Source organism: Thalassovita taeanensis, from assembly GCF_900110775.1.
GTDB classification, from domain to species: domain Bacteria; phylum Pseudomonadota; class Alphaproteobacteria; order Rhodobacterales; family Rhodobacteraceae; genus Litorimicrobium; species Litorimicrobium taeanense.
In genome coordinates this window covers 1-115,055 of sequence record NZ_FOEP01000001.1, presented here as the reverse complement: position 1 = coordinate 115,055, position 115,055 = coordinate 1, and the positions used below count along the sequence as shown (strand labels likewise).

Below are 115,055 nucleotides of genomic sequence, written 5' to 3'. Positions count from 1 at the left end.
CCAGTCCGGTTTCCAGATCGGACAGCGTCAGGAACACTGGCCCATCGGGCTGCGACAGCTCGACATCACGCAACCGCACGCGGGGCCGCCACCCGGAACTGACCACCATGCTCACCGCGCCGAATCTGATATCGACCCCCGGCAGCAATTGCGCCACGCGCGCCTCGATCCGCTGATGCAGCCATTCCGGCGCGCGCAACTGCCGATCCAGCGCCGAATACACCAAAGCCGCAGCCCCCAGCGCCAGCGCAAGCACAATCGCCGTCGCCCACAGCGACAGCCGCACCCACCGCCTTTTGCGGCGCGGATGTCTATGTGTGTCCGTCGTCGGGTTCATCTGCCCAATTGCCTTGTTCGCCTCATTGCCGCTGGCGGCTTTATTCTTTCGCTCACCACGTTATTACTACACCCGATCCAACATCTCAGGAATATCCCGTGACCGATCCGATTCAGACCGCCCCCGATTTCACCCTGCCGCAGGATGGCGGCCCGTCGGTGACCTTGTCTTCGCTTCGCCCAGCCCCTGTTGTTCTGTTTTTCTACCCCCGCGACAACACATCCGGCTGCACGACCGAGGCTCTGGCCTTCAGCAGCTTGCTTGATGCATTCAGCGCCGCCGGGGCGCTTGTCTATGGCATATCCAAAGACAGTCTTGCCAGCCACGAAAAATTCCGCACCAAACAGGGCTTGAGCGTTCCCTTGCTGTCGGATGCCGAAAACACCGTCTGCGAAGACTACGGCGTGTGGAAACAGAAATCCATGTACGGCAAGACCTTCTGGGGGATCGAGCGGTCAACCTTCCTGATCGGCGGCGATGGCCAGATCCTGCAGGCCTGGCGCAAAGTGAAAGTCCCCGGCCATGCCGAGGCGGTTCTGGACGCGGTCACCGCACTGTGACCGAGCTGACCCTGACCCAGATGGCAACCGAGGTGCTGACCACCGCCGACGGACGCGCCAAAACCGCACTGTCGCATCAGCACGCCGCCACATGGTTCGCCGCGCGGGCCGAAGGCCGCACGATCCCCGTGGGCACCGCCACTCCGCCCGACATGCCCGCGCGCCCGGCCCGGCCCGAACTGCTTGCCCCGCGCGATGTACCGCGTCGCCGTCCGGGCAGCCCGCAGGGGCGCATCGCCTTGGTCCACGCCGTGGCCCATATCGAACTGAACGCCGTCGACCTGCATTGGGACATCATCGCACGGTTCGGACATGTGCCGATGCCGATGGGCTTCTATGATGATTGGGTCAAAGCCGCCGACGAAGAATCCAAACATTTCAATCTGATGTGCGACTGTCTTGAAGCGATGGACAGCCACTATGGCGCACTCCCCGCCCACGCAGGCATGTGGCGCGCCGCCGAGGATACAGCGCAGGACCTTCTCGGCAGACTGGCCGTCGTCCCGATGGTGCTCGAGGCGCGCGGCCTCGACGTGACGCCCGGCATGATCGAGATTTTCCGCAAGGCCAACGACGACGCCACCGTGGCCGCCCTCAACGTGATCTACGCCGAAGAAGTGGGCCACGTCGCCTATGGCTCGAAATGGTTTCACTTCCTGTGCGGTCGCCACGACCTTGATCCCAAGGACGTGTTCCATGACCTTGTCCGCACCTATTTCCACGGCGCCCTCAAACCTCCCTTCAACGAGGAAAAGCGCGCCGAGGCCGGAATACCGCCCGATTTCTACTGGCCGCTCGCCGATCAAACCCCACCCCGGCGCGGCTAAGCCCTTCCAATCGGCAGGATTTTGCCAGTTGAGCGGGTTATCTCCGCTTTACTCGAATCGTTTGCCTAAAATTCTTGCCCTACAGTCAAGGTCTGGTTAAGCACCATTGACGCCATTCGCTTGGGGACAGGGCGAAGGTGTAACTGGGGACGGAATAAAGGACGGTTGGGTGCGAACACGACTGGCAATAAAATTTGATGCTCTTCTGGAACGCTCGTTCCCAGAACGGCGGCTTTTCCTGAGATCGGATACAGACACACGGTTCATTCGCCTGCGCCCGATCACGCAGTTGATCGGATTTACCGGCAGCGCTCTTGTTGTGGCCTGGGCGATTGTGGCAACCGCGATCCTGCTGATGGACAGCATCGGATCGGGCAATTTCCGCGAACAGGCCAAGCGCGATCAGAAAACCTACGAAAACCGCCTGAATGTGCTGTCGTCAGAGCGTGACACGCGCGCAACCGAGGCATCGGCCTCGCAGCAGCGGTTCAACCTCGCTCTGGAACAGATCTCAGTCATGCAATCGCAGCTGCTGAGCTCGGAAACCGCACGCCGCGAACTGGAAACCGGGATCGAGGTCATTCAGGCCAACCTGCGCAAGGCCCTGAAAGAGCGTGACAGCGCCCGTCAGGACACCGAAACCCTGCAACAGGCCAACGATGCCGCCCCGGCCGCCAACGGCGCACTGGCCGAAGCGGGCACATCCGTCGGCGACACGCTGGGCTTCCTGTCTGCCGCACTGGCCGACACCGCACAGGAACGCGACCAGATCAGCAGCGATGCCGTGGGCGCGTTGATGCAGGCCGACGATCTGGCGCTTCAGATCAAACTGATGCGCGATCAGAACGAACAGATTTTCCGGCAGCTCGAAGACGCGATGACCGTGTCGGTCAAACCGCTGGACAAGATGTTTCGCGCCGCTGGCATGAACACAGACACCATCATCAATCAGGTACGCCGGGGCTATTCCGGTCAGGGCGGGCCACTGACCCCGCTGTCCTTCTCGACCCAGGGCGAAGAACCCGGCGCCGACGAGCAGCGCGCCAACCGCATTCTGGGGCAACTCGACCGGCTGAACCTCTACCGCATTGCCGCATCCAAAGCGCCTTTCGCCAATCCGGTTCACAATGCCGTGCGCTATACCAGCGGCTTTGGCTATCGCCGCGATCCCAAAACCGGTGGCCGACGCCTGCACAAAGGCTCTGACTTTGCCGGTCCCGTGGGCACGCCGATCTATTCCACGGCTGACGGCGTGGTCGTTCACGCCGGGTGGGGCTCTGGCTATGGGCGGCTGATCAAGATCAAGCACGCCTTCGGAATTGAAACCCGCTATGCCCATCTGTCAAAAATTCGCGTGAGCGTGGGCCAAAGGGTCTCGCGCGGAGACCGGATAGGTGATATGGGAAATTCTGGACGTTCAACCGGCACCCATCTGCATTACGAAGTGCGTGTCGACGGCGCTGCCGTCAATCCGATGATCTATATCAAGGCTGCAAATGATGTTTTCTAAAAGCAAAATCAACGAACCCGGCCCCAAGGCCGCAGACGCTGCAAAGCCCGCAGCCCCCGATGCACCGGCGATGCCGGCGGCGAAACCCAGTGATTTCAAGGCCTCGGCACCCAAGCCCAAGCCCCCTGCCTCGGTTTTGTCTGCTGATCTGCACATCACTGGCAACCTCAAGACCACTGGCGATATTCAGGTCGAGGGCACGGTCGAAGGCGATATCCGCGCCCATCTGCTGACGGTCGGTGAAACCGCAACCATCAAGGGCGAAGTGATCGCTGATGATGTTGTGGTGAATGGCCGTGTCGTGGGCCGCGTGCGTGGCCTGAAGGTGCGCCTGACCTCGACCGCCCGTGTCGAAGGCGACATCATCCACAAAACCATCGCGATCGAATCCGGCGCCCACTTCGAAGGCTCGGTTCAGCGTCAGGACGATCCGCTCAGCACCAAAGGCGCAGCGCCCAAGCCTGCCGCACCTCAGGACGGCAACGCCTGATCTTACAGCGATCGCTGAAATAACAAACCGCCGCTTCGAGCCCGAAGCGGCGGTTTTGTTTTGTGCGGTGCTGTCTGCAAAGCAGATGATTACGCTTCCAGCTCTGCATCCCAATACAGAAAATCAAGCCAGCTGTCGTGCAGATGGTTCGGCGGGAACTTGCGCCCCATATTCTGCATCTCTTCCGCCGCAGGCACGCGCGGCGGCTTGCGCAGCGACATCCCCGCCAGCCGCAGGCTTTTCGAGCCCTTTTTCAGGTTGCACGGCGAACAGGCGGCCACCACGTTCTCCCAGCTGGTGATCCCGCCCGACGCGCGCGGCACCACGTGATCGAAGGTCAGATCCCCCTTGCCGCCACAATACTGGCAGCGGAACTCATCCCTCAGAAATAAATTAAAGCGCGTGAAGGCCACGCGCTTTTGGGGTTTGATGAAATCCTTGAGAACAACCACCGACGGGATTTTGATCCTCGTGCTCGGACTGCGCACCTCGAAATCATATTCCGCGACCACGTCCACCCGGTCCAGCCAGACCGCCTTGACCGCCTCCTGCCAGGGCCACAGCGATAGCGGATAATAGGACAAAGGCCGATAATCCGCGTTCAGAACCAAGGCCGGGTGATGCTTCAGCACCGCCTTCTCCCTGACAAATTCGCTTCTGAAATCTCCATCCATGAGGTGTAAAGTCTCCGTGCCCTGTCTACCCGTATCTGGCACCAGGGCGGGAGCCCCGCCCCAGCATGCCTTAACTATATATCGTGTTGTCTCCGGGACAAGCCCCACGAGATACAGTAGTTCGACCACGGGAGTAGCCGCCATATGCGACAAGGATGTGACGACAAGACCGCCCAATAAACAAGCAGCGCTGGATCGGCACGCCCCAAACACAAAGGCCCGGACCACCAAACCGGCGGCCCGAGCCTTCTTGCGATTCTGCTTCTTATCCTCGGGTTACAGGCTCAGCTTGTCGCGCATGAACGCCAACGCCACCGACAACCCGTCAGGGGCGATGCCATGGGCCGTGCCCTTCATGATATGGGCATAGACCTCCTTGAACCCGGCTTCCTGCAAAGCTTCGGCCGCTTCGGGCAACGACTGCACCGGCACAACATCGTCCTGATCGCCATGCACCAGCAGGATCGGCGGTCGGCTCACGGCCTCGTCCTTCAGCGCCTCGGGCGACAACAGCCGCCCCGAAAACGCAACGATCCCCGCGATTTCATCCTCGCGGCGCGGCGCCACGTGCAGCGACATCATCGTCCCTTGCGAGAACCCCAACAGCACCATCTGCTCGGGCAGCAGGTCTTCGTCCACCAGCAGCGCATCCAGAAAGGCGTTCAGGTCCTCGATCGCCGCGCGCATGCCGCGCTCGGCCTCTTCTTCCGACGAGCCGTCAATCCACGGGATCGGGAACCACTGGAACCCCGCGGGGCTGCCTGCGCAATTCTCTGGCGCATCCGGCGCCACAAACAGCGTATCGGGCAGATGATCCCCCAATGGGTCGGCCAGCCCCAGAAGATCGGCGCCATTGGCCCCATACCCATGAAGCAGAACCACGACCGAATGTGTGTCACCTGATTTCGGCCCCTTGCGGCCCGCCTGCAAAACCCGTGTCATCTGATCCCTTCCCTGTCCTTTGCCACTTTGTAATAGGCCCACAAAATCCGCGCCGCAACGCTGCGCCATGGGCTCCACTCAACCGCCATCTGTCTCAGCGCCTTTTCCTTTGGCCGCTCCTCAAGCTGGTAGAGGATGCGCGCCGCCTCTTGCAAGGCCAGATCGCCCGGCGCAAAGACATCCGCCCGCCCAAGCGAAAACATCGCATATACCTCGGCGGTCCAGACCCCGATCCCCGTCACCGCGGTCAGCGTCGCAATCACCTGCGGATCGGGGGCGTGTTGCAGCGCGGCGTAATCAATCCCGGCCCCCGCCAGCGCATGGGCATATCGCGCCTTCTGGCGGCTCAGCCCCAGCGCGCGCAGCTCTTCCTCGGACAGCGCCAGCACCCGCGCCGGATCGTCCAGCCCCACCGCAACCATCCGCGCCCAGATCGCATTTGCCGAGGCAACACTGACCTGCTGACTGACAATCGCATTCAACAACTGCCCAAACCCATCCGGCTTGCGGCGCAGCGGCACTGGCCCCGTCTCGGCGTAAGCCCGCGCCAGCACCGGGTCGCGGTCGCAAAGCCAGTTCACCCCCTCGGCCACACACTCGGGCGTCTGAATGATCCGCCCGATCACAGGCTTTCCACCCAGCTCAGCGCCTGTTCGACGGTTTCCACCTGTGGCGCATCCGGCTGTATTGGCCGGTTGATCACCGCCACCGGCAGGCCAAGCCGCCGCGCCGCAATCAGCTTGCTACGCGGCGCTTCGCCACCGGCGTTCTTGACCACCAGCCAGTCGATCTTCAACTTGGTAAACAACGCCATTTCATCCTCGACAGAAAACGGCGGGCGCCCCACCAGAAACCGCCCGTTGGCAAAGGGAAACGCCTGCTCGGGCGGGTCGATCTGGCGCAGGGTCAGATCGCAGGCCGACAGATTGGCGAACTGCGCCAAGGTCTGCCGCCCTGTCGCCAGAAACACCCGCGCACCCGCCGGAATGTGATCAACCGCCTCGCTTTCCTGCTCCAGAAACACCCAGCGATCCCCTGCCTCCGGTCGCCACTCCGGGCGCAGAAGCAGGCAATAGGGCAGCCGCTGTTCGCGCGCGATCCGGGCGGCGCGCTGGCTGATCCGACTGGCAAACGGGTGCGTGGCGTCCAGGATCGCGGCAATCCCCGCATGGCCAAGCCAGTCGCGAAACGGCTCATCGCCACCAAACCCGCCGATGCGGGTTTCCACCGGCAACGCCTCGGGGTCGCGCGTCGCCCCCGCAAGCGAGGCGATCACCGGATACCCGGTTTGCGCCAACCGCGCCGCAATCCGCCGCGCCTCGCCGGTGCCCGCCAACAGCAGCAGGGTCATGCGCCAGCCCGCGCGATGATACCGCCCGCGCGATCAATGATCACAACATCCGCCACCACGCTGTCCGGCAGCATGGCCCGCACGCACAACAAGGCTTGCTCTGCCACCATGTAAGCCAATTTTTCCCCCGCCATATCATAGGCTTGCAAAGCGGTATTACAGTCCCGCAACCGTGCATCCCCAACCATCTCGGCCAACGCCGAAAAGTCCACCTGGCTGCGCCCCGAATGCAGATCGCGCGCGCCCTGCGCCAACTTTGTGATCTTGCCGATCCCCCCGCCGACCGTCACCCGCGCGACCGGATGGCGCGCCAGATACTTCAGCATCCCGCCCGCGAAATCGCCCATGTCCAGCATGGCAGACTCCGGCAACCCATACAGCGCCCGCACCGTTTTTTCCGAGGTCGCCCCGGTGCACCCGGCCACATGGGCCTGCCCCGTCGCCCGCGCGACATCCACCCCCCGGTGGATCGAGGCGATCCACGCCGCACAGGAAAACGGCCGCACAATGCCCGTGGTCCCCAGAATCGACAGCCCGCCCTTGATCCCCAGCCGCGGGTTCCAGGTCTTTTCCGCCAAAGCCTCGCCGCCCGGCACTGAAATCGTGATGCGGATATTGCCCGCCTGCCCCAGCCGCGCCGCCATTTCCGCCACGGTGTCGCTCAACATCTGACGCGGCACCGGGTTGATCGCAGGCTCGCCCGGCGGGATCGGCAGACCGGGCTTGGTGACCATGCCCACTCCGACACCGGCAGCAAAGCTCACGCCCTCGCCGGCCGCCTCGACCCGCGCCAGAATCAGCGCACCGTGGGTCACGTCGGGGTCATCGCCGGCATCCTTGATCACCCCCGCTTCGGCCCAGCCCGGCCCCTGCGTGGCTTCGGCAATGGCAAACTCAGGGCGCTCGCCGCGCGGCAAGGTAATGCGCACGCGATCCGGCCGCCCCTCGCCCCACAGCATCATCAACGCCGCGCGGGTGGCGGCGGTGGCACAGGCGCCCGTGGTCCAACCCCGGCGCAGCTCTTGATCAGGTTTACGGCTCATCGGCGCGACTATAGGCCCGCGCGCAAGCCGCGCCAATATGTCGTTTCCAGACTTCACCGCCCCGACGAAGGCAGGCATATAGAGCGCATGACCGACTCGTTTTCCCTTCCCTTTGGCACCTGGCCACAGCTTGAACCCGGCTGGGTCTGGCTGTGCGGCGCAGGCCCCGGCGATCCGGGTCTGCTGACCCTGCATGCCGTCAACGCCCTGCAACAGGCCGATGTGGTGATCTATGACGCGCTGGTGCAGGAGGAAATCCTGACCTGGGCGCCGCAGGCCGAACACATCTATGCCGGCAAACGTGGCGGCAAACCCAGCGCCAAACAGCGCGACATTTCCCTGCATCTGGTCGAACTGGCCCAGTCCGGCAAGCGGGTGCTGCGCCTGAAAGGCGGCGATCCCTTCGTGTTTGGCCGCGGCGGAGAAGAGGCGCAAACCCTGATCCAGCACGGCGTGCCGGTGCGCATCATCCCCGGCATTTCGGCGGGTATCGGCGGGCTGGCCTATGCCGGCATCCCCGTCACCCACCGCGACGTGAACCAATCCGTCACCTTCGTGACCGGCCATGACCAGACCGGCGAAACGCCGTCGAACCTGAACTGGCGCGCCATCGCGCAGGGCAGTCAGGTGCTGGTGATCTACATGGGCATGAAACATGTCGACCGCATCGCGGCCGAGCTGCTGGCCGCCGGGCGCGCCGCCGATGAACCCTGCGCCGTGGTCTGCTCGGCCACCACCCCGCAGCAACAGGTGTTGGAAACAACGCTGGGCCGCATGGCCGCCGACATCGCCGAAAGCGGGCTGGAGCCGCCCGCCATCCTGTGCGTCGGCCGCTCGGTGCTGATGCGGCAGGTGCTCGACTGGCAGGGACAGATGCGCGGCGAAAGCCCGCGCAACCTTGATCCGCTGGGCCGGGGTCGCCCGACCGAGGCGTCGTGAACGGCATCATTCTGGCGGCCCCGTCCTCGGGCGCGGGCAAAACCACCGTCACGCTGGCGCTGCTCAGGCTGCTGGCGCGCGAAGGGATCGCGGTACGCGGTGCCAAATCCGGCCCCGACTATATCGATCCCCGCTTTCACGAGGCCGCCTGCGGCCAGCCCTGCCCCAACCTTGATGCCTGGGCCATGTCGCCCGCCCGTCTGCGCGCACTCGCGGCGGGCCCCGGCCTGTTGGTGATCGAAGGCGCGATGGGCCTGTTCGACGGTGCCCCCCCCGATGGCAAAGGCGCCGTTGCCGATCTCGCGCGGCTGCTGCACCTGCCGGTGATTCTGGTCGTGGATGCGGGAAAAATGGCAGGCTCGGTCGCGCCGCTGGTGGCCGGGTTCGCCCGCTTTGACCCCACCGTGCGCATCGCGGGCGTGATCCTGAACAACACCGGCAGCGACCGGCACGAAACCATGCTGCGCCGCGCCCTGACACCGCTGGGCCTGCCGGTTCTGGCGGCGCTGCGCCGCCAATCCGGCCTGACGCAGCCGTCGCGGCACCTCGGCCTGGTGCAGGCAAGCGAACACCCCGAGCTGACCGCCTTCCTTGACCGCGCCGCCGACGCGCTGGCCCGGACGCTCGACCGCGATGCCCTGTTATCGCTCACAGCCCCCTTGCCAGCCGCCGCCCCTGGCCCGCGCATTCCCCCGCCCGCACAGGTGATTGCCGTGGCACAGGACCGCGCCTTTGCCTTCGCCTATCCGCATCTTCTGGCCGACTGGCGCGCGCAGGGGGCCGAGGTTCGGCTGTTTTCCCCGCTCGCCGACGACCCCGCACCGACGGCCGGGTTCATCTATCTTCCCGGCGGCTACCCAGAGCTTCACGCCGGGACCTTGGCCACGGCAAGCCGCTTCCGCGACAGCCTGCAAAACGCCCCGCAAAACACTGTTATATATGGTGAATGCGGCGGCTACATGGCCCTGGGCCAAGGGCTGACCGACGCAGCTGGCACCCGGCACGAAATGCTGGGCCTGCTGCCGCTGGAAACCTCGTTCCAGACCCGTAAACTGCATCTGGGCTACCGCCACCTGACGCCGCTGCGCGGGCCGTTTTCTGGCACATTGGCGGCGCATGAATTCCACTATGCCACCACCCTAAGCGCCACCGGCCCCGCCCTGTTCGCGGCCACCGATGCCGAGGGCACGCAGCTGCCCGATATGGGCCTCAGCCTTGGCCGGGTGCACGGCTCGTTTGCCCATGTGATTGACCAGACACATTGACAGCACAGTAAGGGGTACAATTGCGCGCTTGCGAAGCCCCGGATCAGTGATTAGCAATCTCGTATGACAAGCCCTGAATTTATCCCCGATGATGCCCGCGCCAAGCGGAACGTGACCATTCTGGTACTGGCGCAGGCTATTCTGGGCAGTCAGATGCCAATGATTTTCATCATCGGCGGGCTGGCCGGTCAGACGCTGGCCACCAACCTGTGCTTTGCCACGCTGCCGATCTCGCTGATCGTTCTGGGGTCGATGCTGGCGGCCACGCCACTGTCGTATATCATGCAGCGCTATGGCCGCCGCACCGGGTTCATCGTCGGCACGATGGCGGGCGCGATTGGTGGGGCTGTCGGCGCCTACGGGCTGTATCTGGCCTCGTTTCCGGTGTTTCTTCTGGGCAGCCTGATCACGGGCACCTACATGTCGGCACAGGGGTTTTACCGCTTTGCCGCCGCCGATACCGCCAGCGACGCATTCCGCCCCAAGGCGATTTCCTATGTGATGGCGGGCGGGCTGGCCTCGGCGATCATCGGGCCGCAGCTGGTCAAGGTGACGGTCGATGCGATGGTGGTGCCCTTCCTTGGCGCCTATCTGGCCGTGATCGGCGTGAACCTTGTCGGGTCGCTGCTGTTCGTGTTCCTCGACATCCCCAAACCGCCGGTCCCCGACGCCGACGCACCGCGCGGGCGCACCCGGCTTGAGCTGCTGAAAACCCCGCGCATCGCCGTGGCAGTGATCTGCGCCATGGTCAGCTATGCGCTGATGAACCTTGTGATGACCTCGACCCCGCTGGCCGTCGTCGGCTGCGGGTTCGAGAAAAATACCGCCGCCGACGTGGTCACAGCTCACGTTCTGGCCATGTATATCCCGTCGTTTTTCACCGGCCACCTGATCGCCCGCTTCGGCGTGGAAAAGGTCGTCGCAGCCGGGCTGATCATTCTGGCCGGCGCTGGCGCCGTGGCGCTTCAGGGCGTCAATCTGGAAAACTTCTTTATCGCGCTGATCCTTCTGGGCCTTGGCTGGAACTTCGGCTTCATCGGCGCCACCACCATGCTGGCCGGCGCGCATGAACCGCACGAGCGTGGCCGGATGCAGGGCCTGAACGACCTGCTGGTCTTTGGCGGCGTGACCATGGCCTCGCTGGCCTCGGGCGGGCTGATGAACTGCTCGGGCGGCACGGCACAGGCGGGGTGGACCTCGGTCAACCTGGCGATGGCCCCGTTCCTGATGCTGGCTGGCGGCGCGCTGATCTGGCTGGCCTTCCGCCCCAAGGACGCCTGACCAGACAGCCCAAACCCCGGACAACCGCAAACGCCCCCGCTGCCCCCGCCTTGGGGCAGCAACGACCCGCCGAAAAAGATGTGCAACTGATCAGAATCAGCGCCTTGCGCATCACCTTGCGCCGCTGTATTCAGACACCCACGCGGGTGTAGCTCAATGGTAGAGCAGCAGCTTCCCAAGCTGAATACGAGGGTTCGATTCCCTTCACCCGCTCCATTCCCCCTTTGCCGATCCCACCACATCCTTGCGCACCGCGTCTTTGTGCCTCGGCGCGGGCGTACAGCCTTGCGGCCCCCCCGATAGTCCTGCAAACTGGCCTCTCACATGGGAATGCTCAGACGGCCATGACCTATCAAACTGCGCTTTTGACACTGGCCCTGACCGCCTTTTCCGCCGCAACCGGCTATGCCGCCTCGCTGATCCACCTGCCGCTGCCGTTCATGCTGGGCAGCCTGATCTGCTCGGGCACGATTGCAGTATTCTTTGCCCCCCGCCTGCCCGCGAACTATCGCTTCCCGATGAAGATCCGCACCGTGTTCATGGTCATCATCGGCGTGATGATCGGCACCCGCGTCACCGCCGACCTGCTGTCGTCGATCCCCTCCATGCTGCTCTCCTTCACGATGCTCACGCTGTTCGTGTTTGTCGCCCACGGTATGAATTACATGATCTTCCGCCGCATCGGCGGCTATGACCGCCCCACCGCCTTCTACTCTGGCACCCCCGGCGGGCTGATGGAATCGCTCGCCCTGGGGGAAGAGGCCGGCGCAGACGTGGCCATCCTGACCATGCAGCAATTCATGCGCATCATCGCGGTGATCACCATGGTGCCGCTGGGCCTGTCGATGTGGTACGGCGCGCCGGTCGGCAGCGCCTCGGGGCAAAGCCTGGCGCGCGCGGGGGCTGACCTGCATGCGCTGCCTCTGGTGCTGCTCATCGGCCTTGGCGGCATGTGGATCGGCACGAAAATCCACCTGCCCGCCGCCCAACTGACCGGGCCGATGCTGGCCGCCGCCATCGTCACCGTCAGCGGCGCGGCCGACCTGCCCCTGCCGCAATGGCTGATCAACCTGTCTCAGGTGGTGATCGGCACCTCGTTGGGCATGCGCTTCGCGGGCCTCAACGGCAGCCTGATGATCCGCGCCGCCTGGCTGACCGTGCTGTCGGTCGGCGGGATGCTGGCGCTCGGCACGCTCTGCGCGCTGGCTCTGACCCAGCTGACCGATACCCCCTTTGACGTGCTGCTGATTTCCTTCGCCCCCGGCGGCGTCACCGAAATGGGCCTCGTCGCGCTCAGCCTGCACGCCAACCCTGCGATTGTGACCCTGCACCACATCTACCGGATCATTCTGACCGTGCTTGAGATGTCCGTGATGGCCCGCTTCAGACCGATGAACAAACCCTGATCTGATCAACAAGCTTTGACACGCGAAACTCTGAGCAGTACTGAACAGTCAGGACTGAACAACCCTGTTCAATTTCGACGAAAGAGGACGTCCCATGCAAATGAAAGATACCGCCGCCATCATCACCGGAGCAGCTTCCGGCCTTGGTGAGGCAACCGCCCGCGCCTTTATCGCTGCTGGCGCTCAGGTCACCATTCTGGACCGCGACGCCGAGCGCGGCGAGAAAACCGCAGCCGAGATCGGCGCGACCTTCGTTCAGACCGATGTCACCAGCGAAGACTCGGTCCAGAACGCGGTCAACGCGGCCGTCGCCGCCATGGGCAAGATCAACACCGTCGTGAACTGCGCCGGGATCGGCACTGCCGAAAAGACCATCCACAAAGCTGGCGCTCACAACTTCGAGCACTACCAGCGCATCATCAACATCAACCTCGTCGGCAGCTTTAACGTCGCTCGCCTTGCTGCTGTTGAAATGGCCAAGAACGACGCCGACGAAGACGGCCAGCGAGGCGTGATCATCTCCACCGCCTCGGTCGCCGCGTTTGACGGTCAAAAAGGTCAGGTCGCCTATGCCGCCTCCAAGGCTGGCATTGCCGGCACCTCGCTGCCGATGGCCCGTGATCTGGCCCGCGAAGGCATCCGCGTGATGGCGATTGCCCCCGGCATCTTCCTCACCCCGATGCTGATGGGCCTGCCCGAAGAGGTCCGCGCCGAGTTGGCACAGGACGTCACCAACCCCAAGCGTCTGGGCGATCCGTCCGAATATGCCGCGCTGGCCAAATTCATCTGCGAATGCGGTTACCTGAACGGCGAGACGATCCGCCTCGACGGCGCTCTGCGCATGCGCTGAGCAACAAGGTTAACGGGTCCTCGGTCTGCCCCCCCGGTGTACGGGGGGTGCACAGGGGGTGCACGCTTTGCGCCCCCTGCATTTTCGGGCCCGTTAACTTTCTGCTGCGGCCTTTTCTTCCAGCTGCAGCCACTCTTCCTCGGCCTTCGCCAGCGCGTTCTGCCGTTCCACCAATGCTTCGGTGGCTTTGCGGAATTTCACCGGTTCCTTGGTAAACAGATCCGGCGCCATCAGGAATTCTTCCAGCTTGGCAATCTCCGCCTCCAGCTTTGAAATCACCGCGGGAAGCGCCTCCAACCGGTGCTTTTCAGCGAAGGACAGCTTGACCGGCGCCTTGGTGGCGGACTTGTCAGATTGCTTGGACTTTGCCGCTGAACCTTTTGTTTTTGCGGTGATTTTCTCGCCTTCGATCTCAGCCTTCTGGGCCTGATAGTCGCTCCAGCCCCCGGCATAGACCGTGGCCCGGCCATCGCCTTCCATCACGATGGTTGTGGTTGCCACCCGGTCCAGAAAATCCCGGTCGTGGCTGACCAGCATCACCGTGCCGTCATAGTCGTCCAGAAGTTCCTGCAACAAATCCAGCGTCTCGATATCCAGATCGTTGGTCGGTTCGTCCAGCACCAGAACGTTGCTTTCCTTCGCCATCAGCTTGGCCAGCAACAACCGCGCCTTTTCACCGCCCGAAAGGCTCTTCACAGCCGCCCGGACCTGCCGCTCGTCGAACAGAAAATCTTTAAGATAACCAACGACATGGCGCGGTTCGCCGCGCACCAGAACCTGATCTGCCTTGCCCGAAACCCGCATGTCCGGATCGCCGGTCAGACTGTCCCACAGGGTCATGCCCGGGTCCAGTTGCGCCCGCGCCTGATCAAATACCGCGGGCAACAGATTGGTGCCCTGCGTGATCGTGCCGCTGTCGGGTTGTTCGTCGCCCATCAGCATTTTCAGCAGCGTGGTTTTGCCCACCCCGTTCGGCCCAACAAAGGCCACCCGGTCGCCGCGCTGGATCTGGATCGAGAAATCCTCAAGGATCACCTTCTCGCCGTAAGCCTTTGAAATGTTTTTAGCTTCTATGACTTTCTTGCCGGACTTCGGTCCCGATTCCAGCGCCATCGCCGCCGTGCCCTGCCGCCGGATCTGTGATTTACGCTCGTCGCGCATCGCGTGCAGCGCCCGCAAGCGGCCTTGGTTGCGTTTGCGGCGGGCACTGATGCCTTCGACGGCCCATCGGCCTTCGGCTTTCAGCTTGCGGTCCATCTTGTGCCGCTGCATGTCTTCGTCTTCCCAGACCTTGTCGCGCCAAGCCTCGAATCCGTCAAAACCGGTTTCCTGCCGACGCGTCATTCCCCTGTCAATCCAAAGGGTTGCGCGGGTAAGTGCACGTAGAAATGCACGGTCGTGGCTGATCAGGACAAAGCCCGCGCGGGTGCTGCTCAGCTCGGCCTCAAGCCAGGCGATTGCCTCGATATCCAGATGGTTGGTCGGTTCGTCCAACAACATCAGCTCAGGCGCTTCGGCCATCAGCTTCGCCAGCGCCGCGCGCCGCCGCTCGCCACCAGAGGCGGTTGAGACCGGCCGGTCGGGGTCGAATTTCAACCCTTCACCCGCCATCTGAACCTTATAGACTTCATCCGGGTGCAGCCCACTGGCGGCATACTCACCCAAGGTGGAAAACCCTGCCATATCAGGATCTTGCTCCATATACCCGACGCTGACGCCGGGGGACACGACGCGGCTGCCGCGGTCGGGTTCCACCAATCCGGCCATCACCTTCATCAGGGTGGACTTGCCCGAACCATTGCGCCCGACCAAAGCGACACGGTCGCCCGGCTGAACGACCAATGACAGGTCATGAAATACAGGATCACCGCCGAAAGTCAGCGAGATGTCGGAGAGTTGAAGGAGGGGTGCGCGTGCCATGTGGGCGAGCTATCCTGCGGCGTCAAACCCGTCAAGCTCCGTTGCGGTATCACGTCGGTATTGCGTCGGTAAAACGTCGGTGCGGCGTTATCCCGCCACCCCGCGCAGCAGACGTTTGCGCGCCGGTGGGATTGCGTTGATCTCGAGCCCGGTAAAAACATGCAGCGTGTTCATGCTTGGGTCGACCACCGCATGATCGCTGACCCAACCGCCCATCAACAGATAGGTCCGCAGCAAGGGCGGCATCCGCAGCATCGCCTTTTTCGCATCGGGCTTGCGGCGCAGCTTTTGCGCAAAGCGGAACACCTGTGGCGCCTTGACCCGCGGCAACCAACGCTTGGGCGCCAGATGCCGGTGCTTGAGCATGGCGAAGGTATCCAGGTAATCGGCCTCGTCGGTGCCGTGGAACGACGAGCAGCCAAACAGCATCTCCACTTTGTTGTCGTCAACATAGCGGGTCATCGCCCCCCAGGCGACGCGCAGGATATCGGGATCTTTCACTGCCGGATGAATGCAGAACCGGCCCATTTCCACCATCGGACCGGGGAAATCGGCCAAGGCTGACAGCTCGTAATATTGCGCGGAATAGCTGCGGTTGATCTCGGCGCCGCCGGTCAGCGGCAAAACGCGAAAACAGCAGACCAGTTGACCCGAGCGTGCGTCTTCGACCAGAAAGTGGGTGCAAACCTTGTCGAAATCGTCGACATCTTCACCATCCTGCCCGCGAAAACACAGATGCCGCAGGCGCTGCGCCGCGCGAATGTCATCTGGCGCCGTCGCAAGACGTGTGACATAGCGGCCTTTTTTCAGTGACAGCATCCGAGTCGCCTCATCCTAGCCTCAGGAAAAACCTAAGTGCGCAAGGCCTAGCATACAAGATATGTCATCCGCGTGACGCGCCCGCAGGCGCGCCGCGTCTGCGATTATTCAGACAATCCCGTCGGGTTGAAATTGCCGATATTGCCAAGCAACTGCCGCAGGAAGCCCTTGTTGCTTACACCGGAGTTGGTCACGCGCCGTGTCAGTGGGACAACCTGCCCATCTTCCAGGGTGAAGCGCTCGATATTGCTGACAACGCCGCGGCTGTCGAAGCTGATCGCAAGAACCTGCCGGTCGACGACCTCGGGGCGGGTAAAGCTATAGTGACGCACGCGGCTTTGGACATAGTAATATCCACTGTCATTCAGCACACCACCGGTTGACGGGGTGCCGACGTTCTCGGCCACGCTGTCGCGGGTATCGACGCCAACGATGATTTCGGCCAGATCCTGTTCCTGCGGGACGTAGCCGTGATTGCGATACAGCGCCGTGCATCCTGCAATTGTCAGCATCGTGGCGCCGAAGATGACTGTTCTGAACCTCAAACCAATGCCTGACATGGTTGCCCTCTTGCCTTGACGCGTTGCGCCTTTTATCCCGCTTACAGAAGGAATGACTTCGGTTCAAGCAAAGGAAGCGTCCAGTTCATGACCAATCTGCCCAGCCACAGCCTGCGGGTCAACGATCTGCCACAGAACCGCCCGACGCGATTCGCGCTAACCCCGGATGCCGCCATGATGGCGGCAATCGCCACCGAATTGGGGCTGACCGGACTGCGCAAGCTGAGTTTCCGCGGTGAGATCGTGGCCGAGGGGCGGCGCGACTGGCGGATGACCGCGCGGCTGGGGGCGACCGTGGTGCAAAACTGCGTGCTGACGCTGGTTCCGGTGACCACGCGCATCGACGAAAATGTCGAACGGCGGTTTCTGGCCGAGATGCCCCCCGCGCCCGAGGGCGAAGAGATGGAAATGCCCGAGGATGACACGATCGAGCCGCTGGGCCCCGAGATCGACCCCGCCCGCGTGATGATCGAGGCGCTGGCGCTGGCGCTGCCGCTGTATCCGCGTGCCGAAGGTGCGACAATGGGCGAGGCAAGCTTTACCGAGCCGGGAAAAACCGCCCTGACCGACGCAGACGCCAAGCCCTTTGCCGGTCTTGCGGCCCTGCGTGCCAAGCTGACGGAAGATGACTAGGCCGCAGCGCAAAAAACCGCTTGCGCCTTTTGGTTTTCGCAGTATTTTCCGGCCTTCATCCGAATTTTGGGTTGGACATGTCGGCGACGACCGAATATGTGCCACGAACCCACATGAAACCGGGCCTTGTGCCCACAGGAAATTGAGGTTGTGACATGGCTGTCCAACAGAACAAAGTATCCAAGTCGCGCCGCAATAATCGTCGCGCACATGACGCGCTGGTCGCGGCAAACCCGAACGAGTGCACAAACTGCGGCGAGCTGAAGCGCCCGCATCACGTTTGCGCCTCCTGCGGCCATTACAGTGACCGTGAAGTCGTTGCCATGGTTGAGGAAATCGACCTGGACGAAGACGCGGCATAATATTCGGGGACAGGCGTCCGCATGACCGCTATGACAGATCAATTCACAGCGGGTGCCGGGCGCACCATCCTCTCCATTGATGCCATGGGTGGCGATCGGGGACCGGCAACAGTTGTTGCCGGTATTTCTCGTTCGGCCAAGAAAAACCCTGACATCGGGTTTATCCTGCATGGACCGCGCGCCGAGCTGCAAAAGCTGGTTGCGCGCCGCAGACCGTTGCAGGGTCGGGTCGAGATCCGCGATGCCACCGATGTGGTCACGATGGACGACAAGCCCAGCCACGTGATGCGTCACGGCAAGGGCACCTCGATGTGGTCCGCAATCGATTCTGTACGCTCGGGCGAGGCGGATGTCTGTGTCTCGTGCGGCAACACGGGCGCGCTTATGGCGCTGAGCATGGTGCGGCTGCGCAAACTGCCGGGGGTCAACCGTCCGGCGATTGCGATTCTGTGGCCGTCGCGCAATCCGCAGGGGTTCAACGTGATGCTGGATGTCGGCGCAGATATCCGCGCCGATGAACAGGACCTGCTGCAATACGCGCTGATGGGCGCCTCTTATGCCCGCAACGGTCTGGCGCTGGCGCGTCCGCGCATCGGTCTGCTGAACGTCGGCACCGAGGAACATAAAGGCCGGGCCGAGCTGAAAGCCGCACATGACCTGATCGGGGCAAATGCCGAGGCCGCGGGATTCGATTTCGTCGGCTTTGTCGAAGGCGGCGATATTCCGGGCGATGCCTGTGACGTGATCGTGACCGACGGCTTTACCGGCAATATCGCGCTGAAAACCGGTGAAGGCACCGCCAGCCTGATCGGCGATCTGCTGAAAGAGGCGTTCAAATTCTCGCCCCTGTCGCGGTTGGCCTCGGTGCTGGCCTATACCTCGATGCAGCGCCTGAAAAAGAAGATCGACCCGCGCCGGGTCAATGGCGGGGTGTTTCTGGGGCTGAATGGCACGGTGGTGAAATCGCACGGCTCTGCCGATGCGACCGGGGTGGCCGCAGCCGTCAAGCTGGCGTTTCAACTGGCACAATCGGGCTTTTCCGAGAAACTTGCGGCGCGGGTTGCATCTGCTGCTGCACAGGTTCAGATTACGGCAATGGACAGGACCGAAAGCGGTGATACAGAATGACTTTACGCGCCGTTGTTAAAGGCGTCGGGCACTACCTTCCTGAACGTGTGGTCCCCAACAGCGAATTCGAAGCCAGCCTTGAGACCACCGATGAATGGATCCGGGCACGGTCGGGAATCGAGCGTCGCCATTTTGCCGCCGAAGGCGAAACCACATCCGATCTGGCCACCCACGCCGCCCGCGCAGCGCTTGCAGATGCCGGGTTTGAACCAGACGACATTGACGCGATTGTCGTGGCCACCTCGACCCCGGACCTGACCTTTCCGTCAGTCGCCACGATGGTGCAGGACAAGCTGGGCATGACCCGCGGCTTTGGCTTTGATGTGCAGGCGGTCTGCGCCGGGTTCATCTTTGCACTGACCAACGCCAATGCGCTGATCCTGTCGGGTCAGGCCAAGCGCGTGCTGGTGATCGGGGCAGAAACCTTCAGCCGCATCATGGACTGGACCGACCGATCCACCTGCGTTCTGTTCGGTGACGGCGCCGGTGCGATCGTGCTTGAGGTCGCAGAGGGCGACGGCACCACTGCTGATCGTGGCATTCTGTCGGCGGACCTGAACTCGGACGGGCGCTATCGCGAGATGCTGTATGTCGATGGCGGCGTGTCCACCAGCGGCACGGCGGGTAAACTGCGGATGCAGGGCAATCCGCTGTTCCGTCAGGCGGTCGAGAAACTGACCTCGACCGCGGAAACCGCGCTGGAAAAGGTCGGTCTGCAAGACAGCGATGTCGATTGGATCGTGCCGCATCAGGCCAATATCCGCATCATCCAGGGCACTGCCAAAAAGATGGGCCTGTCGATGGATCATGTCGTGGTGACCGTGCAGGATCACGGCAACACCTCGGCCGCGTCGATCCCGCTGGCGCTGTCGGTGGGCGTTGCGCGCGGGCAGATCAAACCCGGCGATCTGATCGTAACCGAGGCAATCGGCGGCGGCCTGGCCTGGGGGGCCGTGGTTCTGCGCTGGTAACGGCGAAAACACGGTATAAACCCCGGCGCGCAAGCCATTGATATTGACTCGGAAAATCCATTCCCCCATGCTTACAAAAAAATGGGGGTTCTCAATGAGCGACAAAACTCTGACACGCATGGATCTGAGCGAGGCCATTTTCCGCGAGGTAGGTCTGTCGCGCAATGACTCTGGCCAGTTGGTTGAAAGCGTTCTCAACCATATGTCCGACGCGCTGGTGCGTGGCGAGCAGGTCAAGATTTCGTCTTTCGGCACGTTTTCGGTGCGCGAAAAGGCAGCACGCGTTGGGCGTAACCCCAAAACCGGCGAAGAGGTTCCGATCAACCCGCGCCGCGTTCTGACCTTCCGCCCGTCGCATCTGATGAAGGACCGGATTGCCGCCGGCAACGCCCAGACCAAGGGCTAATCCGAAAGGCCGCGCGACATGGGAAAATCCCCCGACGCCTTCCGCACCATCAGCGAAGTGGCAGACTGGCTGGACCGTCCCGCGCATGTGCTGCGGTTCTGGGAAAGCAAGTTTCCACAGGTCAAGCCGATCAAGCGCGCCGGGGGGCGCCGCTACTACCGACCGCAGGACATGATGCTGTTGGGCGGGATCAAGCGGCTGTTGTACGATGATGGCATGACCATCAAGGGCGTGCAGAAAGTGCTGCGGGATCAAGGGGTTCAGTATGTTTCCGACATGTCTCAGCCGCTGGATGATCTGGTTGACGGGGTGATCGAGGGGAAAAGTGGCCCGGCGATCGAAGTCCCGGAACAACCGGCCCCTGTGGCACAGGTTCTCAACTTCAAGCGTGATACATCCCCAGAACCGGAAAAGGCCGCGATACTTCCGGTGCAGTCCAAGGCCGGGTTCGCAACGCCGCCCACCGACGAAGATGAAGACGACGGCACCACCGTCGAGACCGCGCAGCCAGAGCCGGACCGCGAAGGTGTTGATACCACCGACGAAGACGACGCGACAGACCGGGATGGCTTGTTGGCCCCCGCGTCGGCTCTCTCGGATCAGGATCAGCCCGAGCTGTTCGATGAACCTTTGCAGCAAACGGCACCCGAGCCGACACACGCAGAGCCTGAACCGCCCGCGCCGGAAACCGAAATGCCAACTGAGCCAAAGGCCGCGCAAGAGTTGGCACCGGCAGAGGAGACATCTGCGGATGCGTCAGCCGATCTGCCGGAACCTGATCTGACTGAAGCCGCTGCGTCGCCCGCACCGGACAGCACCGCCGCACCGATCAGCGCCGAGACGCCCGAGGCTGCGGAACCGGTGCCGCCCGCGCCCAAGCCGCGCATCATTGATGTCCCGGTTGACGCTAACGCCGAAAGCCGTCCGGGGATCTTGTCGAAAATCCTGAACTTCGACCGCGCCCTGACCGCTGCCGAGGCTGCTGAGATCGCGCCGCTGCTGGAGCGGCTGACCCAGTTTCACCAGCGTTTGCAGGACACACACAAACCCGGCTGAAGAAATCGGCGAAAGCCCCTTGCCCCTGCCCGGAAAATCGCTAAGAAGGCGCAATCGTCGGGCTATAGCGCAGCCTGGTAGCGCGTCCGTCTGGGGGACGGAAGGTCGCAGGTTCGAGTCCTGCTAGCCCGACCATACACTCTACCCCCTTCTTAACATTCCGAAAATCGCCTGCCAGACCACCGCCCTCGGGCGGGTGGCGCAGCGATCCCTCCGCGCGTTTTCCGTGATGCTGATGTGACGAGATGAACCAGCCATTTGTCCGCATTTTCCGTTGTCCGGTGTTGACATCCTTCGCTCTGACCCGAAGCTGCGCCGCATACGCGCCCCGCGCGCGCAAACGGCTGGAGGAGAAGAAAATGAAACAAATCTCGGATTTCGCACTGGAAAATCTGACGGTGGACATGGACGAGGCCGGCATCACCACCGTGACCCTGGACCGCGCCGCCAAACGCAATGCGCTGAATGCGCAAACCGTCGAAGAACTGATCGAGCTGTTCGGCGCCCTGCCCCGCATGGGCGCGCGCGCCGTTGTGCTGCGCGCCGAGGGTGATCATTTCTGTGCCGGGCTTGATCTGGTCGAGCATCACTCGGAAGATCGTCGGCCCGAGGATTTCATGCATCTTTGTCTGCGCTGGCATGAGGCGTTCAACAAGATGGAATACGGCGGCGTTCCGATCATCGCCGCACTGAAGGGTGCCGTTGTGGGCGGCGGGCTTGAGCTGGCCAGTGCAGCGCATATCCGGGTCGCGGATCAGAGCACCTATTTCGCCCTGCCCGAAGGCCAGCGCGGCCTGTTCACCGGCGGCGGTGCCACGATTCGTGTGGCCGATCTGGTGGGCAAGGCGCGGATGATCGACATGATGCTGACCGGGCGGATCTATACCCGTGACGAGGCAATGCAGGTCGGCCTGTGCCAGTATCTGGTCGAAGACAGCGATGCCAAAGCCTTTGAAATCGCGCGGGCGGCTGCGGAAAACCCGCCACTGTCGAATTTCGCCATCTGCTCGGCGATCAGCCATATGCAGAATATGTCGGCGCTGGATGCGGCCTATGCCGAATCTGTGGTGGCGGGGATCGTCAACACCCAACCCGCCTCGCGCGGGCGGCTTGAGGCCTTTGCCAACAAAACCGCAGCGCGCGTAAAGCCGAAATAGGCCGTAAGCCACGGGAAAAGCCGGAAATCCGGCTTTTTCTATTCCGTTTGGCCGACAGCGGCTGCTATAGCGGGGCAATTCAACGGGGGTGAACGATGACCGGAGTTCTGGCCAGCCAACAGCTGCAAACCATGATCGCGCAGGGTGCGATTTCGGCGCAGCCTGCCATCATCCCCGAACAGATTCAGCCCGCCAGCCTTGATTTACGTCTTGGCAACCGCGCGTGGCGGGTGCGGGCCTCGTTCTTGGCCGGGCACGACCGGTCTGTCGCGGATCGGCTGGCCGAGTTCGAGATGCATCAGATCGACCTGAGCCAAGGCGCGGTTCTGGAAAAGGGCTGTGTCTATGTGGTGCCGTTGATGGAGCATCTGGACCTGCCCGAGGGCATTCAGGCAGTGGCAAATGCCAAAAGTTCGACCGGGCGGCTGGACCTGCTGACGCGGACGATCACCGATGGCGGCGAAGAGTTTGACCGCATCCCGTCCGGTTACAGCGGGCCGCTATATGCCGAAATCTGCCCGCGTTCGTTTTCCGTGCTGGTGCGGCCCGGAATGCGGCTGAACCAAATCCGGTTCCGGCAAGGCCAAGCGGTGCTGAGCGACGACGCCCTGCGCGCGCTACACGCGGAAATGCCGCTGGTCGATGGACCCGCGGTGATTGACGATGGGCTTGGGTTTTCCGTCGATCTGAAGCCCGCCAGCGGCACGTTGGTAGGGTACCGCGCCAAGCCGCATACCGGCGTGATCGACATGGACAAGATCGGGCAATACGACCCCGCCGAATACTGGGAAGAGGTGCACAGCGCCAACGGCCAGATCATCCTTGATCCCGGCGCGTTCTATATTCTTGTCAGCCGCGAGGCGGTGCATATCCCGCCCGCCTATGCCGCTGAAATGGCGCCCTATCTGGCGATGGTGGGCGAGTTCCGCGTGCATTATGCCGGGTTTTTCGACCCCGGTTTCGGCCATGATGCCGCGGGCGGTGCCGGGTCGCGCGGGGTGCTGGAAGTGCGCTGTCACGAGGCGCCATTTGTGCTGGAGCATGGTCAGGTTGTCGGGCGCCTGGTGTACGAGCACATGGCTCAGGTGCCAGACCAACTGTATGGCACCGGCATTGCGTCGAACTATCAGGGGCAAGGGTTGAAGCTGTCGAAGCATTTCAAGACCCCATGATCGCCCACCGGCACCGCCCGTAGAAACCGCAATTCCGCCCTGCGAAGGGTGTTTCCGCTTTCCTCTGGTCCTGCGCGGGACTACATCCGACAGCGTTCCTGACGGATTTTGCCATGCCCCTACTGACCCGCCCCGTTCCGCTTCTGACCGCCACCATTGGCGTTGTTGGCGCCAATTCATTGGTGTTGCCCCCGATCGCGACAATCGTCGCCGTCGATCTGGGCGGCGATCCTGGCGACATCCTGCGCGCGGCGGCAGCGTATGGTGCGGGCACGGCGCTGTCGGCGCTGTTGCTGGCCCCGCGTGCGGACCTGATCGGTGCGGACAAGGCGCTGCGGCAAGCGGCGTTTGTGCTGGTGTTGGCGCTGGTGCTGTCCTGGATTGCGCCAACGGCGATGCTGCTGATCGTGGCGCAGGCGCTGGCCGGTTTGGGCGCGGGCATGGCGCTGCCTGCGATCTATTCGCTGGCGGCACAGGTCGGCCCCAAGGGGCGCGAGAAACAGACCATAGGCACGGTTCTGACCGGCTGGACCATCAGCCTTGTCGGTGGCGTGGCGCTGTCGGCGTTTCTGGCTGATCTGGCCGGGTGGCGGGCGGTTTATGCGCTGCTGGGGGCGATGACGTTGATGATCTGGGTCCTGCTGGGGCGTTGCGACATGCAGGTCACGCGTATCGCCACGACCGCCACCAGCCCGCTGACCGGCCTGCGCGTGCCGGGCATTACCCGAGGATTACTGTCCAACGCCATGTTAATGCTAGGATTTTACGGCGCCTACAGCTTCATGGGTGCACATGTGGTTGAACGTATCGGCCTGACGACCTCGGCCGCGGGGGTGGTGACACTGTTCTATGGCTCGGGGTTTGGGATTGCAGCGTTTCTCGACAAATACCTTGATCGCCTGCCCGCGCGCCGGGCCACGGTTGTGGGGTTTGCCGGGCTGACGGTGGTTTATGTCACGATGGGGCTGGCGGCTGCATCTTATGCCACCCTGCTGGCAGTGGCCTTCTGCTGGGGCATCTTTCAGCACTTTGCGCTGAATACCGTGGTGGGCCGACTGACCGCGCTTGAGCCAACCCAACGCGGCGCGATCATGGGGCTTAATTCTGCCGTGACCTATTTGTGTGTCATGGGCGGATCACTGTTTTTCCGCCTGCCCTACGAGGCGGGCGGGCTGCGCGCTTGTGTCGCCTATTCGGCGCTGTTTGCCATCATTGCCACGATCGAGTCGCTGTGGCCGGAAAAGATCAGAACTTTCCCATCCGCCGGGTAAGCTTGGCCGCCTGCCGCGCGCGCTTGCCCGCCTGACGTGCCTCACCGGCCTGCTTGCCGCTGCCCGCCACCTTGTTGATCCCGGCATTGACGCCCTTGTTCACCACCTGGCGGACAAAGACCTTCATGACCATGTTGATAAGCTGATTCATATTCATGCGACTCTCCTGTGCCCGTTTGGGGACGATATAGGATGGAATTACGCCAGTTTCAGGGCGCACACCCAATCTTTACTTAATCTTCGAACAATTCGCTTTGGCCTTCGGTGGCCTCGGGCTCGTCCTCGCCCTCGGTCAGCGTGGGCATGGAACCCGGCGGCAGGCGGTTGTCCAGCAGCCCGGCCGAGCGCAGTTCTTTCAACCCCGGCAGATCGCGCGCGGTTTCCAGACCGAAGTGATCCAGAAACTCCTGCGTCACCACAAATGTCACCGGACGGCCCGGCGTCATCTTGCGGCGGCCAAAGCGGATCCACTCGATTTCCAGCAGTTGATCCACCGTGCCGCGTGACACCGATACGCCGCGGATCTCTTCGATCTCGGCCCGTGTTACCGGCTGATGATAGGCGATGATCGCCAGCGTTTCAATCGCGGCCCGGCTGAGCTTGCGGGTCTCGGTGGTTTCCTTCTGCATCAGAAAGCCAAGATCCGGCGCCGTACGGATCGCCCAGGCATCGCCGACCTTGACCACGCGCACGCCGCGCCCGTCATAGCGTTTGCGCAGGTACACCAGCGCCTCGGCGGCGTCACAGCCATGCGGCATGCGCGCTTCCAGATCGCGCACGGTGATCGGCTCGGCGCTGGCGAACAGGATCGCCTCGACCATACGCTCCTGTTCGGCAATGGGTGGCGCCTCAAACAGGCTTTCTTCCTGCATCCCGGTGTCAGCCATCGCGCGGCTCCCTTTTGCGCAGCTGGATCGGTTCAAACATCCCGCCCTGCCGCAATTCCACCTTGCCCTCTTTGACCAGCTCAAGCGAGGCGGCAAAGGTCGCCGCCGTGGCCGAACGCCGCCGCACCGGGTCATTGTCCCAGCCCTCGGGCATATAGCTGCTGATGTCCGTCCAAGCCCCGGCATAGCCGATCAGACTCCGCATCCGTTCAAGCGCCTGTTCCATGGTAAACACCGAGTCGCGGTCCATCACGAAGGGGCGAAATTCATCGCGGGTGCGGATCCGGGCATAGCCCTGCATCAGGTCCAGCAAGGTCGCGGTCCAGGTCACGCGCTTGACCCGCATCACGTCCTCGGGGATGCCGCGCACGAAGAAATCGCGCCCCTTCTGGTCGCGTGCCATCAGCTTGGCCGCGACATCGCGCATCGCCTGCAAGCGCTCCAGCTGAAACGCCAGATGCGCGGCCAGCTCTTCGCCACTTGGGCCTTCCTCTGAAGGGTCAGGCGGCAGCAGCAAGCGCGATTTCAGAAACGCCAGCCACGCGGCCATCACCAGATAATCCGCTGCCAATTCAATGCGTAACGCCTTGGCCTGCTCAACAAATCCCAGATATTGCTGCGCCAGTTGCAGGATCGAGATCTTGCGCAGATCAACCTTCTGCGTCCGGCTGAGCGTCAACAGCAGGTCAAGCGGGCCTTCAAAGCCGTCGACGTCAACGATCAGCGCCTCAGCGGCCAGCCGCTCGGCAACGCGTTGTGTCTGTATAAGATCCTCGAAGTCGTCGTCAGCCATGCCCGCGCCCGTTCAACAGCGCGTCCAGCTTGGCCGCAAGGGCCGGAATGTCAACCATATCAGGTGTTTTGCGCGCCGTAAGCGCAGCCTCGGCGCGGGTCTGAGCCTGCGGACCCATCCGGCCTGCGGCCTCGGCCACGGCGCGTTTTTCGTCCAGCGACCCGTTGCAATGCAGGACCACGTCGCAGCCCGCCGCGATCGATCCCTGCGCCAGATCGGCCAGACTGCCGCGCAGCGCTTTCATCGAAATGTCATCGGTCATGATCAACCCATCGAAACCGATCTGCTCGCGGATCAGCCGCATCATCACCGGCGACAGGGTCGCGGGCAATGTGTCCAGCGCGGCATAGACCAGATGCGCAGTCATGCCCATCGGCAGGTCGGACAGCGCCGCGAAGGGGGCGAAATCCACCCCGTCCAGCGCGTCCTGCGCGGCCTCGACCACCGGCAGGTCAAGGTGACTGTCCACCACCGCGCGGCCATGGCCGGGGATGTGCTTCAGCACCGGCAATACGCCACCGTCCAGCAAACCATTCGCCACCGCGCGGCCCAGCCGCGCCACCTGCCCCGGCGCGACCCCGTAACAGCGGTTTTGCAAAAATGGGTGTGTGGCGTCGCTTGCGACATCAACCAAAGGCGCACAATTGCTGTCGATCCCCAGCGCCCGCAACTCGTCCGCGATAATGCGATACCGCAGATACATTGCCTCTTCGGCGTGCTCACCTGCGGCGGTCACGTGGTCAAGCGGCGGCAACCACGCGCGGCCCAAAGGCGGGCGCAGCCGCTGTACGCGGCCGCCCTCCTGATCGATGGTAATCACCGCCTCGCGTCCGACCGCCTCGCGCAGATCGTCGCACAGGGCACGGATCTGATCGGCGCTGTCGATATTGCGCGCGAACAGGATGAACCCGAACGGGTCCGCATCGCGGAAAAACGTTTTTTCCTCGGGGCTTAGCCGCAGTCCAAGCGGGTCAAGAATCGTGGCTCCGAACGGCGTCACTTACTGGTCACCGGAATACACTCGGCCTTTTCCGCGACCAGAGCCGAGCAGAACCGCCGCGCATCATTCAGGTCGGCAAAGCCATGCGCCCGCAGTCGATAGAAGGTGCGCCCACCGCTTTCCGCCTTCTGGATGACCCGCTTCTTGCCCTCCAGATAATCCGAGAACCGCGCCGACAGCCGATCCCATTCGGTCTTGGCCACCTCGGGGCTGTCAAACGCGCCCAGCTGTGCCAGACGAGTGCCCGCAGGCAGGGTGCCGGCATCAACATCGACGCTCAGCGCCTGCGCCGTTACGGCCGGATCGACCGAGGCAACCTGACGCCCGCCTTTGGGGCGCATCTGCGGGCGCAGCGACGTGGCCAGCCCCTTTTTCGCCACCACCGGTGCAGCAGCAGGGCTTTCGGCGAGGACGGTCTTTTTATCGGCGGCTGGGGCCTGTTGTGCAGGCGCCTTGTTCGCTGATGTGTCTGGCGCGGTCCCCATCGGGGCCACGCCCTCGGTCAATTGCGCCACCAGATCGGTGACCGTCAAACTGGTCGGATCAACGGTTTCGGCGGTGTCGCTGCCCGCGTCATCCGGCACGGCGTCACGCGACAGCCGCACCTGGCTCAGCATGGCGACCGGGGTGTCTTCGTCGCTCAGATCAATTGGGCGCGGCGCCAGGATCAACCGGTCCGCGGGCGCTTCGGCCACGCCGATCGCCGCCACTTGGTTGACTGCCAGCCCCTGATTTTCCGCCGGTGCCCCGCCGGGATTTTCCGGCAAGACCCGCATCGGCCCTTCTGCGGCCCGCACCACCGGCACGCCGCTGACGTCGCGCATCAAAAGCTGATAGCCCCAGACACCCACGCCAACCACCAGCCCCAGCGATACAATCGCCCCGGCCCAGTTTGCCAATAACCCTATGGAATTTCCCGTCGCGGGCGCTGCATCACGCCCGTTCACCTGTAGCTCCGCCATACTCGCCTCTCTGACACCGGCAGGTTGCCCCGCCGTCATAATCTGCTCTCGGTCAGCCCGGCGATGTGTGCAGTTTTTACCGCATCTCTTCCGCCGGAGTTACACCCAGAATACCAAGGCCTGCGGAAATAACAACGGAAACGGCGCGGGCCAGGGCGATTTTCGCCTGACTTGTGGCCACATCGCCCTCTTGGATAAAGCGCAGCGCGACATCCTCGTTGCCACGGTTCCACAGACTGTGGAGATCGCTGGCCAATTCATAGAGATAGAACGCCACCCGGTGCGGTTCGTTGGTGCGCCCGGCAATCTCCACCAGACGCGGCCATTCGGCCAGCTTTTTGGCCACGGCCACCTCGGCCTCGTGGGTCATGCCGGACAGATCGGCCCCCGCCAGCGTGGCATCATCTGTCGGAATCCCGGCCTCGGCCGCTTTGCGCAGCACCGAACACACACGCGCATGGGCGTATTGCACATAGAAAACCGGGTTGTCGCGCGATTGCTCCAGCACCTTGTCGAAATCGAAATCAAGCGGCGCGTCGTTCTTGCGCGTCAGCATGTGGAACCGGGTCACATCGGGGCCGACCTGCTCTACCACATCGCGCAGGGTCACGAAATTGCCCGCACGTTTCGACATCTTGAACGGCTCGCCGTTCTTCCACAGCTTGACCAGCTGCGTCAACTTGATGTCCAGCGGCACACGGCCATCCGACAGCGCCGACACCGCCGCCTTCATCCGTTTGACATAGCCGCCGTGGTCAGCGCCGAACACGTCGATCAACATGTCAAAGCCGCGTTCGACCTTGTCGAAGTGATAGGCGATATCGGGCGCGAAATAGGTCCAGCTGCCATCGGATTTCATCACCGGTCGGTCAACGTCATCGCCGTGCAGGGTGGATTTGAACAGCACTTGCTCGCGCGGTTCCCAGTCCTCTGGCATTTTGCCTTTGGGCGGCTCCAATACCCCGCGATAGATCAGCCCCTTGTCGGTCAACGCCTTCAACGCCGCCTCGATCCGGCCCGAGCCATAGAGCGATTTTTCGCTGAAGAACACGTCCATTTCCACACCAAGCGAGGCCAGATCATCGCGGATCAGGTGCATCATCGCATCGGTGGCATATTCGCGGACCATCTCCAGCCACTCCGATTCCGGCTTGTCCAGCAGCGCCTCGCCATACGCCTCGGCCAGCGCACGGCCGACGGGCTCCAGATAGTCGCCGGGATACAGCCCCTCGGAAATCTCGGGCTCCAACCCGCACGCCTCGCGGTAGCGCTCATAGACCGAGCGCGCCAGCACATCGACCTGTGCGCCGCCGTCGTTGATGTAATATTCGCGCGTCACGTCATAGCCCGCGTAATCCAGCAGGCTGGCCAGCGCATCGCCGAACACCGCGCCGCGGGTGTGGCCCACATGCAGCGGCCCGGTCGGGTTGGCGCTGACGTATTCGACGTTCACACGGCGCCCGTGCCCCATATCGGACCGGCCATAGGCCGTGCCCTCGGTCAGGGCCGCCTTGACGATCCCCTGCCACAACTCCGGCGCCAGCCGCAGGTTCAAGAACCCCGGCCCGGCCACCTCGGCGCTGGTGATGCGCGGGTCTGACAGCAGACGCGCGGCCAGATGGTCGGCGATCTCGCGCGGTTTCATCCCTGCGGGCTTGGCCAGAACCATCGCGGCGTTGGTGGCCATGTCCCCGTGGGCGGCATCACGCGGCGGTTCGACCGCCACATTGGCATAGTCCAGCCCCTGCGACAGCTCTCCGGCTCCGGCCATCTGGTCCAGAGTTTCCAGCACAAGCGCGCGCACATCGGTGAACAGGTTCATTGCGTATATCCTTCTCGCTGGCGCGGGGTTTACCACGCAGGCGTCAAAGGTCAACGCCTGCGCGGGCTGGTTGCGCCCCCCGTCTCAGCCCGCCGGGGCCGGGTCTGATTTCGGGTCTGATTTTGGCTCGGTTTTCGTGTCGGGCTTCAGCTTGGGTTTGGGCGGTGAAAAATGCAACAATCGCGCGCCGTCGCCCGCCTTCAGCGTGCTACCCTCACGCGGGAAACGCAGCTCACCCTTGGCATAGATCGCCACGAACAACAGCGCATCGGGATGCGCGGCGTGCCACTGCTCCAGCCCGAATTCCTCGGTCAGGCCGGTGACGCGGAACTCCCACCCCGCGCGGCGCAGCGCCTCCAACTCGTCATAGCCCTTGCCCTGGCCAAACACCCGCCCGCCCAACGTGACCGGCAGCGCATGGCGCGCCTGCCCCTCTTTGCTGCGCGCCAGTTGGAACACGTTGTCGCGGCCGAACTCTGGCGCAAGGTCGGTGGTGACCAGCGTGTTATAGGCATCGTTATCCGTCACCGCGACCAGCCGCGAATACCGCGCCACTTCGACACTGTTTTCAGCGGCCTCGGACAAGATATCGCCGAAATAGGTCGGAATGCCGCGACTGCGCGCGCCGCGCAAATGGCCGTGGTTCGGGTCGGCCATCAGCACCGGCACCTCGGCCTTGATCATGGCCTCGGCCAATGCCGTGCTCCAGCCCGATCCGCCGACCAGAAGCACGCCGGGGCGATCCGCCCCCGCCAGCCCCAAGGCCCGCGCCATTGGGCGCAGCGTGAACCCGTGCAACACCACCGTGACCGCCACCAGCACAAAGGCCAGCGGGCCGACCAACGCGCCATCAGCAATGCCGACCGCCGCCAGCCGTTCGCCAAACAGCCCGGCCACTGCCACCAGCACCACGCCGCGCGGCCCGGTCAGCGCGATCAGCGCCCGTTCGCGCCACGGAATATCGGTGCCCAGCAGCGACATGATCACGGTAAACGGCCGCGCGACAAAGATCACCAGCCCCACGAACAGCGCCGCCCGCCAGGTCAGCTGCCCCAGCGCCGCAAAATCCAACGAGGCGGCCAACAGGATGAACACCCCAGACACCAGCAGCACCGTCGCGTGTTCCTTGAACCGCCTAAGTTCCTCGTACGAGGGCAAGCCAGCGTTGGCGATCACCACGCCCATGATGGTCACCGCCAACAGCCCGCTTTCATGCAGTACCGCGTCGGACAGCGCGAAAATGCTTAGCAGGACCACGAACAGCACTGGCACCTTCATATATTCCGGCACCCAGCCGCGCTTGAAGGCGGTGGCAATGCCATATCCCGCCACCACGCCCAAGGCGATGGCCACGACCACGCCCACCACCAGCTCTTGCGTCGCGTGCCCCACGGTCGAGGCCGTCTGCCGCACCATCACCACCTCGAACGCCAGCACCGCCGCCATCGCGCCGATCGGGTCGTTCAGGATCGCCTCCCATTGCAGCAGTGCCGCCGGGCGCCGTGACAACCGCGCCTGCCGCAGCAGCGGCGCGATCACCGTCGGGCCGGTCACGATCATGATACCGCCGAACACTGCCGCCGCATCCCAGCCCAGCCCGGCGCCATAGTGCAGCGCCAGCGCCGAGGTCAGCCAACCCAGCGGCGCGCCGACAAACACCAGCCGCCGCACGCCCTTGGCCGCATCGCTCAGCGAATGCCGGTTCAGGGTCATGCCGCCCTCGAACAGAATGATCGCCACCGCGATCGAAATCATCGGGCCGACCAGCGGGCCGATATCGCGCGCCGGATCCAGCACACCGGTCACCGGCCCGGCCAGGATCCCGGCCACCAGCATCAGCACAATCGCGGGCAATTGCATGCGCCACGCAAAAACCTGCGCACCGACGCCAAGCGCGCCCACCAAAGCGATCGCCGATACCGGGCTCAGCCCTATTTCTGCCACTGTCATTGTTGTTGCTCCTGCACCCTTAAACGCCGCGTCGCGCCGGAATTGCCTCGCGCCCGGTCAGCCGCTCGTATTCCTGCAAGGCAAACCGGTCGGTCATACCCGCGATATAATCTGAGACGATCCGCGCCAGATCCTGCTCGGTCCGCGCGTCTTCGACATCCTTGCGCCACTGTTTCGGCAACACATCGGTGTGCTGCATGAACAGTGGGAACAGCTCTTGCACCACCTGCGTGACGTGCCTGCGCATCTCGACCACTTCGGGGGCGCGGTACATCCGGTGAAACAGGAACTCGCGGATCACCTTCAGCTGCTCCCAGACGGGCGGCGAGAATTGCACCATCATCCGCCCGGCATCGCGTACATCCTGCGCGCTTTGCGGTGCAAGCGCGGCCAGATTGGTCCGGCTTACGCTGATCACATCCTCGACCAGAATACCAAAGAACCGCCGCAGCGCCTCGTGCCGCCGCCGATAATAGTTCAACCCCGGAAACAGCCCGTCGACCTCGGCGAAACAGCCCTGCAACAGTGGCAGCTCCGCCAGCTCGTCGGTCGAAAACAGCTCGGCGCGCAGCCCGTCATGCAGATCGTGGTTGTTATAGGCGATGTCATCCGACAGCGCCGCCACCTGTGCTTCGGCACTGGCGTGAGTGTGCAGTTCCAGATCGTGGCGCGCATTATATGCGGCCAACGCCCACGGAATATCCCCGGTGACAGGGCCGTTGTGCTTGGCGATCCCCTCCAGCGTTTCCCAGGTCAGGTTCAGCCCGTCCCATTCGGCATAGTGCCGCTCCAGATGGGTGACGATGCGAATGGCCTGCGCGTTGTGGTCAAACCCGCCGTAGGGCGCCATCAGCTCTGACAGCGCATCCTCGCCGGTGTGGCCGAACGGCGTGTGGCCCAGATCATGCGCCAGGGCCACCGCCTCGGTCAGTTCCTGGTTCAGCCCCAAAGTGCCCGCAATCGTGCGCGCCACCTGCGCCACCTCGATCGAATGGGTCAGCCGGGTGCGGAAATAATCGCCCTCGTGTTCGATGAATACCTGCGTCTTGTGCTTGAGCCGTCGAAAGGCGCTGGCATGGATGATCCGGTCCCGGTCGCGCTGAAACGGCGAACGGAAGGTGCTTTCCTCTTCCGGGTAAAGCCGCCCGCGCGATTTCGCCGGGTCCGATGCAAAGGGGGCTGTCATGCTCAACTGGTCCTTGTCGCCTGTCGTTACCGCCCATATATTCCATTCCAACCGAATGCGAAACCGTCAGGAGCCGCCAGATGCAATTGCCCCCCAAGGTCACCCCGCGCGCCTTTGCCCGCCTGCACGAAATCGGTGCCGCCGAACAGGGTCAGGCCCTGCGCATCGCGGTCGAGGGCGGCGGCTGTTCCGGCTTCCAGTATGAAATCAAGCTCGACACCCCCGCCGGGGATGACCTTGTGCTGGCCGGTCAGGGCGAAAAAGTCGTGGTCGACAGCACCTCGTTGCCGTTCCTGACCGGTGCGACAATTGATTTCACCGAAGAGCTGATCGGCGCGCGTTTCGTGATCGAAAACCCCAACGCCTCGTCCTCCTGCGGTTGCGGCACCTCCTTCGCGATGTAAACGCGCCCGCCCGGCCCCGTGCCGGGTTGCGCGCGCCCCTGCCAATAGGCGATAGAAGGCCAAAGCAGGAGAGCCGCCCATGAAAATCGCCACGTTCAACATCAACGGCATCAAGGCCCGGTTTCAGGCGCTGTCCGATTGGTTGGACGAGGCGCAGCCAGATGTGGCCCTGCTGCAAGAGATCAAATCGGTCGATGAAAATTTCCCCCGCGAGATGTTCGAGGACAAGGGATATCAGGTCGAAACCCACGGTCAGAAAAGCTTCAACGGTGTGGCGATCCTGTCGAAACTGCCGCTCGAGGACATCACCCGCGGCTTGCCCGGCGACGACAGCGACGAACAGGCCCGCTGGATCGAGGCCACCGTGGTGGGCAAACAGGCGATCCGGCTGTGCGGGCTGTATCTGCCCAACGGCAACCCCGTGGAACTGTCGGCCGATGGCACCCCGGTGCCGGGCGGCAAATACGCCTATAAACTTGGCTGGATGCAGCGCATGCAGACCCGCGCCGAAGCTCTGCTGGCCGAGGAGATCCCGTTTCTGATGGCGGGCGACTACAACATCATCCCGCAGGCCGAAGACGCCAAAAAGCCCGAGGCCTGGCGCGATGATGCGCTGTTTCGCCCCGAAAGCCGCGCCGCCTTTCGCCGCCTGATGAACCTTGGCCTGACCGAGGCCTTTCGCGCCCGCAACCGCGCGCCGGGGCAATATTCGTTCTGGGATTATCAAGCCGGAGCGTGGAACCGCGACAACGGTATCCGGATCGACCACTTCCTGCTCAGCCCACAATGCGCCGACATGCTGACCGACTGTCAGATCGACAAACAGATACGCGGGCGGGAAAAACCTTCGGACCACGTGCCGGTCTGGGTCGAACTGGACAACTGATCCCGGTTTACCTGCGGGCGGTTGGGGGCGCTGCCCCCACGTTTGCAATCCGCTGGATTTCAAACGCTCCCCCGGAGTATTTTTTCAGAAAGAAGCCAAAGCGACGTCAGCCGACGGGGGCGGTTTCGTCATGGGCATAGAGCCAGTCGAACTGATGCAGCATCGCGCCGGGCACCAGCGCGCCACCCAGCCGCAGGGCCATATGCGCGGCAAAGCGCAGGGGTTTGGGGCGCAGGTGGTATTTCCACGCATTGCCGTTGGCCGCGTCGATCACCCGGCGCGCCCGTGCCGCGCGGCGATTCTGATAGGCGGCGAGGCCTGCGGCGATGCTGTCGCTGCGGGCCAGTTCGTCGGCCAGCGCCCAGGCATCTTCAAGCGCCATACAGGCGCCCTGCGCCAGAAACGGCAGCGTCGGATGCGCGGCGTCCCCCAGAAGCGCGCATTGATCGCGTTGCCAGACCCGCGCCACCGGGTGGCGGAACAGGCCCCAAAGCTGCACATCGGTCACGCGCGACAGGATCGCCTGCGCCTCGGCGCCAAAATCGGCGAAGGTCGCGCGCAGGTTGTCGGGGTCGTCGGCGTGGTTCCAGCCCTCGTCAGCCCAGGCGTGGCGTTCTTGCACCGCGACGATGTTCAGGTCTTTGCCACCGCGCAGCGGATAGCTGACCATATGCCGCCCCGGCCCCATATGCACCCAAGCCTCGGGTCGGCGATTGTCGGTGTTGGGCACCACGGCGCGCCAAGCGACCTGTCCGGTGAAAACCGGTGCGTCATCGCCGTTCAGCGCCGGGCGCAGCCGCGAGTGCAGGCCGTCGGCGCCAATCACCAGGTCGGCCGTAAGCGTCGCCCCGTTGGCCAGCTCAACCTGTGCCGGTGCGCCGGGGAGAACGCGGTCAACCTGCTGCAACAGCCGGATTTTCACTCCGGCCTCGCGGGCGCCTGCGACCAGAATGTTGATCAGATCGGCGCGATGTACGAAATAGAAGTCCTGATCCTCAACCCGGCCCAGATCCAGATGCAGCACCTCGCCGCGGCGATAGTCGCGCAGGCTGACACCCCGCCCCCGCACCGCATCGCGCGCCAGATCCTGCGCCAGCCCCAGCGCCCGCATCACCGCGACGCCGTTCGGGCTGATCTGCAACCCGGCGCCGACCTCGGTGATGGCTTCGGCCTGTTCCAGCAAGGTCACATCGGCACCACGCAGCGCCAGGGCCCGCGCCACCGCCAGACCGCCGATGCCGCCACCGATCACAATCGTGTTCAGACCAAGAAGACTCATGCTCCACCTTGAAACGAAAAAACGCCGGAGCAAAAGCCCCGGCGTTTCAATTTCGTCACCCAAAACCTGCGGTCAGTCGTCGCGGTGCACTTTCTCGCGGCGCTCGTGACGTTCTTGGGCCTCAAGGCTCATGGTCGCGATCGGGCGTGCGTCCAACCGTTTCAGGCTGATCGGTTCGCCGGTCACTTCGCAATAGCCATATTCGCCCTCATCGATCCGGCGCATGGCCGCGTCGATCTTGGACACCAGCTTGCGCTGACGATCGCGCGTGCGCAATTCCAGCGCGCGGTCGGTCTCTTCGCTGGCACGATCCGTCACATCAGGAATGTTACGGGTCGAATCTTGCAGTGCTTCAATCGTATCGCGGCTATCGGACAGAATTTCATGCTTCCAAGCGACCAGCTTGCGCCGGAAATATTCCAGCTGCCTGTCATTCATGAATGGTTCATCTTCTGCCGGTCGATAGTCGTCGGAAATAAAGGTTTCCGCTTTCATATCAGCTCCCTCATCAAGGCCCAGGTCTGTCAATGTTTCGTCCTTTGACATGCGGTACCCTCCCGGCCGAGCATCTATCCGAACGGTTAGCGATTGTCACTACCCTTAACGCAGTAGATTGCAGGCCGAAGGTCTTCACGTTACTGTGCAGCCGCAATAGGGATCAAAGGGTTATTGTCCAGATGAAATTCGAAGGAACCGACGCCTATGTGGCCACTGATGACCTGACCGTGGCCGTCAATGCCGCCGTCACGCTGGAACGGCCGCTTCTGGTCAAGGGCGAACCGGGCACCGGCAAGACCGAACTGGCCCGTCAGGTTGCCAGCGCGCTTGGGCTGCGGATGATCGAATGGAACATCAAATCCACCACCAAGGCCCAGCAGGGCCTGTACGAATATGACGCCGTATCGCGCCTGCGCGACAGCCAGCTTGGCGAAGAGCGCGTGCACGACGTCAGCAACTACATCAAAAAGGGCAAACTCTGGGAAGCCTTTGATGCCGACGAAAAAGTCGTTCTGCTGATCGACGAGATCGACAAGGCCGATATCGAATTCCCCAACGACCTGTTGCAAGAGCTCGATAAGATGGAGTTCCACGTCTACGAGACCGGCGAGACGATCCGCACCAAGCACCGCCCGATCATGATCATCACCTCGAACAACGAAAAGGAACTGCCCGACGCTTTCCTGCGCCGCTGTTTCTTCCACTACATCCGCTTCCCCGAACCCGAGGTGATGAAGCAGATCGTCGAAGTGCATCACCCCAATATCAAGGAAAAGCTGCTGACCACCGCCCTGACGCAGTTTTACGAGGTGCGCGACACTGCCGGGCTGAAGAAAAAGCCCTCTACCTCCGAGGTGCTGGACTGGCTGAAGCTGCTGCTGGCCGAGGATCTGACCCCCGAGGACCTGCGCCGCGACGGGCCGAACGCCCTGCCCAAACTGCACGGCGCGCTGCTGAAAAACGAGCAGGACGTGCACCTGTTCGAACGCCTCGCCTTCATGGCCCGCAGCAAACGACAGTAGCCCCCGCCTACGCCGTGGCCGGGGCGATACCCGGCCAATATTCAGCGTATTTTTCGAAAATTTTCAACACAAGCCCAACTTCCGCCTCAAACAGCCCCTAGCGTGTTTGAGGTGGGCGGCTGCCAATTCCCGGCCCGCGCCTGTAAGTTTTATGATCAAGAGGTTCTGATATGCGCCGGTTTTGCGCGTTGCCCCGCCCCGCAATGCGAGGCATATTTCAAAAATGAAACCCATCTGGCTTTTGTCCCTTTGTCTGGCGTTAAGCGCCTGCGTGTCCGCCGAACCCGGCGATGTGGCCACCCGCGCCGCAACCGGCGCGGAAACCCTGCTGCCGCCGATGAAAACCTTCACGGTGCCGCGCCCCGACCGGCCGATGGTGTCGAATATCGACCTCAGACGCGACTTTCTGGATCTGGCGTTCAAGCTTGAATCAGGGCGCGACCTGCCGGTGCTCAGCCGCTTTGAGGGCCCGATCACCCTGCGCGTCACCGGGCAGGCGCCGGTCAATCTGACGATGGATCTTGACCGCTTGCTGCTCCGCTTGCGCTCCGAGGCCGGGATCGACATCCGCCGCACCGCCGACGCCGACGCCAATATCACGATCGAGGCCGTAACGCGCGCCGACATTCGTCGGCAGCTGCCGCAGGCTGCCTGTTTCGTGGTGCCCAATATCTCGCGGCTGTCCGAATATCGCTCGGCTCGACGGTCGGCCCGCACCGATTGGGCCAAGGTCACGCAGCGCAGCAAGCTGGCGATTTTCGTGCCCGCCGATGCCGCTCCGCAGGAATTGCGCGATTGCCTGCATGAAGAGCTGGCACAGGCGCTGGGGCCGCTCAATGACCTCTACCGGCTGCCCGACAGCGTGTTCAACGACGACAATGTGCACACGGTTCTGACCGGCTACGACATGCTGGTGCTGCGGGCGTATTATGCACCCGAATTGCAGTCGGGCATGACCCGCGCTCAGGTGGCCACGCGCCTTCCCGCGATTCTGGCGCGGCTTAACCCGACGGGGCAAACGCTGGCCCCGCAGAACCTGACCCCGACCCCGCGCGCCTGGATCGACGCGGTTCAGAGCGCCCTTGGCCCCGGCGCCAGCCCCGAGCAGCGACGCTCAGCGGCACAGCGCGCGGTCAATATTGCCCGCACCCAAGGCTGGCAGGATCACCGCCGCGCCTTTTCACATTACGCACTGGGGCGGCTGACCCAATCCTATGACGCACCGATCGCCATGTCGCATTTTCAGGCCGCACAGCGATTTTACGACCGCACGCCCAACACCGAACTGCACAGCGCCCAGGTCGCGCAACAGCTTGCGGCCTATGCCGTCAGCGAAGGCCGCGGCGCCGAGGCGCTGCGCTTGGTCGATTCGCATCTGAACGTCGCCGCCCGCCATGAAAACGCCGCGCTGCTGTCGACCCTGCTGCTGCTGCGCGCCGAGGCACTGGACCTGCTGGGCCGCTCTGCCGAGGCACGGACCGTCAGACTGGACAGTCTGGGCTGGGCAAGGTACGGATTTGGCGCGGATTGGGCCGTGCGGGCGAAGGTGCGGGAAATCACCGCGCTCAGCCCCCTGAAACGGAGAAACGGGCAAATATGATCGTAATTCTTGGGGCAATTCTGGGCGCGTTCTTTGGGGCGCTGCTGGCATATCGGCGCAAAGGGCGCAGGCTGGACATGCTGCAATATGCGGCGGGCTATGCGATCCTGTTCATGATCATCGGCTTGTTCCTGACCATCTTCGTGCATCGCGCGGCGGTCTGACCCATGTTCCTGCCCTTCTTTGAAAACCTCAGAAAAGGCGGCGTTCCGGTCTCTTTGCGCGAATACCTCAGCTTTCTCGAGGCGATGAAATCCGGGCTTGTAACCTATGATGTCGAGGGATTTTATTACCTCGCCCGCACCGCCATGGTCAAAGACGAGCGCAATATCGACAAATTCGACCGCGCCTTTGCCGCGACCTTCAAGGGGCTGGAAAACATTCAGCTCGGCGACGTGCTCGAAGCCGTGGATATCCCCGCCGATTGGCTGGAGAAAATGGCCGAAAAACATCTCAGCGCCGAAGAAAAAGCCGAGATCGAAGCGCTCGGTGGCTTTGACAAGCTGATGGAGACGCTGAAAAAGCGGCTCGAGGAACAACAGGGCCGCCATCAGGGCGGCAACAAATGGGTTGGCACCGCCGGCACCTCGCCCTTCGGCGCGCATGGCTATAACCCCGAAGGCGTGCGGATCGGCCAGGAAAAGGGCCGCCACGGTCGCGCGGTCAAGGTCTGGGACAAGCGCGAGTTCAAGAACCTCGACGACACCATCGAACTGGGCACCCGCAACATCAAGGTCGCGCTGAAACGCCTGCGCCGCTGGGCCCGCGACGGCGCCCATGACGAGTTGGACCTTGATGGCACCATCCGCGCCACCGCCGAACACGGCTATCTTGACGTCAAAACCCGCCCCGAGCGGCGCAACGCTGTCAAGGTGATCCTGTTCTTCGATGTCGGCGGCTCGATGGACCCGCATATCAAGGTGATGGAGGAATTGTTTTCCGCCGCCCGGTCCGAATTCAAACACCTTGAACACTATTATTTCCACAATTGCCTGTACGAAGGCGTGTGGAAAGACAACCGCCGCCGCTGGGATCAGCAGATCCCAACGTGGGAGGTCCTGCGCACCTACGGCTCTGATTACAAATGTATTTTTGTCGGCGACGCCAGCATGTCCCCCTATGAGGTCTCCTATCCCGGTGGGGCGAATGAGCATTGGAACGCCGAAACCGGCGAAACCTGGCTACGCCGCGCCCGCGATCAATGGCCCGCGCATATGTGGATCAACCCGGTGCAGGAAAAATACTGGGCCTATACCCAGTCGATCAAGATGATCGAAACGATATTCGAGGGCAATATGGTCCCGATGACCCTCGCTGGCATCGAAAAAGGCATGCGTGAGCTGACCCGCTAGGCCTGTCCGGCCTCCTCGGCTATGGCCGCAGAGTTTTTGCGCATCACCCGGCGCAGTGGCCACAGGCTCAGCAGCGCCACAAAGGCCAATGTCGCTCCGCCCAGAAACGTGCCCTGCGCGCCCCAGCCATCCCACAACACCCCGGCGATGACACTGGCCAGCAGGATTGCCCCGCCGGTCATCAGGTTCAGCATGCCAAAGCCGGTGCCGCGCAGCTCGACCGGGGCCGTATCGGCAACCAGCGCCGAAAATGCGCCCTGAGTGAAGCCCATATGCACGCCCCACAGCACCACGCCCAACCAGACTCCCGGCAGGCCCGGCACCAGCGCCAGCACAAGATCCGCCACCACCAGAAGCGCAACCCCAACCGCCAGCGATTTGATCCGCGATCCGCCCTTCTCGTCAGACATCGCCCCCGCCGGATAGGCCGACAGCGCATAGGCCACGTTCATCACCACCAAAACCACCGGCACCAGCGCCACCGTCAGACCGTCGTCATGCGCCTTGAGCACCAGAAACGCCTCGCTGAACCGCGCCAGCGTAAAGGCGGCCGCCACGGCCACCACCGCCCAATACACCCCGCCCAGCTTGCGCGCCGCCGCCCAGCTGAGCGGCGCCTTGACCCGCGCCGGGCCGCCTTCGCGTTCCGGCTCGCGCACCTGCGTCACCAGCAGCCAGACAGCGATCACCGCCGGAATAACGGCGGCCCAGAACACCAGGCGGATATCCCCCGCCAGCGCCCACATCAGCCCGATCGCAAGCAACGGCCCGATAAAGGCCCCGACCGTATCCAGCGATTGCCGCAGGCCAAAACTCGCCCCGCGCAGCTCCTCTGGCGCCAGATCCGCCAAAAGCGCATCACGCGGCGCGCCGCGAATGCCCTTGCCCACCCGGTCAATGAACCGCGCGCCGACAACCCAGCCCAGCGTCGGCGCCAGCGGAAAGATCGGCTTGGTCAGCGCCGCCAGCCCGTACCCGACAACCACAAGCACCTTGCGCCGCCCCAGCCAATCACTCAGCGCGCCGGAAAACACCTTGGTGATCGCCGCCGTTGCCTCGGCTATGCCCTCGATGAAACCGACCGCCACCATCGAACTGCCCATGACTGTCACCAGATAAACCGGCAGCAACGCGTGGATCATCTCGGATGAAATATCCATCCACAATGACACAAATCCCAGCGCCCAGACCCCACGCGGCAAGCGCTTCAGCGCGCTGCTGTCCCATGATAGTTTCATTCCGGTTCAACCTTCAGGCTGCGCAGCGCCCGATCTTGCTGCATGTGCATACAGTGTGCATGTAATGTGCATCGAAATCATACAGGTATTTTGAGCTATTTCGCGGCCAGATCGTCGCAAGGCGCCGACACGATGCGGCCTTGTCAGCGCCCGCGCCCTGCCCCATATCTTGACTATGCTACGCTTTGCCCCGATCCTTCTGGCGATCCTCTACGCTCTGGCGATGTATCGCTTTTCCGTCTGGCGCACCGCGCGCGAGCTTGATGCCCGCTCGTCCGAGCTGGCCGATCCCACGCTGTCACAGATCACCTCGCGGCTGGCCGCCGCGCTCGATCTGCCGCGCATCCGCGTGCATATTTACGAGATTGCCCCGGTCAACGGTCTGGCCGCACCGGATGGCCGCATCTTCATAACACGCGGATTTTACAACAAATTCAAGGCGGGTGAGGTCACGGCCGAGGAAATAGCCAGCGTTATCGCGCATGAATTGGGCCATGTCGCCCTTGGCCATTCCCGGCGGCGGATGATCGACTTTTCCGGCCAGAATGCCCTGCGCACTGCGCTGGCGATGGTGTTCTCGCGACTGCTGCCGGGGATCGGGACATGGCTGGCCAATATGCTGACCACCCTGCTGGCGGCGCGCCTGTCGCGCTCCGACGAGTACGAGGCCGACGCCTATGCCGCCGCCCTGCTGACCAAGGCGGGCATTGGCACCGCGCCACAAAAATCGTTATTTCTCAAGCTCGAAGCCCTGACGCAGTCCAACTCCGGCGCCGCCCCCGCATGGCTGCTGAGCCATCCGAAAACCGGCGAGCGGATTGCCGCGATCGAGAAGCTGGATCAGCGCTGGACCTAGGCCCGTGGGCCGGGCGTCAACGCCTTGCCCAAGCGCGGCAAACGCGCCTTTTTCATCAACGCGCGCATGTTCCACGCTTCGCCCGACAACCGCTCGGCCTCTTGCCGGACGGCCTCGGCCACCTCGGTCACCAGTTCGGGTTGCGCTTGCCAGATGCCGTGCAAAAAACCGTCCGGGTCTTGCCGGGTCAAACCTTCTTCGGTCAGGATATTCCCCGGAAAATCCTTTGCGTTCAGGGTGATAATCAGATCAGCCGACCCTGCGATCGCCGCTGCCAGCACGTGCACATCCGCCGGGTCCGGCAGCCACAGCCGCGCCTCAAGCGAAGGGGGCCATGTCACCTGCGCCCCCGGCCAACGGCTGCTGAGCAGCGCAATTTCGCCCCGTGCCTGCGTCTCGCCGCCCGGCCCCAGCTTGCGCGCGGCACGGGCCCATTCCTCAAGAATACGCGCCGACCACAGCGGAGTATAAACCCCCGCTCCGGCCACGCCCAACAACACCTCGCGCATAACCGTCGGATACAGCACGCAGGTATCGAGCAGCACCTTCATAGGCGGAAAAACAGCGCCTTGAGGTATCCGCTTTCGGCCAATTGCGGCATCAACGGGTGATCCGCCCCGGCGAAACCGGTATGCAGCAGTTGCGCATGACGCCCGCCCCGACCAATCCCGCGCACGCAAGCGCCGCGGAACTTCGCCAGATCAGCAGCATGGGAACAGGAGCAAAGCACCAGATACCCGCCCTCGGCCACCACGCCGGCCGCCAGCCGTGCGATGCGTTCATAGGCGCGCAAGCCCGCCTCAACCGATTGTTTTGACGGCGCAAATGCGGGTGGATCACAGATCACCACATCGAATTTTTCGCCCTCTTCGGCCAAGGCTGCCAATACGTCAAAGGCGTCACCCTTGCGGGTGGTAAAGCGGTCGGAAACGCCGGTCGCCTTGGCCCCCTCTTCAGCCAACGCAAGTGCTGCCTCGGAGCCATCAACCGCCAGCGCGGAACTGGCACCTGCGGCCAGCGCCGCAAGGGAAAAGCCGCCAACGTGAGAGAACACATCCAGCACGGTCACATCCTTGCACAGACGTGCGGCAAAGGCGTGGTTCGGGCGTTGGTCAAAATAAAGCCCGGTTTTCTGGCCGCCGGTCAGGTCGGCCATATAGGTAGCACCGTTCATCGGCACAGGAACCGGCGCCGCAGGGGCCGCGCCTTCGGTCACGCCGGATTCGTTGTCCAGCCCTTCCAAAGACCGCGCCCGGCCCGTGGCGCTTTTGATCACCGTGGTCACGCCTGTGGCCTCGATCAGCGCCGCGCTGAGCGCATCGAACAACAGATCGGCCCAGGCCGCGTTGGGCTGCACCACCGCGACATCGCCGAAGCGGTCGATGATCACACCCGGCAGGTCATCTGCCTCGGCGTGGATCAAGCGATAGAACGGCGCATCGAACAGACGTTCGCGCATCTGCAATGCCCGCGTCAGCCGCGCGGCAAACCAAGCCTGATCAACCTGCGCGGTTTCATCGCGGTCGATCATCCGGCAGATAATGCGGGAATTGGGGTTTACAGCCACAAGACCAAGCGTGTTGCGCTCTGCGTCCTCAAGCACCGCAAGGGTGCCAGGGATCAAGTTGCGCGACCGCCGGTCGGTGACCAGCTCGTTGTCATAGACCCACGGAAACCCATGCCGCACCGCTTTGGCGTTGGCTTTGGGACGAAGGCGGACAATAGGATAAGAGGGCGTCATCATGGCGCCCTCTTATCCCTGTTCGTTGTGCGGCGAAAGCTTAGATTTTTACGTTGGCCTCAAGACCGGCCACAAGCTCGGTCACGCCGGGCTGAACTGAACCGGGTGCGGCCAGTTCCTGTTCTACCACATTCACCAGATGGCGCGAGATGCGCACTTTCTGCGTCAGCCCCTGCTGCTCGGCGGCAATCGCCTTGGACCCGCCATAGCCCTTGAGGTCTGCCTTGATTTCGCGCGTCGGCACCAGAACGGCACCGGTTGCCGGGTCCAGAACGGTCATGTTAAACTCGATCGAGTGCACGCCGCCGATGGTATAGCGGGTTTTCTCGGTCAGCGCATGAAAGCGCAGGACTTCGATTTCGACCGCCACCGGCAGAGCGCCCTCGGCTGTTTCCTGCTGCACCTGCTTGATGCTGTTTTCGAAAATCCCGGCGACCTGAGCGTGACGATCCCCCATCGGTTCGCCGCGCCACACGATATCACCCATCGGGTAATACAGGTTGGCCTCGGACACACGCAGCCCGCGGGAGACTTTGATGTTGTAGGATTGTACCTGCACCGACGGGGCAGAAACCGCCATCTGCGGCATATCCATGGGCGCGTTCCGTGTTGCGGTATCAATCGCGCCGCATGCCGACAGTCCCAGACCAAGCGCCAAAATCAAACCGGTGCGAAATTGTTTCATCTTCATTCTCCCTGGGCGTTCTGCCTGTTTCGAGTTGGGGAGGTTATCCTGTCAGAGTTGGGCAGATTTGCGGCAAATACCGAACAATACGGCGACCATTGTGCAGCAACGCGCGCCAATCCCCGGTGAATTGCGGCTTTATCGATCCGGGCGGCCGACCAGCAGGAACGGCGCTGACTAGCGCCGGATGCGCCGTCTCCGGGCGTGCAAGCGTCTGTTGATGCCGCGAACCAAGCGCTGCCTCGGTCGAGCGGAGCAGTTGCAGCAACCGTGTCAGGGCTATGGCGAACACACTGCGGGCAAATGCCGCTTTGACCTCGGCCTGTGTCGCCTGAAACTGTGCCCCTGGGGATCAAACCTGTGGGCTGGACGGACGAGGAACCCGCCAAACGCACAAAAGAGAATAAAATGGCGTAACGTGGCCAAAGTTTAAGCGTCCGCATGCCTTCAGATCCAGCGCTGGCCGGTGGCAAGTCCCGCCACCGGCGCGCCCTTGAACCGTTAACGCTAACGGCCTATAGCTATTGCAAGACCACGGGAGAGCGAAAATGCCAATGCACGAGGTTATTGCCCGCGTGACCGACAGGATCGTCGCGCGCAGCCATCTCAGCCGCACCGCCTATCTTGATCGGATGCGCCGCGCTGCTGAAGACGGCCCGCGCCGGGCGCATCTGACCTGTGGCAATCAGGCCCATGCCTATGCGGCGATGGGGGCCGATCAGGGCGCGCTGGCGCAGGCGCGCGCGCCCAATCTGGGCATCGTGACCGCCTATAATGACATGCTGTCGGCGCATCAGCCGTTTGAACATTTCCCCGATCTTATCCGCACCGCCGCCCGCGCGGCGGGGGGCACCGCACAGGTGGCCGGTGGCGTGCCCGCCATGTGCGACGGTGTCACACAAGGTCAGGTCGGGATGGAGTTGTCATTGTTTTCGCGCGACGTAATCGCGCTAGCCGCCGGGGTGGCATTGTCGCACAACACCTTTGACGCGGCGGTGTTCCTCGGGGTCTGCGACAAGATCGTACCGGGATTGGTGATCGCGGCGGCAACCTTCGGATATCTGCCCGGCATATTCCTGCCCGCCGGGCCAATGACCAGCGGCCTGCCAAACGACGAAAAGGCCCGCGTGCGGCAGCAATTCGCCACTGGTGAAGTCGACCGCGCCGCGCTGATGGCCGCCGAAATGGCCAGCTATCACGGGCCGGGCACCTGCACCTTTTATGGCACCGCCAATTCCAACCAGATGCTGATGGAGTTCATGGGGCTTCACATGCCGGGGGCCAGTTTCGTCAATCCCGGCACGCCCCTGCGCGATGCGCTGACCGTTGCGGGCACCGAGCGCGCGCTGGCGATCACCGCCTTGGGCAAAAATTACCGCCCAGTCTGTGATATTCTGGATGAAAAGGCCTTTGTGAACGGCATTGTCGGGCTGATGGCCACCGGCGGCTCGACCAATCTGGTGCTGCACCTGCCCGCCATGGCGCGCGCCGCCGGGATCATGCTGAGCCTCGAAGACTTTGACGAGATCAGCGCGATCACGCCGCTTATGGCCAAAGTCTATCCCAACGGGCTGGCGGACGTGAACCATTTTCATGCCGCAGGCGGGCTGGGCTATATGATCGGCGAGCTTCTGTCAGCCGGGTTGCTGCACCCCGATACCAAAACCATCGCGGGCGATGGTCTGGAGCTTTATGCGCAGGACCCCCGGCTGGTCGAGGGCCGCGTTAGCTATGGCCCCGGCCCGCGCGACAGCCTGAACGACAAGATCCTGCGCCCGGTACGCGATCCTTTCCAACCCAGCGGCGGGCTGAAACGGATGGTTGGCAATCTTGGCAGCGGGATCATGAAAGTCTCGGCGGTCGCTCCCGAACGACATGTGATCGAGGCCCCGGCGCGGGTGTTTCACACGCAGGACGCGGTGAAAGACGCATTCAAAGCCGGTGAATTCACCTCGGACACCATTGTGGTTGTGCGGTTTCAGGGGCCGCGCGCCAATGGCATGCCGGAACTGCACGGGCTAACGCCCATCCTGTCGGTGCTACAGGATCGCGGGCTGAAGGTGGCATTGGTCACGGACGGGCGCATGTCCGGCGCCAGCGGCAAGGTGCCCTCGGCCATCCACATCAGCCCCGAGGCCAGCGCCGGTGGCCCACTGGCGCAGGTGCGCGACGGCGACCTGATCCGGCTGGATGCAACCACCGGCACCATCGAAAACCTGACCGAAGGCTTCGCCACCCGCCCCGTCGCCTTCCCCGATCTAAGCGCCAACAGCCACGGCATCGGCCGCGAGCTGTTCGAGGTGTTTCGCCAGAATGTCGGCCTTGCCTCGGATGGCGCGGCCGTTGTCATCTGAGAAAGGACACGCCATGACACCCGAACAGGCCAGCGTCTTCAGCGAAACCCTGTGCCGCACCGCGCCAGTCATCCCGGTGCTGGTGATCGACAATGTTGCCACTGCCAAACCCTTGGCTCAGGCGCTGGTGCGCGGCGGCCTGCCGGTGCTTGAGGTAACATTGCGCACCCCTGCAGCGCTTGAGGTGATCCGCGCCATGGCGGACGTGGCGGGCGGCATCGTCGGCGCGGGCACGGTGCTGACCCCCGAAGACGTGCGCGCCGCCAAAGCCGCGGGCGCGCGCTTTGCGGTTTCACCCGGTGCCACCGACCGGCTGTTGGACGCCTGCGAAGCCGAAGACCTGCCGCTGCTGCCCGGTGCGGCCACCGCGACCGAAGCGATGCGCCTTCTCGAACGCGGCTACCGGGTGCAGAAATTCTTTCCCGCCGAAACGTCAGGCGGCGCCCCGGCGCTCAAGGCGATCGGCGCGCCACTGCCACAGATCCTATTTTGCCCGACCGGCGGCATCACTCTGGCCAACGCCGCCGACTATCTTTCGCTTCCCAATACGGCCTGTGTTGGCGGCAGCTGGGTCGCGCCAAAATCCATGATCCAATCGCAGGACTGGGCCGGAATCGAAGCATTGGCTGCACAAGCGGCACAGCTCTCTCCGCGCTAACCCCGCTTCACATTTTCAAAATATCCTCGGGGGAGACGTTGAAAGCCCCAAGGCTTTCAACGTTGGGGGCAGACAGCCCCCTAATTTCGCTCGCGGCTGCGCCACCCCCCACGGCGGCGCGGCGCAGTGATGCGGGGTCGTCCGTGTACCAGAACCTGCATCATCGGATGATCCGGCGCGACCTGCTGATATTTCTCGGATAAAGCTTCAATGGCCGCCCCACTGTCCTGCCCGTCTGGCAGGCTCAGCGCCCAGTCCAGAAAGATCGAGCGGCATTCAGCTTCGGAAATCCCGTCAATCTGGAACGAATCTGCAATCAGCCCCTTTGGGTCCATCGGTGTGCCCTTCATGCGTTTTCTCCGTCCTTCTGCCGAGGCAATACTGCTGCGATCACTGCGGCCGCCGCACGACTTTGTGTCTCAAGTGCGCCCTGCAACGCCGCAATGCTGTCATACCCGGTCTCGCGCAGCAACAGCGCACAGCCGCCTTCGCCGATCGTATCCGGGTTCAGCGGTTTTTCCGTCAGTAGCTTTGAAACCATCTGTATTTTCCAGCACAAATCATAGCTCGCCAGCAGCGTATCCTGATCCTGCGCAGACAACCAACCGCCCGAGACCGCCGCCAACAGCCCCGCGGCCACGGACCGCTCCGGCGCGCCCGCGATCAGCGCGCCGGCCTGCGCCAGCAGCTCGATGTCTTGCAGCCGACCCGGACCCAGCTTGGCCTCCCACGGGTCTGAAACGGGCTTGGCCGCTGCGATCCGTTCGCGCATTTCGGCCACTTCGTGCAGCACTTTTGCGGCGCTGGGGCCACGCGCCAGAACCTCCTGCCGCACGGCGTCGACATCTGCCGCCACATCGGCGTTGCCTGCCACCGCACGCGCACGGGTCAGGGCCAGATGCTCCCACATCCAGGCTGCGTTCAACTGATACTCGCGGAAACTGGCCAGACTTGTCGCCACCGGGCCCTGCGTCCCGGAGGGGCGCAGCCGCATGTCGATCTCATAAAGCCGCCCCTCGGACATCAGCGCGGTCACCGCCGTGACCATCGCTTGGGTCAGCCGCGCATAGTAGGCCCGCGCCGCCAGCGGGCGACGGCCATCCGAGGTTTCGACGCCATCCGCATCATAAACCACGATCAAATCCAGATCAGAGGACGCGTGCAACCGCCCTGCCCCCAACGACCCCATTCCCAGCACCATCGCACCGCGCCCCGGCGGGATTCCATGTTTTGCGGCGAACTGTGCCTGCACTTCGGGCCAAAGCGCCGACAGTACCGCCTCGGCCAGATCGGCATAGTACGCGGCAGCATCATCTGCGCTGATCAGCCCGCGCAGATGGTGCACGCCGACCCGGAAATGCCACTCCTTGGCCCAGCGGCGCGCGCTGTCCAGCTTGCGCTCGTAATCCTGTTCGCGGCCCATGCGCGTTGACAACCCGCTGCGCAACGTCGCCAGCCCCGGCCAGGGCGCGAAAAAATCCCCGCCGATCACCGCGTCGAACACGCCCGCATTGCGCGCCAGATAGGCTGCCAGTGCAGGCGAGGTACCAACGATATCCACCAGCAGGTCAATGAGTTGCGGATTGGCCTCGAAGAGGGAAAACAGCTGCACTCCGGCGGGTAGCCCCGACAAGAATCCGTCAAAAGCCACCAGCGCCTCGTCCGGTCGCGCCACGCGCTTCAAACGGGCCAGGATTTCCGGCTTGAGCCGGTCGAATATCTCCATCGCGCGGGTCGAGCGGAGCGCCGGATAACTGCGCCAGCGCCGAAGCATCTCGGCCTCTGCGGCCGATATCTCGACCTTGGGCGCGACACCGTTGGTATCAGGGGCAAAGAAACCCTCGGTCAGATCATGCACTTCAAACAGGCGCGCGGTCACCTCCGCCTGCAACTCTGCCAGATCACGCCCCATGAAGCAGGCAATCCGCCGCATCCCCTCGTCGGTTTTCGGCAGGGTGTGGGTTTGCGCATCATTGACCATCTGCAGCCTGTGTTCGACCTCGCGGTGAAACCGGTAGTGGCCACTGAGAGTCTGGGCCACTTCCGGCGCGATCCAGTCCTTGGCCGACAGCGCCTCAAGCCCCTCAACCGTGCCGCGCAGACGCAGATCTGGATCGCGCCCGCCCGCGATCAACTGGCGGGTCTGGGTGAAAAACTCGATCTCGCGGATGCCGCCACGTCCCAGCTTCATGTCATGCCCGGCAAGTGTGATCCGCCCAGCCAGACCTTTATGTTCGCGGATGCGCAGGCGCATGTCATGGGCATCCTGAATGGCCGCGAAATCCAGATGCTTGCGCCACACAAAAGGCCGCAGCGCCGCCAGAAACCGATCGCCCGCAAGCAAATCGCCGGCCGCCGGACGCGCCTTGATATAGGCCGCGCGCTCCCACGTGCGCCCCAGGCTTTCGTAATAAGTTTCCGCTGCCGCCATCGCCATGCAAACGGGCGTGACCGAGGGATCGGGGCGCAGCCGCAAGTCGGTCCGAAACACATAGCCCTCGCCGGTCAGGTCGTTCAGCATTGACGACATCTTGCGCGTCGCCCGCACGAACGAGGCGCGCGCCTCGTGATAGTCATCCACATCAAAGCGAGTTTCGTCAAACAGGCAGATCAGGTCGATATCCGAAGAATAATTCAGCTCGAACGCGCCCATCTTGCCCATGGCCATCACCACCATGCCGCCAGCGGTCTCAATATCCTGATCCGTGGCACCGGGCAGCTTTCCGCGCCGGATTTCAGCCTCGATGGCCGCACGCAACGCTAGATGACAGGCCAGATCGGCAAAGCGGGTCAGCGTGGTGGTCACCTCCTCCAGCGTCCAGACCCCGGCCAGATCCGCCAGCCCGGTCAGCAGCGCCACCCGCCGCTTGCCCTGCCTGAGCCGTGAGGCAAGCTGATCCGGCGGGCATTCCGTCAGCGCATGAAACACCTCCGATATGGCCTGTTTCGGAGCATCAAACGCCCCCGTCAGCCAATCAGCCTCTTTCTCGATCAGGGATTTCAGATAGGGGCTGCATCCGCCTGCGCCGGTGACTAGCGCCGCCAGATCGCCCTCAAGCCCCGGCAAAACGGCCAGCGCCTCGGCGCCGCGGTCGGGGTCAAACGGATGCGGCAAGCGGGTGATTTGCGATGCGAATGTCATGAGCGCAAGATGCGGTGCCGCCGGGGGCTGGTCAATGGGGTCCAGATTGCGAATACTCCGACCAACGTAGGAGAGATCGCCATGAGCAAAAGTATGAAACGCGTGATGACAGCGCTTGAAGCGGCTGGCATCACAACCGAAATCCGCGAACTGGGTCTGGCCCGCACCGCCAAACAGGCGGCCGAGGCGGCGGGCTGTGCGCTGGATCAGATCGTCAAGTCGATCATTTTTCGTGGCGAAAACAGCGGCAAGGCGATCCTGTTTTTGACCGCAGGCGGCAATCAGGTGGACCCGGCCAAAGCCAGCGCGCTGGCCGACGAGCCATTGGGCAAGGCAGATGCCGCGCTAATCCGGGCGCAGACCGGCTTTGCCATCGGTGGGGTGTCTCCGGTCGGGCACTTGACCCCGATACGGGCATTCCTGGACCCAAAACTGTTGGAGTTTCCAACGATCTGGGCCGCCGCAGGCACGCCGCACCATATTTTCGAGCTGGAGTCGGAAAAACTTGCGCAGCTAACTGGCGCGCAAACATCTGATTTTACGTCCTGATTTGACATAATGTAAAAAACATTCACATACCCTCTTGTGCAAAGCCGCGCGAACCCCAATCTATTCGATGTGAAAGACATTCACATTTAACGCAACGATGGAGAGCTTGCATGACACCCGCCGCCGCCTATTCCTCGCCCACCGCTGCCCGCATGGGGTGGTTCACTCGTACCGAAGCCTGGCTGGACAGCAAAGGCAAAGGGGCGTGGATCGCCGCGATGGTTCTGGGCTTTATCTTTGTCTGGCCTGTTGGTCTGGCCATCCTCTTTTATATGATCTGGAGCAAGAAAATGTTCAGCAAACACCACTGCACACACCGCGCCCGCCATGGCTTCAAAGTGATGAAATCCAGCGGCAACTCGGCCTTTGACGCCTATAAGGCCGATACGCTGCGCCGTTTGGAAGACGAACAGGAAAACTTTGAAGCCTTCCTGCAGCGCTTGCGCGAAGCCAAGGACAAGGCCGAGTTCGACCAGTTCATGGATGATCGTGCCAAAACCGCCGCGCATGAACGCGAAGACGAAGACGCCTGATCACGGATCAGGACCACCGGCCCGGATGTACCGGGCCGGTTCCCCTTTGACGGACAATGGATATGACTGACTTCAACTGGGCCTTGCCCGACCCTGATACCCAACCGGAATTCTATGCCGATGTGCCGTTGAAGCGGCTGATCGCTTGGGTCGTTGACACCGTTCTGATCGCAGCGATCTGTGTGGCCATCCTGCCATTTACCGCCTTTACCGGGGTATTTTTCTTTCCGTTTCTTCTGCTTTGTGTCGGTTTTGCATACCGTGTCATCACACTGGCCAATGGTTCGGCCACGTTGGGGATGCGCCTGACTGCGATCGAGTTTCGCACGGCCACTGGCGCGCGCTTTGACTTGCCAATGGCCGCGTTGCATACGCTGGGGCTGACGATGTCTTTTGCGGTTCCGGTTTTTCAAGTGATTTCAATCGTTCTGATGATGACCACGGCCCGTGCACAGGGGCTAAGCGACCATGTGTTGGGAACGGTTGCGCTCAATCGGTCGGCACGGCGCTAGGACGTTAGGTTTGATTTTATTCAACACTTGGCGCATCGGGCGTTCATTGCTATCCTTGTGACCGAACTCTAGAAATATGTCATATGCGCCACACCCTTCCGCTTGCACCTCAGTTTTATGTCACGGCCCCTCAGCCCTGCCCCTATCTGCCTGGTCGGATGGAGCGCAAGTTGTTCACGGCCTTGCAGGGCGACGGATCAGGAAAGCTGAATGACAGCCTGTCCAAACAGGGGTTTCGCCGCTCGCAGAATGTGCTGTACCGGCCATCCTGCACCGATTGCGCGGCCTGCCTTTCGGCGCGGATCAACATTGCCGATTTTGCCCCAACCAAAAGCCAGCGCCGGACGATAAACAGAAATCAGGGGCTGACCCGCCGGGCAACCTCGCCTTGGGCGACTGAGGACCAGTACGACCTGTTCCGCCGTTATCTGGACAGCCGTCACGCCGACGGCGGGATGGCCGATATGGATGTGTTTGAATTTGCCGCGATGGTCGAGGAAACGCCGATCCGCACCCGTGTTGTGGAATATACAGACACCCAAACTGATGATCTGACTGCGGTCTGCCTGACCGACATTCTGGATGACGGGATCAGTATGGTCTATTCCTTTTACACCCCGGACCGGCCTCGTGACAGTCTTGGCACCTATGTCATTCTGGACCATATCCGCATCGCACAAGAGGCCGGATTGCCTTATGTCTATCTGGGCTATTGGGTGCCGGGCAGTTCAAAAATGGGCTACAAGGCCAAGTTTTCGGGACTAGAGGTGTTTGTCGGCGGCAAATGGGAAAAAATGCGCGGCGAGGATGACTACTCTGCCGAATTGCACCCGCTGTCCACGGATCCGATTGCCGAGCAGGTGGCGAATATTTCGCTGCCCGACCTGAGCCGCCCCGCCGCAGTCAAACTCTGACCACCGTCGGCGACGTCCCGTCCCCAAATAGAAAAGCCGCCCCGAAGGGCGGCTTTTACGTTGTCATACTCTGATCCCGGATCAGTTCGGCATCAGTGCCGGAACGATGGTCACAATCGCCGGGAAGAACCACAGCAGCGCGAGACCGGCCACCTGGATAATCACGAAGGGAATGACCCCGCGATAGATATGGCCCGTCGTCACACTCGCCGGGGCCACACCGCGCAGATAGAACAGCGCGAAGCCAAACGGCGGCGTCAGGAACGAGGTTTGCAGGTTGACCGCGATCATAATCGTGACCCATTTCGGGTCAAACGTGCCACCATAAATGACCGGCCCGACAATCGGGATCACGATATAAATGATCTCGAGGAAGTCGAGCACGAAGCCCAGCACGAACAGCACCAGCATCACAATCAGGAAGACCTTGAATTCGCTATCAAAGCTTCTCAGGAATTCCTGAATATAATGCTCGCCCCCGAAAGAGATCACCACCAGGTTCAACAGCTGCGATCCGATCAGGATGGTGAACACCATCGAGGTAACCTTGGCCGTTTCCCGCACAATCGGTCCCAGCACGCTGGTGCGATAAAGCGTCCAGCAAGCATAGATCAGACCAAACGCCAGATAGAGATAGGACGAGTAAGCCACCAGAAACGCGATCCAGGTTTCGACAGAAACCGAGGCCGTGTTGATCCGCAGGTCAAAGTTGACCCCCACAAGGATCATGATCATCACCGCGAAGGTCGAATTGATGATGACCTTGCCCGATTTATCTTCATCCCGAAGCTTGCGGTAAGCCGCCAGCATGATCGCACCAGCCGCCCCCAAGGCCGCAGCCGGGGTTGGGTTGGTGATCCCGCCAAGGATCGAGCCCAGAACCGCAATGATCAGAACCAGTGGTGGGAACACCACGCGGATCAGCTCATTCTTGGCCAGACGGATAACCGCCTCTTTGCAGCCCCACAGCGCGATGATCACCGGAATGGCCATCAGGATCCAACTGACCCCAGAGCTCATGCCCGGTCCGATCAAAAGCGCATCCACCGCCAGCATCAACGCCACACCACCAAGACCGATGGCAATCGGGCGCATATCAGCCGAAGGGGAAACCCCGCGTGCGGTCGTCAGGATCAGCGCCAGCATGATCGCAAGGATCGCAACGCCGGTTCCAACCGGAGCCGCCGCAGCCGCCTTTTCCTTAACCGCCTCCGCGATCTCCTCAGGGCTGAGCCGCTTGCTTTGCACCATACCGCCGGCATCTTCGATCGCCTGCTGTTCGGCAATGGCCGTGTCCCACGCATCTTGACCGTGAAGTTCGATCATCGACGCCTGACAAGCCGGATCAACGTTGGTCCGCAACGACGCAGTTGCGCCCGCATCGGTGAAGGTATCCACCCGCAAGCTCTGGCTGCCGATCACGCCAACCATCGACAGCAGAATCGCGCCGCCGATCAAAGCAATCGGAACACCAAGGAACCAGGTCAGGCCCTCGACCCGACTGATCGGCTCGTGCGCGGAATGGCCCACATCAACGGCCGGGGCCTTGGACGGGTTGAACAACGCATACCCGAAGGCATAAAGCGCATAGAGCAACGCCAGCAGGATCCCCGGTAGCAGCGCCGCCTGGAACAGCGTTCCAACCGAAACCACGGCAGGTTCGCCAAGATAGGTCAGCGCGTCGGTACAGCCCGCGACTTGGGCCCGTGCCTCTTGTGCCGCCGAATACAGATCCCCCGCCAGGGTCCCCAGCAGAACGATCACGATCGAGGGCGGAATGATCTGCCCCAACGTGCCAGAGGCCGCGATCACACCCGTCGAAAGCTCGGGTGAATACCCATTGCGCAACATGGTCGGCAGCGACAGCAGCCCCATGGTCACAACAGTCGCGCCCACGATCCCGGTCGAGGCGGCAAGAAACGCCCCCACGACCACAACCGACACGGCCAGACCGCCAGGAAGCGGACCGAAAACGCGCGCCATGGTGGTCAGCAGGTCATTTGCGATCTTCGAGCGTTCCAGCGTGATGCCCATAAGAACGAACATCAGAACCGCCAGCAGCGTTTCGATCGACTGGCCGGCCAGAACACGCTCGTTCATGCGGTTGACGATAAAGCTCAGATTGCGATCCAGCGCGGTTTCCCAGCCCTTTTCGAACACATGCTGCGCGACACGCGGCAGTTCAGGGTATCGGAAGACCGAGATCGTATCGGGTTTGACCCCGGTGCTGACCAGATCATTATACATCTGCGATGACTGATCAATCGCCTGATGGATCAGCAGCCCCGAACTGTCGAGTACTGCGATGATCCCAAAGGAAATTGCGCCCGCCCCACCAATGGCAAACGCCACTGGAAAGCCGGAAAGAATACCCCCGAAGAGGCAGAGGAAGACGATGATCAGGCCGATCTCGACGCCATCAAGTCCGAATAGCATTGGTAACTGCCCCTAATTCTCAGTGAGTGCCTTCATAGGCTTCTTCGCCCTCGCCAAGGGTGTCCTTGTCGAGATACTTGTTTTCGCTTTCCTCGCCCTCTTTCCATTCCAGGTAAGACCGACAGAAGAAGGCAATGGCGTGCAGGAAGACCATGCCGGCAAACGCCACAAGCAGGATCTTGAACAGGAAATAAGCGGTAAACCCGTTCGGGCTGAACCCGATGGTTTCCACATTCCACCGCATCGCGCGCGATTTCATCAGCAAACGTTCCAGCGTATCGCTGGCCGATGGCTTGGGCACAATCAGGTGCCGCCACAGGAAGAACCAGCCATACATCCAGATCAGGATCGACATCGGCACCATGAAGAACAGCGAGCCCAGCATGTCGATTACCTTCTTGGTGCGGAATTTGACACCGGCATAGACCAGATCCACACGCACATGACCGCCCTGAACAAAGGTGTAGGTGGCACAAAGCGTCACGATCAGCGCGTTATAGAGCTTCAGCTCTTCTGCATACCAGCTGATGTCATATTGCAGCGGAATGCCAAAGCCGAACACGATGTCCGGTCGGGCAAAGATCCGCTGCATGAGGACGATGATCACCTGTTGCAGAACCATCAGCAGCCCCGCCCAAGCGAAAAACCGACCGACGGTGTTGGCAAACCCTTCCAGCACACGCACCATGCCCCACATGAAGGGGCGATGGATGAATCCGGCCACAAGGACGACCAGAACCAGCGCGACCACCGCGAAAAACAGCTCTGTAGAACCACCGTAATAAACAAAGCGCATAACCGCTTTTTTATCTGTCCAGTCCAGCCACAGGTTCGGGTGCGTCACCGCATAACCGATATTGTAAAATCCCATGGCGATGTTCTGCAAAACCCATACAGCGCCGCTGAATAGCGCGCTCAAGGCCCCCATCAGGCCCACAGAGGCTTCTTCTTGCATGATTTCCCCCGAAAAACCCCGGATACCGGGTTATTGATGCGGCACAACACGCCGCGAAGGGCCCCTGTTTGACAGGGGCCCTGGCATTGTCTTTCAAGTCAGATCAAGCGCCCAGAACGCGGGTACGCTGCTCGACATAGAAACCGTCCGACTTGTTGATCCAGCTGGCCGATTGCTTCATCGAGGTCTCGAAGCTGGCGCGAATTTTCGCAAACAGCTCGTCGCCCATGTTCTCATCCATCACCTCAGCCGAGGCGCGACCGAAGGCATCCCACACGTCGTCAGGGAACTGCAGCGTTTTCACGCCCTGCGCCTGAAGACGGGCCAGAGCGGCACCGTTGTTGGCCAGCGTTTCGGACAGCTGATAGTGGGTCACAGCCATGGCAGCGTTGCGCATAATGGCTTTGTTCTGGTCGCTCAGCTCGTTCCAGACATCAAGGTTGATGCCCGAGGACAGACCCGAACCCGGCTCGTGGAAGCCCGCAGTGTAATAGATCTTGGCGACTTCCTGGAAACCGGCGCGTTCGTCAGCCATCGGGCCAACCCACTCCAGACCATCAATCGCGCCCGAGGACAGCGCCTGATACAGTTCGCCGCCGGGGATGTTCTGAACGCTGGCGCCCAGTTTACCCAGAACCTTGCCGCCCAGACCGGGCATACGGAATTTCAGGCCGTTGAAGTCGTCAGCCGAGTTGATTTCCTTGCGGAACCAGCCACCGGACTGCGAGCCCGAGTTGCCAACCTGCAGCGACTTCAGGTTGAAGATCTCGCCCAGCTCGTCATGCAGTTCCTGACCGCCACCGTGGTGGTACCAGTTGGTCAGCTCCTGCGCGGTGCCACCAAACGGCACAGCGGTGAAATAAGCATAGGCCGGGTGCTGGCCGATGAAATAGTAATCCGCCGAGTGATACATGTCAGCCTGGCCCGACGACACGGCGTCGAACACTTCCAGCGCGCCAACCAGCTCGCCGGGGGCTTTCTTCTCGATGGTCAGCTGACCGTCGGACATTTCGCCGACCATCTGCTCCATATAGCTGGCTGCGTCATCAAGAACGGCAAAACCGCGCGGCCACGATGTAACCATGGTAAGGGTCTGTTTGCCCTGAGCGTAAGCAGGCGCAGCAAGGGTCGATGCTGCCGCGGCGGCGGTGCCACCAAGTGCCGACGTTTTCAAAAAAGAACGACGATCCATATGAGTCTCTCCTCCCGGTAATGATGCACGCACTGAGAGCGCACGCGCAGTTCGTTTCAAGTTTGGCGAAGGTAGCGGGGGAAAACCGCTTAGGGAATACCTACAACTGCGTAGTCCTGTATCAGTGACGGATATAATTGCCCCATTTCAGGCCTTTCTCCCCTTGCTTTGCCTGTTTTCCCGTCAGGCCCGTTCCGGTTTTGGGCTATGATTCGCCCTGATTCCCGCGTATCGAATCGTCTATGCGCCCTCTTCTCCACCGTCTGCGCCTGAACTACGGTCAGAAATTGTTCATTCTGGCGACCCTACCGCTGATACTGGCGGTGGCGGCTATTTCCGCGCTCGTTGCCATCCAATCACGCACTTTGGCAGAACGCGAAATTCACACGCTGGAAACCCGCCTGATCGAAGCCAAAAAGGCCGAGTTGCGCAATTATGTTACTCAGGCGCGCAACGGGTTCTATTTCATCTATGGCAGCGCCACCCCGAATGACGAGGCCGCAAAACAACAGGTCATGCAGATTTTGGCGGCAATGATCTACGGCAGCGAAGGCTTCTTCTTTGTCTATGACTATGATGGCACCAATCTGGTCAGCCCGCGCCAGACCTATATGATCAATAAAAACTGGTCCGGTCTGACAGACAGCGAAGGGACGCCCGTGGTGGATGAGATCATCAACATCGCCCGCGCCGGGGCCGGGTATCACACCTATCTGTGGCCCAAACCCTCGACCGGAGAAGAGGCGCGGATGATAACCTATGTGACCAGCTTTCCCAGCTGGCAATGGGCGGTGGGCACCGGGGTTTTCATTGACGACATCCTGTCGACCGTCGCCGCCGCGCGCGCCGAGGTGCAGACCCGCGTGCAACGCACATTCATCTATATTGGGGCGATCACGCTGGCGGCGCTTCTGCTGGTGTTCCTGTCAGGCATGGTGCTGAATATCCGTGAACGCCGTCTTGCCGACGCCAAGCTGAAAAAGCTGACCCAGCGGGTCTTCGATGCCCAGGAAGACGAGCGTGGCCGCGTCGCCCGCGAATTGCATGACGGCATCAGCCAGATCCTTGTCGGTGTGCGCTATGCTCTGGACAGCGCCCGCCGCCGTCTGGCGCAGGGCGACCCGCGCGCCAGCGAGCCGCTGGACAAGGGCATCACCCATTTATCCGGCGCGATCCAAGAGGTTCGCCGCATCAGCCGCGACCTGCGCCCCGGCGTGCTAGATGATCTGGGTCTTGGCCCCGCCCTGAAAACCCTGACCGAAGATTTCAGTGCCCACACCGGGATTGAAACCACGTTCACCACCGTCGTGTTCCGCAACCGGCTGGACGAAGACGCAAAGATCGCGCTCTACCGGATTGCGCAGGAGGCCCTGACCAATATAGAACGCCACTCCGGCGCGACGCAGGTTACGGTTGATCTGCGCGGTCATCGCAATGGTGCGACGCTACGGATTGCGGACAATGGATGCGGCATAAGACACACAGAAGTAACGCATCGCAGCAATGGCGGACTTGGTCTGCGCAACATGCAAGAGCGTATTGAGCAGTTGGAAGGCACCTTGCGCATCCTGTCCGGTCGCACCGGCACGCAGATCGAGGTCAAAGTCCCGCTCAGCCATCTGTTGGCGCCCAAAGACCCGCTTGATCCCCCGAGGAAAATATCCGCATGACAAAGCCCACCAAAATCGTGATTGTCGACGACCACCCCATGGTCGCGGAAGGTATCCAATCAATTCTGGAATCCTATGACGATATTGATGTGCTTTGCGCGCTGAACAACGGCCGCGAAATCATCGAACGGGTCGAAAGCCTGCGCCCGGATGTCATTCTGATGGATCTGAACATGCCAGATGTCGGCGGGCTGACCGCGACCGAGATCATCCTGGAACGCAGCCCAGGCACCCGCATTCTGATCCTGTCAATGCATGACAGCCCCGAATACATCTCGTCGGCGCTCAGCCATGGCGCGATGGGGTACATCCTGAAAGACGTGCCCACCGACGAGATCAAGACCGCGATCGATACGGTGATGAAGAACGAACGCTATTTGTGCACCGGAGCCAAAGGTTCGCTGACGCCACCGGACGGCACCGTGCGTGAATCCCTAACCGGACGCGAGCAGACCATCCTGCTGCAACTGGCACAGGGCAAATCCAACAAGGAAGTGGCGCTGACGCTGGATATTTCAGTGCGCACGGTCGAGACTCATCGCAAGAATATCAAGCGTAAGCTGGGCATCTCCTCGACCGCCGGGCTGACGCGGTATGCGCTGGAACATGGTGTATTGCAGGGCACCGGCGTCGACCTCTGATCCCGCGCCGCGCAGCACCGCCCTGCCCCATGGCTTGGAGAATCTGCCGTTTCGTGGTATGATCCATTATTATTCAATTTATTTTCTCATAACCCTCCGCGTCCAACGGCGCGGGATTTTTAGGGACATTCAAAATGGCATGGACAAGCAAGATCAGCCTTGTGCTGGGTCTGGTCGCCACTGCGGCCTATTCCCATCCTGACGGCACCGGCGACATGATCAACGACGTGATTACATTTGAAGAACTGACGGCGCTAAGCGATCAGGACGACGGCGGCGGCGAATCCGAATACTGCGTGCGGATCTCGTCTCGCCACGGCGACACGCACACCTTGATGACCACCGAGCGGCTCAGATGCTACGATGTCGACTGGGATGACCCCTCGACCGAAGCGGGCAAGCAATGGCACGAGCTGAAGGATATGCGCCTGCCGCTTATCGGCACAGCGCGGGCCGTGGATACCAACCTGATCATCGCCTACCATTTTCACGAATGTGTCCCCAGCGCCCCTTGGGTTGTCACCTCGCACCTCTACGAGGTCGATTATTCCCCCGCAGGCGAGATCCTGAATGACATTGCCAAACTGATTGAAGACGAAGGCAAGACTGTCGCATCGATCTTTGGCATCAGCGACCCGCGCGTTCTTGCCACGACAGGTGTCGCCGCCAAGTTCGCCCGCCTCGCCGGAAAATGGATCGACAAAATCGTGAACGATGCCAGCGACCTTGGCGTCTATGAAGCGGTGTTTCAGGATGGGATCGGCGACCCGGACAGCACGGTCCTGTCCAAGGCTGTACCAGATGGTCAACATTTCCGCGCACGCTTTTCCAAGGGCGTGGCCAAGGTCGGGCAATGCGCCGGCCCCCGCACCCGGTATTTTCTGGCTGACACCCACCGCAGCGTGGATGAAAGCGGCGCGGCCTGCCTGCGCAACGACAGCTCGCCGCTGTGCCTCAACAGTGGTGGGGCCTCAAAACGGCAGTTTGAAACGCTGCGCCAGATTTCCGGTCGCATTGACGATGTCGTTCCAGAGCCGGAAACTGATGCCACCGCCGAGGGGTCCTTTGCCATGCGCGTCGGGCTGATCGGTCTGACAGGCGAAATAGCCCGCTCCGCGGCGTTGGCCCAGCTGGACCAAGCGGCTGAAGCCCCCGCGGCGACTGACATTCTTTTGGAACTGGCGCCAGCCCTGACGGCGGCCGAGAAAGCATTTGCCATTGCGGTCGAAGAGGCCTCGACCGACCACCTGATCCAGAGCATCAACGGGTTTGAAACCGTCCACTCGGCGCTGGCCGGGTTCAATTACGACGAGGCGTTTCAAGCGCGATGGGCCGCAACCCTGGAAACCGGCATGGTCCGGGCACAGGGATTGGCCCGCACCGCGCTGGCCACTCAGGACCGGCCCGCCGCGCAGGGCCACGTCAGCGGAATGCTGATGACCTTCGCCATGCTTGACCCGCAAATGCGCGAACAGATGCTGCCCCTGATGCGCGAGCTTTTCGGCGTCAGCCTGACGGACTATTTCGAGCTTCCGCTTGGGATCGCGACCAATAAGCTTCTGGAACAGCTCTGAGCCACCGCTCGGCGCCCTCATCCGCCCCTGACCGCCCCCGGTTTTGGGGCGGAACTTTGCGTTAATTCCCAAAATTTCTGCATTTGCGCAACATGTGGAAAGCAAACTCAGGGGTCGCGACATGTTTTTTCCGGTTTTGCCGGTTGACGCTGCCGCGCGGCGCTCCTAATGTCCTGCTCGCAAGACGGAGCCTTTGAAGAATGACCAATCTAGTCGTCATCGTAGTAGGACAGTGGCGCATGGGCCGGTAACGGACTCCATAATGGAACCCCATGCGCCCCCGATTAACCCTCGGGGGCTTTTTCTTTGCATATTGTTGACGTCGTAAACGGAGCGAAAAGATGACACGGCAGATGACCGGAGCGAAAATGGTAGTCCAGGCCCTCAAAGATCAGGGCGTGGATGTCGTATTCGGATACCCCGGTGGCGCGGTGCTACCGATTTATGACGAGATCTTTCTTCAGAATGACATCCGTCACATCCTTGTGCGCCACGAACAGGGTGCCGTGCACGCCGCCGAAGGCTATGCCCGTTCGACCGGCAAGCCCGGTGTTGTGTTGGTCACGTCCGGCCCCGGTGCCACCAACGCGGTGACCGGCCTGACCGATGCGTTGCTCGACAGTATCCCGATTGTGGTTCTGACCGGGCAGGTTCCGACCTTCATGATCGGCACCGATGCCTTTCAAGAGGCCGACACCATCGGCATCACCCGGCCCTGCACCAAGCACAACTGGCTGGTCAAAGACACTGACACGCTGGCCGCGACCCTGCACGAGGCGTTTCATGTTGCCACTGCGGGTCGTCCCGGCCCGGTGCTGATCGACATTCCCAAGGATGTGCAGTTCGCCAATGGCACCTATACCCCGCCGCAGAAGATCTTCACCGGCCGCTATCAGCCGCAGGTCAAAGGCGACATGGAAGAAATCACCGAACTAGTCGAAGCGCTGGAATCCGCCAAACGCCCGGTTTTCTATACCGGCGGCGGCGTGATCAACTCAGGCAAGGCCGCCAGCCAACTGCTGTGCGAACTGGTCGATGCCACCGGCATTCCTGTCACCTCGACCCTCATGGGGCTGGGTGCCTATCCGGCGTCGGGCAAGAACTGGCTGGGCATGCTGGGGATGCACGGTCTGTACGAGGCCAACATGGCCATGCATGACTGCGACCTGATGATCAACATCGGCGCCCGCTTTGATGACCGGATCACCGGTCGACTGGATGCGTTCAGCCCGAATTCGAAAAAGGCACATATCGACATTGATCCGTCTTCGATCAACAAGGTGATCCGCGTCGATATTCCCATCGTCGGCGACGTTGGCCATGTGTTGGAAGACATCCTGAAGGTCTGGAAATCTCGCGGCCGCAAAACCAACAAGGAAGGTCTGGCCAAGTGGTGGAAACAGATCGACGCGTGGAAGAAGATCGAGTGCCTGAAGTACACCCAGACCGGCCAAACGATCAAACCACAGTACGCTTTGTCCCGGCTTGAGGCGCTGACCAAGGATCACGACCGCTATGTCTGTACCGAGGTCGGCCAGCATCAGATGTGGGCGGCGCAGTACCTGAACTTCGACGCCCCGAACCGCTGGATGACCAGCGGCGGCCTGGGCACGATGGGCTATGGTTTTCCGGCTTCGATCGGTGCGCAGATGGCCCACCCCGAGGCCTTGGTGATCAACGTCGCAGGCGAGGCGTCGTGGCTGATGAACATGCAGGAACTGGGCACCGCGATGCAGTTCCGCCTGCCGGTGAAACAGTTCATCCTGAACAACGAACGGCTTGGCATGGTGCGCCAGTGGCAGGAATTGCTGCACGGTGAACGCTACAGCCACAGCTGGTCCGAAAGCCTGCCTGATTTTGTCAAACTGGCCGAAGCCTTCGGCGCCAAGGGGATCCGGTGCAGCGACCCCGCCGATCTGGATGACGCGATCATGGAAATGATCAATTACGACGGCCCGGTGATCTTCGACTGTCTGGTCGAGAAGCATGAAAACTGCTTCCCGATGATCCCATCGGGCGAGCCGCACAACAAGATGCTTCTGGGTGAAGCCAGCACCAAAGGCGCGATCGGAAGCTCCGGCGCGGTTATGGTCTGATCAACAGCACCGGAGGCCTCCCGCCTCCGGTCCCCGAGTATATTTGCGAAAGTGGAACGACATGTCTGCCCTACACATCAAAAAAGGCTCGACCAAGCATTCGGCCTATAACCTGCGGCCCAACTTTTCCGACGTGACCGAGAAGCACACGCTGGCCGTTGTTGTCGATAACGAGGCCGGCGTACTGGCTCGCGTCATCGGGTTGTTTTCCGGGCGCGGCTATAACATCGACAGCCTGACCGTGGCCGAGATCGACCACGCCGGGCACCGGTCGCGCATCACCATCGTCACCACCGGCACGCCGCAGGTGATCGAACAGATCAAAGCACAGCTGGGCCGCATCGTGCCTGTGCACGAGGTCCACGACCTGACCGTCGAAGGCCCGTCAGTGGAGCGCGAACTGGCGCTGCTGAAGGTCAACGGCGATGGTGAAAAGCGGGTCGAAGCGCTACGCTTGGCCGATATTTTCCGCGCCAATGTGGTCGACAGCACCCTACACAGCTTTGTGTTTGAAATCACCGGCACGCCTGAGAAAATCGATGCGTTCGCCGACCTGATGCGCCCGCTGGGCCTTGAGGAAGTCGCCCGCACCGGCGTCGCGGCCTTGTCGCGCGGGCTGTAACCACCTGTTCTTGATCTTTCAAAGGGGCTGGCGATCACCGGCCCCTTTTTGCATTCACAAAGCCCGATCGCCCGCGCTGATAAGCCGGTACAAATGCCATGTCGCATGCCCCAGCAACGGCAGCACCACAAACAGCCCCAAAAACGCCGGGATCATCGCCGCAAATGTCACCACCGCGATAAACGCGGCCCACGCCAACATCGGCACCGGGTTGTGCACGACGGTCTGAAAGCTGGTGATCATCGCGGTGACAAAATCCACTTCGCGGTCCAGTAACAATGGCAGCGCCACCACCGTGATCATGTACAGCAGCAGAGCAAACAGCGCCCCCACCACCGTGCCCACGCCCAGCATCATCACCCCGTTCGTGCTTAGGAATACCTGAAACGACGACGAGACATTCGTCATCGTGCTCAGCCCCATGAACAGCGCGAAAATCATATGGGCAATGAAGAACCAGAACAGAAACATGAAGATGATGATGGCGCAGATCGAGGGTAGCTGTCGACGCGACTGCTTGGCCACGACGCCGAAGATCTGATAGATATCCATCGCCCGCCCCTGCTCGATCCGGCGGCTGACCTCATACAGGCCCACCGCTGCAAACGGCCCCACCAAGGGAAAGCCCACTGCCGCAAATATCAGCCAATAGCTCTTGCCCGTCATCCATGTAATCCAGGCGAAGACCAACCCCAGCACCACATAGACCGAAGCGAAGATCAGCCCGAACCCCGGCGCGCGCCGCATATCGGCCCATCCGCGCCGAAGCGCCTCTTTCAGCGTGGCAAGTGTCACTTCGCCCATCTCGGGCACACCGTGGCGTGGCGTATATGGCATCCTGTCCTCCCACAGACATATTCTTTTTTGCCTATGGGACCGGGTTTCGCCCGCAAAAGCAAGCGTCAGGGCAGGATCGGTGGCCGCCGTGCAGGCCAATTTGTCGCCTCGTGCCAGGCATGGCCAAGCTGCAACAGTCCCAGATCACCGCGCGCGGGGCCAAACATCTGCATCCCCATCGGCAAGCCATTCGTGCCAAACCCCGCCGGGATATTCAGGCAGGGCAACCCGATCAAACCCACGGGGATCACCACTTCCATCCAGCGATGATACGTATCCATCGCCTGCCCGTTGATCGCCTGCGGATAGGCCCAGTCCACCGGAAACGGCCACAGCTGCGCCGAGGGCAGGATCAGCGCGTCATACTGCTCAAACAGCGCGGCCGCCCGTCGGAACCATTCCGAGCGCACGGCGCTGGCGCGGTGCACCTCCATCGCGCTCATTGCGATCCCGCGCTCGGCCTCCCAGATCGCTTCGGGCTTCAGCCCTGCCCGCATCTTCCGATCGGCCAGCAGCGGCGCCAGATTGCCCGCGATCGCCCATGACCGCAGGGTGGTCCAGCTGTCCCACAGCTTTTGTGCCGGGAACGGCGCGGCCACCGGCTCAATCACGCAGCCCATCGTCGCAAACTCCGCCAGCGCACCCTCGCACAGAGCCAAGATCCCCGGCTCCATGGCGTAAGCCCCGCCCCAACCGCCCAGCCAGCCAATCCGCCGCCCGCGTACATCCGCCTTGATCCGCGACACATATGGCGCGGCCTCCAGCCCATGCGGCTGATGCCGATCCCATCCCGCCTGCACCTCAAGCAGCGCGGCAATATCGGCGGGCGAGCGTGCCATCGGTCCATTCGTGGCCAGCTGATGCAGAAACATCTCGCCCGCAGGCTCTGACGGCACCAGACCCCAGCTTGGCCGAAAGCCGTAAACGTTGTTCCAGCCCGCCGGATTGCGCAGGCTGCCCATCATGTCCGAGCCATCGGCCACCGCCAGCATTCTGGTGGCCAGCGCCACCGCCGCCCCACCAGATGAGCCGCCCGCCGAGCGGTCCAGCCCATACGGGTTGCGCGTCGCCCCATGCACCGGGTTGAACGTATGGCTGCCCAGCCCGAACTCCGGCGTATTGGTCTTGCCAATGAACAGTGCCCCCGCCGCGCGCATCCGCGCCACCATCACGTCATCGGCCTTTGGGATCTGCCCGGCAAACAGGGGCGAGCCCATCGAGGTCTCGATCCCCGCCACATTCGCCAGATCCTTGACTGCCATCGGAACCCCATGCAGCCAACCCTTGCGTGGCGTCGCATCCGCCGCCCGCGCTTCGGCCAGCAGGGCATCGCCGTCCCGCAACGATACCACCGCATTGACCGCGCCATTGACCGCCTCGATCCGCTCCAGCGTGGCGCGCATCAGTTCCTCGGCGCTGACCTCGCGCGCCTCCAGCATCCCCGACAGCTCCAACGCGTCCTTGTCCAGCAGCCCCATTCGCATTCCCCAAAATGTAAAAAAGGCAGGGTCACCCCTGCCTTCCAACTGTCCGCCATAATTCTTGCCAAAGGCAAGCGGGTTATGCGTCGCCCTGCGCCTCGGCCCGGCTTTTGCCCGCGACATCCATCGCCAAAGTCGCCGCCATCAAGCCGTCCAGATCCCCGTCCAGAACCCCTGCGGTGTCCGAGGTTTCATATCCAGTGCGCAGATCCTTGACCATCTGATAGGGCTGCAAAACATATGACCGGATCTGGTTGCCCCAACCCGCGTCGCCCTTGTTTTCATGCGCCTCGTTGATCGCCGCGTTCCGCTTGTCCAGCTCCATCTGATACAACCGCGATTTCAGCGCCTTCATGGCGATGTCGCGGTTCTGGTGCTGCGATTTTTCCGAACTGGTCACCACAATCCCGGTGGGATGGTGGGTGATCCGCACGGCGGAATCCGTGGTGTTCACGTGCTGCCCGCCCGCGCCCGAGGACCGATAGGTATCGATCCGGATATCGCTGGGATTCACCTCGATCTCGATATTGTCGTCGACCACCGGATACACCCAGACCGAGCTGAACGAGGTATGCCGCCGCGCCGCACTGTCATAGGGGCTGATCCGCACCAACCGATGCACGCCACTTTCGCTTTTCAGCCAGCCATAGGCATTCGGCCCACTGATCTTGTAAACGGCGGATTTGATCCCGGCCTCTTCGCCTGCGGTCGTCGATTGCAGCTCGACCTTATAGCCCTTCTTCTCGGCCCAGCGGACATACATCCGCGCCAGAATACTGGCCCAATCGCAGCTTTCCGTGCCTCCGGCGCCTGAGTTGATCTCCAGAAAGGTATCATTGCCATCGGCTTCGCCGTTCAGCAGCGCCTCCAGCTCTTTCTCGGCGGCTTTTGCGCCCAATGCCTTCAGCGCGGCCTCTGCATCGGCGATCACCTCGGCGTCGTCTTCCATTTCGCCAAGTTCGATCAGCTCGATATTGTCGGCAAGATCCTGCTTGATGCTGTCGTGCACCGCCATCGAATCCACCAGCATCTGCCGCTCGCGCATCAACTTCTGGGCGTTTTCGGGATTGTCCCACAGGGTCGGGTCCTCAACACGGGCGTTGAATTCCTCCAGCCGGTGCTGTGCCGTGTCCCAATCCATCCGCTGGCGCAACAACGCCAGCGATTTTTCGATCTCGGAAACGGTATTCTGAACCTCGGCGCGCATGGGGCATCCCTGAAACTATCATCTAGGTGTCGGGTGATAGACCAGCGCGCGACCCGGGGCAAGCCGGGCGCACGCTGTCACCAGCGGATCAATACAACCCGCCGGACGAAACCGAACCAAAGCTGGCCTTGGGACCAACCACAGCCTTTTTCCCGGTCGAGGTCGTGACCTCTCGCCCGGCAGTGCCAACGTCGTCGAACAGCGGCAGATTGGAGCCCATGGCAAACCCGCCGTCAAAGGTAATGCCGAAAACCGGTTCTTCGCCATCGCGGAAATACTCGGCCACCACATTTTCACCATCAGCGTCATCGCTCAGACGTGCGCCAGTGAACCGATCGATCTTGATGAAATGCCCACCCGGCGGCACCCGGAACGGCCCACCACCATATTTGGCCGTGGCCTTCTCCATGAACTCCTGAAACACCGGCCCGCACATCGATCCGCCATATGCACCCTTCCCAAGCGGGCGCGGCTGGTCGAAACCGATATAACAGCCAGCAACAATATTGCTGGTAAAGCCGACAAACCAGACATCACGCGCCTCGTTGGTGGTACCGGTCTTGCCCGCCACCGGCACGCTCAGATTGACCGTGCCCTTCGCGGTGCCACGGTCCACAACCCCCTTCATCATCGAAGTCAGCTGATAGGCAGTGATCGCATTCATTACCCGCTCGCGGTTCGAGATGATCACCGGGCTTGCACCGGCTGCAATACTGGCATCACCACAGTCCACACACTCGCGTTTGTCGTGACGATAGATGGTCTTGCCATAGCGGTCCTGAACCCGGTCCACCAGCGTCGGCTCCACCCGTTCGCCGCCATTGGCGAACATCGCATAGGCCGCAACCATCTTGAACAGCGTTGTTTCCTCGGATCCCAGCGAGTTGGCCAGAAACTGCCCCATATTGTCATACACGCCAAAGCGCTCGGCATAGTCGGCGATCACATCCATCCCGACCTCCTGCGCCAAGCGGATGGTCATCAGGTTTCGCGATTGCTCGATCCCGGTCCGCAACGGCGTCGGGCCATAAAACTTATTCGACGAGTTGCGCGGTCGCCAAAGCCCCTGCGGCGTGTTCACCTCGATCGGGGCGTCGATCACGATCGTCGCGGGGGTATAGCCACTATCCAGCGCCGAGGCGTAAACGAACGGCTTGAAGCTTGAACCCGGCTGCCGCTGCGCCTGCGTGGCACGGTTGAACACCGAATGCTGATAGCTGAACCCGCCCTGCATCGCGATCACCCGGCCGGTATTGACGTCCATTGCCATGAACCCGCCCTGCACCTCGGGCACCTGCCGCAGCGTCCAGCGGATGAAGCTGCCGTCATTGTCGGCCGTCATGGTGCGCACCAGCACCACCTCGCCCACCTCAAGCAGATCGCCTGCCACGCGGGCTTTGTTGCCCAGCTTGCCGTTCTTCAGTCGCTTGCGCGCCCACTGCACGTCCTTGGCCGGAATCCAGTGTCCGTCCTCGTCTTCGTCCACCGCCTCGATACCGATCCGTGCGTCGGTCTTGCCGACCTCCAGTACCACCGCAGGCGACCAGCGCCCGTTCAGCACGATGTCGCGCGGGACATTCACCTCCGCCAGCGCTTCGCGCCAGCTTGCCTCGGAAACCAGCGCCTCTGCTGGGATCGTCTTGCCGGTCCCGTTCCAAATCCCCCGCCCACGGTCGTATTTCTCAAGCCCGCGCCGCAGCGCCAGCGCCGCATCCACCTGCATCTCAGGCTCGATCGTCGCGCGCACCGTCATCCCACCCGAGAAAAACTGCTCCTCGCCGAAATCCACGCTCAATTGGCGACGGATTTCATCGGTGAAGTAATCACGCGGCGGCAGAGCAGTCTTGAAACTCTCGAAATCACCATTCTGCACCGAGCGCAGCGGCATCTGCACCTCGCTGTCATAGGCGGCTTGGGTGATATAGCCGTTCTCAGCCATCTCCCTCAGCACGAAATTGCGCCGCTGAATCAGCCGCTCCTTGCGCCGCACCGGATGGTAATCCGACGGGGCCTTGGGCAACGACGCCAGAAACGCAGCCTCATGCGGGGCCAGCTCGCCCAGCGTCTTGTTGAAATAGGTCTGCGCCGCTGCCGCCACACCATAAGAGTTCTGACCCAGAAAAATCTCGTTCAGATACAGCTCAAGGATCTTGTCCTTGCTCAGCGTTTCTTCCAACCGGGTCGCAAGGATGATCTCTTTGATCTTGCGCTCGGCCTTGCGCTCGCCGCCCAGCAGGAAGTTTTTCATCACCTGCTGCGTGATGGTCGAGGCGCCGCGCACATCGCGCCCGCGCGTCTTAACCGCATCAATCGCCGCTGCGACCATGCCGCGCGCATCATACCCCTTGTGGGTGTAAAAATTCTTGTCCTCGGCCGAGATGAACGCCTGCTTCACCAGATCAGGGATTTCATCCGCAGGCATAAACAACCGGCGCTCTTGCGCGAATTCATCAATGATATGCCCTTCGCCGGAATAGATCCGGCTGATCGTCGGCGGGGTGTATTGTGCAAGGCTTTCATGGCTGGGCAGATCGCGGCCATAGACAAAGAAAATCGCGCCGATGCTCAGCGCAACTGCGGCCAACGCCAGCGTCACCGCTGTGAATATCGCCCCGAAAAAGGATAGAATGAACCTCAGCACGCGCGCCGCCCTTATAGATTAGTTGCGTCTCTATACTGACCACCGCCGGGGGCGTCAAAACAAGAACCGTTGATCCATGCGCCGAAACCCGCCGTCAAACGCGCTACTGCCGCACCAGATGTGACAGCGCAGCATCCTCTGCCACCCAGGCCCGCAACCCATCGCGGATCGCGGCCGCCATACCGATGCGCCACTGCGTATTGGACAGGTTCTTCAGATCTCTCGGGCTGGACATGAACCCCACCTCCAACAGCAGCGACGGAATATCGGCGGCTTTCAGCACTGAAAACGCCGCCCGCCGCACCGGTCGGCGGTTCAGCGGCGCCCCCGCTTTTTCAAACCCCGCCACCAACGCCAGCGCCAGCCGCTCCGATCTGGGCTGTGTCTCCTGCCGTGCCAGATCCATCAGAACCCCGGCCACCACATCATCCTGCCCGGTCAGATCCACGCCCGACAGAATATCGTCGCGGTCGTGCCGTTCGGCCAACAGCGCCGTCGCCTTATCGGTGGCGCTGTCCGACAGTAAATGCACGGTCGCGCCATGCGCCTGCCCCTCTGCCAGGACATCCGCATGCAGCGATAAAAACACATGCGCCCCGGCCTCATGCGCGATGGCAATACGCCGCTCAAGCGAGACGAAACTGTCATCTTCGCGGGTAATCACCACCTCAAACCCGCCCGAGCGCAGCAATGTTTCCTTCAACTCGCGCGCAAACGACAGCATCAGGTCCTTCTCCTGATACCCCTCACGCTCGGCCCCCGGATCAATCCCACCATGGCCCGGATCCAGCACCACCACCAACGGCCCGTCCCCCGGTATCCGCGGCGGCATCGCCCGCGCCGAGGGCGGCGGCAGGTCCCAGCGCGGATCATGCGGCGCCCCAGATAGCGCGGCAAACGCCTCCGGCGCGACCTCGTCCAGCTCAGCCGTCAGCACCGCCTTGCCACTGTCCGGCGCGATGCTCATCCCCACCTTACTCAGCGCCAAAGGCCCGGACAGATCCACCACCATCCGGCTCCATCCCGGTCGGAACGTGCCAAACCGTAAATCCGTCGCCCGATCCGCGTTCAGCAACACCGGCTTGGTGACCCCCTGCCAATCCACCTCACGAAAATCCAGCACAAGCCGCGGCGGCCCATCCAGTGTATAGGCCCGAAACGGCACGCCCTGCGTCAGCGCCAGCCGCACCCGCAGCCCACCCCAACTGTCGGTGATCTGACTGCCCCCGACCTCGACCCGCGCAAGACCGCTCAGCTCCTGCGCCGCCACAGGCAGCGCCGTCAGCCCCAACAAGGCCCAAACTGCAATCGCTTTGAAAATTCTGCTCATCCGCCCTGTTCCGGCTGGTTCACCCAACCCTAAACCAGCAGGCCGGATTCGCCCAGCCCCCGGTTTGAACCGCAACCCGCTTCTTTCTGATCCAAATACTCACCGCACCGCCTGCCTCAGGCGCCACGTTCGCGCATGAATCGCCCCAGCCGCTCCAGCCCCTCAACGATATCCGCCGTCGCCCGCGCATAAGAAAACCGCAGCGTTCCCGCCCCCCGCACCGGATCGAAATCCAACCCCGGCGTGACCGCCACGCCCGCTTGCTCAAGGATCTCGGCGGCGAAGCCCCGACTGTCCGTCGTCAGATGGCTGATATCGGCATAGACGTAAAACGCCCCATCCGGCGGCGCGATCCGGTCAAACCCGGCCTTCGGCAACCCCTCCAGCATCAACCGCCGGTTCTCGCGGTACACCACCATATTCGCCTCCAGCTCGGCACTGCACTCCATCGCCGCCAACGCGGCGATCTGGCTGGCATGGCTGGGACAAATAAACATGTTCTGCGCCAGCCGCTCGATGATGCGCACATGATCTTCGGGCACCACCATCCAACCGATCCGCCAGCCGGTCATGCTGAAGTACTTGGAAAACGAGTTGATCACATAGCACTCATCCGTCACCTCCAGCGCGCTGACCGCCTTGGCCTCGTATTCGATCCCGTGATAGATTTCGTCGCTGATGAACGCCGTATCCGTCTCGGCGCAGGCCCCGACCAGCGCCTGCATCGCCCCTCGGTCCAGCATCGTCCCCGACGGATTGGCGGGCGAGGCGACCATCAAACCCGCCAGATCCATGCCCGCGAAATCCGCAGGCACCGGCTGCAAACGGTTGTCTGCACTGGCCGACAAACCAACTGGCACCAGATCCAAAGCCTTCAGGATCTGCCGATACGACGGATATCCAGGCTCGCCGATCCCGACCTTGTCACCAGCCTCGAACAGCGCGGTAAAGGCCAGCAGGAACGCGCCTGACGATCCCGGCGTGACCACCACCCGGCCCGGATCCAGATCGACATTGTACCACTCGCCATACAGCTGCGCGATTCGGCGGCGCAGCGCTGGCAGCCCCAACGCCACGGTATATCCCATCGCGTCGTCCTGCATCGCACGGGTCAGCGCCGTCCGCGCGCCTTCGGGGGCCGGTGTGCCGGGCTGGCCCACTTCCATATGGATAATATGCCGCCCCGCATCCTCTGCCGCGCGCGCGGCCTCCATCACATCCATCACAATAAAGGGATCAACCTCACCGCGCCTTGAGTTCCGCATCGCTTCTTTCCTATGGTGGTGTCATGTAAGGGGCCAATTCACAGGGAAACAGGCACGCCGTCAATGCGCACTCTTGTCCGATCTGCCTGCCTGCTGACCGTCCTGCTGGCGGTGCAACTGGCCACCGCCCTGCCCGCCCGTGCGGTCACGTTGCTGCGCGATCCCGACATCGAACACGCGCTTGGCGAACTGGCCCGACCGGTGCTGACCGCCGCAGGCCTGCCCGCCAACAACATTCAAGTGCTGGTGATCCGTGACGATACACTCAACGCCTTCGTGCTGGATCAGCGCCATATCTTCATCCATTCCGGGCTTTTGCTGCGCATGACCTCGGCTGACATGCTGCAATCGGTCATCGCGCACGAGGCCGCGCATATCGCCAATGGCCATATCTCGCGCCGGATCCAGAATGCGCAAGTGGCCAATACCATCTCAGGGCTGGGCATGGCGCTGGCCGTGGCCGCCGTGTCCTCTGGTGCTGATGCGCGTGCGGCAGGTGGCCTCAGCCTTGGTTTGGCCAGTTCGGCCAACCGGGTCTTCATGTCTCACACGCGGGCCGAGGAAAGCGCCGCCGACAGTTCCGGCCTGCGCTATATGATCAGCGCCGGGGCCGATCCGCACGCCTTCACCGAGGTGCTGGATATCTTCCGCGGTCAGGAGCTTCTGGCCGAGGGGCGACAGGACCCTTATGCGCGCACCCACCCGATGTCACGCGACCGGCTGCGCGCGATCGACGCGCTGGTGGCCGCCAACACCCGCGCGCCGCGCCCCGATCCTTCAGTGGCCTATTGGTTCGCCCGCGCTCAGGGCAAGCTGTCCGCCTTCCTGCGCGCGCCCAGTTGGACCCTGCGACGCGCCGCAAGCAGCGCCACGCCCGATATCGCCCTGATGCGTCAGGCCATCGCCTATCACCGTCAGCCTGACTCCAAAAAGGCCCTTGCCGCGATCGACAAACTTGTCGCCGCCCGCCCCAATGACCCCTTCGTGCACGACCTGCGCGGCCAGATCCTGCTGGAAAACCGCAAGGCGCAGGCGGCTGTCGCGGCCTATGGCAAGGCCGCCTCGCTGGCCCCGCGCAACGCGCAGATCCTTGGCGGTCAGGGCCGTGCCCTGCTGGCGGCGGGCAATCCCAAGGCCGCCCTCACCGTGCTCGAGAAATCCCGCGCGCGCGATTTTTCGGATGCCCGCGTGCTGCGCGATCTGGCCACCGCCTATGCCACGACCGGCCAACCCGGCATGGCCTCAGTTCTCACCGCCGAGCGTTACGCCCTTTCGGGGCGCTTTGATGACGCGCTCATTCACGCCAAACGCGCCGAGGGGCTTTTGCCGCGCGGCTCTGCCTCTTGGCTTCGCGCGCAGGATGTGATCTCTGCCGCCGAGGCCCAAGCCAGGAAAAGGAAGTAACCAATGAAACATGTACTCTCTGCCGCCGCATTTGCAGCATTTGCGATCGCAGCCCCGGCACAGGCCTTTGATCTGACCGCCATGTCCGCGTCAGAACGCACCACCCTGCACAGCGAAATCCGCGCCTATCTTCTGGAAAACCCCGAAGTGATCATGGAAGCGGTTCAGGTCCTCGAAGAACGTCAGGCCAACCAGCAAGCCCAAAGCGATGAGGATATGGTCAAGACCAACGCCGACGCGCTGTTCAATGACGGCTATTCCTGGGTTGGCGGCAACCCCGACGGCGATGTCACGCTGGTCGAGTTCACCGACTACCGCTGTGGCTATTGCCGCAAAGCCCACGCCGAGATCAGCGAACTGGTCTCGTCAGATGGCAATATCCGCTTTATCCTCAAAGAGTTCCCAATCTTGGGCGATGAATCCACGCTATCGTCGCGCTTTGCCATTGCCACCCGTCTTGTTGCCGGTGCCGACGCCTATAAAACCGCGCATGACGCGCTGATCACCTTCAAGGGCAATGTCACGCCGAAATCCCTGTCGCGTCTGGCTGACAAACTGGGGCTGGATGGCACCGCAATCCTTGCCAGGATGAACAGCGCCGAAGTGGAGCAGGAAATCGCCGCCAACCACGCGCTGGCCGGGCGGATGCAGATTTCCGGCACGCCGACCTTCATCCTCGATGGTCAAATGCTGCGCGGCTATGTCCCGCTGGCCAGCATGCAGCAACTTGTTGCCGCCACCCGCGCGGCCAACTAACCCGGCATGCGCGCCCGCCGCGCGGCGATCACCTGCTGCGCCGCCCTGATCGGGGCGGCGGCTGTGGCCGAGACCGATCTGACCTTGCTGACCCCGCCCGAGCGCGCCGCACTGGGCGCAGAAATCCGCGCGACCGTTCTGGCCAATCCTGAACTGGTGCAGCCCGCCTTGGCCCCGCCGCCGCCAGCCTTCTATGAAGACGAGATCAACGCCGATCTGGCCCGCATCCGCGCCGAGGCGGCGCAACTTTTCGCCCCCGGCCATACGGCATTCGGCCTGTCCAAAAATCCTGTTGCCATCGCATTTTTCACCCGCGCCAACTGCCCCGCCTGCGCACAGGCCGAGGCCGACCTGCGCGCGCTGGCAGAAACATCCCCGATCCGGGTGGCAATGTTCGACATGTCCGGCCCCGACGCGGCACTTGCCGCCCGGCTAGAGCTGGATACAGCCCCGTCTTATGTGTTTGAAACCATGATGATCCGCGGACACATGCCGCCGATCGTCTTGCAGAAATACATCGACAAAGCCGCCAAGCCCTAAGGCTTTACGGCATTTCAGCCACTTCCTCGGCCTCAAGCTGCGCCGCGCGCGCCTCAACCTGCTCGACGATGTGCTCGATCATCCGCTCATTGCCCATCTTGTGGCTTTGCTTGCCCGCCAGATACACCATGCCAGACCCCGCGCCGCCGCCGGTGAACCCGACATCGGTCATCAGCGCCTCGCCCGGGCCGTTGACCACGCAGCCGATGATGCTCAGGCTCATTGGCGTCTTGATATGCTCCAACCGCTTTTCCAGCGCCTCGACAGTCTTGATCACGTCAAACCCCTGACGCGCGCAACTGGGGCAGGAAATAATATTCACGCCCCGATGCCGCAGCCCAAGCGATTTCAGAATGTCATAGCCAACTTTGACCTCTTCGACCGGATCGGCCGACAAGGACACCCGGATCGTGTCGCCAATACCCATCCACAGCAGATTGCCCATCCCGATTGCCGATTTGATCGTGCCCGACATCAGCCCACCGGCCTCGGTGATCCCCAGATGGATCGGCGCATCGGTGGCCTCGGCCAACTTTTGATAGGCCGCCGCCGCCATGAACACATCGCTGGCTTTGACCGAAATCTTGAACTCGTGGAAATCGTTGTCCTGCAGAATGCGGATATGCTCCATCCCGCTTTCCACCATCGCATCCGGGCACGGCTCGCCGTATTTCTCCAGCAGATGCTTTTCCAAAGACCCGGCATTCACCCCGATGCGGATCGAACAATTGTGATCGCGCGCCGCCTGAATAACCTCTTTCACCCGCCGCTCGTCGCCAATATTGCCCGGATTGATCCGCAGACACGCGGCCCCGGCCTCTGCCGCCTCGATCCCGCGACGATAATGGAAATGAATGTCGGCCACGATCGGCACCGGGCTTTCGCGCACAATCTCTTTCAGCGCTTTCGAACTGGCCTCGTCTGGCACCGACACCCGCACGATATCCGCCCCAGCATCAGCCGCCGCCTGCACCTGCGCCACGGTCGCCTTCACGTCCGTGGTCAGCGTGTTGGTCATCGTCTGCACGGTGATCGGCGCGTCGCCCCCTACCGGCACATTGCCAACATGGATTTTACGGCTGGTGCGGCGATAGATGTTACGCCACGGGCGGACATGGTTCAGCGACATGGGCCGCTCCCTGTTTGTTCAATCTACCTGTTAGATAGTCCGCCTTGGCCCCGGCTGCAATCGCTGCACGGGCCTGGGATCGATCACTCTTGCGCGGGGACGCCAGTATTGGCTTCGGCCACGTACTGGGCCACGGTGCGCGCCAGATCGGTATCGCGCTCAAGATTGGCCACCGCATAGGCCCCGCTCAGATGCTCGACCGACAGCGCCAGATTAGAGGTCACAGTACCGCGCTGCCCCGCCGGGCCATAGTGCTGGCCGTTCATCGCAAAATAGATCGCACCGGATTCGCCCACCCGCAGGGTCGCAGGCTCTTCGGTCTGCGGCACGGTCCAGCGGTCGCCCGCCTCCATGATACCCTCAAAGATCACTGTGCCGTCAGCGGACCGCACCCGCACCCAAGCCGGACGCACCGCGACCATTTCGACCCCCGGCGCCGGGGTTTCGACCACCTGCGGCACGTTGGTCGTTTCGGGCGACGGCGTGGCCGAGGCCAGAACCCGCTCGGACATATCAGACACAAAGCTGCCCACCGTCGTCGGGTCCAACGTCGAGATCGGCGCATCGCGCGCGGTCAGAACCGGCACTTCCAACGCCTGAGGGCGGTAAATCCGGTCCAGCGCATCCGACGGCGGCGCGAACACCCCAGACGCCATGGCGCTTTGGGTCTCGGCCCCGGTCTGGCGCGCCTTCGGGCCCAGCGGGTCCAGATCGGCCAGAACGTCGGGCGCATTTTCCACCGGTGCAAACTGCACGCGCTGCACTTCGTTCAGCACGGTCCAGCCGCCAAAGCCAATCGCCCCGATCAACGCCAGCAGCACCAGCGAGGAACCAATCGCGCCCGGCTCGATCCGCGAGAAGAACGCGTCGCGCCCAGGAGCAAAGGGGGTGGTCGGCGCCGAGAAGGGATCACGTTCCTTCAACATCACCGGAATTGGGGCTTTCTTGACCGACGAGGCCGCAGCAGACATGCCATGCGCCGTGGTAAAGCCGCTTTCAGCGCAGAAGGTGGTAAACGCCTGCTCTGGGTCCATGCCCAGATATCGCGCATACGACCGCACATAGCCCGCGATGAAGCCCGGCGTGTCAAACACTGACGGATCGGAATTCTCGATGGCGGCAATATAAGAGGCTTTGATCCGCAATTCGCGTTGCACATCCAGCAGCGATTTGCCCAGCGTTGCGCGCTCTCCGCGCATCGTATCGCCCAAGCGCATCTCGAAATCGTCAAACCCCTTGGGTTCGACGGTTACGTCGTCAGAAACACGCGATGCCTTGCGCCTGATCATCCCCACTGCCCCATCCTGCACTCCGTCGTCTACGAAACCTGCTCGATTCGAGACGCGTCCTTTGTTGAACGCAAGCTAGCACACCGCAAGGCATTTTACACCTTAAGGCAGATCACGCGGTCATTTCGGCGCGATTCAGCGCACATTGCGACCACAGTGCGTCCATCGCATGCACCAGCGCATCGATCTCTTTCGGACCATGTACCGGCGAGGGGGTAAAACGCAGACGCTCGGTGCCGCGCGGCACGGTGGGAAAATTGATCGGCTGAACATAGATTCCATGCTGATCCAGCATCATGTCCGACAGCGCCTTGGTGTGCACCGGATCGCCCACGATGACCGGCACGATGTGGCTGCCATAATCGATGATCGGCAGGCCCAGCCCTTTCAAACGCATTTTCAGGATTTTCGCCTGCGCCTGATGTGCATCACGCAGCGCCTGATCGGTTTTCAGATGCCGCACACTCGCCGCCGCGCCGGCTGCGACCGCAGGCGGCAACGACGTGGTGAAAATAAACCCCGGCGCATAGGACCGGATCGCATCGCACATCTTTTCGGACGCCGCGATATAGCCGCCCATCACGCCATACGCCTTGGCCAGTGTGCCGTTGATGATGTCCAACCGGTGCATCAGCCGGTCGCGCTCGGCCACACCGGCGCCACGCGGCCCATACATGCCCACGGCATGCACTTCGTCGATATAGGTCAGCGCGCCAAATTCATCCGCCAGATCGCAGATCGCCTCGATCGGGCCAAAATCGCCATCCATCGAATAGATGCTCTCGAACGCGATCAGCTTGGGGGCGTCGGGATCATCCGCCGCCAGCAGCTCACGCAGATGTTCCACATCGTTATGGCGGAACACCCGCTTGGCCCCGCCATTGCGGCGCACACCTTCAATCATCGACGCATGGTTCAGCGCATCGGAATAGATGATCAGCCCGGGAAACAACTTGGGCAGCGTACTCAGCGTCGCGTCATTGGCGATATAGGCGCTGGTGAACAGCAGCGCCGCCTCTTTGCCATGCAGATCGGCCAGCTCGGCCTCTAGCCGCTTGTGATACACCGTGGTGCCGGAAATGTTGCGCGTCCCGCCCGAGCCCGCGCCCGTGGCGTCAATCGCCTCGTGCATCGCCGCCAGAACAACCGGATGCTGCCCCATGCCCAGATAATCGTTGCCACACCAGACCGTGATGTCCTTTTCCGTCCCGTCCGCCTGACGCCAAATCGCATGCGGGAAATTCCCGTTGCGTCTCTCGATATCGATGAACGTACGATAACGCCCCTCCTGGTGAAGATTACCAAGGGCCTGATCAAGTTTGGCAGTATAGTCCAAGCGGTCGTTCCTTCTTCTTATCCCGGTGCAGGCGCGTGTTCCGCTCCGGGCCGTCCTTGCAAACATATTCCGAATTTACAGTGCTATATTCTTCGCGCAGTTTCGACAACAGGTTACAAATTGCCGCTCCGCCAATCCTTGACCTGCATCAACCCTGGCACTGGACAGTGTCGGCCGCGGTGCTAGGGTCTGCCCAACCGTGCCACAGGAGAAACACATGTCGCTCGAAACCGTTCTCACCCGTATTGATCAGGATCTGCCGGACGCCACCGAAAGGCTGCTGGAATTGTTGCGTATTCCGTCGATCTCGACCGACCCCAAATACAAAGGCGACTGCCAGACCGCCGCTGACTGGCTGGTCGCAGACCTGCAAAGCATCGGAATCGAAGCAGAAAAACGCCGCACCCCTGGCCACCCGATGGTGGTAGGCCATGTCGAAGGCGACGGCCCGCACATCCTGTTCTATGGCCACTATGATGTGCAGCCGGTAGACCCACTTGGCCTGTGGGACCGCGACCCGTTTGACCCGAAAATCGAAACCGTGGCGGGCCACAAAGTGATCCGCGGGCGCGGAGCCTCGGATGACAAAGGCCAGCTGATGACCTTCGTCGAGGCCTGCCGCGCGTGGAAATCCGTACACGGCACCCTGCCCTGTCGACTGACCTTCTTCTTCGAGGGCGAAGAAGAATCAGGCTCGCCCTCGCTGGTGCCCTTCATGAAGGACAACGCCGACGAGCTGAAATCCGACCTCGCGCTGATCTGCGACACCGGGCTGTTTGGCGACAGCACCCCGGCGATCGTGACCATGCTGCGCGGGCTGCTGGGCGAAGAGCTGACCATCACCGGCCCGTCCAAAGACCTGCACTCCGGCATGTACGGCGGCATCGCCATGAACCCGGCGCGGGTGCTGGCAAAAATCATCGCAGGCCTGCATGACGACACTGGCCGCGTGACCGTGCCAGGATTTTACGATGGCGTGCCCGAACTGCCCGCCGACGTGGCGGCCCAATGGCAGGGCCTGAACTTCGACGCAGACAGCTTTCTGGGTCAGGTCGGCTTGTCCGCTCCCGCAGGCGAACAGGACCGCACCCCGCTTGAGATGATCTGGTCGCGCCCCACCTGTGAAGTGAACGGCATCACCGGCGGCTATACCGGCGATGGGTTCAAGACGGTGCTGCCCTCGCAAGTCAGCGCCAAGATCAGCTTCCGGCTGGTCGGCACCCAAGACCCCCACGCCATCCGCGAAAGCTTCCGCGCCTATGTGCAGTCGATGCTGCCGCCGGACTGCAAAGTCGCGTTCAAAAGCCATGGCGCCTCGCCCGCGTCAGTCATGTCCACCGACGACCCCGCGTTCGAGGCTGCCCGCAGCGCGCTGTCAGACGAGTGGCCCAACGCGGCGGCCTATGTCGGATGCGGCGGCTCGATCCCGATCGCGGGCTACTTCAAGAACATCCTCGGCACCGACGCGATGCTGATCGGGTTCGGCAAGGATGACGATCAAATCCACTCTCCGAATGAAAAGTATGACCTGTCCAGCTTCCACAAAGGCATCCGCAGCTGGGCCCGCATTCTCGAGGCTTTGACCAAAGACACCTGATCCAGCGGAGCGCCCTTCGGGCGCACAGGATCAGCCCTTCGGGCGGTTTGGGACGGCGCGCCACTCCCCCGAAGGGCAACCGCAAAAGCGGTTCAGAACAGACCGCTGAACCGCTCTGGCAGCAAAAATTGCGCCTCATAATCCGGCCGCGCGAATTCGTAATACCCGGTATCGCCACGCGGCCCGAAACTGCGGTGCATCTTGCGGCGGTACGCCCGCATGTCAAAGCCCTCGACAATCTCAAGATCGGCAAAAGCCTCGAACACCGCGCGATCTTCGCCGCGCGCCTCGGCAAACCAATGCCGCCCGATCGCCGTATCCTTCAGCCCGCCGCCGATCTCTTGCACCACTGCATTGCGCCGGTTCATCGCCGCCGCATATTCGGGGAAATCACAGAATTTCAGGTGCAGCAGATACAGGCAGTCGGGCGTATGTAGCTTGCCATATTGCGTATAATGCCCACCGCGCGCGATCTTGGTCCCCACCGACACCACGCAGGGTTTAGAGTAGTGCGGCGCAATCCGCACATGCCGACGCGGGCCAAGAATGCGGTCCGTGATCGCCTCTGGCTCCAGATCGATCCGGTGGACCACCTCCAGCCCCAGCGGCGTCAGCACGCGTTTTTCGGGCTGTTCCTCCAGAAACTCCAGCAGGGTCTTGCCCTCTTCGGGGTCCACCACGACCAGCTCGTCCACATCGCCGACAACCACATGTTTATAGTAACTTTTCAGACCAGCGACGAGGTTGTTCAGCAACCGCCAGCGCTTCATGTCGAAATTCTTGTGCGGATCGCCCGGAATGCCGATGATATTGCAGCCCTCGGCCAGCTTGGCCACCGCCTCGCCGCGCCCATGATTGACGATATAAAGGTTCTCGCGCCCGAACACCGGGCCATAATGGCGTAACCACGCGCTGAGAAAAAACAGATCGTCCCGAACCATGGTGACGACCGCGCCTGTCGATTGCATCTTGCTCTGCCCCGGTTTCTGACCGCTAATTCCTGCTTGGTGGCGACTGTAACCAGTTTCCTGCTATAAGAGAATCGAATTTTGCCGCATCTGCGCGGCGCACAAACCAGAGGCGCCCATGATCCCGGCGGATTTCGCAACACCCGGCCTGCATATCGCCTCGAACGGCACGCCGCCCACCCGGTTTCAGGTTCTGGGCGAACGCAGTTCGGGCACGAATTACGTCAAGCGCCTGCTGGGCCGCAACACCCCCCTGCGCCCGACCGAGGCGTTGGGCTGGAAACACGGCCCCCCGCATGCGCTGGCGATTCCCGCCGACCTGATCGTGATTGTGGCGGTGCGCCATGCCGCGCACTGGGCGCGCTCGATGCACGCCAAACCCTGGCACACGCCCGCCGCGATTCAGCAACTGACGTTTTCCGACTTCATCCGCGCGCCTTGGCACACCATCATCGACCGCGAGCGGTATTTCCAGCCCGAGGCGCGGCTTGGTATCCTTGGCCAGCCGCTGCAACTTGACCGCGACCCCGCCACCGGCCTCGCCTATGACGATCTGTTCGCGCTCAGGCAGGGCAAGCTGCGCGGCCATCTGAGCTTTGCCAATCGCGGCTGCTCTTTTGTGCTGGTGCGGATGGAAACCGCAATCGCCGACCCCGCCGGGTTCCTTGAACAGATGCGCCAGACCTTCGCCCTGCCCACGCCCGACGGCCCGCTGCGCCCGGTGGTCAAACGTCTGGGTTCAAAGTTCAAACCCGCAATCGAGCCGCGCCCGGAAACCCCCGCCATACTCTCATCCGATGATATGGCGTTCCTGCGCGGACGGCTCGACCTGTCACAGGAACAGGCGCTGGGATACAGCTACTAAGCCGAAACCACTGCTTCAGCGACGGGCGACGGCAACGCTGCGCACAGCTTTCAGCAGCGCCAGCCCCCAAGGGCTGCCATGCAGCACCATATCGAAGATATCCATCCCCGACCGCAGCTCTCCGGCCATCAGCATTTTCAGCTTTTCCCAGATATGCGGCTCGGGCGAAAATGGTGCCAACCCCAGCGTCAGACAGATCACCAGAACGGCGCCCCAGGATAGCCGGTCAAGAAATGCCATGATCTATCCCCTGTGTGTATCTGTAGTGTATCTGTAGTGTATCTGTTGTGTATCTGTCAGAATGTGGGAAAGTGGCGCGGTTGACGGGGCTCGAACCCGCGACCCCCGGCGTGACAGGCCGGTACTCTAACCAGCTGAGCTACAACCGCGCGAAACCTTTCGGTCTATGTGCCTTTATGCTTGGCAAAGCACCCAATCCTTGGGCGGGGACAGTGATGGCGCGGTTGACGGGGCTCGAACCCGCGACCCCCGGCGTGACAGGCCGGTACTCTAACCAACTGAGCTACAACCGCCCACTGTCCGCTCAGGTCGCCCCAAGCGTGAGAGGCTGTTTATGCGCCTCTCCCTGCCCCGTCAAGCGCATGATCGCGGAAAATTCGCATTTATTGCGCAGCCCCCGAAACCGACCCGGACCGCCGTTTCCGAAGCGGCTGCAAACTGTCCCAGACCACCAGCCGCTCGCGGACATTCACACCCGGCGCCACGACACGGGGCCCCCGGCCGCCCAACCAAAGCCGCCTATGGCAGCGCCCGGCACAGCCACAGCGCCCTCCGCACAGATGCAGTGCAGCAATCCTTGGCAGATCCCAAGCGGTGGTGGCTGCGGTCTTACCCATATCCGCTAGGGCAAGGGCACGAATTCGCTGTCGTCGCCGGGCGGCAGTCGAAACCGGCCATGTTGCCAATCCCCCGCGCGCCACGCCTCTTTCGCCGCCGTAATCCTGTCGCGGGACGAGGCGACGAAATTCCACCAGATATACCGCGGCCCTTCCAGCGTGGCCCCGCCCAGCAGCAACAGCCGCGCGCCCTGCGCGCCCGCCCGCACGCTGATCCGGTCACCGGGGCGAAACACCATCATCCGGCCCGCCTCGAACAGATCCCCCGCCACGCGCACCGCGCCCTCAAGCACGTAAATCGCCCGGTCCTCGTGATTGTCCGGCAATGGCAGCGCCGCCCAAGGCGCCAACGCCGCATCCGCGTAAAACCCCTCGGACGGCAGCGCCACCGGCGACTGCGCGCCATAGACATCGCCCAGAATGACCCGCACCTGCTTGCCTTCGCCCTCCAGCAACGGCAGATCGGCGCGCGCCGCGTGCTGGAAACTGGCCGGGGCATCCTCTTGCGACTCGGGCAGCGCCAGCCATGTCTGCACGCCGAACATCGAAAACGGGCTTTGCCGCATCTCGCCGTCGGTGCGCTCGGAATGGGTGATGCCATGCCCGGCATTCATCCAGTTCACCGCGCCCGGCTCGATCCACTGATCCGTGCCCAGCGAATCACGATGATGCATCCGCCCCTTCAGCAAATAGCTCACCGTGCCCAGCCCGATATGCGGGTGCGGGCGCACGTCAAACCCCTGCCCGGTCAGAAACTCCACCGGCCCAAGCTGATCGAAAAAGATGAACGGGCCGACCATCCGGCGCTCTGGCGCGGGCAAGGCGCGGCGCACTTCAAACGCGCCGATATCGCGGCTGCGCGGCACAATCACGGTTTCAATGGCGTCCACCGCGTCGCCAATCGGTGTGTCGGGATCAAGGATCGGGTTCCAGCTCATGCGCATATCCTCCTGCGCCCAACCTAGCGCAGCAGCCGCATTCCCCATAGCCCCGGAAACGGACAGCCCTTGTGCACAAAAGCACACACGACTCAACTCTGCGCGCGGATCAGCTCAATCTTCGGATCAGCCGCGACCAGCGCCTCAACCCACAGCTTTTCGGCCGCGAAATCATGCGGCACCTGCGCCGCGCTGCGCCCGCCGGTGGTCGACAGCGTGGCAAAGAAATCAAACCCGTATATCCGCAGGCTGGCCACCGGCAGCGACGCCGCCAGCGCGATGATCATCACCCCGGTCGACGGCCGACTGCCCAGCGTCGCGCGCAACCGGTCCGAGTGATCCTCGGGCAGCAGGCAAAACCGTGGGTCGCTGGCCACATGATACGGCAAACGCCGCCGTTTCGGCGTCACCCACAACAGCCGCTTCGGATCATGCGCGCGAATGATGTCGGGCGCCACCGGCACTGACATCGCCAGCCAATCGGTGCGCCGCCCCTGCCCCTCGGGTGCCGAGATCTCGCCCTTGTTCAGTCGGATCACAATATCGGCGGCGTCGATCTGCGGTCCGAACTGCGTGGTCGTCAGGCTGCGGGCATTGCCCACCACGGCCACGGTCTTGCCCGCCGCCTCAGCCGCCAGGGCCTCCAGCGGCGCGGAAAACCCGCGCAGCCGGGCCTCATCGCCTGACCGACGCGCCAGCCAAAACCGCGCCCTGTCCGCCAGAGCCTGCACATTCAAGAACGAAGATGACATCAAAACAGCCTGTATCAGGGAAGACCACGCGCCGCCTGTCTACTCCGACTTTGCCCCCGGCTTGAAGGTCTTTTCGCCCCACCCCCGCCGCATCCCGCAAACCCCGCCAGAAATCCGCAACAAAAAAGGGGGCCGAAGCCCCCCTTTTCAGATCACATCGGCCTCAGCCCCGGCGGGTTTCAGCGGAAACCGCCCCCTCCAGCCCGGTCGAGCCATAAAGCCAGTCAATCGTGTCATACCAGTCATCCGGCGTCTTCGCCTTCATCACCGCATTGCGCAGCTCGGCATGCGCGCCCGCCGGGTGATACACATGCTGGCCGATCTCGCGCGATTGCAGCTGAATGCGCGCGGTGCGCAGCTTGCGCATCGCCTGATACCGCTCCAGCACCACCTCGACCGCGCCACCCGTTGCCATCTCGTGCGACAGCGCCACAGCATCCTCCAGCGCCATGCAGGCCCCTTGGGCGAAATACTGCAACGTCGGATGCGCCGCGTCGCCCAGCAAGGCCACCCGCCCATCGACCCAGTTGGTCACCGGATCACGGTCGCACAGCACCCACAGCTTCCAGTCGCTGCCCTTCTCGATGATCTGCCGCGCCACCGGGGCCACATGCTCGAACCCGCGCGCGACCTCTTCGTTGCTCACCGGCAGACCCGCAACAGGCTCTGCGGCATCGTTGTGATAGGTCACCACGAGGTTGAACACCTTCCACCCCGACAACGGGTAATGCACGATATGACACTTCGGCCCGGCCCACAGCGTCGCCGCGTTCCAGCGCAGATCCTCGGGCATCTGATCAGTCGGAATGACCGAACGATACGTGGTATGCCCCGACACCCGCGGCGCGCCATCGCCCACCACCCGCTTGCGGATGTTCGACCACAGCCCATCCGCGCCGATCAGGGCCGATCCGGTCACCCGCTCGCCCCCAGCCAGAACCGCCGTGACCGAACGGCCATCCTGCGCGTAATCCTCGACTGCGGCACTGGTGCGCAGCTCGACCAGATCATGCGCGATACAGGCCTTCAGAAACACTCCATGCAGGTCGCCGCGATGCACCACCGCATAGGGATTCTTGAACCGCGCGCGAAACGCCTCGTCCAGCGGAATGCGGGTGATCTCGTCACCCGACAGCGCATCCATCAGCCGCAGACTGTCGATATACACCGCCATGTCGCGCGCCGCATCGCCCACACCCAGATAATCAAACGCATGGAACGCGTTCGGACCCAGCTGAATGCCCGCGCCGATCTCGCCCAGCTGCGCCGCCTTCTCCAGCACGACCGAACGGATGCCCTTTTGCGCCAGCCCAATCGCCGTGGCCAGCCCGCCAATACCGCCCCCGGCGATCAGGATCGGAAGATCGCTCATTCCGCCGCTCCGATCGTCAGGCTGATCGGGTCCAGCCCGTCAATCCCGCCGGTGATCACATCGCCCGGCAGCACAGCGCCCACCCCGGCAGGGGTGCCCGTCATGATCAGATCGCCGGGCTGCAAATGGTAATATTTCGACAGATCCGCCACGATCTCGGCCACATTGTGAATCAGGTCGCTCAGATGCGCGTCCTGCTTCACCTCGCCATTCACCTCCAGATGAATGCGCTGCGGCCCGACCGTGCCGAACTCGGCCACCTTGGTCAAAGGGGCGAACACCGCCGATTGCTCGACATCCTTGCCCAGATCCCAGGGCCGCTGCTTGGCCCGCGCCGCCAGTTGCAGATCGCGCCGCGTCATGTCCAACCCGCAGCCATAGCCATAGATCGCCGCCGCCGCATCCGCGACCGCACCCCGAAACACCGGCGCGCCGATGGCGATCACCAGCTCCATCTCGTAATGGTAATTCTGCGTCCCCGGCGGATAGGCGATGGTTGCCCCGCTCGCCTGCGCCGCCAATGGCGACTTGGTGAAATAAAACGGCGCCTCGCGGTCGACCTCCACGCCCATTTCAGCCGCATGTGCCGCGTAATTGCGCCCAACGCAAAAAATTCGCGCCACCGGATAGCCCTTGTCCTCGCCCTTGACGGGCACGGACGGGGGTGTGGGGGTGTCAAACAGATAGGTGCTCATCGCGCACGCTCCTCATAATAGCCCAGCTTGTCTTGCAGCGGGCGGTCGTGAATACGCACAAGGAACGCGTCCTCGGTCGCTGTGTGGGTGATTTCGGCAAAAACCGGCGCGGTGAACGTGTCCTTCGGACCCCATTCGATCCGCTCGCCATTCACCATTGTGACGCCGCGCCCCTTGACCACATGAAACGCCGCGGACGACGACCGCAGCGGCGGCGCCTCGGACTGACCGGCGCCAATCATCATCGCGGTAAAGCCCATCGTCGGCAGCACATCGGTGCCGGTCTCGGGGTTGACGTAATCCAGCTCGGCAATGCCCTGATCGCCGTATTTCGCCATCTCGCGCAGCGCCGCTTCGGTCCGCGCCCAGGGATAGCGCATCATCGGATACCGCCGCAGGCCCGCATTCAGCTTGCGCGACGGCGCCAGACCCGCCGACAGGTATTCCACCTGACTGGCATCAGGCCGGTTGCGCTGCGCCTGAAGCGGGCCTTCCTTGGCATAGGACCCCTCAAGATACACAAACAGCGGCAGATCCAGCGCATCCAGCCAGATCACCGGATCGGTGCCCTCGTGACCATGATCATGCCATTCGCCGCCCGGCGTCAGCACCAGATCGCCCTCTTCCATCGGCAGCTTCTCTCCGTCCACCACGGTGAAGCCGCCCTTGCCCTCGACAATGATCCGCACCGCCGACGGCGTGTGCACATGCGCCGGCGCGGTTTCGCCCGGCAGCAACAACTGCATCCCCAGATAGATCGACGAGGTCGCCTGCATCGCCCCCGCCCCGCGGCCCGGATCGGACAGCACCAGCACCCGGCGCTCGGCCTTTTCCACCGGCGTCAACTCGCCCGCGCGCAGCAACAGCGGCCGCAGCGCTTCAAACGTCCAATGCCCCGGCTTGGTCACCGGATTGGGCGCACCATGCGGCAGCACATTGCGCATCATCGGCCATAACGGCGCCACACCTGCCTGCGTCATCGCATCGCGATACTCCTGCGGCAGCTCCTCCAAAGTTCCCAATTGGTCACTCATGATGATCCTCCTCCCCTTGTGCGTCGGCCCGGCGACACTGCCGGGCGACTCTGTCTCGTATTTTATGAAGTGTACTTATCATTAGTGCACTCGTCAACATTCTGTTCCGGTGCTAAACTCCCGCAACCATCCCGGTACATCTGGAACGGAGACCACGATGCTTGACCTCTATAATATGGCAGGGCACCTGATCCGGCGGCTCAATCAGATCTCGACCTCGGTTTTCGCCGACCGGATGAAAGCCGAAGGCCTTGACCTGACCCCGGTGCAGTTCGGCGCCCTGGCCGCGCTCAAGACCCACCCGGATGTGGATCAGGCAACGCTGGCCGGGATGATCGCCCATGACCGCGTCACCATGGGCGCGGTGCTGGACCGGCTGCAAAACAAAGGGTTGGTGCAGCGCCAGATCAGCCCACACGACCGACGCGCCCGCGTGATCCGCCTGACGGATGCAGGCCACGCCGCGCTCAGCCGCGCCGACCCCATCGTCTGGGCCTTGCAAACCGATATCCTGGCCGGGCTGACCCCGGAGGAACGCACCACCTTCCTGCACCTGCTGCAAAAAGCCACCGAGGCCGGCAATGACCTCAGCCGCGCGCCGCTGCACCCGGCGGCCGACGCCTGACAGCACGCGCAAGGCCGCGCATACACCCGCCAAATACCCAAGGCGCACAAAAATTAGGCATCCACGGAAATAATGCCGCATTGCGGCGCAACACAAAGCCCCGTCCCTTTGCCCCACCCCCATCCGGCGCTAAACCCGGATCAGGCGACGCAGGAACCCGACCGAATTGGCCAAGAACCTCTCCATCATCATCGTTGAAAAAGACCGCGATCGCGCGTTGCAGATCGTGGACAGCCTGCGTGCGTCCGGCGACTATGAAATCTCGGTCATCTCCGAGGAATCCGGTCTTGCCCGCCGCATCGCCCAGATGAAGCCCGACGTGGTGCTGATCGACATGACCAACCCGTCGCGTGACACGCTGGAAGAACTGGCGCTGGCCTCTGGCCCGATGGACCGACCCGTCGCGATGTTCGTGGACCGCTCGGACGACGGGCTGACCAAAGCCGCGATCGAAGCAGGCGTGTCGGCCTATGTGGTCGACGGCATGCGCGCGGACCGGGTCAAACCGATCCTCGACGCCGCGATCACCCGCTTCCACATGTTTCAGCGGATGCGCGCCGAACTCGCCGCCACCAAACTGGCACTTGAGGAGCGCAAGACCCTGGACCGCGCCAAAGGTATCCTGATGAAGGCCCGTGGCATCGACGAAGACGCAGCCTATGCGCTGCTGCGCAAAACCGCGATGGATCAGGGCCGCAAGGTCATCGACGTCGCACAGGCGCTGGTCATGGCGGCGGGGCTGCTGGCATGAACGTGACCCTGAATGCCGGTTTCATCGCACTGGTCGATGCCGCCCCGCTGATCATCGCCCATGAACTGGGCTTCGCCGAAGAAGAAGGCCTGGACCTCAACCTGCGCAAGGCGCCCTCGTGGTCCACCCTGCGCGACCTGCTGGCGCTGGGTCAGATCGAAGCCGCGCATATGCTGGCCCCCACCCCCGTCGCCATGGCGCTGGGTCTTGGCGGCATGACCACCCGGCTGGATGCTTTGTCAGTGCTGTCCGTCAATGGCACCGTGATTGGTGTGTCGCCCGCGCTGGCCGCGACCCTGCGCAGACAGGGCTTCGGTTTTGACTTCGCTGATGCCGGGGCCGCAGGGCGGGCGTTGATTGCCACCGGGCAGCGGCTGCGCATCGGCGTGCCCTTCCCGTTCTCGATGCACGCCGAACTGCTGTACTACTGGCTCAGTTCTCTGGGCCTGCCCGCGCCGCAAGCGCTGGATATCCGCACCGTTCCCCCGCCTCTGATGGCTCAGGCCATGGCTGCGGGCGAGATTGACGCCTTCTGCGTTGGCGAACCCTGGGGCTCGATCGCGGTCGAAACCGAAGTGGGCGAATTGCTGCTGCCCGGCGCCGCGATCTGGGGCTTTGCGCCGGAAAAGGTGCTCGCCGTGCGCCACGACTGGGCCGAGGCCGACCCGGACCTCACTGGCCGCCTGATGCGCGCGGTCTGGCGGGCCGGGCGCTGGCTTGGCAGTCCTGGCAACAGCACCACCGCCTCGGAAATCCTGTCGCGCCCCGCCTATCTGGGCGTCCCCCCCGAGGTGATCGACCGCGCCCTGTCTGGCCGTCTGGTGATCTCGCCACGCGGCGAACAGCGCCTCGTGCCCCACTTTCTGGAGTTCTATTCCGGCGCCGCCACATTCCCGTGGAAATCGCAGGCCGCCTGGATTGGCGCGCAGATCGCCGCGCGGATGGGGCTGGACCGGGCCGACGCCGTCAACCGCGCCCGCGCCGTGTTTCGCAGTGACCTCTACCGGCTCAATCTGGCCAAAACCACCGCCGACCTGCCCGGCGCCTCCGAGAAGCTCGAAGGCTCGCTGAGCCGCGAAACCGCCGTCTCTTCGGATTCGGGCAAGCTGTTTTTGATGCCGGACCGGTTCTTCGATGGCCGAATTTTTGACCCCTCCCTTCCACAGGGATGAAAAAATAGGCACTTCATCGGCTCTGGCGCCGCATTGCAGCAATTACCGGCAAAATTCGGCCCGCGCCCCTTGCGCCCCCAGCGACTCAGGGCGCAATATGGCTTCACAAGACGGAACAATGGCGTTCCATCTTGGAAATTCCCCCGAAGATCGGGATACCCGGAGCAAAGCCGCTCGACCCTCTGTTCAATACAGAGCGCGTCAGCGGCTTTTTTTGTTTTTGCCCAAACCGACCCACAGTGAGGACAGACAGACCATGAAACGTATTGCTTCCATTCTTGCAGCCACCACCATGCTGGTGACCCCGGCCATGGCCGAAATGCTGGATGTCGAAAAAGACGAACTGAAGTTCGGCTTCATCAAACTGACCGACATGGCGCCGCTGGCTATCGCCTACGAGAACGGATATTTTGAAGACGAAGGCCTGTTCGTCACCCTCGAAGCGCAAGCCAACTGGAAAGTGCTGCTGGACGGCGTGATCGGCGGACAGCTTGACGGTGCCCACATGCTGGCCGGTCAGCCTCTGGCCGCCACGATCGGCTTCGGCACCGAAGCCCACATCATCACCCCCTTCTCGATGGACCTGAACGGCAACGGTATCACCGTTTCCAACGATATCTGGGCCCAGATGAAGGAATTCGTGCCGCACGAAGACGGCAAGCCGGTGCACCCGATTTCCGCCTCGGCGCTGGCGCCGGTTGTCGCGTCCTACAAGGATCAGGGCAAGCCGTTCAACATGGGCATGGTGTTCCCGGTCTCCACGCATAACTACGAACTGCGCTACTGGCTTGCCGCTGGCGGCCTTCAGCCGGGCTATTACTCGCCTGCCGACGTGACCGGCCAGATCGGCGCCGATGTGCTGCTCTCCGTCACTCCGCCGCCGCAGATGCCCGCCACAATGGAAGCTGGCACCATCTATGGCTACTGCGTGGGCGAGCCGTGGAACCAGGCCGCCGTGTTCAAAGGCATCGGCGTTCCGGTCATCACCGACTATGAGCTGTGGAAGAACAACCCCGAAAAGGTCTTCGGCCTGTCGGCTGAGTTCCAGCAGGAAAACCCGCAAACCACCATCGCCATCACCAAGGCGCTGATCCGCGCCGCGATCTGGCTGGATGAGAACGACAACGCCAACCGCCCCGAAGCGGTGGAAATCCTGTCGCGCTCGGAATACGTCGGGGCCGATGCCGAAGTCATCGCCAACTCGATGACCGGCACGTTTGAGTACGAAAAAGGCGACAAGCGCGAGGTCCCCGACTTCAACGTGTTCTTCCGCTATAACGCAACCTACCCCTACTACTCCGACGCGATCTGGTACCTGACCCAGATGCGCCGCTGGGGGCAGATCGCCGAAGCCAAGCCCGACAGCTGGTACGACGAAGTCGCCAAATCGGTCTACAAGCCTGACATCTATCTGACCGCCGCCAAGATGCTGGTCGAAGAAGGCCTTGCTGACGCCGCCGATTTCCCCTTCGACAGCGATGGCTACAAGGAACCGACCCCGGCCTCCGATGTGATCGACGGGATCGGCTATGACGGCAAAACGCCCAACGCCTACCTCGACAGCCTGCCGATCGGCCTGAAAGGCGCGCAGATCGTCGATGGCAACCAAGTCAAGGGCTAACCCCCCTCGCAGGCCGGGCGGACACGCGCCGCCCGGCCTCCCACTCTTTTCTCCAACGCCGACAGCGCAGGATTGACACCATGACCGCCATCGACCCGCAGACCCTGTCCGAGGCCGACAAGACCGCCGCCAAAGAGGCCCGCCGCGCCCGGACATTCACCCGCATCAACAAGCTTGACCCCTGGGTCAAAGTTCTGGGCCTGGCCTGGATCACCCCGATCCTCAAAGCCATCGCCGGTGACAACCCGCGCGCGCAGGGCAAGGAAATCTGGCAATTGCTGGGGGTGCCTTTGCTGGCCATTCTGGCCTTCCTGATGATGTGGAGCGTGCTGGCCCCCAAGGTGCAAACCTCGCTTGGCGCCATCCCCGGCCCCGCCGCCGTGTGGGAACAGGTCGAATACCTGCACGCCGACCATATCCGCGAGAAACAGAAAGCCGCCGCTTTCTATGACCGTCAGGATGTACGCAACGAAAAACTGATCGCAGCAGGCAAACCCGAAAGCGTGAAATACCGCACCTATACCGGCAAGCCGACCTATTACATGCAGATCTGGACCTCGATCAAAACCGTGTTCTTCGGCTTTCTGATCGCCACCGCCGTGGCCGTACCGCTTGGCATCGCCGCCGGTCTGTCGAAAACCGCCAATGCCGCGATCAACCCGATCGTGCAAATCTTCAAACCCGTTTCGCCGCTGGCCTGGCTGCCGATCGTCACCATGATCGTCTCGGCGGTCTATGCCACCAACGACGGGTTGTTTTCCAAATCCTTCCTGATCTCGGCCATCACCGTGACGCTGTGTTCGCTGTGGCCGACGCTGATCAACACCGCGCTTGGCGTGGCCTCGATCGACAAGGATCTGGTCAACGTCTCGAAGGTTCTGAAAATGAACACCTGGACCAAGATCACCAAGCTGGTGCTGCCCTCGGCCCTGCCGCTGATCTTCACCGGCCTGCGGCTGTCGCTCGGGGTTGGCTGGATGGTGCTGATCGCCGCTGAAATGCTGGCGCAGAACCCTGGTCTTGGCAAATTCGTCTGGGACGAGTTCCAGAACGGCAGCTCGCAATCGCTGGCAAAAATCATGGTCGCCGTCTTTACCATCGGCATCATTGGCTTCCTGCTCGACCGCGTGATGTTCGCTCTGCAATCGCTCCTTACCTTCAGCGAAAACCGGTGAACGCCATGACAGTCCTCTCATTCAAGAATGTGTCCAAAAGCTTCGGCGAAGGCGCGACGCGGCAGGATGTCCTCAAAAACATCACGCTCGATGTGGAAGAAGGCGAATTTCTGGTCCTGCTCGGCTTCTCCGGCACCGGAAAGACCACGCTGATCAACCTGATGGCCGGGCTGGAAATGCCCACCAGCGGCGCGGTCACCTTCAAGGGCCAGCCGATCACCGGCCCCGGCCCCGAACGCGGCGTGATCTTTCAGAACTACTCGCTGATGCCGTGGCTGACCGTGAACGGCAACGTCAGGCTGGCGGTGGACACGATGTTCCCGAACCTGTCCAAGGCGGAAAAGGCCGAAAAGGTCGCCCACTATGTCAACATGGTCGGGCTGCCCCACGCGGCCCAACGCCGCCCGGCCGAGCTGTCAGGCGGCATGCGGCAGCGTGTCAACGTGGCGCGTGCGCTGGCCATGAACCCCGAGGTCCTGCTGCTCGACGAGCCGCTTTCGGCGCTTGATGCGCTGACCCGCGCCAATCTGGCGGACGAGATCGAGCACATCTGGGAAGCCGACAAAAAGACCTGCGTGCTGATCACCAATGACGTCGATGAAGCGATCATTCTGGCCGACCGCATCATCCCGCTGAACCCCGATGGCACGCTGGGCGATGCCTTTGCCGTCGACATCCCCCGCCCCCGCGACCGGGTCGAGATGAACCACCACGACGGCTTCAAGAAACTGCGCGCACAGGTCACCAACTACCTGATGGATATCGGCATCGAGGCCAAGACCGAAGGCACCCGCACCCTGCCGAACGTCACCCCGATCCACGGCACCGCCGAAGACATTCCCGCCGCCGTGGCCAAGGCTCAGGACGGTATGATCGACCGCAACTTCCTTGACTTCTCGCAGTTGCACAAAGTCTATCCCACGCCCAAAGGCCCCCTGACCGTGGTCGAGGATTTCAACCTCAAACTGAACCGGGGCGAGTTCATTTCGCTGATCGGCCACTCGGGCTGCGGCAAATCCACCGTGCTGACCATGGCCGCCGGTCTGAATGACATCTCCAAAGGTGCGATCCGCCTTGATGGTCGCCACGTCGAAGGCGCCGATCCCGAACGCGCCGTGGTGTTCCAGTCACCCAACCTGTTTCCCTGGCTGACCGCCAAGGAAAACGTCGCCATCGGCGTCGACAAGGTCTATCCCCGCGCCAGTCAGGCCGAGCGTCAGGAGGTGGTGGAATACTACCTCGAACGTGTCGGGCTTGGCGATGCGATGGACCGCCCCGCCGTCTCGATGTCGAACGGCATGAAACAGCGCGTCGGCATCGCCCGCGCCTTCGCCCTCAGCCCCAAACTGCTGCTGCTGGATGAACCCTTCGGCATGCTCGACAGCCTCACCCGCTGGGAGCTGCAAGAGGTCCTGATGGAAGTCTGGTCGCGCACCAAGGTCACCGCCGTCTGCGTCACCCATGACGTCGACGAGGCCATCCTGCTGGCCGACCGCGTTGTGATGATGACCAACGGACCACAAGCCACCATCGGCAAGATCGTTGACGTAAACCTGCCCCGCCCGCGCACCCGAAAAGCGCTGCTGGAGCACCCAGATTACTATACATACCGTCAGGAAGTACTTGATTTCTTGGAGGAATACGAACACGGAGCCAAACCCGCACCGAAACCCAAACCCATCGCAGCGGAGTGAATGCCATGAAACAAAAACTCATCGTAATTGGTGCGGGCATGGCCTCTGGCCGCGCGCTCGAGCACCTGCTGGACACTGCGCCCGACGCGTATGATGTCACGCTTTTCAACGCGGAACCGCGCGGCAACTATAACCGGCTGATGCTGTCGCCGGTCCTGTCGGGCGAAAAGACCTACGAAGAAATCGTCACCCATGACGCCGACTGGTACGAGGCGCGCGGCGTCACCTGCCGCTTCGGCGAGAAGATCCTGAAGATCGACCGCGAGCGCAAGGTCGTGATCAGCGAAAACGGTGAAACCCCGTATGACAAGCTGGTGCTGGGCATGGGCTCGAACCCGTTCATCATTCCGCTGCCGGGCCACGATCTGGAAGGTGTGATCGCCTATCGCGATCTGGAGGACACCAACCGCATGATCGAACTGGGCGCCAAGCCCGGTGCCCGTGCCGTGGTCATCGGCGGCGGCCTTCTGGGGCTAGAGGCCGCCGCAGGCCTGAAAGCACGCGGTGTCGATGTAACCGTGGTGCATATCATGGGCCACCTGATGGAACGTCAGCTTGACGAGGCCGCAGGCTACCTGCTGCGCAAGGCTCTGGTGGATCGCGGTATCACCGTTATGTGCTCGGCCAACTCCAAGGAAATCGTTGGCGAAAACGGCCACGTCAAGGCGCTGATGCTGGATGACGGCACTGAACTGCCCTGCGATCTGCTGGTCATGGCCGTGGGCATCCGCCCGGCCATCGCCCTGGGCAAGGACAACGGTCTGGCCGTCGGTCGCGGCATCCATGTCGATGATCAGATGATCACCTCCGACCCCGACATTCTGGCGCTCGGCGAATGTGTCGAACATGACGGCGCCATCTTCGGCCTCGTCGCGCCGCTCTATGACCAAGCCAAGGTTGTCGCCAAAACCCTGCTGGGCGAACCAGCGAAATTCGTCAACAAAGAGGTCTCGACCAAGCTGAAAGTCACCGGTTGTGACCTGTTCAGCGCAGGCGACTTCGCCGAGGGCGAAACCCGCGAAGACATCGTGTTCCGCGATCCCTCGCGCGGCGTCTACAAGCGGCTGGTGATCGAGGACAACAAGATCGTCGGCGCGGTGATGTACGGCGATACCGCCGACGGCACCTGGTTCTACAACCTGATCAAGGACGGCGAGGACATCTCCGAGATGCGCGAAACGCTGATCTTTGGGCCTGCCTATCAGGGGGGGGCCGCATCGGACCCTTTGGCAGCCGTTGCAGCCTTACCGGCTGACGCAGAAATCTGCGGCTGCAACGGCATATGTAAAGGTCAGATCGTCACCGCCATCGAAGGCGGTGCCCATACCCTCGAAGACGTGCGTGCCCAAACCAAGGCCAGCGGATCGTGCGGCACCTGCACCGGCCTGGTCGAACAGGTTCTGGCGGTCACGCTGGGCGACGAATTCGTCATGCCCACGTCGAAATCCATCTGTGGCTGCACCGATCTGACGCACGAAGACGTGCGCCGCCTGATCAAATCGTCCGAGCTGCAATCCCAACCCGCCGTCTGGCAGGAACTGGGCTGGAGCACCCCCAACGGCTGCCATGTCTGCCGTCCGGCGATCAATTACTACCTGCTGGCCGACTGGCCGCTGGAGTATCAGGACGATCCGCAATCGCGCTTCGTCAACGAACGCAACCACGCCAACATCCAGAAAGACGGCACCTATTCCGTCGTTCCGCGGATGTGGGGCGGTATCACCACCCCGGCCGAACTGCGCGCCATCGCCGACGCGGCTGACAAATACAACGTCCCCACCGTCAAGGTCACCGGCGGTCAGCGGATCGACCTTCTGGGCGTGCGCAAAGAGGATCTGCCCGCCATGTGGTACGACCTCAATCAGGCCGGCATGGTCTCGGGCCACGCCTATTCCAAAGGCCTGCGCACGGTGAAAACCTGCGTCGGCTCCGATCACTGCCGCTTCGGCACGCAGGATTCGACCGGGCTGGGTATCAAGCTGGAAAAACTGCTCTGGGGCTCGTGGACCCCGCACAAGGTCAAACTCGGCGTCTCGGGCTGCCCGCGCAACTGTGCGGAATCCACCTGCAAGGATGTCGGCATCATCTGCGTCGACAGCGGCTATGAAGTGTCGGTTGCCGGGGCCGCAGGCATGGACCTCAAGGAAACCGAAGCGCTGGCCAAGGTCGCAACCGAACAGGAAGCGATCGACGTCACCACCGCCTATATTCAGATCTACCGCGAGAACGCGAAATATCTGGATCGCGGCTATAAATGGGTGGCCAAGGTCGGTCTGGACTGGGTCAAGGCGCAGGTTGTCGATGACCTCGACAATCGCAAAGCCCTGATCGAGCGCTTCGAACTGTCGCAAACCATCTATCGCAAGGACCCCTGGGCCGCCCACGCCGCCCCGGAAGAGGCACCCAAATTTGCCCCCCTTGCGGACCTGACACTGGAGGCTGCGGAATGAGCTGGCTTGATATTGGCGCCCTGGAAGACATCCCCCTGCGCGGTGCCCGCATTGTGAAAACCACGCTTGGCTGCGTGGCGGTGTTCCGCACGTCCGAGGCCGAAGTCTTCGCCACCTCGGACCGCTGCCCCCACAAGGGCGGCCCCCTGTCCGAAGGCATCGTGCACGGAAAATCCGTCACCTGCCCGCTGCACAACTGGGTCTTCAGTCTGGAAACAGGCACGGCTCAGGGCGCCGACGAAGGCCAGATCGACACCTTCGAAACCAAAGTCGAAGCCGGGCGCATCCTGCTGGATGCCGCCCGCCTGACCAAGCAGGCCGCCGCCTGAAGATCCTGCGCCCCGCCCCTCATGGGCGGGGATCCACGACCTGACCCAAGGGCAGAGCCATGAACAAGACCGTTGCGATCGACCCCCCCTGCGCCATCCGTACAACCTGTCCCTATTGCGGCGTTGGCTGCGGGGTTCTGGCCACGCCCGACGGCGCAAACGGGATGACCATCAAAGGCGACCCCGATCACCCCGCCAACTTCGGCAGGCTGTGTTCGAAAGGTTCGGCACTTGGCGAAACCACCTCGCTTGATGATCGCCTGCTGCACCCGCAGGTGAACGGCGAACGCGCCAGCTGGGACAGCGCGCTTGATCTCGTGGCAAAGAAATTCCGCGAAACCATCGCCCTGCATGGCCCCGACAGCGTTGCCTTCTACGTCTCGGGTCAGTTGCTGAGTGAAGATTACTATGTCGCCAACAAGCTGATGAAAGGCTTCATCGGCTCGGCCAATATCGACACCAACTCGCGGCTCTGCATGGCCTCGACCGTGGCCGGGCACAAACGCGCCTTCGGCACCGATACCGTGCCCGGGCTTTATGCGGATCTGGAACAGGCCGACCTGATCGTGCTGACCGGCTCCAACCTCGCGTGGTGCCACCCGGTGCTGTATCAGCGCATCGTCGCCGCCAAAAAGGCCCGCCCGCAGATGCAGGTCGTCAACATCGACCCGCGCCGCACCGCCACCTGCGACATCGCCGATCTGCATCTGGCGCTTGCCCCCGGCAGCGACGTGGCCCTGTTCAACCGCCTCCTGGCCGAGATCCAGCAACAAGGCGCGCTCGACGCGGCCTTCGTTGCCGATCACGTCGATGGGTTCGAGGCCGCACTGGACGCCGCCAGCAGCTGCGACAGCAGCATCACCGGCCTCAGCGAGGCGCAGATCCAGCAGTTTTGCAACATGTGGATCAGCACCGGCAAAGTCGTCACCGTGTTTTCCCAAGGCGTCAACCAATCCAACGCGGGCACCGATAAGGTCAACGCCATCACCAATTGCCACCTTGCCACCGGCCGCATCGGCAAGCCCGGCATGGGGCCGTTCTCTGTCACAGGACAGCCCAACGCCATGGGCGGGCGCGAAGTCGGCGGTCTGGCCAATATGCTGGCCTGCCACCTTGATCTGGAAAACGCCGAACACCGCTCCGCCGTCAAAACCTTTTGGGAAGCCCCCCAGATGCCGGAAGAGGCCGGGTTGAAAGCCGTCGACATGTTCCGTGCCGTCGGCGCGGGCAAGATCAAGGCGCTGTGGGTGATCTGCACCAACCCCGCCGTCTCGATGCCCGATGCCGATGCCGTGCGCGACGCGATCGCGGGTTGCGATTTCGTCGTGGTCTCGGACCTGACCGCCGATACCGATACCGCCAAGCTGGCGCATGTGATCCTGCCCGCCACCGGCTGGGGCGAAAAAGACGGCACCGTCACCAATTCCGAACGCTGTATCTCGCGCCAGCGCGCCGTGCTGCCGCCCCCCGGCGAGGCCCGCCACGATTGGGACATTCTGGCCGACGTTGGCCGCCGCATGGGCTTTCACGCCGCCTTCGATTACCAATCCCCGGCCGAGATTTTCCGCGAATACGCCGCCCTTTCCGGCATCGCCGGTCAACTGGGCCGCGATTTCGACATCTCCGGTTTGGTCGAGATGTCGGATGACGAATTCGACAACATGATCCCGCTCTACTGGCCGGTGAATGCCGCCCGCGCGGGCGGGCGCTTCTTTGGCGACGGGCGGTTCTTTACTCCCTCGGGCCGCGCGCGGATGCTGCCGATCCACTTCCGCACCGCCCTGACCCAGCCCACGCCCGAATATCCGTTCCGGCTCAATACCGGGCGGGTGCGCGACCACTGGCACACCATGACCCGCACCGCCAAATCGCCGCGCCTGTCGCAGCACCTGGCCGAGCCCTTCGTCGAACTGCACCCTGCCGAGGCCGAGGCCCTTGGCCTCAAACCCGCCGATCTGGCCCGCGTCACCAGCCCGCAGGGCAGCGCCCTGCTGCGGGTGCTGATCACCGACCGCATCGGGCGCGGACAGGCCTTCGCGCCGATGCACTGGACCGCGCAATATGCCTCCGCGGGCCGCGTTGATGCGCTGGTCGCCGCGATCACCGATCCGGTCTCGGGCCAACCCGCCTCCAAAAGCGCGGTGGTGCAGATCGAGAAATACGACGCCGCCTGGTATGGCTTCGCCATCTCCACCCGCGCCCCCGATCCGCGCAGCCCCTATTGGGCCAGCGCCCGCGCCCCGCGCGGCTGGCGGATCGAACTGGCCGGAACCGAAACCCCCGAGGATTGGGAGGCCTATGCCCGCGCCCTGCTCGGCACCCCCGACGCACAGGCCCTCTCGGTGCAGGACCCGGCCAAAGGCGCCGCCCGCATCGCGCTGGTCGAAGACGGCGCGCTGACCGGCGCGCTGTTCATCGCCCGCGCCCCGGTCCCGGTCTCGCGCAGCCACCTGGTGCACCTGATCGGCGGCGCGCCGCAAGATGCACTGGCCGGACGCCCCGCCGCCAACCGCCCCGACCCCGGCGCCACGATCTGCGCCTGTTTCGATGTCGGCGTGAATACCATCCTCACCGCCATCACCGAACAGCACCTGCTCAGCGTCGATGCCATCGGCGAGGCGCTGAATGCGGGCACCAACTGTGGCTCGTGCCGCCCCGAACTGGCCGCCCTTCTGGCCTCGACCCAAGTCCCCGCAGCTGCGGAATAACTCTTGCTCTGCGTCAATTTGGCGTTATGTGACCCCGGATAAGGAGAAAAGCGCGCATGAAATCCTTCCCGATGTTTCTGCGAATGGCAGACCGCCGCGTTGTCATCGCGGGCGGCGGCGAACAGGCCGCGCAAAAAGCACGCCTTGTCCTCAAGACCGAAGCCGCGCTGACCTTCCTCGCCCCCACGCTTGATGACGAACTTGCCGCCATCGTCGCATCGGGCCGCGCCAACCACGATGCGGGGCCAATCACCCTCGACAGCTTTGCCAATACCGCGCTGGTGTTCATCGGCACCGGCTGCCCCGGAAACGATGCCGCCCTGCACGCGCTGGCCAAACAGGCCGGTGCCACCGTCAATGTCGTCGATCAGCCCGACCTGTGCGATGCCACCACCCCCTCGATCGTGGACCGCGACCCGGTTGTCGTCGCCATCGGCACCGAAGGCACCGCGCCGGTGCTGGCCCGCCGCCTGAAAACCGACATCGAACAGATGCTCGACCCCCGCCTTGGCAGCTTCGCCGCCCTCGCAGGCCGTCTGCGCAGCGCCGTCGCCGCGCATGTCCCGCGGGATCAACGCCGCGCCTTCTGGCGCTGGACCTTCAACGGCACCCCGTGGCAAAGCCACAAACGCGGCGCCGAGCGTGAAGCCGCAGACCTGCTTAAAACCGCCATCGCCGGACACGGCGCGCCGGGCACCCCGGCACAGGGCCAGATCACCCTTGTCGGTGCCGGCCCCGGTGCCCGTGACCTGCTGACCCTGCGCGCGGTCGAACGCCTGCAAGAGGCCGACGTGATCTTCTACGACCGCCTTGTCGACCCCGATGTGCTGGAACTGGCCCGCCGCGATGCCGAACGGGTGTTTGTCGGCAAAACCCTTGGCACCACCCAATGGCCGCAGGACCGCATCAACGAGGTGATCCTCTCGGCCGCCCGTCAGGGCCGCCGCGTCGTGCGGCTGAAATCCGGCGACCCCTCGATCTTTGGCCGCGCGACCGAGGAGCTTGAAACCGCCCGCGCCGCCAATATCCCGGTGGAAATCGTGCCCGGTGTCACCGCCGCCAGCGCTGCTGCCGCCGCCCTTGGCCGCCCGCTGACCGAACGCGGCCAGACTGATCGCGTGACCTTCGCCACCGGCACCTGCCGCCCCGGCGACGATACCCCCGACTGGGCCGACATGGCCCTGCCCGGCACCACGCTGGTGCTGTATATGGCCGTGACCAAAGCCGCCGAGGTGCAGGACAACCTGCGCGCCTCCGGCCTGCCCGCCACGACCGAGGTCGAGATCGTCGGCAGCGCCACCCACGCGCATCAGAAAATCGCCCGCTGCACGCTGGACGCGCTGGCCGCCACCATTCAGGCCGAGGCCATTACCAACCCCGCCGTCCTGCTGATCCGCCACCCCAAGGCGCAACCCGCCACCAAGATCAGCCTCGCAACCTAAGGCCCAAACCGCCCAAGACACCGGCCCCGCTGCATTTGGCCTCATAGCCATCGCCGCCGTCCCGCGCTACACCTGCCTGCACCACCCGCCGGACGGACAGCACAAAGGCCACCAAATGCAGCCACAGATCCCCCTGACCCGCGACCTCGTTCTGATTGGCGGCGGCCATACCCACGCGCTGGTGTTGCGAAAATGGGCGATGCGCCCGCTGCCCGGCACCCGCGTGACCGTGATCAACCCCGGCCCCACCGCGCCCTATTCCGGCATGCTGCCCGGCCATATTGCCGGGCACTATACCCGTGACGAGCTGGAAATCGACCTCGTGCGCCTCGCCCGCTTTGCCGGGGTGCGGCTGATCCTTGATCGCGCCACCGGGCTTGATCCCGTCACCCGCAGCATCCGCTTGGAAAACCGCGCGCCGCTGCCCTATGACGTCGCCTCGGTTGATATCGGCATCACCGCCGAAATGCCTGACCTGCCCGGCTTTGCCGAACACGCCACCGGCGCCAAGCCGCTCGATACCTACGCCGCGCGCTGGCAGGCGTTTCTGGCCACCGCCCGCGCCACCGGCTCCGCTGCAGGCCCCGTCGCCGTGATCGGCGCAGGCGTCGCCGGGGTCGAACTGGCCATGGCCATGGCCCACGCCCTGAAGCAAGCCACCGGCAGCGCCGATGTCACGGTGATCGAGGCCTCCGATCAGCTCTCCGGCCTCGCCCCCGCGACCCAGGCCCGCCTGCGCCGCGCGCTGGATGAGGCCGGTGTAACGCTGCGGCTCTCGACCCGCATCAGCCAGATCACCGCCGACGGCCCGATGCTTTCCGGTGGCACGCTCTTGCCCGCCGCGCTCACCATCGGCGCCGCCGGGGCGCGGCCGCACGATTGGCTGCAGGCAACGCCGCTGCCGCTGACCGATGGCTTCATTGATGTCGGCCCCACCCTGCAAGCGACAGGCTTTGCTGACCTTTTCGCCACCGGCGACTGCGCCCACCTGACCCACGCCCCGCGCCCCAAAGCGGGCGTCTTCGCCGTGCGCGAGGCTCCGATCCTCTATCACAACCTGCGCGCCCGCCTGACCGGCCACCCCCTGCGCCCGTTCCACCCGCAAAAGGATTACCTCAAGCTGATCTCGCTTGGCGGCAAATCCGCGCTGGCCGAACGCTATGGCCGCCCCTTCGCCGGGCCGCTGCTGTGGCAGCTGAAAAACCGCATCGACCGCAAGTTCATCGACAAATTCCACGACCTGCCCGCCATGCCCCACCCCGATCTGCCGCCCGAGATCACCCTCGGCGTCACCGACGTGCTGAAGGGAAACCAACCGATGTGCGGCGGCTGCGGCTCCAAGGTCGGCTCGGCCACGCTGACCCAAGCCCTCGCCACCCTGCCCAGCCTGCACCGCCCCGATGTGCTGACCGGCGCGGGCGACGATGCCGCCGTGCTGGCCATTGGCGGCACGCAACAGGTGATCACCACCGACCACCTGCGCGCCTTCACCGAAGACCCCGCGCTGATGGCCCGGATCACCGCCGTGCACGCACTTGGCGATGTCTGGTCGATGGGCGCCGCCCCGCAAGCCGCCCTTGCCAGCATCATCCTGCCGCGCATGTCCGACACCCTGCAACGCCGCACCATGACCGAAATCATGACCGCCGCCACCGAGGTGTTCCACGCCGCCGGGGCTGAAATCGTCGGCGGTCACACCACCATGGGCCCCGAGCTGACCATCGGCTTCACCGTCACCGGCCTGACCGACCACGCCATCACCCACGCGGGCGCACAGCCCGGCGATGTGCTGATCCTCACCCGGCCGCTGGGCACCGGAACGCTGCTTGCCGCCGAAATGCAAAGCCGCGCACGGGGGCGCGATATCGCTGCCGTACTGCACGCCATGGCGCAGTCCCAGGCGCAATCCGCCAGTATCCTCGCCCGTGCCCACGCCATGACCGACGTGACCGGCTTTGGCCTTGCGGGCCACCTGCAAGCCATCTGCCAAACCTCTGGCACCGCAGCACAGATCGACCTCAGCGCGCTGCTGTTCTATGATGGTGCGCTGGATCTGGCCGCCACGGGCATCCGCTCCACGCTCTACCCGGACAATCTTGCCGCCGCCCCCGTCGTCACCGCCAACAATATCGCTGCCGATGATCCCCGCGTCCTGCTGCTGCACGATCCGCAAACCGCAGGTGGCCTGCTGGCCGCCGTCGCCGCCGATCAGGCCGACGCGCTGCTGGGCAAACTCCACGCCGCCGCGATCCCCGCCGCGCGCATCGGGCAGTTGACCGATGGCCCGCCCACAGTCACCTGCCGCTAGTCCGCTGCCGCCAATATCTGCGGCACCGCCGCCGCCAGCGCCGCATCATCCAGCGCCGCCAGCTCCAGCACCGCCAAAGGCGCGTTGGCCCGGCGCGACGACCGCAGATATCCCGGATCGTAATGCACCTGCACCAGATCCGCCGCCAAAGCCGCAAATTCACCCTGCCGTGCCAAGGCCTGCCACGCCTCGACCTGCGCATGACCGTGATACCGCGCCAACGGCGCCAACCGCGCGCACAGCGCCTCGGCATCGCTCAGAATATCGCCATAGGCCTGCACCAGATACGCGGCCCGCACCGCAATCGGCGCCTCGACCCGCAGATGATCGGCCTTCAGCATCGCCTGCCACAGGCTGGGCGGCACGATCAGCCGCCCGATCTTGTTGCTCTCGGCCTCGACAAACACCGGGCGCGTCGGGTCCAGCCGCACCAACGCCATCGCCAACCGCGATTCGAACATCTTCTGCGAGGGCTGCCCACCGGGCCACCCACCCAGCAACGACCCGCGATGCTCGGCCATCCCCTCCAGATCCAGAACCTGCGCCCCGGCCTGCGCCAGATGATGCAACAACCGCGTCTTCGCCGTGCCGGTGCCACCGTCAATCAGCACCAAACGCGGCACCACCGGCGCATCATACAGCGCCTGCACCACCAACCGCCGATAACTGCGATACCCGCCATCAATCAGCCCGACACGCCAGCCCACCTGCCCCAGAATCAGCGCGAACGATCCCGACCGCTGCCCGCCGCGCCAGCAATACACCAGCGGCCGCCAGCCACCGGACCGATCCGCCAGCGCGCCCTGCAAATGCCCCGCCGCATTGCGCGCCACCAAAGCTGCTCCGATCTTGCGCGCCAGAAACGAATCCTCCTGCACATAGATCGTGCCAACCTCGGCGCGCTCGGCATCGCTCAGAACCGGCAGGTTGATCGCGCCGGGAATGTGATCCTCGGCGAATTCCGACGGCGACCGCACGTCGATCACCTCGTCAAAAGGCAACTCCGCCAGTTCCGTCAGTGATGTCAGTGCCTGTTTCATCGACCGGCCTCCTTGCGCGCCCGGCCCTTCTACGCCAACGCCCCGCGCACCACCAGCCCACCCCCGGCCCGCTGCCGATACGCCATATTGACCGCGCATTAAGCACGCACCGGGGAAATTCAATCAGGGTGCGACACCTTGGCTTGACATACCTTACTATTTAAGTCACCTTTATTGCATATCCAGCCACCGCCCAGCGTCCGCGCCTTGGCGACAGCCCGATGCCACGTAACCAAGGGACGTTCGCAATGAGAAACGCGCAGACCACCATGGCCGGACCGCCCCGATACGCGGGTCCAGCCGCCCATGACCGACCACTTCTTCTGTCGCTCTGGACAGACTCCGGCATCGCCGGGGCCTTTACCCTCGAATGGCTTCTGGACCGGCTCGACCAGCAGGAGAAAACCATATGACCACCATGAGACTGAACCGCGACGGCGCCAGCGAAGTGCCGATCCCGCGCCTGCCCACCCATAACGCGATGGAGCTGACACAGGGCGGCACCCAAGCACAGATCGTGCTGGGCGATCAGATCTACAGCCTGCGCATCACCCGCGCCGGCAAGCTGATCCTGACCAAGTAACCATCGTACAGGCCCACAATGCAAAAACGGCGCCCCCGGATATGGGAGCGCCGTTTTCTGTTTGCCTGCCGTCTTACCCGGCATCCGTCCCTATGCCAGCGAGGGCAACCACAGCACGATCCACGGGAAGGCAACCAACAGCCCGATCGTCACCGCGTCGGCGATGAAAAACGGCGTCACGCCCCAGAACACATCCTGCACGCTCAGATCATCACGCACCCCGGCGACAACGAAACAGTTCAGCCCGATCGGCGGTGTGATCAGACAGAACTCGGCCATCTTCACCACCAGGATCCCGAACCAGATCGCGCACATCGGCCCCGACATGCCAAAGGCACTGTCGGCGGCACTGACGAATTCACCACCATTCAGCGCCATGACCGCCGGATACACCACCGGCAACGTCAGCAGCAGCATCCCGATCGCATCCATGAACATGCCCAGCACCGCATAGGCCAGCAGGATAAAGATCAGCGTCATCATCGGCGGCTGGTGCAGGCTGGTAATCCAGTCTGAAAACGCCCCCGGCAGATCGGCAAACCCAAGGAAGCGCACATAGATCAGCACGCCCCAGATGATGGTAAAGATCATCGCCGACAGCTTGGCCGTCTCCAGCAGCGCATCCTTGAACTGCCCCCACCGCATCCCGCGCAGCAAGGCCATCAAGAACACCACAAAGGCCCCCAATGCCCCGCCCTCGGTCGGCGTGCCCCAAGGGTCGCCGCCAAACGGGTTGTAGATGAAGAAGATGATCACCAGCACCACGAAAAAGATCGGAAAGGCCGGCGGCAACGACGTCAGCCGCTCTTTCCAGCTATAGCCGCGCACCGGCGGGCCGAAGCTGGGCCAAAGCACCGCCATCCCCATGATCAACGAGGCATAGACCACCGCCGAAAACGCCCCCGGAATGAAGCCCGCCAACAACAGCTTGCCCACGTCCTGCTCCACGATGATCGCATAGATCACCAGAATCGCCGAGGGCGGGATCAGACTGGCCAGCGTCCCCGCTGCCGCCACAACCCCGGCTGCGAACCGCTTGTCATACCCGACCTGCAACATCTCGGGGATCGCGATACGCGCAAACACCGCCGAGGTCGCCACGCTGGCCCCCGACACCGCTGCAAACCCCGCCGTGGCGAACACCGTCGCCACCGCCAAACCGCCCGGCACCCAGCCGACCCAGCGCTTTGCCGCCTCGAACAGCGCCTTGGTCAGCCCGGCATAATACGCCAGATACCCGATCAGAATGAAGGTCGGGATCAGGCTCAGCGCCTGACTGCTGACCTTCGAATGCGGCACCTGACCCGCGGTTTTCACCGCCACCGTCAACGCCCAGCCAAAGTCCTCGGGGTCGTACCCCTTCTTGGCCCAGAAAATCCAGACCAAGCCGATCAGCCCGGTCAGACCGGCGGCAAACGCCACCCGCATCCCCAGCAGCACGAACACCAGCATAAGACCCGAAACGACAATCCCAATTTCAACCGAGTCCATCAGCGGCCCCCTTCATCTTCAAAGCCACCAACATGCAGCGCCTCTTCGGCCGCCTGCGCTGCCGCCGACATCACCAACGGCACCGCCACCGGCTCGCTCAGCCCCAAGACCAACGCCCGGCCATAGCCCCAAACCTGCAACGCCATGCGCAGGCACAACACCGAAAACGCCACCGGCGCCAACAACTTGGCAGGCCACAGCGGCAGGCTGATGTCGATCGAACTGTCGCGGCTCCACAGCGGCGCGGTGAAATCAAAACTACGCTGGAAATGCGCCCAGCTGCCCCAGACCAACAGCATCATCAGCCCCAGCATCACCACCCCGGTAATCAGCTCGGCCGACCACAGCATGCGGCCATTCAGCCGTCCCACCAGAATATCCATGCGAATATGCCCGCCGTCGCGCTGGGTATAGGACACGCCCAAAAAGGCGATCAGCGGCATCGCCTGCTCGATCCAGTCCACATACCCCGGCAACGGCTGGTTAAACAGGTTGCGCCCGCTCACCGAGATCACCGCCAGCAGCATCAGCGAAAACACCGCCAACCCGGCGATCAATGCCATCCCGGTCTCGATCCGGTAAAGTTTCTGGTCCAGACGGCTCAGAATCGAGCCATCCTCCAGCACAGCCGAACTTCCCGCCATGCGTGCCCCCTGTTCTTATTGTTATCCCGAAAGACAGTAAGACCGCCCCGACATCCCAGATGCCGGAACGGTCCGCTTTCTCAAGTCGCTCAGTTTGCCGCGCGGGTCTCTGCCAGCGTGGTCATCATCAGATCGTACAGTTCCTGCGCCGGAATGCCCTGCGCCGTCATGTCTGCGATCCACTTTTCACGAATCGGATCGGCCGCGACCGCGTGGAACTTGGTCAGCTCCTCGTCGCTGATCATGACCTTCTGCACGTTCTTCTCGGTCAGAACCTCGTCCCAACGGGTCAGCAGCTTGCCATAGTTCTCGACATAGAAGGCAATCGACTCGTCAACCGAGCCATCCAGCGCCGCGCGGTGCTCGTCCGACAGATCCTCATAGGCGTCGATATTCACCACCACCGGGCAGTTGACCGTGCCGGGGTTCAGGTTCGCCGTCCACCAGGTCGCCTGATCAATGGTGCGGAACGACAGATGCGCGTGCGGAGCAAAGGCCACCGTGTCGACAACGCCGGATTCCATCGCGCTATACGCTTCTGTTGCCGTCACCGAGGTCGGTACCGCGCCGACTTTCTCGAACGCCTGCCCGATCCCGCCGGTTGCACGCACCCGCATGCCCGCCATCTTCTCCAGCGTGTCACGCGGCTCGCTGGTGCCCACAATGTTGTACTGCGGCATTGGCGAGGTCATCAGCAGCTTGGCATTCCAGCGCGCCAGATCCTTGGCTACTGCCGGGTGGGCATAAACCGCGTGGCTGATCGCCACTTCCTCGGTCAGGTTGTTGACGCCCAGAAACGGCAGTTCCAGAACGGTGATGGTCGGGTTCTTGTCGCGGTGATACCCGGCACAGAACTGCGCCATCTCAAACGCGCCGATGCTGATCCCATCCAGGTTCTCACGGTTCTTCGACAGACCACCATAGCTGATGTTCATCGTGAACTCGCCGTTGGTCTTGGCCGAAACCAGCTCAGCCAGCTTTTCGACGTGCTCGGTGAAGGCGCGGCGCTTGCCCCAGACCGAAACGTTCCATTCAACAGCCATCGACTCGGTTGCAAAACCAATGGCAAGGGCCGCAACAGCAGCCTTCGTCAGCAAATGTTTCATGCAATTCTCCCTTTCGTAGCCACTCCCATGGGCCACTTGCGGCGAAAGCTAGCCGACAGGGCTGCGCCTGCCAAGCCTTAAGCGCCCGATCCGGTCCTATCTACCGGATAGTGGGTAGGCCGCTCTGCCTGCTCTCGCGCCGCCCCCTGCGGCCCCGGCACGCAACCTTGCAAAGGTCGCTTGGAAAGGTCGCCTGGCCGGTGCACGGGCGGTGCACGCATGGTGCACGCCCTGTGCCCGGCGTTTTACGCCTCTCCCGCCGCCAGCAAGGCCGCATTTCCGCCCGCCGCGGTGGTGTCCACACAGACATGCCGCTCCAGCACGCACCGCGCCGCCAGATCGGTCCCGCACACCAGCGAAATCAGCGCCCCGGCGCGCTTGGCCAGCGCGTTCCGGGTGGCACTCAAGTCCTCATCCTCTCCATAAAGTGCCACAAGATCAACACCTTGCAGATGCTCCAGCGCCCCGCGCGGCAGCACGCCATCAAACCCCAGCGCCGCCGGAATGCCCGGTGCCACCGCCAGCGCCTGACAGCCATTGTCCATCGCGACCCGCGCCTGATCCATCGCCTCTTGCGCCGTTGGTCCCAGACACAAAACCGTGCCGCGCCCATAGGTCGACAACCGGTTCGATTCCCCCGTCACCCCCGGCAATTCCACCGCCGACAGCTTGGGAAGGTCAAGCCTTTTCAACACCTTGAGCCGCGCTTGCACCTCGGCCACATCCACCGCCTCGCCGTCCTGCGCGGGCGATTCCAGCCGCTCAACCGTCTTGAAGCGCGGCAGATAAGACGGCCCCCCAGCCTTCGGCCCGGTCCCCGACAGCCCCTCGCCGCCAAACGGCTGACTGCCGACAATCGCCCCGATCTGGTTGCGGTTGACATAAGCATTGCCCACCTTCAGCCGCGCCGTCACCTGCTCCACCCGTCCATCAATCCGCGTGTGCAGCCCAAACGTCAGCCCATAGCCGCTGGCATTCACCGCATCCACCACCGCATCAATCTGATCCGCCTTGAATGTCGCAACATGCAAAACCGGCCCGAAAATCTCGCGTTTCAAGTCACTTAGGCCCCGGACCTGAACCACGGCCGGTCCGATGAAATGCCCCGTTTCCGGCGCATTGACCCGGTGCAAAATCCGCCCCTCTGCCTGTGCCTGATCCAAATATGCTGCGAAATCCGCCTGCGCCCGCGCATCAATCACCGGCCCCACATCGGTCTCGTGCGCCCATGGGTTGCCCAGCGTCAGCTCGTCCATCGCCCCGAACAGCATTCTGGTTAAGCTTGGCGCGATATCCTCTTGAATATAAACACATCTCAAGGCCGAGCATCGCTGACCCGCCGACTGAAACGCCGAGGCGATGATATCGCGTACCACCTGTTCCGGCAGCGCCGTGCTGTCCACGATCATCGCGTTCAACCCGCCGGTTTCCGCGATCAACGGCGCATCTGCTGCCATGCCCTTGGCCATCGCCCGATTGATCCGCTGCGCCGTCGCCGTGGAGCCGGTGAAACACACCCCGTTCACCCGCGCATCCCCGGTCAGGGCCGCGCCCACAACCGCACCATGCCCCGGTAGCAGCTGCAAAACATCGCGCGGCACCCCGGCTTCGTGCAGCATCTGCACCGCCAGATGCGCCACCAACCCCGTCGCCTCGGCCGGTTTCGCCAGCACGCCATTGCCCGCCGCCAAAGCCGCGCCAATCTGGCCCGAAAAAATCGCCAGCGGGAAATTCCACGGTGAAATGCAGCTGAACACACCCCGCGCTGCGCGCTCGTCGTCCAACCCACGCGCCGCATAATAGCGCAGGAAATCAACCGCTTCGCGCAATTCCGCCACCGCGTCGCGCGGGGTTTTCCCTGCTTCACGTGCCAGAACCGCGAACAGCTCGCCAAACCGCGCCTCATAGAGATCCGCCGCCCGGTTCAGCACCGCCGCCCGCTCTGTCGCCGGGGCATCCCAAACCCGCGCCGCCGCCAAAGCCGCTTCTACGTCCTCCGCCGCGCACAGCACAACCTGCCCGACCACATCCGCCGGATCGGCCGGGTTGAGCACCTGATGCGCCTCGCCGCCGGTAACCCCGACCGCGATCAACGGCCCCGCCTGCCACTGATGCGCCCGGAACGGCGCCCGCGCCGCTTCGATCCGCGCCAGATCGCGCGCCTCGTGCAAATCGAACCCGATCGAGTTGGGCCGCTCTGGCGCAAACAGCTCCGCCGGTGCCACCACCCCACGCGCCTGCGCGCCCTCAAGCCCATCAAACGGATCGGCAGCCACAACGGCAGGCGGCACATCCTCATCCACGATCTGGTTCACAAAGCTGGAGTTCGCGCCGTTTTCCAACAGCCGCCGCACCAGATAGGCCAGCAAATCCCGATGCGCCCCCACCGGCGCATAGATCCGGCACCGCGTTTTTTCTGCCTTGATCACAACGTCATGCAGAACATCACCCATGCCATGCAAGCGCTGGAACTCAAACAATTTCCTGTCGTCTGCCATCTCCAGAATTGCCGCTACGGAATGGGCGTTATGCGTGGCAAACTGCGGATAGATCCGGTCGGTCATAGCCAGCAATTTGCGCGCGCAGCACAGATAGGACACATCCGTCGCCACCTTGCGCGTCAGCACCGGAAAGCCCTCCAGCCCCTCAACCTGCGCCCGCTTGATCTCGCTGTCCCAATAGGCGCCCTTGACCAACCGCACCATGATCCGCCGGTCCAGATCATCCGCCAGCGTATAGAGCCAGTCCAGCACCGGCGCCGCGCGCTTGCCGTAAGCCTGCACCACCACGCCAAACCCGTCCCAGCCCGCCAGCCGCGGATCGCGCAACACCGCCTCGATCACGTCCAGCGACAGATCCAGCCGGTCCGCCTCTTCCGCGTCAATATTCAGCCCCATGCCTGCGTCCCGCGCCGCCAGCGCAAGCGCCAGCGTGGCGGGCACCAGTTCGGCCAAAACCCGCTCCCGCTGCCCTTCCTCGTACCGCGGATGCAGCGCGCTCAGCTTGATCGAAATACCCGGGTTTTCGCGGATATCCCCCGACCGGCATTCCCCCGCCAGCCGCGCAATCGCATCGGCATAGGCCGCGTGATACCGCGCCGCATCCGCCGCCGTCAGCGCCGCCTCGCCCAGCATATCATAGGAAAACGTGTACCCCTGCGCCGCACGCGTGCCACCGCGCTTGACCGCCTCGGCAATGTCGCGACCCAGCACAAACTGATGCCCCAGCTCTTTCATCGCGCGACTGACCGCCGACCGGATCACCGGCTCGCCCAACCGCTTGACGGCCGCATGCAGCGTCTTCGCCACACCCGGCCCCTCATCCTCTTTCAACACCCGCCCCGTCAGCATCAACGCCCAGGTCGAGGCATTGACCAACGAGGACGAAGATTTGCCCAGATGCGCGCCCCATTCCGACGGCGCGATCTTGTCCTCGATCAGCTCGTCCATGGTTTCGCGGTCCGGCACCCGCAGCAGCGCCTCGGCCAGACACATCAGCGCGATACCCTCCTTGGTCGACAGCCCGTACTCCGACAGGAACACTTCCATCAACCCCGGCTTCCCCGCCCCGCGGATCGCCTGCACCAACCCCTTGGCGCGGTCATGTGCCCGGCTCCGCACGCCCTCATCGGGGGCGTCGGCCGCACACAGATCATTCAAAAGCGCGCCCTCAGGGCGATGCAGGGCCGCGCGGATCGCCGCACGCAGGGGAACAAGACGGGACATCAGGCAAAGCTCCGACAAATTGGGGGGATACCGCCATATATTAGCAGATAGCCAAAAGTCACATTTCCTGTAGAATGGAAATTCACAGCCATTCCGCCCGATTTCAAAATCAAATTCAGGCCACACCCATGCAGACCATTCAGAACACAGACGATCTGGACCGTATCGACCAAAAAATCCTGCGCGTGCTGGCAACCGATGGGCGTCTGCCCGTCACCGAACTGGCCCGCACCGTCGGCCTGTCCAAAAGCCCCTGTCAGGTGCGGCTCAAGCGGCTTCAGGATGAAGGGTTCATTCAAGGGTTTCGCGCGGTTCTGAACCCCGAACGTCTGGGGCTGGAGCACGTCGCCTTTGCCGAGGTCAAACTGACCGACACCACCGAAAAGGCGCTGACCGCTTTCAATCGCGCGGTCATGAGTGTCCCCGAGATCGAGCAGTGCCACATGATTGCAGGTTCCTTCGACTACCTGCTGAAAATTCGCACCGCAGACATTCAAGGCTACCGCCGCGTGCTGGGCGAAACAATTTCCGCCCTGCCGTACGTCGGATCAACCTCGACCCACGTATCGATGCAGGCGGTCAAAGACAGCGCCTTTTGATCCAAGCACCACCGCGCGCAAAACGCGGGCGGGGCGCGGCCCCCGCCCTTGCGCCAGCCTTTCAGCCAGCCGCCGTCACCGCCCGTCCCGTCAGCACGCCGATCAGATGCGCGCGGTAGGCTGGTGTGGCGTGCAGGTCGCCGATCAGCCCGTCTGCGTCCACGCTCAGCCCCGCCAGCGCCGCCGGGCTGAAATTCGCCGTCAGCGCCGCCTCGGCCTCGGCCCAGCGAAACACGCCGCCCTCGGACGCGCCGGTCACCGCCACGCGCACGCCGTCGGCGTATTTCGCCACGAACACGCCCACCAGCGCGAACCGCGACGCGGGCTGCGCGAACTTCTGATAATTCGCCGCCTCAGGCA

At 62.9% G+C, this 115,055-nt stretch carries 104 protein-coding genes, 4 tRNA genes and 1 pseudogene (1 of these 109 running past the window's edge); 57 read left to right on the top strand and 52 right to left on the bottom strand.

What is annotated here, in order from left to right; all coding sequences use genetic code 11:
- Nucleotides 1-337, bottom strand: partial view of a YhdP family protein gene (locus BSF79_RS00540; RefSeq protein ID WP_090266733.1) — the start only. Its footprint begins 2,945 nt before the window's first position; the window shows 337 of its 3,282 coding nt (coding positions 1-337); the start codon lies at nt 335-337; its stop codon lies off the left edge, out of view.
- Between the two features lie 98 nt (nt 338-435).
- Between BSF79_RS00540 and BSF79_RS00535 the strand changes: the two genes are divergently transcribed.
- The 4 genes from BSF79_RS00535 to BSF79_RS00520 all read left to right on the top strand — a co-directional run bounded on the left by BSF79_RS00535 (nt 436) and on the right by BSF79_RS00520 (nt 3,724).
- Nucleotides 436-897 carry a peroxiredoxin gene (locus tag BSF79_RS00535; protein WP_090266730.1) on the top strand — a complete coding sequence of 154 codons (462 nt, stop codon included), beginning with the start codon at nt 436-438 and terminating at the stop codon, nt 895-897.
- 20 nt (nt 898-917) lie between these two features.
- Nucleotides 918-1,724 (top strand): ferritin-like domain-containing protein, encoded by an 807-nt coding sequence (locus BSF79_RS00530; protein WP_090267813.1) that lies wholly within the window; start codon nt 918-920, stop codon nt 1,722-1,724.
- A gap of 169 nt (nt 1,725-1,893) precedes the next feature.
- Nucleotides 1,894-3,234: a M23 family metallopeptidase gene (locus tag BSF79_RS00525; RefSeq protein WP_090266725.1), complete on the top strand. Its 1,341-nt coding sequence runs from the start codon at nt 1,894-1,896 to the stop codon at nt 3,232-3,234.
- Nucleotides 3,224-3,724, top strand: coding sequence for a bactofilin family protein (locus BSF79_RS00520; protein ID WP_090267809.1), 501 nt, complete (start codon nt 3,224-3,226; stop codon nt 3,722-3,724). The genes BSF79_RS00525 and BSF79_RS00520 overlap by 11 nt, the downstream gene beginning before the upstream one ends.
- A gap of 89 nt (nt 3,725-3,813) precedes the next feature.
- Here BSF79_RS00520 and BSF79_RS00515 read toward each other — a convergent pair whose 3' ends face one another.
- The 5 genes from BSF79_RS00515 to BSF79_RS00495 all read right to left on the bottom strand — a co-directional run bounded on the left by BSF79_RS00515 (nt 3,814) and on the right by BSF79_RS00495 (nt 7,734).
- The gene (locus BSF79_RS00515; RefSeq protein ID WP_090266722.1) at nt 3,814-4,398 is read right to left on the bottom strand and encodes an HNH endonuclease; all 585 of its coding nucleotides are present in this window, start codon (nt 4,396-4,398) and stop codon (nt 3,814-3,816) included.
- A gap of 276 nt (nt 4,399-4,674) precedes the next feature.
- Nucleotides 4,675-5,340 (bottom strand): alpha/beta hydrolase, encoded by a 666-nt coding sequence (locus BSF79_RS00510; RefSeq protein WP_090266718.1) that lies wholly within the window; start codon nt 5,338-5,340, stop codon nt 4,675-4,677.
- On the bottom strand, nt 5,337-5,966 hold the full coding sequence (locus BSF79_RS00505) for a DNA-3-methyladenine glycosylase family protein (protein WP_090266714.1): 630 nt from the start codon (nt 5,964-5,966) through the stop codon (nt 5,337-5,339). The genes BSF79_RS00510 and BSF79_RS00505 overlap by 4 nt, the downstream gene beginning before the upstream one ends.
- Entirely contained in the window at nt 5,963-6,691 is a 729-nt protein-coding gene (locus BSF79_RS00500) for a cobalt-precorrin-6A reductase (protein WP_090266710.1), read from the bottom strand. Before BSF79_RS00500 ends, BSF79_RS00505 begins: the two co-directional genes overlap by 4 nt.
- Nucleotides 6,688-7,734, bottom strand: coding sequence for a cobalt-precorrin-5B (C(1))-methyltransferase (locus BSF79_RS00495; RefSeq protein ID WP_090266707.1), 1,047 nt, complete (start codon nt 7,732-7,734; stop codon nt 6,688-6,690). The genes BSF79_RS00500 and BSF79_RS00495 overlap by 4 nt, the downstream gene beginning before the upstream one ends.
- Nucleotides 7,735-7,821: 87 nt before the next feature.
- Between BSF79_RS00495 and cobA the strand changes: the two genes are divergently transcribed.
- The 6 genes from cobA to BSF79_RS00465 all read left to right on the top strand — a co-directional run bounded on the left by cobA (nt 7,822) and on the right by BSF79_RS00465 (nt 13,475).
- Nucleotides 7,822-8,673, top strand: coding sequence for a uroporphyrinogen-III C-methyltransferase (cobA, locus tag BSF79_RS00490; protein WP_090266704.1), 852 nt, complete (start codon nt 7,822-7,824; stop codon nt 8,671-8,673).
- Nucleotides 8,670-9,938 carry a cobyrinic acid a,c-diamide synthase CobB gene (locus BSF79_RS00485; RefSeq protein WP_090266700.1) on the top strand — a complete coding sequence of 423 codons (1,269 nt, stop codon included), beginning with the start codon at nt 8,670-8,672 and terminating at the stop codon, nt 9,936-9,938. Before cobA ends, BSF79_RS00485 begins: the two co-directional genes overlap by 4 nt.
- 63 nt (nt 9,939-10,001) lie before the next feature.
- Nucleotides 10,002-11,219 (top strand): MFS transporter, encoded by a 1,218-nt coding sequence (locus tag BSF79_RS00480; RefSeq protein ID WP_090266695.1) that lies wholly within the window; start codon nt 10,002-10,004, stop codon nt 11,217-11,219.
- A 142-nt stretch (nt 11,220-11,361) separates the two neighbouring features.
- A tRNA-Gly gene (locus tag BSF79_RS00475) sits at nt 11,362-11,435 on the top strand.
- A gap of 128 nt (nt 11,436-11,563) precedes the next feature.
- On the top strand, nt 11,564-12,625 hold the full coding sequence (locus tag BSF79_RS00470; RefSeq protein WP_090266692.1) for an AbrB family transcriptional regulator: 1,062 nt from the start codon (nt 11,564-11,566) through the stop codon (nt 12,623-12,625).
- Nucleotides 12,626-12,719: 94 nt separating this feature from the next.
- Complete coding sequence (locus BSF79_RS00465) at nt 12,720-13,475, top strand: SDR family NAD(P)-dependent oxidoreductase (RefSeq protein WP_090266688.1); 756 nt, start codon at nt 12,720-12,722, stop codon at nt 13,473-13,475.
- Nucleotides 13,476-13,568: 93 nt separating this feature from the next.
- On the opposite strand, the gene BSF79_RS00460 is transcribed toward BSF79_RS00465, so the two are convergent.
- From BSF79_RS00460 to BSF79_RS00450, 3 genes are all read right to left on the bottom strand, one after another.
- Nucleotides 13,569-15,395 (bottom strand): ABC-F family ATP-binding cassette domain-containing protein, encoded by a 1,827-nt coding sequence (locus BSF79_RS00460; protein ID WP_090266683.1) that lies wholly within the window; start codon nt 15,393-15,395, stop codon nt 13,569-13,571.
- A gap of 87 nt (nt 15,396-15,482) precedes the next feature.
- Nucleotides 15,483-16,214, bottom strand: coding sequence for a GNAT family N-acetyltransferase (locus tag BSF79_RS00455; RefSeq protein WP_090266679.1), 732 nt, complete (start codon nt 16,212-16,214; stop codon nt 15,483-15,485).
- Between the two features lie 104 nt (nt 16,215-16,318).
- Entirely contained in the window at nt 16,319-16,774 is a 456-nt protein-coding gene (locus BSF79_RS00450) for an outer membrane protein assembly factor BamE (RefSeq protein ID WP_090266675.1), read from the bottom strand.
- 87 nt (nt 16,775-16,861) lie between these two features.
- Here BSF79_RS00450 and BSF79_RS00445 point away from each other — a divergent pair, with 87 nt between their 5' ends.
- The 10 genes from BSF79_RS00445 to BSF79_RS00400 all read left to right on the top strand — a co-directional run bounded on the left by BSF79_RS00445 (nt 16,862) and on the right by BSF79_RS00400 (nt 24,930).
- Nucleotides 16,862-17,407, top strand: coding sequence for a YceD family protein (locus tag BSF79_RS00445; RefSeq protein ID WP_090266672.1), 546 nt, complete (start codon nt 16,862-16,864; stop codon nt 17,405-17,407).
- A gap of 155 nt (nt 17,408-17,562) precedes the next feature.
- Nucleotides 17,563-17,769: a 50S ribosomal protein L32 gene (gene rpmF, locus BSF79_RS00440; protein ID WP_090266669.1), complete on the top strand. Its 207-nt coding sequence runs from the start codon at nt 17,563-17,565 to the stop codon at nt 17,767-17,769.
- A 21-nt stretch (nt 17,770-17,790) separates the two neighbouring features.
- Nucleotides 17,791-18,897 carry a phosphate acyltransferase PlsX gene (plsX, locus tag BSF79_RS00435; RefSeq protein WP_090266666.1) on the top strand — a complete coding sequence of 369 codons (1,107 nt, stop codon included), beginning with the start codon at nt 17,791-17,793 and terminating at the stop codon, nt 18,895-18,897.
- The gene (locus BSF79_RS00430) at nt 18,894-19,868 is read left to right on the top strand and encodes a beta-ketoacyl-ACP synthase III (protein WP_090266662.1); all 975 of its coding nucleotides are present in this window, start codon (nt 18,894-18,896) and stop codon (nt 19,866-19,868) included. Before plsX ends, BSF79_RS00430 begins: the two co-directional genes overlap by 4 nt.
- A 94-nt stretch (nt 19,869-19,962) precedes the next feature.
- Nucleotides 19,963-20,274, top strand: a complete 312-nt coding sequence (gene ihfA / locus BSF79_RS00425) for an integration host factor subunit alpha (RefSeq protein ID WP_090266659.1) — start codon at nt 19,963-19,965, stop codon at nt 20,272-20,274.
- Between the two features lie 18 nt (nt 20,275-20,292).
- Nucleotides 20,293-21,330: a MerR family transcriptional regulator gene (locus BSF79_RS00420; RefSeq protein WP_090266653.1), complete on the top strand. Its 1,038-nt coding sequence runs from the start codon at nt 20,293-20,295 to the stop codon at nt 21,328-21,330.
- Nucleotides 21,331-21,388: 58 nt separating this feature from the next.
- A tRNA-Pro gene (locus tag BSF79_RS00415) sits at nt 21,389-21,465 on the top strand.
- Between the two features lie 224 nt (nt 21,466-21,689).
- Complete coding sequence (locus tag BSF79_RS00410) at nt 21,690-22,487, top strand: crotonase/enoyl-CoA hydratase family protein (protein ID WP_090267807.1); 798 nt, start codon at nt 21,690-21,692, stop codon at nt 22,485-22,487.
- A gap of 95 nt (nt 22,488-22,582) precedes the next feature.
- The gene (locus tag BSF79_RS00405; protein WP_090266649.1) at nt 22,583-23,659 is read left to right on the top strand and encodes a 2'-deoxycytidine 5'-triphosphate deaminase; all 1,077 of its coding nucleotides are present in this window, start codon (nt 22,583-22,585) and stop codon (nt 23,657-23,659) included.
- A gap of 113 nt (nt 23,660-23,772) precedes the next feature.
- Complete coding sequence (locus tag BSF79_RS00400; RefSeq protein ID WP_090266647.1) at nt 23,773-24,930, top strand: MFS transporter; 1,158 nt, start codon at nt 23,773-23,775, stop codon at nt 24,928-24,930.
- Here BSF79_RS00400 and BSF79_RS00395 read toward each other — a convergent pair.
- The 8 genes from BSF79_RS00395 to BSF79_RS00360 all read right to left on the bottom strand — a co-directional run bounded on the left by BSF79_RS00395 (nt 24,905) and on the right by BSF79_RS00360 (nt 33,530).
- Complete coding sequence (locus BSF79_RS00395; protein WP_090266644.1) at nt 24,905-25,087, bottom strand: hypothetical protein; 183 nt, start codon at nt 25,085-25,087, stop codon at nt 24,905-24,907. The two genes, BSF79_RS00400 and BSF79_RS00395, sit on opposite strands and share 26 nt — an antisense overlap.
- A 76-nt stretch (nt 25,088-25,163) precedes the next feature.
- Complete coding sequence (gene scpB, locus BSF79_RS00390) at nt 25,164-25,817, bottom strand: SMC-Scp complex subunit ScpB (RefSeq protein WP_090266641.1); 654 nt, start codon at nt 25,815-25,817, stop codon at nt 25,164-25,166.
- Entirely contained in the window at nt 25,810-26,610 is an 801-nt protein-coding gene (locus BSF79_RS00385) for a segregation and condensation protein A (protein ID WP_090266637.1), read from the bottom strand. Before BSF79_RS00385 ends, scpB begins: the two co-directional genes overlap by 8 nt.
- Nucleotides 26,603-27,610 (bottom strand): beta-N-acetylhexosaminidase, encoded by a 1,008-nt coding sequence (gene nagZ / locus BSF79_RS00380; protein WP_090266634.1) that lies wholly within the window; start codon nt 27,608-27,610, stop codon nt 26,603-26,605. The genes BSF79_RS00385 and nagZ overlap by 8 nt, the downstream gene beginning before the upstream one ends.
- Entirely contained in the window at nt 27,607-28,572 is a 966-nt protein-coding gene (locus BSF79_RS00375; RefSeq protein ID WP_090266631.1) for an SPOR domain-containing protein, read from the bottom strand. Before BSF79_RS00375 ends, nagZ begins: the two co-directional genes overlap by 4 nt.
- 76 nt (nt 28,573-28,648) lie before the next feature.
- Complete coding sequence (argS, locus tag BSF79_RS00370) at nt 28,649-30,394, bottom strand: arginine--tRNA ligase (RefSeq protein ID WP_090266629.1); 1,746 nt, start codon at nt 30,392-30,394, stop codon at nt 28,649-28,651.
- 84 nt (nt 30,395-30,478) lie between these two features.
- Nucleotides 30,479-32,344 (bottom strand): cation:proton antiporter, encoded by a 1,866-nt coding sequence (locus BSF79_RS00365; protein ID WP_090266625.1) that lies wholly within the window; start codon nt 32,342-32,344, stop codon nt 30,479-30,481.
- A 19-nt stretch (nt 32,345-32,363) separates the two neighbouring features.
- On the bottom strand, nt 32,364-33,530 hold the full coding sequence (locus BSF79_RS00360; protein WP_090266622.1) for a deoxyguanosinetriphosphate triphosphohydrolase: 1,167 nt from the start codon (nt 33,528-33,530) through the stop codon (nt 32,364-32,366).
- A gap of 80 nt (nt 33,531-33,610) precedes the next feature.
- Here BSF79_RS00360 and BSF79_RS00355 point away from each other — a divergent pair, with 80 nt between their 5' ends.
- Both BSF79_RS00355 and xth read left to right on the top strand, forming a co-directional pair.
- A complete protein-coding gene (locus tag BSF79_RS00355) occupies nt 33,611-33,934 on the top strand; it encodes a HesB/IscA family protein (RefSeq protein ID WP_090266620.1) in 324 nt (107 codons plus the stop codon).
- A gap of 79 nt (nt 33,935-34,013) precedes the next feature.
- The gene (xth, locus tag BSF79_RS00350; RefSeq protein ID WP_090266617.1) at nt 34,014-34,820 is read left to right on the top strand and encodes an exodeoxyribonuclease III; all 807 of its coding nucleotides are present in this window, start codon (nt 34,014-34,016) and stop codon (nt 34,818-34,820) included.
- A 106-nt stretch (nt 34,821-34,926) separates the two neighbouring features.
- On the opposite strand, the gene BSF79_RS00345 is transcribed toward xth, so the two are convergent.
- Both BSF79_RS00345 and dksA read right to left on the bottom strand, forming a co-directional pair.
- The gene (locus BSF79_RS00345) at nt 34,927-36,099 is read right to left on the bottom strand and encodes an FAD-dependent monooxygenase (RefSeq protein WP_090266613.1); all 1,173 of its coding nucleotides are present in this window, start codon (nt 36,097-36,099) and stop codon (nt 34,927-34,929) included.
- 72 nt (nt 36,100-36,171) lie between these two features.
- The gene (gene dksA / locus BSF79_RS00340; protein ID WP_090267805.1) at nt 36,172-36,594 is read right to left on the bottom strand and encodes an RNA polymerase-binding protein DksA; all 423 of its coding nucleotides are present in this window, start codon (nt 36,592-36,594) and stop codon (nt 36,172-36,174) included.
- A gap of 182 nt (nt 36,595-36,776) precedes the next feature.
- Between dksA and BSF79_RS00335 the strand changes: the two genes are divergently transcribed.
- The 4 genes from BSF79_RS00335 (at nt 36,777) to BSF79_RS00320 (ending at nt 40,571) form a co-directional block, all read left to right on the top strand.
- Nucleotides 36,777-37,619 (top strand): AAA family ATPase, encoded by an 843-nt coding sequence (locus tag BSF79_RS00335; protein ID WP_090266610.1) that lies wholly within the window; start codon nt 36,777-36,779, stop codon nt 37,617-37,619.
- 223 nt (nt 37,620-37,842) lie between these two features.
- Nucleotides 37,843-39,219, top strand: a complete 1,377-nt coding sequence (locus BSF79_RS00330) for a DUF2927 domain-containing protein (RefSeq protein ID WP_090266607.1) — start codon at nt 37,843-37,845, stop codon at nt 39,217-39,219.
- The gene (locus BSF79_RS19655) at nt 39,216-39,383 is read left to right on the top strand and encodes a hypothetical protein (protein ID WP_090266604.1); all 168 of its coding nucleotides are present in this window, start codon (nt 39,216-39,218) and stop codon (nt 39,381-39,383) included. The genes BSF79_RS00330 and BSF79_RS19655 overlap by 4 nt, the downstream gene beginning before the upstream one ends.
- Before the next feature lie 3 nt (nt 39,384-39,386).
- Nucleotides 39,387-40,571: a vWA domain-containing protein gene (locus BSF79_RS00320; RefSeq protein ID WP_090266601.1), complete on the top strand. Its 1,185-nt coding sequence runs from the start codon at nt 39,387-39,389 to the stop codon at nt 40,569-40,571.
- Here BSF79_RS00320 and BSF79_RS00315 read toward each other — a convergent pair.
- Complete coding sequence (locus BSF79_RS00315; RefSeq protein ID WP_090266598.1) at nt 40,568-41,809, bottom strand: MFS transporter; 1,242 nt, start codon at nt 41,807-41,809, stop codon at nt 40,568-40,570. The two genes, BSF79_RS00320 and BSF79_RS00315, sit on opposite strands and share 4 nt — an antisense overlap.
- A 175-nt stretch (nt 41,810-41,984) precedes the next feature.
- On the opposite strand from BSF79_RS00315, the gene BSF79_RS00310 reads away from it, so the two are divergent.
- On the top strand, nt 41,985-42,665 hold the full coding sequence (locus BSF79_RS00310) for a M48 family metalloprotease (protein ID WP_090266595.1): 681 nt from the start codon (nt 41,985-41,987) through the stop codon (nt 42,663-42,665).
- Here BSF79_RS00310 and BSF79_RS00305 read toward each other — a convergent pair.
- From BSF79_RS00305 to BSF79_RS00295, 3 genes are read right to left on the bottom strand one after another with little or no spacing between them, the layout of a single operon-like run.
- The gene (locus BSF79_RS00305) at nt 42,662-43,216 is read right to left on the bottom strand and encodes an RSP_2648 family PIN domain-containing protein (RefSeq protein WP_090266592.1); all 555 of its coding nucleotides are present in this window, start codon (nt 43,214-43,216) and stop codon (nt 42,662-42,664) included. The genes BSF79_RS00310 and BSF79_RS00305 overlap by 4 nt on opposite strands.
- Nucleotides 43,213-44,409 (bottom strand): RSP_2647 family RNA methyltransferase, encoded by a 1,197-nt coding sequence (locus BSF79_RS00300; protein ID WP_090266586.1) that lies wholly within the window; start codon nt 44,407-44,409, stop codon nt 43,213-43,215. The genes BSF79_RS00305 and BSF79_RS00300 overlap by 4 nt, the downstream gene beginning before the upstream one ends.
- Nucleotides 44,410-44,446: 37 nt before the next feature.
- Nucleotides 44,447-45,091, bottom strand: a complete 645-nt coding sequence (locus tag BSF79_RS00295) for a DUF6778 family protein (protein WP_090267802.1) — start codon at nt 45,089-45,091, stop codon at nt 44,447-44,449.
- 548 nt (nt 45,092-45,639) lie between these two features.
- Between BSF79_RS00295 and edd the strand changes: the two genes are divergently transcribed.
- Together edd and eda are read left to right on the top strand one after the other, a co-directional pair.
- The gene (gene edd, locus BSF79_RS00290; protein ID WP_090266583.1) at nt 45,640-47,445 is read left to right on the top strand and encodes a phosphogluconate dehydratase; all 1,806 of its coding nucleotides are present in this window, start codon (nt 45,640-45,642) and stop codon (nt 47,443-47,445) included.
- Between the two features lie 13 nt (nt 47,446-47,458).
- On the top strand, nt 47,459-48,103 hold the full coding sequence (eda, locus tag BSF79_RS00285) for a bifunctional 4-hydroxy-2-oxoglutarate aldolase/2-dehydro-3-deoxy-phosphogluconate aldolase (RefSeq protein ID WP_090267800.1): 645 nt from the start codon (nt 47,459-47,461) through the stop codon (nt 48,101-48,103).
- Nucleotides 48,104-48,183: 80 nt separating this feature from the next.
- On the opposite strand, the gene BSF79_RS00280 is transcribed toward eda, so the two are convergent.
- Nucleotides 48,184-48,453 (bottom strand): hypothetical protein, encoded by a 270-nt coding sequence (locus tag BSF79_RS00280; protein WP_090266576.1) that lies wholly within the window; start codon nt 48,451-48,453, stop codon nt 48,184-48,186.
- A complete protein-coding gene (gene glnE / locus BSF79_RS00275) occupies nt 48,450-51,245 on the bottom strand; it encodes a bifunctional [glutamate--ammonia ligase]-adenylyl-L-tyrosine phosphorylase/[glutamate--ammonia-ligase] adenylyltransferase (RefSeq protein ID WP_090266573.1) in 2,796 nt (931 codons plus the stop codon). Before glnE ends, BSF79_RS00280 begins: the two co-directional genes overlap by 4 nt.
- Nucleotides 51,246-51,326: 81 nt before the next feature.
- Here glnE and BSF79_RS00270 point away from each other — a divergent pair, with 81 nt between their 5' ends.
- From BSF79_RS00270 to BSF79_RS00255, 4 genes are all read left to right on the top strand, one after another.
- Complete coding sequence (locus tag BSF79_RS00270; protein WP_090266570.1) at nt 51,327-51,794, top strand: YbaK/EbsC family protein; 468 nt, start codon at nt 51,327-51,329, stop codon at nt 51,792-51,794.
- A gap of 110 nt (nt 51,795-51,904) precedes the next feature.
- Complete coding sequence (locus BSF79_RS00265; RefSeq protein WP_175545221.1) at nt 51,905-52,327, top strand: DUF2852 domain-containing protein; 423 nt, start codon at nt 51,905-51,907, stop codon at nt 52,325-52,327.
- 62 nt (nt 52,328-52,389) lie between these two features.
- Complete coding sequence (locus BSF79_RS00260) at nt 52,390-52,839, top strand: RDD family protein (RefSeq protein WP_090267794.1); 450 nt, start codon at nt 52,390-52,392, stop codon at nt 52,837-52,839.
- Nucleotides 52,840-52,922: 83 nt separating this feature from the next.
- Nucleotides 52,923-53,753, top strand: coding sequence for an arginyltransferase (locus BSF79_RS00255; RefSeq protein WP_090266569.1), 831 nt, complete (start codon nt 52,923-52,925; stop codon nt 53,751-53,753).
- Nucleotides 53,754-53,834: 81 nt separating this feature from the next.
- Here the strand turns inward: BSF79_RS00255 and BSF79_RS00250 are convergent, their stop codons facing one another.
- The 3 genes from BSF79_RS00250 to BSF79_RS00240 all read right to left on the bottom strand — a co-directional run bounded on the left by BSF79_RS00250 (nt 53,835) and on the right by BSF79_RS00240 (nt 58,336).
- On the bottom strand, nt 53,835-56,189 hold the full coding sequence (locus BSF79_RS00250; protein WP_090266566.1) for a TRAP transporter large permease subunit: 2,355 nt from the start codon (nt 56,187-56,189) through the stop codon (nt 53,835-53,837).
- Between the two features lie 19 nt (nt 56,190-56,208).
- Nucleotides 56,209-57,144, bottom strand: a complete 936-nt coding sequence (locus tag BSF79_RS00245) for a TRAP transporter small permease subunit (protein WP_090266563.1) — start codon at nt 57,142-57,144, stop codon at nt 56,209-56,211.
- Nucleotides 57,145-57,247: 103 nt separating this feature from the next.
- The gene (locus tag BSF79_RS00240) at nt 57,248-58,336 is read right to left on the bottom strand and encodes a TRAP transporter substrate-binding protein (RefSeq protein ID WP_090266557.1); all 1,089 of its coding nucleotides are present in this window, start codon (nt 58,334-58,336) and stop codon (nt 57,248-57,250) included.
- 242 nt (nt 58,337-58,578) lie between these two features.
- Here BSF79_RS00240 and BSF79_RS00235 point away from each other — a divergent pair, with 242 nt between their 5' ends.
- The 5 genes from BSF79_RS00235 (at nt 58,579) to ilvN (ending at nt 64,939) form a co-directional block, all read left to right on the top strand.
- Nucleotides 58,579-60,006, top strand: a complete 1,428-nt coding sequence (locus BSF79_RS00235; protein ID WP_090266554.1) for a cache domain-containing protein — start codon at nt 58,579-58,581, stop codon at nt 60,004-60,006.
- Nucleotides 60,003-60,647, top strand: a complete 645-nt coding sequence (locus BSF79_RS00230) for a response regulator transcription factor (protein WP_090266551.1) — start codon at nt 60,003-60,005, stop codon at nt 60,645-60,647. Before BSF79_RS00235 ends, BSF79_RS00230 begins: the two co-directional genes overlap by 4 nt.
- 134 nt (nt 60,648-60,781) lie before the next feature.
- Nucleotides 60,782-62,221: a hypothetical protein gene (locus BSF79_RS00225; protein ID WP_090266549.1), complete on the top strand. Its 1,440-nt coding sequence runs from the start codon at nt 60,782-60,784 to the stop codon at nt 62,219-62,221.
- A gap of 341 nt (nt 62,222-62,562) precedes the next feature.
- Nucleotides 62,563-64,317, top strand: coding sequence for an acetolactate synthase 3 large subunit (locus BSF79_RS00220; RefSeq protein ID WP_090266546.1), 1,755 nt, complete (start codon nt 62,563-62,565; stop codon nt 64,315-64,317).
- 61 nt (nt 64,318-64,378) lie between these two features.
- The gene (gene ilvN / locus BSF79_RS00215) at nt 64,379-64,939 is read left to right on the top strand and encodes an acetolactate synthase small subunit (RefSeq protein WP_090266543.1); all 561 of its coding nucleotides are present in this window, start codon (nt 64,379-64,381) and stop codon (nt 64,937-64,939) included.
- 54 nt (nt 64,940-64,993) lie between these two features.
- Here ilvN and BSF79_RS00210 read toward each other — a convergent pair whose 3' ends face one another.
- From BSF79_RS00210 to BSF79_RS00185, 6 genes are all read right to left on the bottom strand, one after another.
- Complete coding sequence (locus BSF79_RS00210; protein ID WP_090266539.1) at nt 64,994-65,776, bottom strand: DUF2189 domain-containing protein; 783 nt, start codon at nt 65,774-65,776, stop codon at nt 64,994-64,996.
- Between the two features lie 65 nt (nt 65,777-65,841).
- Nucleotides 65,842-67,254 (bottom strand): amidase, encoded by a 1,413-nt coding sequence (locus BSF79_RS00205; protein ID WP_090266536.1) that lies wholly within the window; start codon nt 67,252-67,254, stop codon nt 65,842-65,844.
- Nucleotides 67,255-67,336: 82 nt separating this feature from the next.
- Nucleotides 67,337-68,464 (bottom strand): peptide chain release factor 2, encoded by a 1,128-nt coding sequence (gene prfB, locus BSF79_RS00200; RefSeq protein WP_090266533.1) that lies wholly within the window; start codon nt 68,462-68,464, stop codon nt 67,337-67,339.
- 88 nt (nt 68,465-68,552) lie between these two features.
- The gene (locus tag BSF79_RS00195; RefSeq protein WP_090266530.1) at nt 68,553-71,105 is read right to left on the bottom strand and encodes a penicillin-binding protein 1A; all 2,553 of its coding nucleotides are present in this window, start codon (nt 71,103-71,105) and stop codon (nt 68,553-68,555) included.
- Nucleotides 71,106-71,208: 103 nt separating this feature from the next.
- A complete protein-coding gene (locus BSF79_RS00190; protein WP_090266527.1) occupies nt 71,209-72,435 on the bottom strand; it encodes an N-acetylmuramoyl-L-alanine amidase in 1,227 nt (408 codons plus the stop codon).
- 116 nt (nt 72,436-72,551) lie between these two features.
- Entirely contained in the window at nt 72,552-73,700 is a 1,149-nt protein-coding gene (locus BSF79_RS00185; RefSeq protein ID WP_090266524.1) for a pyridoxal phosphate-dependent aminotransferase, read from the bottom strand.
- A 63-nt stretch (nt 73,701-73,763) separates the two neighbouring features.
- Between BSF79_RS00185 and BSF79_RS00180 the strand changes: the two genes are divergently transcribed.
- From BSF79_RS00180 to BSF79_RS00170, 3 genes are read left to right on the top strand one after another with little or no spacing between them, the layout of a single operon-like run.
- A complete protein-coding gene (locus BSF79_RS00180; protein WP_090266520.1) occupies nt 73,764-75,104 on the top strand; it encodes a M48 family metalloprotease in 1,341 nt (446 codons plus the stop codon).
- Nucleotides 75,105-75,107: 3 nt separating this feature from the next.
- Complete coding sequence (locus BSF79_RS00175; protein ID WP_090266517.1) at nt 75,108-75,860, top strand: DsbA family protein; 753 nt, start codon at nt 75,108-75,110, stop codon at nt 75,858-75,860.
- A 6-nt stretch (nt 75,861-75,866) separates the two neighbouring features.
- Nucleotides 75,867-76,400: a hypothetical protein gene (locus tag BSF79_RS00170; protein ID WP_090266513.1), complete on the top strand. Its 534-nt coding sequence runs from the start codon at nt 75,867-75,869 to the stop codon at nt 76,398-76,400.
- Nucleotides 76,401-76,404: 4 nt separating this feature from the next.
- On the opposite strand, the gene ispG is transcribed toward BSF79_RS00170, so the two are convergent.
- From ispG to hemA, 3 genes are all read right to left on the bottom strand, one after another.
- Nucleotides 76,405-77,529 (bottom strand): flavodoxin-dependent (E)-4-hydroxy-3-methylbut-2-enyl-diphosphate synthase, encoded by a 1,125-nt coding sequence (gene ispG / locus BSF79_RS00165; protein ID WP_090266509.1) that lies wholly within the window; start codon nt 77,527-77,529, stop codon nt 76,405-76,407.
- Between the two features lie 83 nt (nt 77,530-77,612).
- Nucleotides 77,613-78,818 carry a helix-turn-helix domain-containing protein gene (locus BSF79_RS00160; protein WP_090266507.1) on the bottom strand — a complete coding sequence of 402 codons (1,206 nt, stop codon included), beginning with the start codon at nt 78,816-78,818 and terminating at the stop codon, nt 77,613-77,615.
- A 112-nt stretch (nt 78,819-78,930) separates the two neighbouring features.
- Entirely contained in the window at nt 78,931-80,154 is a 1,224-nt protein-coding gene (gene hemA, locus BSF79_RS00155; RefSeq protein WP_090266503.1) for a 5-aminolevulinate synthase, read from the bottom strand.
- A gap of 217 nt (nt 80,155-80,371) precedes the next feature.
- On the opposite strand from hemA, the gene BSF79_RS00150 reads away from it, so the two are divergent.
- Nucleotides 80,372-81,751 (top strand): M20/M25/M40 family metallo-hydrolase, encoded by a 1,380-nt coding sequence (locus BSF79_RS00150; RefSeq protein WP_090266499.1) that lies wholly within the window; start codon nt 80,372-80,374, stop codon nt 81,749-81,751.
- Between the two features lie 92 nt (nt 81,752-81,843).
- Here the strand turns inward: BSF79_RS00150 and BSF79_RS00145 are convergent, their stop codons facing one another.
- Nucleotides 81,844-82,719 carry a glycosyltransferase family 2 protein gene (locus BSF79_RS00145; RefSeq protein WP_090266496.1) on the bottom strand — a complete coding sequence of 292 codons (876 nt, stop codon included), beginning with the start codon at nt 82,717-82,719 and terminating at the stop codon, nt 81,844-81,846.
- Between the two features lie 118 nt (nt 82,720-82,837).
- On the opposite strand from BSF79_RS00145, the gene BSF79_RS00140 reads away from it, so the two are divergent.
- Entirely contained in the window at nt 82,838-83,584 is a 747-nt protein-coding gene (locus BSF79_RS00140; RefSeq protein WP_090266493.1) for a hypothetical protein, read from the top strand.
- A gap of 15 nt (nt 83,585-83,599) precedes the next feature.
- Here the strand turns inward: BSF79_RS00140 and BSF79_RS00135 are convergent, their stop codons facing one another.
- The 8 genes from BSF79_RS00135 to BSF79_RS00100 form a co-directional block, all read right to left on the bottom strand.
- Complete coding sequence (locus BSF79_RS00135; protein WP_090266491.1) at nt 83,600-83,824, bottom strand: RND transporter; 225 nt, start codon at nt 83,822-83,824, stop codon at nt 83,600-83,602.
- A 72-nt stretch (nt 83,825-83,896) separates the two neighbouring features.
- Nucleotides 83,897-83,973: transfer RNA gene (locus BSF79_RS00130), tRNA-Asp, on the bottom strand.
- A 67-nt stretch (nt 83,974-84,040) separates the two neighbouring features.
- Nucleotides 84,041-84,117: transfer RNA gene (locus BSF79_RS00125), tRNA-Asp, on the bottom strand.
- A gap of 329 nt (nt 84,118-84,446) precedes the next feature.
- Nucleotides 84,447-85,379: a pirin family protein gene (locus tag BSF79_RS00120; RefSeq protein WP_090267791.1), complete on the bottom strand. Its 933-nt coding sequence runs from the start codon at nt 85,377-85,379 to the stop codon at nt 84,447-84,449.
- 92 nt (nt 85,380-85,471) lie between these two features.
- On the bottom strand, nt 85,472-86,131 hold the full coding sequence (locus tag BSF79_RS00115; RefSeq protein WP_090266487.1) for a glycosyltransferase family 29 protein: 660 nt from the start codon (nt 86,129-86,131) through the stop codon (nt 85,472-85,474).
- 163 nt (nt 86,132-86,294) lie between these two features.
- Nucleotides 86,295-87,503: a 3-hydroxybenzoate 6-monooxygenase gene (locus tag BSF79_RS00110; protein ID WP_090266483.1), complete on the bottom strand. Its 1,209-nt coding sequence runs from the start codon at nt 87,501-87,503 to the stop codon at nt 86,295-86,297.
- Nucleotides 87,500-88,198: a fumarylacetoacetate hydrolase family protein gene (locus BSF79_RS00105; protein ID WP_090266479.1), complete on the bottom strand. Its 699-nt coding sequence runs from the start codon at nt 88,196-88,198 to the stop codon at nt 87,500-87,502. Before BSF79_RS00105 ends, BSF79_RS00110 begins: the two co-directional genes overlap by 4 nt.
- Nucleotides 88,195-89,232 carry a cupin domain-containing protein gene (locus BSF79_RS00100; RefSeq protein WP_090266475.1) on the bottom strand — a complete coding sequence of 346 codons (1,038 nt, stop codon included), beginning with the start codon at nt 89,230-89,232 and terminating at the stop codon, nt 88,195-88,197. The genes BSF79_RS00105 and BSF79_RS00100 overlap by 4 nt, the downstream gene beginning before the upstream one ends.
- 157 nt (nt 89,233-89,389) lie before the next feature.
- Between BSF79_RS00100 and BSF79_RS00095 the strand changes: the two genes are divergently transcribed.
- From BSF79_RS00095 to selD, 11 genes are all read left to right on the top strand, one after another.
- A complete protein-coding gene (locus tag BSF79_RS00095; protein WP_090266471.1) occupies nt 89,390-89,857 on the top strand; it encodes a MarR family winged helix-turn-helix transcriptional regulator in 468 nt (155 codons plus the stop codon).
- 166 nt (nt 89,858-90,023) lie between these two features.
- Nucleotides 90,024-90,608, top strand: a complete 585-nt coding sequence (locus tag BSF79_RS00090; protein ID WP_090266467.1) for an ANTAR domain-containing response regulator — start codon at nt 90,024-90,026, stop codon at nt 90,606-90,608.
- Complete coding sequence (locus BSF79_RS00085; RefSeq protein WP_090266464.1) at nt 90,605-91,780, top strand: ABC transporter substrate-binding protein; 1,176 nt, start codon at nt 90,605-90,607, stop codon at nt 91,778-91,780. Before BSF79_RS00090 ends, BSF79_RS00085 begins: the two co-directional genes overlap by 4 nt.
- 256 nt (nt 91,781-92,036) lie before the next feature.
- Nucleotides 92,037-93,401 carry a CmpA/NrtA family ABC transporter substrate-binding protein gene (locus BSF79_RS00080; RefSeq protein WP_090266462.1) on the top strand — a complete coding sequence of 455 codons (1,365 nt, stop codon included), beginning with the start codon at nt 92,037-92,039 and terminating at the stop codon, nt 93,399-93,401.
- Between the two features lie 80 nt (nt 93,402-93,481).
- Nucleotides 93,482-94,576, top strand: a complete 1,095-nt coding sequence (locus tag BSF79_RS00075) for an ABC transporter permease (RefSeq protein ID WP_090266459.1) — start codon at nt 93,482-93,484, stop codon at nt 94,574-94,576.
- A 5-nt stretch (nt 94,577-94,581) separates the two neighbouring features.
- A complete protein-coding gene (locus BSF79_RS00070; RefSeq protein ID WP_175545220.1) occupies nt 94,582-96,270 on the top strand; it encodes an ABC transporter ATP-binding protein in 1,689 nt (562 codons plus the stop codon).
- A gap of 5 nt (nt 96,271-96,275) precedes the next feature.
- On the top strand, nt 96,276-98,720 hold the full coding sequence (gene nirB / locus BSF79_RS00065) for a nitrite reductase large subunit NirB (RefSeq protein ID WP_090266454.1): 2,445 nt from the start codon (nt 96,276-96,278) through the stop codon (nt 98,718-98,720).
- Nucleotides 98,717-99,049 carry a nitrite reductase small subunit NirD gene (gene nirD, locus BSF79_RS00060; RefSeq protein WP_090266450.1) on the top strand — a complete coding sequence of 111 codons (333 nt, stop codon included), beginning with the start codon at nt 98,717-98,719 and terminating at the stop codon, nt 99,047-99,049. The genes nirB and nirD overlap by 4 nt, the downstream gene beginning before the upstream one ends.
- A gap of 59 nt (nt 99,050-99,108) precedes the next feature.
- The gene (locus tag BSF79_RS00055) at nt 99,109-101,757 is read left to right on the top strand and encodes a nitrate reductase (RefSeq protein ID WP_090266446.1); all 2,649 of its coding nucleotides are present in this window, start codon (nt 99,109-99,111) and stop codon (nt 101,755-101,757) included.
- A gap of 56 nt (nt 101,758-101,813) precedes the next feature.
- On the top strand, nt 101,814-103,199 hold the full coding sequence (gene cysG / locus BSF79_RS00050; protein WP_090266442.1) for a siroheme synthase CysG: 1,386 nt from the start codon (nt 101,814-101,816) through the stop codon (nt 103,197-103,199).
- Nucleotides 103,200-103,314: 115 nt separating this feature from the next.
- Nucleotides 103,315-105,507, top strand: coding sequence for a selenide, water dikinase SelD (gene selD / locus BSF79_RS00045; protein ID WP_090266439.1), 2,193 nt, complete (start codon nt 103,315-103,317; stop codon nt 105,505-105,507).
- Here the strand turns inward: selD and mnmH are convergent.
- A complete protein-coding gene (mnmH, locus tag BSF79_RS00040; RefSeq protein WP_090267789.1) occupies nt 105,504-106,547 on the bottom strand; it encodes a tRNA 2-selenouridine(34) synthase MnmH in 1,044 nt (347 codons plus the stop codon). The two genes, selD and mnmH, sit on opposite strands and share 4 nt — an antisense overlap.
- 248 nt (nt 106,548-106,795) lie before the next feature.
- Here mnmH and BSF79_RS19650 point away from each other — a divergent pair, with 248 nt between their 5' ends.
- Both BSF79_RS19650 and hemP read left to right on the top strand, forming a co-directional pair.
- The gene (locus tag BSF79_RS19650; RefSeq protein ID WP_175545219.1) at nt 106,796-106,960 is read left to right on the top strand and encodes a hypothetical protein; all 165 of its coding nucleotides are present in this window, start codon (nt 106,796-106,798) and stop codon (nt 106,958-106,960) included.
- 5 nt (nt 106,961-106,965) lie between these two features.
- Nucleotides 106,966-107,130, top strand: a complete 165-nt coding sequence (gene hemP, locus BSF79_RS00035) for a hemin uptake protein HemP (protein WP_245776293.1) — start codon at nt 106,966-106,968, stop codon at nt 107,128-107,130.
- Nucleotides 107,131-107,220: 90 nt separating this feature from the next.
- Here the strand turns inward: hemP and BSF79_RS00030 are convergent, their stop codons facing one another.
- The 4 genes from BSF79_RS00030 to putA all read right to left on the bottom strand — a co-directional run bounded on the left by BSF79_RS00030 (nt 107,221) and on the right by putA (nt 114,096).
- Nucleotides 107,221-108,621 (bottom strand): TRAP transporter large permease, encoded by a 1,401-nt coding sequence (locus BSF79_RS00030; RefSeq protein WP_090266431.1) that lies wholly within the window; start codon nt 108,619-108,621, stop codon nt 107,221-107,223.
- Nucleotides 108,621-109,265, bottom strand: a complete 645-nt coding sequence (locus tag BSF79_RS00025; RefSeq protein WP_090266428.1) for a TRAP transporter small permease subunit — start codon at nt 109,263-109,265, stop codon at nt 108,621-108,623. The genes BSF79_RS00030 and BSF79_RS00025 overlap by 1 nt, the downstream gene beginning before the upstream one ends.
- Nucleotides 109,266-109,354: 89 nt before the next feature.
- Entirely contained in the window at nt 109,355-110,371 is a 1,017-nt protein-coding gene (locus tag BSF79_RS00020) for a C4-dicarboxylate TRAP transporter substrate-binding protein (RefSeq protein WP_090266424.1), read from the bottom strand.
- Between the two features lie 245 nt (nt 110,372-110,616).
- Nucleotides 110,617-114,096: a bifunctional proline dehydrogenase/L-glutamate gamma-semialdehyde dehydrogenase PutA gene (putA, locus tag BSF79_RS00015; protein WP_090266420.1), complete on the bottom strand. Its 3,480-nt coding sequence runs from the start codon at nt 114,094-114,096 to the stop codon at nt 110,617-110,619.
- 128 nt (nt 114,097-114,224) lie between these two features.
- On the opposite strand from putA, the gene BSF79_RS00010 reads away from it, so the two are divergent.
- Nucleotides 114,225-114,695, top strand: a complete 471-nt coding sequence (locus tag BSF79_RS00010) for an Lrp/AsnC family transcriptional regulator (RefSeq protein ID WP_090267786.1) — start codon at nt 114,225-114,227, stop codon at nt 114,693-114,695.
- 61 nt (nt 114,696-114,756) lie between these two features.
- Here the strand turns inward: BSF79_RS00010 and BSF79_RS00005 are convergent.
- A pseudogene (locus BSF79_RS00005) lies at nt 114,757-115,055 on the bottom strand (FAD binding domain-containing protein); the annotation flags it as partial.

Bases quoted from the DNA above. Each gene is read 5' to 3' on its own strand.
- BSF79_RS00530 (WP_090267813.1), top strand. From the start codon at position 918: ATGGCAACCGAGGTGCTGACCACCGCCGACGGACGCGCCAAAACCGCA.
- BSF79_RS00520 (WP_090267809.1), top strand. From the start codon at position 3,224: ATGTTTTCTAAAAGCAAAATCAACGAACCCGGCCCCAAGGCCGCAGAC.
- BSF79_RS00515 (WP_090266722.1), bottom strand. From the start codon at position 4,398: ATGGATGGAGATTTCAGAAGCGAATTTGTCAGGGAGAAGGCGGTGCTG.
- BSF79_RS00510 (WP_090266718.1), bottom strand. From the start codon at position 5,340: ATGACACGGGTTTTGCAGGCGGGCCGCAAGGGGCCGAAATCAGGTGAC.
- BSF79_RS00500 (WP_090266710.1), bottom strand. From the start codon at position 6,691: ATGACCCTGCTGCTGTTGGCGGGCACCGGCGAGGCGCGGCGGATTGCG.
- BSF79_RS00495 (WP_090266707.1), bottom strand. From the start codon at position 7,734: ATGAGCCGTAAACCTGATCAAGAGCTGCGCCGGGGTTGGACCACGGGC.
- cobA (WP_090266704.1), top strand. From the start codon at position 7,822: ATGACCGACTCGTTTTCCCTTCCCTTTGGCACCTGGCCACAGCTTGAA.
- BSF79_RS00480 (WP_090266695.1), top strand. From the start codon at position 10,002: ATGACAAGCCCTGAATTTATCCCCGATGATGCCCGCGCCAAGCGGAAC.
- BSF79_RS00470 (WP_090266692.1), top strand. From the start codon at position 11,564: ATGACCTATCAAACTGCGCTTTTGACACTGGCCCTGACCGCCTTTTCC.
- BSF79_RS00465 (WP_090266688.1), top strand. From the start codon at position 12,720: ATGCAAATGAAAGATACCGCCGCCATCATCACCGGAGCAGCTTCCGGC.
- BSF79_RS00460 (WP_090266683.1), bottom strand. From the start codon at position 15,395: ATGGCACGCGCACCCCTCCTTCAACTCTCCGACATCTCGCTGACTTTC.
- BSF79_RS00455 (WP_090266679.1), bottom strand. From the start codon at position 16,214: ATGCTGTCACTGAAAAAAGGCCGCTATGTCACACGTCTTGCGACGGCG.
- BSF79_RS00450 (WP_090266675.1), bottom strand. From the start codon at position 16,774: ATGTCAGGCATTGGTTTGAGGTTCAGAACAGTCATCTTCGGCGCCACG.
- BSF79_RS00445 (WP_090266672.1), top strand. From the start codon at position 16,862: ATGACCAATCTGCCCAGCCACAGCCTGCGGGTCAACGATCTGCCACAG.
- rpmF (WP_090266669.1), top strand. From the start codon at position 17,563: ATGGCTGTCCAACAGAACAAAGTATCCAAGTCGCGCCGCAATAATCGT.
- plsX (WP_090266666.1), top strand. From the start codon at position 17,791: ATGACCGCTATGACAGATCAATTCACAGCGGGTGCCGGGCGCACCATC.
- BSF79_RS00430 (WP_090266662.1), top strand. From the start codon at position 18,894: ATGACTTTACGCGCCGTTGTTAAAGGCGTCGGGCACTACCTTCCTGAA.
- ihfA (WP_090266659.1), top strand. From the start codon at position 19,963: ATGAGCGACAAAACTCTGACACGCATGGATCTGAGCGAGGCCATTTTC.
- BSF79_RS00420 (WP_090266653.1), top strand. From the start codon at position 20,293: ATGGGAAAATCCCCCGACGCCTTCCGCACCATCAGCGAAGTGGCAGAC.
- BSF79_RS00410 (WP_090267807.1), top strand. From the start codon at position 21,690: ATGAAACAAATCTCGGATTTCGCACTGGAAAATCTGACGGTGGACATG.
- BSF79_RS00405 (WP_090266649.1), top strand. From the start codon at position 22,583: ATGACCGGAGTTCTGGCCAGCCAACAGCTGCAAACCATGATCGCGCAG.
- BSF79_RS00400 (WP_090266647.1), top strand. From the start codon at position 23,773: ATGCCCCTACTGACCCGCCCCGTTCCGCTTCTGACCGCCACCATTGGC.
- BSF79_RS00395 (WP_090266644.1), bottom strand. From the start codon at position 25,087: ATGAATATGAATCAGCTTATCAACATGGTCATGAAGGTCTTTGTCCGC.
- scpB (WP_090266641.1), bottom strand. From the start codon at position 25,817: ATGGCTGACACCGGGATGCAGGAAGAAAGCCTGTTTGAGGCGCCACCC.
- BSF79_RS00385 (WP_090266637.1), bottom strand. From the start codon at position 26,610: ATGGCTGACGACGACTTCGAGGATCTTATACAGACACAACGCGTTGCC.
- BSF79_RS00375 (WP_090266631.1), bottom strand. From the start codon at position 28,572: ATGGCGGAGCTACAGGTGAACGGGCGTGATGCAGCGCCCGCGACGGGA.
- argS (WP_090266629.1), bottom strand. From the start codon at position 30,394: ATGAACCTGTTCACCGATGTGCGCGCGCTTGTGCTGGAAACTCTGGAC.
- BSF79_RS00365 (WP_090266625.1), bottom strand. From the start codon at position 32,344: ATGACAGTGGCAGAAATAGGGCTGAGCCCGGTATCGGCGATCGCTTTG.
- BSF79_RS00360 (WP_090266622.1), bottom strand. From the start codon at position 33,530: ATGACAGCCCCCTTTGCATCGGACCCGGCGAAATCGCGCGGGCGGCTT.
- BSF79_RS00355 (WP_090266620.1), top strand. From the start codon at position 33,611: ATGCAATTGCCCCCCAAGGTCACCCCGCGCGCCTTTGCCCGCCTGCAC.
- xth (WP_090266617.1), top strand. From the start codon at position 34,014: ATGAAAATCGCCACGTTCAACATCAACGGCATCAAGGCCCGGTTTCAG.
- BSF79_RS00345 (WP_090266613.1), bottom strand. From the start codon at position 36,099: ATGAGTCTTCTTGGTCTGAACACGATTGTGATCGGTGGCGGCATCGGC.
- dksA (WP_090267805.1), bottom strand. From the start codon at position 36,594: ATGAAAGCGGAAACCTTTATTTCCGACGACTATCGACCGGCAGAAGAT.
- BSF79_RS00335 (WP_090266610.1), top strand. From the start codon at position 36,777: ATGAAATTCGAAGGAACCGACGCCTATGTGGCCACTGATGACCTGACC.
- BSF79_RS00330 (WP_090266607.1), top strand. From the start codon at position 37,843: ATGAAACCCATCTGGCTTTTGTCCCTTTGTCTGGCGTTAAGCGCCTGC.
- BSF79_RS19655 (WP_090266604.1), top strand. From the start codon at position 39,216: ATGATCGTAATTCTTGGGGCAATTCTGGGCGCGTTCTTTGGGGCGCTG.
- BSF79_RS00320 (WP_090266601.1), top strand. From the start codon at position 39,387: ATGTTCCTGCCCTTCTTTGAAAACCTCAGAAAAGGCGGCGTTCCGGTC.
- BSF79_RS00315 (WP_090266598.1), bottom strand. From the start codon at position 41,809: ATGAAACTATCATGGGACAGCAGCGCGCTGAAGCGCTTGCCGCGTGGG.
- BSF79_RS00310 (WP_090266595.1), top strand. From the start codon at position 41,985: ATGCTACGCTTTGCCCCGATCCTTCTGGCGATCCTCTACGCTCTGGCG.
- BSF79_RS00305 (WP_090266592.1), bottom strand. From the start codon at position 43,216: ATGAAGGTGCTGCTCGATACCTGCGTGCTGTATCCGACGGTTATGCGC.
- BSF79_RS00300 (WP_090266586.1), bottom strand. From the start codon at position 44,409: ATGATGACGCCCTCTTATCCTATTGTCCGCCTTCGTCCCAAAGCCAAC.
- BSF79_RS00295 (WP_090267802.1), bottom strand. From the start codon at position 45,091: ATGAAACAATTTCGCACCGGTTTGATTTTGGCGCTTGGTCTGGGACTG.
- edd (WP_090266583.1), top strand. From the start codon at position 45,640: ATGCCAATGCACGAGGTTATTGCCCGCGTGACCGACAGGATCGTCGCG.
- eda (WP_090267800.1), top strand. From the start codon at position 47,459: ATGACACCCGAACAGGCCAGCGTCTTCAGCGAAACCCTGTGCCGCACC.
- BSF79_RS00280 (WP_090266576.1), bottom strand. From the start codon at position 48,453: ATGAAGGGCACACCGATGGACCCAAAGGGGCTGATTGCAGATTCGTTC.
- glnE (WP_090266573.1), bottom strand. From the start codon at position 51,245: ATGACATTCGCATCGCAAATCACCCGCTTGCCGCATCCGTTTGACCCC.
- BSF79_RS00270 (WP_090266570.1), top strand. From the start codon at position 51,327: ATGAGCAAAAGTATGAAACGCGTGATGACAGCGCTTGAAGCGGCTGGC.
- BSF79_RS00265 (WP_175545221.1), top strand. From the start codon at position 51,905: ATGACACCCGCCGCCGCCTATTCCTCGCCCACCGCTGCCCGCATGGGG.
- BSF79_RS00260 (WP_090267794.1), top strand. From the start codon at position 52,390: ATGACTGACTTCAACTGGGCCTTGCCCGACCCTGATACCCAACCGGAA.
- BSF79_RS00255 (WP_090266569.1), top strand. From the start codon at position 52,923: ATGCGCCACACCCTTCCGCTTGCACCTCAGTTTTATGTCACGGCCCCT.
- BSF79_RS00250 (WP_090266566.1), bottom strand. From the start codon at position 56,189: ATGCTATTCGGACTTGATGGCGTCGAGATCGGCCTGATCATCGTCTTC.
- BSF79_RS00245 (WP_090266563.1), bottom strand. From the start codon at position 57,144: ATGCAAGAAGAAGCCTCTGTGGGCCTGATGGGGGCCTTGAGCGCGCTA.
- BSF79_RS00240 (WP_090266557.1), bottom strand. From the start codon at position 58,336: ATGGATCGTCGTTCTTTTTTGAAAACGTCGGCACTTGGTGGCACCGCC.
- BSF79_RS00235 (WP_090266554.1), top strand. From the start codon at position 58,579: ATGCGCCCTCTTCTCCACCGTCTGCGCCTGAACTACGGTCAGAAATTG.
- BSF79_RS00230 (WP_090266551.1), top strand. From the start codon at position 60,003: ATGACAAAGCCCACCAAAATCGTGATTGTCGACGACCACCCCATGGTC.
- BSF79_RS00225 (WP_090266549.1), top strand. From the start codon at position 60,782: ATGGCATGGACAAGCAAGATCAGCCTTGTGCTGGGTCTGGTCGCCACT.
- BSF79_RS00220 (WP_090266546.1), top strand. From the start codon at position 62,563: ATGACACGGCAGATGACCGGAGCGAAAATGGTAGTCCAGGCCCTCAAA.
- ilvN (WP_090266543.1), top strand. From the start codon at position 64,379: ATGTCTGCCCTACACATCAAAAAAGGCTCGACCAAGCATTCGGCCTAT.
- BSF79_RS00210 (WP_090266539.1), bottom strand. From the start codon at position 65,776: ATGCCATATACGCCACGCCACGGTGTGCCCGAGATGGGCGAAGTGACA.
- BSF79_RS00205 (WP_090266536.1), bottom strand. From the start codon at position 67,254: ATGGGGCTGCTGGACAAGGACGCGTTGGAGCTGTCGGGGATGCTGGAG.
- prfB (WP_090266533.1), bottom strand. From the start codon at position 68,464: ATGCGCGCCGAGGTTCAGAATACCGTTTCCGAGATCGAAAAATCGCTG.
- BSF79_RS00190 (WP_090266527.1), bottom strand. From the start codon at position 72,435: ATGAGCAGAATTTTCAAAGCGATTGCAGTTTGGGCCTTGTTGGGGCTG.
- BSF79_RS00185 (WP_090266524.1), bottom strand. From the start codon at position 73,700: ATGCGGAACTCAAGGCGCGGTGAGGTTGATCCCTTTATTGTGATGGAT.
- BSF79_RS00180 (WP_090266520.1), top strand. From the start codon at position 73,764: ATGCGCACTCTTGTCCGATCTGCCTGCCTGCTGACCGTCCTGCTGGCG.
- BSF79_RS00175 (WP_090266517.1), top strand. From the start codon at position 75,108: ATGAAACATGTACTCTCTGCCGCCGCATTTGCAGCATTTGCGATCGCA.
- BSF79_RS00170 (WP_090266513.1), top strand. From the start codon at position 75,867: ATGCGCGCCCGCCGCGCGGCGATCACCTGCTGCGCCGCCCTGATCGGG.
- ispG (WP_090266509.1), bottom strand. From the start codon at position 77,529: ATGTCGCTGAACCATGTCCGCCCGTGGCGTAACATCTATCGCCGCACC.
- BSF79_RS00160 (WP_090266507.1), bottom strand. From the start codon at position 78,818: ATGATCAGGCGCAAGGCATCGCGTGTTTCTGACGACGTAACCGTCGAA.
- BSF79_RS00150 (WP_090266499.1), top strand. From the start codon at position 80,372: ATGTCGCTCGAAACCGTTCTCACCCGTATTGATCAGGATCTGCCGGAC.
- BSF79_RS00145 (WP_090266496.1), bottom strand. From the start codon at position 82,719: ATGCAATCGACAGGCGCGGTCGTCACCATGGTTCGGGACGATCTGTTT.
- BSF79_RS00140 (WP_090266493.1), top strand. From the start codon at position 82,838: ATGATCCCGGCGGATTTCGCAACACCCGGCCTGCATATCGCCTCGAAC.
- BSF79_RS00135 (WP_090266491.1), bottom strand. From the start codon at position 83,824: ATGGCATTTCTTGACCGGCTATCCTGGGGCGCCGTTCTGGTGATCTGT.
- BSF79_RS00120 (WP_090267791.1), bottom strand. From the start codon at position 85,379: ATGAGCTGGAACCCGATCCTTGATCCCGACACACCGATTGGCGACGCG.
- BSF79_RS00115 (WP_090266487.1), bottom strand. From the start codon at position 86,131: ATGTCATCTTCGTTCTTGAATGTGCAGGCTCTGGCGGACAGGGCGCGG.
- BSF79_RS00110 (WP_090266483.1), bottom strand. From the start codon at position 87,503: ATGAGCGATCTTCCGATCCTGATCGCCGGGGGCGGTATTGGCGGGCTG.
- BSF79_RS00105 (WP_090266479.1), bottom strand. From the start codon at position 88,198: ATGAGCACCTATCTGTTTGACACCCCCACACCCCCGTCCGTGCCCGTC.
- BSF79_RS00100 (WP_090266475.1), bottom strand. From the start codon at position 89,232: ATGAGTGACCAATTGGGAACTTTGGAGGAGCTGCCGCAGGAGTATCGC.
- BSF79_RS00095 (WP_090266471.1), top strand. From the start codon at position 89,390: ATGCTTGACCTCTATAATATGGCAGGGCACCTGATCCGGCGGCTCAAT.
- BSF79_RS00085 (WP_090266464.1), top strand. From the start codon at position 90,605: ATGAACGTGACCCTGAATGCCGGTTTCATCGCACTGGTCGATGCCGCC.
- BSF79_RS00080 (WP_090266462.1), top strand. From the start codon at position 92,037: ATGAAACGTATTGCTTCCATTCTTGCAGCCACCACCATGCTGGTGACC.
- BSF79_RS00075 (WP_090266459.1), top strand. From the start codon at position 93,482: ATGACCGCCATCGACCCGCAGACCCTGTCCGAGGCCGACAAGACCGCC.
- BSF79_RS00070 (WP_175545220.1), top strand. From the start codon at position 94,582: ATGACAGTCCTCTCATTCAAGAATGTGTCCAAAAGCTTCGGCGAAGGC.
- nirB (WP_090266454.1), top strand. From the start codon at position 96,276: ATGAAACAAAAACTCATCGTAATTGGTGCGGGCATGGCCTCTGGCCGC.
- nirD (WP_090266450.1), top strand. From the start codon at position 98,717: ATGAGCTGGCTTGATATTGGCGCCCTGGAAGACATCCCCCTGCGCGGT.
- BSF79_RS00055 (WP_090266446.1), top strand. From the start codon at position 99,109: ATGAACAAGACCGTTGCGATCGACCCCCCCTGCGCCATCCGTACAACC.
- cysG (WP_090266442.1), top strand. From the start codon at position 101,814: ATGAAATCCTTCCCGATGTTTCTGCGAATGGCAGACCGCCGCGTTGTC.
- selD (WP_090266439.1), top strand. From the start codon at position 103,315: ATGCAGCCACAGATCCCCCTGACCCGCGACCTCGTTCTGATTGGCGGC.
- mnmH (WP_090267789.1), bottom strand. From the start codon at position 106,547: ATGAAACAGGCACTGACATCACTGACGGAACTGGCGGAGTTGCCTTTT.
- BSF79_RS19650 (WP_175545219.1), top strand. From the start codon at position 106,796: ATGAGAAACGCGCAGACCACCATGGCCGGACCGCCCCGATACGCGGGT.
- hemP (WP_245776293.1), top strand. From the start codon at position 106,966: ATGAGACTGAACCGCGACGGCGCCAGCGAAGTGCCGATCCCGCGCCTG.
- BSF79_RS00030 (WP_090266431.1), bottom strand. From the start codon at position 108,621: ATGGACTCGGTTGAAATTGGGATTGTCGTTTCGGGTCTTATGCTGGTG.
- BSF79_RS00025 (WP_090266428.1), bottom strand. From the start codon at position 109,265: ATGGCGGGAAGTTCGGCTGTGCTGGAGGATGGCTCGATTCTGAGCCGT.
- BSF79_RS00020 (WP_090266424.1), bottom strand. From the start codon at position 110,371: ATGAAACATTTGCTGACGAAGGCTGCTGTTGCGGCCCTTGCCATTGGT.
- putA (WP_090266420.1), bottom strand. From the start codon at position 114,096: ATGTCCCGTCTTGTTCCCCTGCGTGCGGCGATCCGCGCGGCCCTGCAT.
- BSF79_RS00010 (WP_090267786.1), top strand. From the start codon at position 114,225: ATGCAGACCATTCAGAACACAGACGATCTGGACCGTATCGACCAAAAA.